The organism is Arthrobacter celericrescens (assembly GCF_003614925.1).
GTDB lineage: Bacteria > Actinomycetota > Actinomycetes > Actinomycetales > Micrococcaceae > Arthrobacter > Arthrobacter celericrescens.
Window position 1 is genome coordinate 56,972 of record NZ_QYLP01000090.1, and the last position, 85,736, is coordinate 142,707.

Below are 85,736 nucleotides of genomic sequence, written 5' to 3' on the forward strand. Positions count from 1 at the left end.
CTACTGGGAGCGCGACGGCCGGATCCCGGCGCTCGACGCCGGCGAGACCACCACCTCCGGCCTGGTCCAGGAGCACTTGGCGCAGTCCAAGGTGGCCAAGGGCTTCAACCACATCCGCGCCAAGGAAATCACCACCGATGGCAGGCCTTCGGGTACTCCCGGCCGGCGCGCCCTGGCCACCGCCAGCGATTTCCCCGAGGCGGCCGAACTGGTCACCAGGCTCTACGACGAATTCGGCTTCGATACCGTGAACGTCGGCCCGCTCTCCGAGAGCTGGCGCGTGGAGCGGGACCGCCCCGCGTACGTCATCCGGCAGGACGCCGCCCAACTGGAAGCGAACCTCGCCAAGGCACCCCGGACGGTCTGAACAGGAATCTAACGGAAAGAGGACGACGGCGGGAGGCTCCCGCCGTCGTCCTCTGCGCTTGTGTGCCGCGCTAGAGCGAATGCCGCGACTGGCGCGCACCGTTCGCGCGGAGCGGCGAGCCCAGCACGGTGAAGCGGTGGCCGCCGTTGTCGCCGGACAGCAGCGGCATCGCCTCACTGATCGCGGCCTGGACGCCCTCCAGCTGCAGGGATGCCTGGTGTGCTTCGGCGGATTCCCAGATTTCGCAGACGAACACGGTGTCCGGGACGTCGTCGTTGATTCCTACCTCGTACAGCAGGCAGCCGGCGTCCCGCAGTGCGGGCTTGGGCCGGAGCAGGATTTCCACGAGCGCATCGCGCTGGCCGGTTTTCGTACCTAGGGTCCCCACGTTCGCAAAGGTCATGCGGCCATCATGGCACGCTGCCGTCAGCCCACCGGCACCCCGTCCAGGAGTGTCGCCACCACCGCGGTGCGGGCGAGTTCCTCCGGGTCCACGGCCAGGGGGTCGCGGGCGAAGACCGTGAAGTCGGCCCGCTTGCCGGCCGTGATGGACCCGGCCACCGCGCTGAGCCCGGCCGCCGCGGCCGCGTGGGTGGTGTAGCCTTCCAGGGCCATGAGCGGGGTGAGCGCCTGTTCGGGCTGCACGGGGGCGGTGCCCGGACGCTCCACGGGGCGGCGCAGGATGGAATCGGCCATCATGGCGCGCGGGTCGTAGGGCGTGATGGGCCAGTCCGAGCCCAGGGCCACGGTCACCCCGGCCTCCCGCAGGTCCCGGCAGCGCCAGCCGCGGGCCGCCCGTTCCTCACCGAGCCGCACCGACCAGTTGTCGCTGCGGTCGGCCCTGGTGTGGTGGGTGCCGTGGATGGGCTGCATGCTGGCCGCCACGCCGAGTTCGGCGAAGCGGGCCACGAGTTCGTCCGGGATGGTCTCGATGTGCTCGATCCGGTGCGCGGCCAGGTTCCGTGCTTCGCCCGCGGACTCGAGCGCCTCCAGCACGTACCGCACACCCTGGTCCCCGATCGCGTGCGTGGCCGTGGGGATGCCGCGCTCCACGAAGAAGCGCAGCGCCTTCTGGAAGTCCGCCGGGTCGGTCCACACGGATTCGGTGTTCTGCCCGTAGACGTCGGGGTGTTCCAGCCAGGCGGAGCCGTTGTCGATGGTGCCGTCAATGAAGAACTTCACGCCCTCCACCACCCAGCGCCGCCCGCCGGTGCCCTGCAACGCCGCGATGTCCTCGAGCTCGGCCAGCGATGCCCCGGCGTTGGCCATCGGCGAGAAGCGCAGCCGCAGCGGCAGCTCGCCGTCGGCCTCCAGCCGGGTGAGCAGCTCCGCGGACCCGTCCACGAAGTCCATCACGTGCGTGGAGGTGATCCCGACGGCGGCCATCGCCTTCAGCAGCTCGCCGAGCCGTCCGGCGCGGCCGGCCAGGTCCTCCTGCGGCATGACCTTCGTGGCGAGGTCCATCGCGCTGAACTCCACGAGGTACCCGGTGGGCCGGCCGTCGCCGTCGACGGCCACCACGGACTCGTCCGGGAAGTCCACCGGCCCCGTGATCCCGGCGGCGGCGAGCGCCGCCGAATTGACCACCGCCGAGTGGCCGTCCCGCATCCGCAGGAACATCGGCACCTGGCCGGTGGCGTCGTCGAACAGGCGGCCGTTGAAGCCGGTCTCCGTGAACAGGTTGGGATCCAGTCCCCAGCCGTTCACCCACTCGCCGGGCTGGGCGTTTCGTGCGGCCTCGCCCACGATCCGCTGCACCTCCGCGAAGCCGCGGTCCGTCAGCTGCACGCCACGGGCCAGTTCGAGCCCGTAGACCACGTGGGTGTGGCTGTCATTAAGGCCGGGCACGATCGTGGCGTCCCCGTAGTCCAGCACCGTGGTGTCCGGGCCGCGGTGCGCTTCCAGGTCCGCGGAGCTCCCGACGGCGGTGATGCGGCCGGCGGTGACGGCGACGGCGGTGGGGGCCGGCTTTTCGGGGTCAGCGCTGTGAGGGTCCAAGGTGTGGATGCGGGCGGCGAGGATCAGGGTGTCCGCGGGTGTCGTCACGAGGGTGCTCCTTGGCTGACGGGCGTCTTGGTCTTGAGGTCATCGAACAGGGCGTCCACGCGGTGCTGCTCTGCCGCCGTCGCCGGCTTCAGGAGGGAGACCGCCAGGTACACGGCGAGGTTCACGATCAAGCCGGCCACCCCGGAGGTGAGCCCGCCCAGCCACGGGATGGACAGCGGGCTGGGGTACATGATTTCCAGCACCGCAGCCACGAGGATGCCGGACACCATGGCCGCGTTGGCCGCGGCGGCCGTGCCCCGGCGCCAGAAGATGCCCAGCAGCAGGGTCGGGGCGAGCTGGCAGATGGCTTGGTAGGACACGAAGGCGATGGCGATCAGGCCGGACACCTGGTGGGCAGTGAACAGGGCCACGGCCGCGGAGACCAGGGTGACGGCGGCGACGGCGATCTTGGCGCCCTTGGCGGACTCCACCCGCTGGTGGCTGCGGGCGCCGACGATGTCGTTGGCGATCTGGGTGCCGAGGGCCTGGAGGTTGGCGCCCACGTTGCCCATGGTCGCGGCCACCACGCACACGCCGGCCACGGCCACCAGGCCCGCGCCGCCGATGCCGGCCATGATGAACCAGACCGTATCCGGTGCCTCGGAGACGCCCGGGACGCTGGAGGCGAGCAGGGACACGGTGGTAAGCGCGGCGGAGAAGATGAACATCAGCGGGGCGGCCTGCACGGCGGACTTCTGCACGGTGCGCGGGGTGCGCACGCTGAACATGCGCACGAACAAGTCAGGCCAGCACCAGGCGCCCATCATGCCGGTGAAGATCAGGGAGAACACGTAGAGCGGTCCGGCAGGGCTGCCCGGGCCGGGCAGTTCGAGCAGGGCAGGGGCCATGGCGCCGAAGCCGTGGCCGTTGTTGATCAGCCACACCAGCATTCCCACGATCACCAGGAAGCCGATGCCGTAGGCGAAGAGGCCCTGCACCATGTCGCTGATGATCAGGCCGCGGGTGCCCAGCTTGACGGTCCAGATCTGCCGCGCCGCGATGAACAGCACGCCGATCACCACGGCCAGGTATGGGGAGACCTGCCCGAAGGAGAGCGTGGAGAACACCAGGCCCAGGGACTGCATGCCGAGCACCACCCACGGAACGGAGGCCAGCACGCCGATGCTTGCGGCGATGACGCGCACGGAGCGGGAGTTGTAGCGCAGGCCGAGCAGGTCGGCCTGGGTGCGGAGATCGTGGGTGCGGCCCCACTTGTTCACCGGGGTGCCGAGGAAGAACATCAGCACCACGCTGAGCAGGGAGTAGGACAGGGAGTACATGCCAATCACGCCGCCGCTGGCGGTCAGCCCGGCGAAGGCCACGAACACGGTGCCGGCCAGCCAGGTGTTGAGGAAGGCCATGGTGCCGAACCAGGAACTGAAGGAGCGCCCGCCGGTGGCGTAGTCGCTCATGGTGGCATCGCCGCGGCGGGCGCGGTTCATGACCACGACAACGAGCACGGTGAAGGCAAGGACGGCTCCGTAGCCGATGGCCATTTTCATGCCGTCACCTCGTCCGTGCCGATGGTCTTCCAGAGGGCGAAGAGGGACAGGGTCACCAGGGCGTTGGACGCCAGGAAGTACCAGAAGGCGGACTGGCCGCCGCTGAAGAACCAGTGCATGGGCGGGGCGAGCAGGATGAGCACGTCAAAGGCGAAGATCGCCCGACGGAGGCGGGCCCGGCGTTCCGGGTTGCTCTTGCGGCCGGACGGGTTCAGGTAGTCCGGGGTGGGGGCGGACAGGGACATGGGGAAAATCCATTCTTCCGGGGCGTCGTTGGCCGGAGGCGGGCGGGTCAGGGTTTTGGAGATTGGGGATGCTTTGCGGGTTTGCGGGAACGTTCCCGCAAACAAAAGTGTGGGACGTCACAGGGGTGTTGTCAAGAGCAGGCGGAATCACCAGGGCGGGCGGCCGCGAGGCCTCGGTCCGGCGCCGGGCGCACTTAGGATGAAGGCATGGCGAGAACCCGGGCAACCATCTTGGACATTGCACGCGAACTCGGGCTCTCGAAGACCACCGTCTCCAGCGCCCTGGGCGGAAGCGGCCGGATCTCCGAGGAAAAGCGCGCCCTGATCCGCGAGACGGCGGACCGCCTGGGCTACGTGGCCAACCGTGCGGCACGCAGCCTGCGGGTCAGCCGGGTGGGGACCATCGGCCTGTACATCCCGCCCATCGCCCGCAGCCTGGCCTTCTACATGGACTTCGCCTTCGGGGTCACCGAGGGCGCGGCCGCCGCCGACTACGACGTCACCCTTTTCGCGCGCGGCCTCACCCCGCAGCGGGCTTTCCACGTGGATGGCGTGATCGCGATCGACCCCTCCCCCGGCGAGCCGCTCGTGGCGGCCCTGCTCGACGACGGGATCCCCACCGTTTCGGTGGGCCGCTACACCGGCCCCGGCGAGGAACGGGTCCTCGGCACCCTCGAGGCCCACCACACCGAGCTGCAGATCCAGGTCCTGGACCACCTGCTCAGCCGCGGCCGCAAGCGCCCGGCACTGCTCGCCGTCGACGACGCGATTTCCTCGTCCTGGGCGGTGGACACCCTCAACACCTACCTGGATTGGTGCCGGCGCCACGGCATCGAGCCGCGGGTCCACGAGGTGGAGGGCAATGCGACGCCGCGCGACCTCGTCTCCGCGGTCGCCTCCGCCGTGGATACCGGACACGCCGACGCGCTGGTCTGCGGCGCGCAGGGGCATGCCGCGCAGAGTCAGCTCGTGCTCGAAAGCCGCGGCCTCACCGTGGGCAAGGACCTGGACATCGCCTCCTTCGCTGGCGCCGCGGCCCTGGAAACCGGCAACCCGCTCATCAGTGCCATCGACCTGGCGCCCCGCGAGTACGGCGCGGCGGCCACGGAACTGCTGGACGCCGTCGTCCGCGATCCCGACGCCGGGCCGGTGCACCGCTGGTTCGACGGCGCGAGCGTGCAGCTGGCCGGCTGAAGCCATCCCATCCATGCGTTGAGTGCTCACTTGTGGCGGGAAATCCGCGGAAATACCCGCCACAACTGAGCACTCAACGGGCTGAAACCTGCAGCGAGCCGCGGGCCGCGCCCACCATGCCTTCGACGGCGCGGGCCAGGTGCGTGCCGCGGTCGCTGACCCCGCCCCAGCGCACCAGGGACTGGGCGGTGAGGCCGTCGATCATGCCCAGGATCTGCCAGGCGAGCGAGGCGGCATCTCCTGCTTCAAGATCGCCGGTGTCAAAGTGGCCGCCGGCCACGCCGTCCTCCACCACGCGCTGCAGCACGGCCTGCCAGGCGTCCATCTGTTCGCGGACGCACCCGGCGAGGGCTTCGTTCCGGCGGCCGAGGGTCCAAGCCTCCACCCACACGGCGGTGACGTCGAGCCGGCTGCCGTCCATGAGGGTGCCGAGCAGGAAAGCCAGGCGCTCCACAGGCCCCGGAAGGGCCGCGAGCATGCCCGCCACCTCCTCGGTTTCGGCCGCCACGATCGCCGTGAACGTCCCGGCCACGAGGGCATCGACGTTCGGCTGGTAGTGCGCAACGAGGCCCGATGCCACCCCCACCCGGGAGGCGACATTGCGCAGCGTGATGGCGGAGAGGCCCTGCTCCAGGGCGATTCCGCGGGCGGCTTCGGTGATTTCGGCGGCGCGCTCGGCCGGAGACTTCCGGGTGGCGCGCTTCTGCGTGGTGCTTGACATCACAGACCAGTCTAAAGTAACTTTTCAGCATTATTGATCGTATGATCAACAAGCTTCGCAATCAACGAGCTTGCAGCAGAGAAGCTTGCAGCACAGAGGAGTCTTCATGGCTTGGAAAATGCCGGCCGAAACCGCACCCCACGAACGCACCTGGATGGCGTTCCCCCGCACCGGCCTGACGCTCGGCGACGATGCCGCGTCGGCCGAGGAGGCGTACGCCGCCTGGACCGCCGTCGCGCACGCGGTCGCCGAATTCGAACCCGTCACCATGGTGGTGGACCCCAGCGAGCGCGAACGCGCCGCCCGCATGCTCGGCAGCGGCATCGAACAGCTCGAGGCACCCCTTGACGAGTTCTGGATGCGCGACGTCGGACCCACCTTCGTGCTCGACGACGAGCGCCCCGGCGTGCTTGGCGCCGTCGACTGGGTCTTCAACGGCTGGGGCGCCCCGCAGTGGGCCGAATGGGAAAAGAGCGCCGGGATGGCCCGCTTCGTGGCGGAGCAGAGCGGGGCCGAACTGGTGAGCTCCCTGCTGGTCAACGAAGGCGGCGCCATCCACGTGGACGGCGAAGGCACCGTGCTCGTCACCGAAACCGTGCAGCTCGACCCGAGCCGGAACCCCTACGCGGACAAGGCCCGGGTGGAGGCCGAACTGGCCCGCACCATCGGCGCAACCAAGGTCATCTGGGGTCCGCGCGGCCTCACCCGGGACTACGAGGACATGGGCACCCGCGGCCACATCGACATGGTGGCCACCCTGCCGGCCCCCGGGCGCATCCTGCTGCACTCCCAGGGCAACCCGGAGCACCCGGACTACGAGGTCAGCCGCAGCCTGCACGCCTTCCTGGAAACCCAGACGGACGCCGCGGGCAAGCCTTTCGAAATCGTCCAGCTGCCCGCCCCGGAGACCCTCCGCGACGAGGACGGTTTCGTGGACTGGAGCTACGTCAACCACCTGGTGGTCAACGGCGGCGTCATCGCCTGCGGCTACGGCGAAGAACGCGCCGACGCCCTCGCCGCCGAGATCCTGGCCGAGGCCTACCCGGGGCGCCGCGTGGTCACCGTGGACGCCCGGCCCATCCTGGCCCGCGGCGGCGGCATCCACTGCATCACCCAGCAGCAGCCTGCCCTGCCCGCCTCGAAGGGAGGTGTGGCGTGATGGCCCGCTTCGACGTCGTCGAGGCGTCCATCGCCCGGCTTCGCGCTGCCCTGGAATCCGGCGAAACCACCTCGCTTGAACTCCTGGACGCGTACCTGGAACGCATCGCGGCCTACGACGGCGAACTCAACGCCATGGTGGTCATGAACCCGGACGCCCGCGCCGATGCCATCGCCTCGGACGAGCGCCGCGCCCGCGGCGAGGGCCGGGGTCACTTGGAGGGCATCCCCTACACCGCCAAGGACTCATACCTGGCCAAGGGCCTCACCGCCGCCGCCGGGTCGCCGGCGTTCAAGGACCTCGTGGCGCAGCGGGACGCCTTCACCATCGAACGCCTGCGCGACGCCGGCGCCGTGCTGATCGGCCTGACCAACATGCCGCCCATGGCCAACGGCGGCATGCAGCGCGGAGTTTACGGCCGGGCCGAGAGCCCGTACAACGCCGACTTCCTGACGGCGGCCTTCGGCTCCGGTTCCTCCAACGGCTCTGGCACCGCGACGGCGGCCAGCTTCGGTGCCTTCGGCCTGGGCGAGGAGACGTGGTCAAGCGGCCGCGCACCGGCGTCGAACAATGCCCTGTGCGCATACACGCCCTCCCGCGGCGTGATCTCGGTGCGCGGCAACTGGCCGCTGGTCCCCACGATGGACGTGGTGGTCCCGCACACCCGCTCCATGGCGGACCTACTGGAACTGCTGGACGTGATCGTGGCGGACGACGCCGAGGCGCGCGGCGATTTCTGGCGGGTGCAGCCGTGGGTGGAGATCCCGAAGTCCTCCGAGGTGCGGCCGGAATCCTACCCGGCGCTCGCTCCGGCAGATCCCGACGGCGGCCGGGCGGCTTTGCGGGGCAAGCGCTTCGGGGTGCCGCGGATATATGTGAACGCCGACGCCGAGGCCGGAACCGAGGGAGCGGCGGGAATCGGCGGACCTACCGGGCAGCGGATCGAGACCCGTGCCTCCGTGATCGATCTCTGGGAAGCCGCGCGGCGTGACCTGGAGGCCGCCGGTGCCGAGGTGGTGTTGGTGGACTTCCCCGTGGTGAGCAACTACGAGGGCGACCGGCCGGGCGCACCCACCATCGCCACCCGCGGACTGGTCAGCCCGGAGTACCTGCACCGCGAAATCGTGGACCTGTCCGCTTGGTCCTGGAATGACTTCCTGGCGGCCAACGGCGACCCGGCCCTGGATTCGCTGGCGCAGGTGGACGGCGCGGCGATCTTCCCGCATCCGGACGGTGCCCTGCCGGACCGTTACGACGGGTTCGACGACAACATTTCCGGCTACCCCGCCCACATCCGCTCCAACCCGGAGCAGCCGATGACGGAGATCCCGGAACTGGCCGCCGGCGTCCGCGGCCTGGAGCTGACCCGCAAACTGGACCTCGAAGAATGGATGGACGGGCTGGGCCTGGACGCCGTGATCTTCCCGGCCGCCGCCGACGTCGGACCGGCGGACATGGACGTGAACCCGGCCTCCGCGGACCTCGGCTGGCGCAACGGCGTCTGGGTGGCCAACGGCAACCTGGTGCCCCGCCACCTGGGGATTCCCACGGTCACCGTCCCGATGGGAACGATGGCCGACATCGGCATGCCGGTGGGCCTGACCTTCGCAGGCCGCGCCTACGACGACACCGCGCTGCTGGCCCTCGCGGCGGCTTTCGAAGCAACCGGCTCCCGCCGTACCGAACCCCCGCGGACACCGCGGCTGGGCTGAGCTGCAAGGGGCCGGGTAGCACCGGGCCCCTTGCAGCTTCCGGCCTTCAGCGGCCGCCGGCGATCTTGCGGCTGCGTTGTTCCTGCGCGTTCGGCCCGTACGGATACACCCCGAGCCTGGGGTTGCTCGCCCCGTTCAGCCGCTCGATGTCCTCGGTTGTCAGCTCAAGATCGGCCGCCGCCAGATTGTCCGCCAGCTGATCGCGTGTCCGTGCGCCCAGGATCACGGATGTCACCGCCGGCCTGCCGGCCAGCCATGCGAGGGCAACTTGTGACTGGCTGACGGAGTGCAACGATGCTGTCGCCTCGACCGCGTCGAGGACCCGCCAGGTGTGTTCGTCCGCGTTCCGGGCTTCCCAGGCTTCCATGCCGCGCTTCGGGTTCTCCCCCAGCCGGGTAGCCCCGGTCGGGTCCACATCGCGCCTGTACTTGCCCGAAAGCCAGCCACCGCCCAGCGGCGACCACGGAAGGAGGCCGATGCCGGCGTCGAGCGCCGCGGGAACAATCTCCAGTTCAATGTCCCGCACCAGCAGGTTGTACTGGGGCTGCAGGGTGACCGGAAGGTTCCAGCCGTGTGCCTTCGCCAGGTGGACGGCCTTCGTCAGCTGCCAGCCGAGGAAATTGGAGAAGCCGTAGTAGGCGATCTTTCCGTTGCAGACGGAGTCGTGCAGGAAGCGCAGGGTCTCTTCCAGCGGGGTGATGGGGTCCCAGGCGTGCATTTGGTACAGGTCGATCTGCTCAACACCCAGGCGGCGCAGGGAGTCGTCCAGTGCCTTGCCCAAATGCCGGCGTGACGTGCCGAGGTCATTGGGGCCTTTTCCCATCGGAAAGCGTCCCTTGGTGGCGAGCACCACCCGATCCCGCGCGCCGCTCCGGCTGCCCAACCAACGGCCGATGATTTCCTCGGACACGCCTTGGCTGTAGACATCGGCGGTGTCCAGGAAGTTGCCGCCGGCATCGAGGTAGTCGTCCAGGATGAGGTGGGACGTCTCTTCGCTCGCCTTGGCCCCGAAGGTCATGGTTCCCAGCGCGTAAGCGGACACGACAGCACCGCTGCTGCCCAGTGTGCGGTATTCCATGCTGCTCCTCAGTTCGTCTCAGTCTTCAGTGGGCGTGGTCCGGTTCGAGTGGTAGTCGCGCCAGCTGTGCTCGGGCTCGTAGCCCAGCAGCCGGCGTGCCTTGTCGATGGACAACAGGGTTTCGTGCCGGTCCAGTTCCTTGACCACCTCGACGCCGGGAAAGACTTCGGCGGCCAGTTCCGCGCTTGATCTCTCCATGACCGTGTCCGAGGCAGCGATGATGAACGCCTCGAATCCCGGCTGCCCGTTCTCGAGGGCGCGGGCCACCGCCTGTGCCCCGTCGCGGGCGTCGATGTAGCCCCACAGGTTCCACTTCCGGAGCCTGGCATCGGCGTCGAAGGACCGGAACGCCTCATAATCCTCGGGGTCCATCACGTTGGAGAAGCGCAGGGCCACGATGCTCAGTTCGGGGTCCCAGCGCGTGAACTGGATGGCCATCTGCTCTTCGAGGTGCTTGACCAGCGAGTACGTGCTCTCGGGCCGGGCCGGGTATTCCTCGTCCACCGGGATATACGGCGGTGCGATGTCAAAGGGCAGGCCAAGGACGGTCTCGCTGGAGGCATAGACGATCTTCTTGATTCCCGCCCGTCGCGCGGCCTGGAAGACGTTGTAGGTGGAGAGCATGTTGTTTTCGAAAGTTGCGGCGTCCGGCGCCAGGCCCGGGGCGGGGATGGCCGCCAAGTGCACCACCGCGTCGAATCCGCTGTGCCGGTCATCCAGGCCAAGGATGGCATCGAGGACCTGACCATAGCTGCGCAGGTCAACGTTCACATACCCGGGCCCCTTCCGGCCTTCCCGGTCCAGGTTCAACACCTCGTGGCCGTCCTTCTTCAGGCCCCGGACCACGTTCCGGCCAAGCTTGCCGCTTCCGCCAGTGACAGCAATTCTCATCGCGCACTCCTCTGAAAGGGATGGTGTCGCTAACACTCTAGGCGCCACCCCCGGCTGCGTCGCGTGTCAGGTGGGGAAATCCATGGCTTCGTGGATCTGCAGGGCAAACCACAGCTGGGCGAGGGTGGACGTTTCGCCCATGTCCAGCCCCGTCAGCTCGCCGATCTTCCGGATCCGGTAGATCACGGTCTGGCGGTGCGTGAAAAGCACGGCCGCCGTCTTCTGCCAGGAGCGCTGGGTGTCCAGGTAGACCTTCAGGGTGTGCATCAGGTCCGGTTCACGGCCGCGCTCGTAGTCAATGACCGGCCCCAGCAGTCGCTGGACGAGCGCGGCGCCCTCCTCATGGCTCGTCAGGCCCAACCAGGACGGCCCTTCGCGATACCGCACCAGTTGCCGGGCGCTGTTCTCCGCGGTGCCGAGCGACCACAGCGATTCCTGCAGTGCTGTCTGGATCCCGGACACCCCGGCCGGCGCGCTCACCCCGATCCGCACGGAGCCGCTGACCACGTGCCGCATCAGTTCCGCCGGGCATTCCTTCGAAACAAGGAGGTGCAGGCGGCCGGCCCGGTTCAGGCAGGCCGAGGCGAATCCATGTCCCCACAGGTCCACGTGGACGTTGGCCAGGTCCCCGTTTTCCCCGGACATGGACACCACCACGAAGTCTTGCGCGGGGATGCCGAACTCGCCCAGCCGGCGTTCAAGTTCGGCCACACCGTAGCGCCCGTCGAAGGCCTGCAGGAGGAACTCGGATCCCAGCCGTCGCTGGCCTTCGAGCGCCAGCACCGTGCGGGACAGTTCGAGGCCCAGGACCGTGGCCGCATGGAGCAGGACCACCGCGTCGGGATGCTGCTCGGTGTCCGGCAGGACCAGCAGCAGGGCGTTCGCATGGGTGGGAATGTCCATCATCAGCACGTGCTGCTCCCCCATCCGCAGCCATTGGAAATTCTTCACCGTGCCTGGCGCCTTCCCCACCTTCCCGGCGAGCCAGCCGGACAGTTCCCCGGGCAGCTTCTCCCAGTCCGGGTGCCAGGGGTCCAGGCACCGCCGGTCGATGACGAAAAGCCTGGAGCCAAGTTCAGCGGCCAGGCCCTGCAGCAGGCGCCGCCCGTGATCGTCCGCCCCCGCCAACCGCAACAGGTCATAGATCCTGGCGGTCTGCCGCAGCCGGCGCGACTCCTCGATCAGGGAGGCCTCCGCCACCGTCCGGGCGATGGCGATGAACGGCAGCGGGTAGGGAATGTTGATGAGCGGAAGGGGCAGGGAATCGCAGGCCTCGATCAGTTCGGGACGGAGCTCCGGGGCGTGCATCTTTTCGCCGACCGCCAGCGCGCTCGCGCCCGCCTTCACCAGCTCCCGTGCGAGCTCGACCTGCCCCTCGGCGTCGGCCGGAATGGACATGCCGTTGGTCATCATGATTTCGCCGCCCGTGGTCCATTCCCAGAGCCGCGGCAGGTCCGAGGTGTGGGCCCAAGTGATGCGGTTTCCCATGCCGCCGGCGCCCGCCAGCAGGCGCAACCCCAGTTGCGGCTCGGCGAGCAGTTCCGCCACCGTCATGGCCATGGTCAGGCTCCGTTCCTTGTCTGCATGCCCTTCACCGGCCCGGAATTCCGGCGCTCTTAGACATATGTATAGGTGCCCCTGTTATTTGTAGTCAATCGCTCGATAGGCCACGTGACGCCGATCACTAATGATGGAAGGACCTGCAGAGGCAGCAGGCCCCCAGCGCAACGTGAAGGATTCTCCCCCATGACTGTCCACCAGCCCGTTGGCCCCGTCGACGCCACCAAGGTTCCACGCTTCGCGGGGCTTGGCACTTTCGCCCGGCTCCCGCAGATCGACCGCGTTCCCGACTACGACATCGCAGTGGTCGGCGTCCCGTTCGACGGCGGCACCTCCTTCCGTCCGGGCGCCCGCTTCGGTCCGGCGGCCGTCCGCGAGGCCTCGCGCCTCCTGCGCCCCGGCTACCACGTTGAACTCGACGTGGAACCCGTGCGGGAGGTCCAGGTGGTGGACGCCGGAGACATCGTCTGCACGCCGTACGACATCACCCGGGCCGTCCGCGAAATCGAGGAGCAGGCCCTGCCGCTCCTCGGCGAAGGCAAGCGGCTGATCTCCATCGGCGGGGACCACACCATCGCCCTGCCCATGCTGCGGGCCTTGAACACCGTCCACGGGCCCGTGGCGCTGCTGCACTTCGACGCGCACCTGGACACCTGGGACACGTACTTCGACCAGCCCGTCACCCACGGCACCATCTTCCGCCGCGCCTTCGAAGAGGGCCTGCTGGTCCAGGACCGCTCCATGCACGTGGGCATCCGCGGCCCGGTCTATGACCGCAACGATTTCCTCCGCGACCATGAGTTCGGTTTCCAGATCATCCGCTGCTCGGACCTGGACACCCTCGGAGTGCCCGCGGCGATCGAACAGGTGAAGGAACGCCTGGGCGACACCCCCGTGTACGTGTCGATCGACATCGACGTCCTCGACCCGTCCTACGCCCCCGGCACCGGCACCCCCGAAATGGGCGGGCTTCACTCCCGCGAACTGCTCGCCCTGCTCCGTGGGCTGGAGGGAATCAACATCGTGGGCGCCGACGTCGTCGAGGTCGCCCCGGCCTACGACCACGCGGACATCACTTCGGTGGCGGCGGCCACCCTCGTCTTCGACCTGCTCGGCCTGATGGTGAAGGGAAGCCGCGAGGACACCAATGAGCTGTCACTGGCCGCCCGGAGCGCATCATGAGCACCGCAATCGGCCCGCAGGCCGTCAAGGAGGTGCCCCGGCTGGAGGACAAGACCATCCAGCCCATCCCGCTGAACGAACGGCACGGCAAGCCCCGCGACCTGTTCACCATCTGGTTCGGCTCCAACATCATGATCATGACGATCGTGACCGGCGGACTCGCCACCACTGTCTTCGGGCTCGACTTCACCACCGCCGTCGTCGGGATCATCCTCGGCAACCTCATCGGCGGCATCTTCATGGCCCTGCATTCCGCCCAGGGGCCGCAGTTGGGCGTCGCCCAGATGATCCAGACGCGGGGGCAGTTCGGCTCCTTCGGCGCCCTGCTGATCGTTTTCATCGTGGTGATCATGTACGCCGGCTTCTTCGCCGCCAACCTCGTCTTCGGCGGCGAAGCGATGGCGGCGGTCTACCCCGGGATCGGTGTGGACTCCGGGATCGTGATCCTCGGCGTGGTGAGCGTCATCGCCACGATCTTCGGCTACCGGATCATCCACGCCTACGCGAAATTCCTCAGCATCGTCGCCGGCATCGCCCTGGTGGTGGCGTTCATCTGGGTCCTCTTCGTCAACGGCCTGCCCGCCGGGCTCCTGGAGCAAGGAAGCTTCAACTGGGCCGGCTTCATGGGCACCGTCTCCGTCTCGGCCCTCTGGCAGCTGGCCTACGCACCCTACGTTTCCGACTACTCCCGCTACCTGCCGCAGGGCACCGGTTCGCGGCCGGCGTTCTGGGCGTCCTACTCCGGCTGCGTGCTGGGCACGCTCTTCCCGATGGTGCTCGGCGCCCTCGTGGGCTCGGTGGCACTCACCCTCTCCGGAGACCCCGCCGGCGCCGATATCGTCGGAGACCTCGGCTCGCAGCTCCAGCCCCTCACGGCGGTGATCATCGGCATCTTCTGCCTCGGGGTGGCCGCCTCGAACGCCATGAACCTCTACTGCGGCGTCCTGTGCAGCCTCACCGTCGGCCAGACCTTCAAACCGGACTGGATGCCCAAGGCCAAGACCCGCAGCGTGGCCGCCATCATCCTCTTCGCCGTGGCGGTGTCCGTGGCCCTGTTCGCCCGGGACAACTTCATCCTCTTCTACACCAACTTCCTGTCCTTCCTGATGTACGTCCTGGTGCCGTGGACGGCCATCAACCTGGTGGACTACTACCTGCTGCGGCACGGCCACTACCGCGTGGACGACTTCTTCAGGCGCGACGGCGGCGTGTACGGGCGGTTCAACTGGGTCGCCATCGGTTCCTACATCGCCGGCGCCCTCATCCAGATTCCGTTCACCGCCACCGCCGTCTACACCGGCCCGGTCGCCGCCGCGATGGGTGGCGTGGACCTCTCCTGGATCGTCGGGCTGATCGTCGTGGCGCCCCTGTACTACGCCGCGGCCCGCGTCGCCCGGACCCTGGGCAAAAGCTCGGAACCCGCAGACTCCCCCACCCCCGCGCTGGTGAGCGACGCAGCCTGAACCGCGACGCCGCCTGAGCCGGCGCCCGCCAGCCCCACGACCACTCCGAAAGATTGGAACCACTGCCATGACCACCACCGAGACCGCCCTGCCGCGCGCTGCCTTCACCGTCCGGCGCCCCGCCGGACAGGCCAGCGCCCCTGAACTGCCGCCGTCGGGACACTTCATCAACGGCGCCTTCGTCCCGGGCACCTCCGCCGAGCTGCTCGACGTCTTCAACTCGTCCACCGGCGCAGTCCTCGCCTCAGTCGCCGCCGGCACCGCCGCCGACGTCGACACCGCCGTTGCTGCCGCCGTCGCCGCCCAGGCATCCTGGGGCAGCACCACCCCGCGGGAACGTTCGGAAGTCCTGCACCGGATCGCGGACATCATCGAGGCCAACCGGGCCGTCTTCGAGCGCCTCGAGGCCGCCAACACCGGCAAGCCCGGCGCGGTCGCGGAGGACGACGTCTCCAGCACCATCGACACCTTCCGCTTCATGGCCGGCGCCTGCCGGACCCTGACCTCCCTGGCAGGCGGCGACTACGCCCCCGGCCACACCTCGGTGATCCTGCGCGAACCCGTGGGCGTGGTGGGAGTCATCACTCCGTGGAACTATCCCCTGCTGATGGCGGCCTGGAAGGTCGCCCCGATCCTGGCCGCGGGCAACAGCGTGGTCCTCAAGCCCTCGGAGCAGACCCCGCTGTCCACCCTGAAGCTCGCCGAACTCGTGGCCGGCCAGATCCCGGACGGCATCCTCAACGTGGTCACCGGGCAGGGCCGCACCGTGGGCCAGCGCCTCTCCGAGCACCCTGACATCGCCCTCGTGGCCCTGACCGGCAGCGTGGCCAGCGGGCAGGCGGTGGCCGGGACCGCCGCCCGCTCCGTCAAGCGCGTCCACCTGGAACTCGGCGGCAAGGCGCCGGTGGTGGTCTTCCCCGACGCCGACCTCGCCGCCGCGGCGGCCGGGGTGCGGAACGCCGGGTACTGGAACGCCGGCCAGGACTGCGGCGCGGCCTGCCGCGTCCTGGTGCACGAATCCGTCGCCGAGGAGTTCACCCGGCTCCTCGCCGCGGAGGTCGGCACCCTGGTGCTCGGCGCGCCGGACGCAGGGGACGACGTCGAAATGGGCCCGATGATCTCCCGCCAACATTTCGAGCGGGTCAAGGAGGCTCTTGCGGAGGCGAAGTCAGCCGGGCTGCGGACCGTCGTCGGAGGATCCGCCCTGGAGGGACCGGGGTACTTCATCGAACCGACGGTGATCGCCGACGTCCCGGCCGGCGCACCGATTGCCAGCCACGAAATCTTCGGCCCCGTGGTCACGGTGGAGTCCTTCGCGTCCACCGAGGAAGCCGTGCGGCGGGCGAACGAAACCCCGTACGGGCTCTCCGCCTCGGTGTGGACCAAGGACTCCGGGCTGTCGCTCAGCGTCCCCAAGCAGCTGGACTTCGGTACCGTGTGGGTGAACGCCCACCTGGTCCTGGCCAACGAGGTTCCGTGGGGCGGGTTCAAGGGATCCGGCTACGGCAGGGACCTGTCCCTGTACGCCCTGGACGACTACTCCCGGACCAAGCACGTCATGGTCAACCACGGCGCATGAGCGCTGCAGCAACTGATCGGAGCCTGACAATGAGCAACGCCTCCAGCCGCGGTCTGGCGGACGCGGCCTTCCCGCCGGTCCCGTTCGGCACGGATGTGCCGTGGAGCAACTGGGGAGGGAACCAGCACGCCACTCCGGCGTTCACCGTGCGGCCCACCACCGAGCAGGAAGCCCTTGACGCGGTGCGGTTCGCCATCAAGGAGGGGCTCCCGGTGCGCGCGGTCGGGTCCGGGCACTCCTCGTCCCCGCTGGTCCAGACCGGCGGGGTACTGATGGACATGTCCGCCCTCACCGGGATCACTGGAACCAACCGCGGACGCCGCCGGGCCCGGGCCAGGGCCGGCACCACCATCAACGCCTTCGGCGACCCGCTCTGGGAGCAGGGCCTGGCCCTGGCCAACCAGGGCGACATCGACAAGCAGCAGATCGCCGGGGCACTGTCCACCAGCACGCACGGTTCGGGGATCGGGCTCGGCAGCTTCTCCTCGGCCCTGCGCTGGGTCCGGCTGATCGACGGCCACGGGGAGATCGTCGAAATCGGCGAGGGCCAGCTGCGGGAGCTCCATGCGGCCCAGGTCGCCCTGGGGACGCTGGGGATCTTCCTGGAGGTGGAACTCGCGGTCGAGGACGCGTACTACCTGCAGGAGGAAATCACGTACCCCGAGTGGGACGAAACCGTGGCCGGCTGGGACGCGGACATCGCGGGCAACCGCCACTACTCCTTCCTCTGGTGCCCCGGGGAGGGATCGGCGGAACTGCTGGACCTGCCCGGTGCACCCGGCGAGCGCATGGCCAATCGGAGCTACACCAAGCGGTACAACGTTGTCGACCTGAAAGACGAAAGCGGGATCTCCGGCGTCGAAGGCAAACGACTGGACCGCTCCTACCGGATCTACCCGGGCGGCTTCACCACCCCGTTCCACGAGCTGGAGTACTTCGTCCCCGTGGAGCACGGGCTGGCCGCCACCGAGGCCATCCAGGACCTCATCCGCACCAGGCACCGGGAGCAGCAGTACCCGGTGGAGGTCCGGTGGGTGAAGGCGGACGAGGGCTACCTGTCCCAGTTCCAAGGCAGGGACACCACGGTCATCACCCTCACCACCGAGCCCGGCACGGACTACTGGCCCTTCTTCCGCGACGCCGACGCCCTCCTGCAGGAATTCGACCCCCGCGCGCACTGGGGGAAGATCCACTTCATGAGCCGGAGCCGGCTGGAACGCCTCTACCCAGAGCTGGATACCTTCCTCGAGGTCCGCAGGGAATTCGACCCCCGCGGTGTGTTCCTCAACGACCACACCCGCGCTTTGCTCGGCTAACCCCGCCGTACACCACCCAACGCGGGGTCACTTAGGGCCCATGTTCCGCACCGGGACGGGCCCTAAGTGACCCCGCGTTGGCGTCCGCCGGGGCTAGACTGGCCGCATGACTCCCCAGGAACTGGCCAACCTGGCCTTCCTGCGCCGGGCGCGGGACCTGATCGACCGCGAATACGCCCGCCCGCTGGACGTGCCCACCATGGCCGCCGGGGCGCTGATGTCGCCGGCGCATTTCTCGCGCCAGTTCAAGGCCGCCTACGGGGAGACGCCCTACAACTACCTCATGACCCGCAGGATCGAGCGGGCCATGGCCCTGCTGCGCGCCGGCAGCACCGTCACCGACGCCTGCATGGAGGTGGGCTGTACCTCCCTGGGTTCCTTCAGTTCCCGCTTCACCGAGGTGGTCGGCATGACCCCCAGCGCCTACCGGGACCGGGAACACGAAGCAGTCAAAGCGATGCCTTCCTGCATCGCCCGGCAGCGCACCAAGCCGGACCGCAAGCCGAGCAGGATTGAAGAAGCGACCGCCTGAACGCCGCCCTACGTTTGAGGCATGAACATTTCACTTCAGTACTCACAGATCACCGTCAACGACCTCGACGAATCGCTCGCCTTCTACCGTGACGCCCTCGGCCTTGAGGTGCGCAACGACGTCGGCTCCGACGGGCAGCGCTGGGTCACCCTCGGCAGCGCCTCCCAGCCGGACCTGGAATTGGTGCTGTCCGAGCCGCACGCCGGCCGTTCCAAGGACGACGGCGACGCCCTCCAGGTGCTCCTGACCAAGGGCGTGCTGCCCGTCATCGTCTTCCGCACCGACAACGTCGACGCCACCTTCGAACACCTCCGCGCCGCCGGCGCCGAGGTGCTCCAGGAACCGATCGACCAGCCGTGGGGCCCGCGCGATTGCGCCTTCCGCGATCCCTCGGGCAACCATGTCCGCTTCAACCAGAAGTCCTAGTTCCCTGCAAGAACGCACGACGCCGGTCCCTCCACGCGTTGGGCCGGTGTCGTGCGTTGGGAACAACAGAACGTCCGCGGCGGCTCCCGGCGCGATGACGCCAATCTCCCCCGTCCGGTTCAGCAGTTCCGCGGCGGTCACCGTCGCGGCGATGGTGGGTGGACCTTGGGAGCGGGTGTTTCCGCTATGTTCGTCGGCCCATGTGCGGGCGTCTTGGCTAGTACCAGTACCGGCGCCCACCGAAGACGGGGCGATTGAGCGCGCCGAGTATAAGCAGGATGATGCCGACGGCCAGCAAAATCCAGCCGATGGTGCTGAGGATGCCGATGTTGAGTAGCCAGCCGGCAATCAGCAGAACAAGTCCGAGGATGATCATTTCTTTCCTTTCGCGTTGTGGCGAAACGGGCCTTCTCCGGCGGCGGAGAAACGAGTTGAACACGCGCCATGGCTCCGAACCGCCGAAGGCTGCAGCTGCCCTAGGTGACGGTGTCTGGACCGTGCTCGACGACCGTGTGCCGGTGCGCCGAGAAGGCCATGATGATCGATACGATCAGGCCCAGCACGCCGACGGCCATGAGGATATAGCCGACTAGCATCTGATCAATGAACGGAATCAGTCCCGGAGCGAGGGCGAATGCGAGGATGGCCCCGAGTGCTATCAGGACAATGGATGCACCGATCCTCATGTTCTCCACTCCTTCCCTGCCGGTCCGCGGTCGAAGCGAAAGCAGACTGGCCATAAACTAAGTACCCTTACTAAATCAAGATTACCTGAACCGGACGGAAAAGGGATGCTGGAGCGGTTTCCGATGTTGTTGGTCATCGTGTTGACCTTGCCTCGGCAGACGAGCAACGCTATGGCGACCTCACTCAGGCATCGGATATTCCAAGTCCCCCTGCGCTTACTCCCCTGAGGGCCTCGGCGGGGCAGGACGCGGATGGCCGTGAAAGCCGTGTCCTCAGAAGGGTCCGGTCCTTCGTGGAATTGAGTTGCAACGCCGGAGATACCCGCGACTTGGCACCACTCCTGCCGGCAGTGCACAGCAAAGGCCACACCTCGGGTGAGGCTTTTAGTGGGACTAGCCCTTCGCCGCCGCGCTCAGCCGCGGGTCGTCGTCGGGCAGGTCTTCCTGGCTCAGCTCCTCATCGGAGAAACTGACGCCGGCACCTTCCGCGGGAGCCGGATCAACCGGTTCCAGCGCCTGGACCATTTCCTCGTACAGGGCCGGGACGACGTCGTCCTCCGCCTGAGCGGGAGCCTGGGCGGGGGCCTGCATCGGAAGTGCGGCGGTCACCGGGCCCGAGGTGGGCGCGGGCGGGGCGTACGGGGGCGCCGGCGGGGCGTGACGTTCGGGCGCACGGTGTTCGGGCGCATGGTGTTCCGGCGCGCGGTATTCCGGGGCACGGTATGCCTCTTCGAGTGCGGCCCGTTCCCGTTCGGCCTCGTAGTATTCGGCTTCCTCCTGGGCTGCCCATTCGCGGTGCAGCTCGGCCGCCTCCGCGCGTTTCTGGTACATGTGCACCGTGAGGTGGGTGATGGCCAGGAGCACCACGGGGGGCATCGCGGCCACCAGCGCGGAGACGATCGGCGGGATGCCCGAACGGATCGCGTCCACGGTCAGGATGGCATGGACGGAGTTGGCCGCCGTCGAAACGATCGCGCCGAAGAAGAGCAGCGTCCACGGGTAGACCATGGCCCGGCGGCTGTGCCCGTTGAGCGCCACGATGGCCACGGTGGAGGCCACGATCATGCCGTCCACGATGATCGGCCAGATCCAGGCAAGATGTGCCTCGATCCCGGAGCGCTGCGCAAGGTCGGTCAGCGCCGCGAAGGACAAAATAAAGGCGCCGATGGCGATCACCACAGTGGTGCCGACCGCGGTGAGGAGTACGGCCTTGTGGGGCTCGTTGGGGATCCTGGTGTTCACCGGATGAGTTTACCGGCAGGGGCCGCCCCGGAACTCCGCCGGCCGCGTCTGGCCCTCCACCTCTCCCCTCCGGGCGGATTCCGGGCGTAGTGTGGGCCTTAAGCCGGTGTTGCGGAATCCGGGACAGGCCAATTAGCTGGGATTGGGTCTGGGGCATGACGATGAGGAATGGTCCAAGGTTCACAGTGGCGACGACCCTCGGCAGGGTCTTCGGATACTTCGTCCTGAGCGTCATCGGCGGCGTCCTGTCTGCCAGCCTCGTGGTGCCGGTGGTCGCGGCCACGGGATTCGCCGTGAAAGGCTCCGTCTCTTACTTCAACGGGCTGCAGGCCGAGCTGACGGTGGGTCCGCCGTCGCAATCGAGCAAGGTGCTGACCGCCGACGGCAAGCTGATCGCCACCTTCTTCGCCGAGAACCGCGTGCCGGTGAAGCTGGAAAACATCTCACCCTTCGTCCGCAACGCGGTGATCGCTGTTGAGGACAGCCGCTTCCATGAGCACCCCGGCGTAGACCCGCAAGGCATCCTCCGTGCGGTCCGGGTGAACCTCAGCGGCGGGGACCGCCAGGGCGCCTCGACCATCACCCAGCAGTACGTGGCCAATGTGCTCAATGAGCAGCGCCTCTCAGCCGGGCGCATGGATGAGATCGTGCTGGGCAACCAGAAGACCATGCTGGACAAACTGCGCGAAATCAAGCTGGCCCTGGAACTCGAGAAGAAGTACAGCAAGGACCAGGTGCTGGAGGGGTACCTGAACATCGTGTTCTTCAACCGCGACGCCTATGGCATCGAGGCGGCGTCGCGGCTGTTCTTCAGCACCTCCGCCAAGAGCCTCACCCTGCCGCAGGCGGCCCTGCTGGCCGGGCTGGTGAACAGTCCCAGCGCCTACAACCCGCTGGTGAATCCGCAAGGCGCCCTGCAACGGCGGAATGTGGTACTGACCAAGATGCTTGCCCAGGGCATGATCGGGCAGACGGCGTACGACGCCGCCGTCGCCACCCCGTTGAAGCTGAAGGTCACGCCGGCACGGCAGGGTTGTGCGGGGGCCGCGATTGCACCGTACTTCTGCGACTATGTGTCCCACCTGATCCTGAACAACAAGGCCTACGGCGCCACGTTCGATGACCGGGAGAAACTACTGTACCGGGGCGGGCTTACGATCACGACTACTTTGGACAGCCGCCTGCAGGCCGCGGCCCAGAAGCAGGTGAACCTGTCCGCCGGCGCCAACCCGGACAAGTGGGGGGCCTCCCTGGTTTCAGTGCAGCCCGGTACCGGAAAGATCCTGGCGATGGCGCAGAACACCGTGTTCCTGCCCGCGCCGGGGAAGTTCGACACCCAGCTGAACTTCAACGTCGATGCCCAGGACGCCAACGGCTATGACCTCAGCGGCGCGGGCGGCTTCCAGCCGGGCTCCACGATGAAGCCGTTCACCTTCGCCGAGTGGCTGAACGAGGGCAAGCCGCTGAACGCGATCGTGGATGCCTCGCGGCGGGTCTACCCGGTGGGGTTCCCGTGGCGTTCCAGCTGCGGCCAGCGGGTGCTGGGCGGGTATAGCTCGGCGCAGAAGGCCGCCAACCTGGGCGCCGACGACGACCTGCAGAACAACGATCCCGGCTACTACCGGCCGATGCCCATCAACTACGGCCTCTTCAACTCGATCAACACGGCCACGTTCGCCACCGCGGCCCAGCTCGATTTCTGCGGCATCCAGAAGATGGTGGATGCCGTGGGCCTGCACAGTGGCCTGGACCGGGCACCGATCGACATGCACCAGATCGGCAACCTGCTCGGGGCCATCGGCGTCTCCCCCCTTGACCTGGCCAACGCGTACGCCACCTTCGCCAACGACGGCCGCTACTGCGAGCCGATCGCCCTGGTCTCCGTGGTGGCCCCGGACGGTCACCGGCTGGCCGCGAACCGCACCAGCTGCAGGGACGCCGTGAAACCGGAAGTGGCGCGCGGCGTCAACGCAGTGCTCCAGGATGTCCTCATCCAGGGCTCCGGCTGGTACATCCACCCGAAGGTCCACGACCTGATGCCCACCGCCGCCAAGACCGGGACGTCCAACACCAACGGCGCCACCTGGGTGGTGGGCTACACGCGCGGGCTCGCCACGGCGTCGTTCTTCGGCGACACGTCCAAGGGCCAGAAGCGCGAGGGCCGGAACGTCACCATCAACGGCAAGTTCTACAAGGTGCTGGACGGCTACATGATCGCCGGTCCGCAATGGGCCAACTACATGGTAAACGTCGTCAAGCTCTACCCCGGCGGAGCGTTCCCGAACCCGCCGGAGTCCATGATGCGCGGCCCGGGACCGCGGCCCAGCAAGGTCGGCCCCCCGCCGGCCCCGCCAACGCCGGAGCCCGTCAAGAACGTGTCCGGCACACCCGCTCCGGAGTTTTCGCCCACGCCCGCCCCGGCCCCCGCGCCGGCACCGAACCCCAAGCCGACCCCGAAACCGCCCAAGCGCTGACGCTGCGGAAAGCACAGGCGGGACGACGACGGCGGACGCTTCCGACGTCGTCCTCCCGCCTTTTCTTGTGTCACTCAGCCGATTCGAGTTCCGCTTCCGGAACGCCGGTGCGCTGCCCCATCCGGCCGGCCCAGTTCATGCCGAAAAACAGGATGCCCGTGCCGAGGAGGATCGCCGCTAGCACCTCCCAGCCGGTGAGGCCGATGACGAAGAGCCCGGCGACGAAGGTGTAGGTGCCGATGTTGTGGATGGCCGACATCCAGACGGCGAAGAAGCTGTAGGTGCTCCACTTCCGTCCGGTGGCCGGGGCAAGGTCCTCGTTGTAAACGCGGCCGGAAGGGTCGAGCGCGGCAAGGGACGTGTGCTCGGAATCAATGGTGGCTCCTGGAGGGTGGCGGGTCCTGGTGACGGGATCCCATTTTGGGATCCCACAGGAAGTGCCATGGGTCACATTCAGGAGGTCAATGGATCCAGGGCAGCACCCTCGGCGTCGTACTCTCCCTCGCACTCTCGGCTGCCGGAACCATGGGTGCCATCCCCGTGTTCTGGAACCTCCCGGCCCGGTTCATGTCCGGTACGGCGCTGGTTGCCGGCCTCGCCGTCATCAACTCGATTGCCAACCTGGCCGGCTACTTCGCACCCCAGCTCCTGGGCAGCCTCAAGCAAAGCAGCGGCACCTACAACAGCGGCCTGTACCTGATTGCCGCGGTTGAGTTCCTCACCGCCGGTTTCATACTTTTCTTCATCAAGAAGCAGAAGACGCAGGAGCAATCCGCGCCCGCCGGTGAGCGGGAGGACTCCGCCGGACCGCGGTAAGTCCCGCGCAGGAACAGCCGACGACGGCGGGAGGGTCCCGCCGTCGTCGGGCTTTCTTCGTGCGGAACCCGCCTGCATTCCGTTCCCGAATAGCAACCAAATTCCCTTGGAGCAATTCCGCCGCGGAAGCGAAGATCAATAAATGAGGCGGCAGACCGGTCGGGCAGTTTCCCTTTTCCTTGCGGCGGTGGTTGTGTGCGGCGCCCTCGCCGCTTGCTTCGGATTTGATCCGCCACCGTGCTTTCCGCCGAAATACTCGGTGGAACCCGGAACCGCCCGGCCCGGCGAACAGGTCACGGTTTCCGCCCCGGACGCCGACTGCAACCCGGCTTACGGGCAGGACGCAAAGATTGAAATTTCCCTCACCGATGCCGCCGGCCGAGAAGTCTTCACGAAGACAGGACCGATGAACAACGACGGCGGATTCACCTTTTCGTTCAAGGTCCCCGCCGGGATGAGGCCCGGCAAGGCTGGCGTCACGGCTTTCCCCCATGCGCTCGACTGGTGCGATGACACCGGCAGGAACACCCGGCTGCGTCGGCAAGGGGCTGGAGATGATGGCATTACCCGGTCATCGTGCGCAACTCCCGTCGTCCCCCTGACGATCAAGCCGTGAGCTGTGTCTCACCTTGGCGCGAATCCGGGACAATGCAGCAGCCCGCCTCGTTGAATAGGGGACGAGGGGAGGCCACATGCTCATTGTCCTGACAGGAATCGACGGCGCGGGAAAATCGACGGCGGCCCGCGCCTTGCGGGAATCGGCCGAGGAAGAAGGCACTGACGTCCTGGTGCTCAGCAACCATGCCGGCAGGCGCAGGATGTCGCTGCTCAGCGCCAAGTTCGGCGTCCGGCTGCCGCCGCGGCTGGCCGACGCCATGGAAACTTCCATCCGGGTCACCAACGTGCTGATCTCCCATGCGCGGGCCCGGCGTTTCCAGGGCCTGGTGGTCATGGACCGCCACCTGCATTGCCAGTTGGCACTGCGCGAGGCCAATGGGCTCCCACGCGGCTGGCTGCTCCCCCGCCTTCTCGAGGCCCTCCCTGCGCCGGACCTGGTTGCCCATTTCGACGTCGATCCCGAGCTGGCCCATCAGCGCATCTTGGCCCGGGGCACCGACGAGGAATCGTTGGAGGATCTGGCGGCCTTCCGTGAGGCGTACCGCTCGCTGCCCGAGTATCCGGGTTTCGCGGAGATCGACGCCGGAGCTCCGCCTACCGAGGTTTTGGCGACGGTGAGGCGGGCCGCCGGGGCGGAAAAGAAACTGGCGGCTTAGGAAGTTCGGTCCAAAAGGTCGGTGCGCCAACAATTGGCCCCGTTGGCATCTCCCGTTTTGTCTGACGCCTCGGCTACTGTGAGTTCGTTCGAGCATCAAACGTAGGGGGGACTAAATGGAATTCTCAGAACGACTCACGTCTTTGGCTGCAAAGGTGCGCCAGCAACGCGGAGCCATCGAGACCGAAGAAGCAACAAAGAACGCTTTCGTCATGCCGTTCATCTCCTCAATTCTGGGGTACGACGTATTCAATCCGCTGGAGGTGGTTCCGGAGTTCACTGCCGACGTTGGAATCAAGAAGGGCGAGAAGATCGACTACGCAATCGTGAAGGATGGCGAAGTCCAGATCCTCATCGAATGCAAGAAATCCGTCGGCCCCGTACGGATCGAGCATGCTTCACAGCTGTTCCGGTACTTCGCCGTTACCAACGCCCGCATCGCCATCTTGACCAACGGCGAAATCTATCAGTTCTTCACTGACCTCGACGCTCCTAACCGGATGGATGCCAAGCCCTTCCTGGTGTTGGACCTGAACGACATCGACGAATCCCTTATCCCGGAGCTTCAGAAGCTCTCCAAGGAAGTTTTCGATCTCGATTCCATCATTAGCGCGGCAGGAGAACTTAAGTTCATCGGGGAACTCAAGCGAACCCTGGCCGCGCAGTTCAAGGACCCCGAAGATGAGTGGGTGAAGTTCCTGACGGCACGGGTCTACACGGGCCCGTATACGCAGAAGGTACGTGAGCAGTTCACGGTCCTTGTAGCCAAAGCCGCGAAACAGTTTCTCAACGATCAAGTGAATGAGCGGCTTAAGAAGGCGCTAGGTGCCCAGTCGTTTGTGGTTTCAGACGAGACTGTGGTGGCCCCTGAGGTCACCAGTGCACCGGCGGTTGAGGCAGATCTCGCGGAAGCGGATGGCATCGAAACGACGCTCGAGGAAATCGAGGGCTACCAAATCGTGCGGGCAATTGTGTGCAGCGAGGTGAAACCGGCGCGGGTTGTCCAGCGTGATGCAAAGTCCTATTTCGCCGTCCTCCTCGACGACAACAACCGCAAGCCGATCGCGCGCCTTCATTTCAACCGTACGCAAAAGTACATCGGCCTCTTCGACGCAAACAAGGAAGAAACCCGGGTGCCCATCAACTCCCTCGAAGAGATCTATGAGCACACCGAAGTTCTCCGTGCGAGCGTAAAGAGCTATCTCTGAGGATGCCACGGGGGCGGCCATGACCGCCCCCGTAGCCTCCGCAACCGGAGTCCAGAATGCCCGACAATTCACAACTGCGTTTCAATATCCCCGGTCAAGCCGTCATCAATCAGGTCATGTCACTCCAAGAGCCGGTTCCGGCCCAAACGGCAATCGGACGGATACTCGGGCGAAGCCCGCTAACGGCCGAGGCCAGATCCTGGTACCAGGGCGCGACCGCCGAAATCGCGGTGGGGAAGATCCTGTCGGGCTTGGGCCCGGAATGGACGGTGCTTCATGCAGTCCCGGTGGGCTCAGGCTCCTCAGACATCGACCACGTAGTTATCGGCCCCGGCGGTATCTTCACTCTCAACACCAAGAACCATTCGGGCCAGTCCGTGTGGGTGGCCGGCCGTACCCTCATGGTTTCCGGTTCGAAGACCCGGCATATTCCGAACTCCGCCTACGAGGCACAACGGGCCTCCAAACTGCTCGGCTCGGCGAACGGCACGCCAGTCTCGGCAACCGGAGTTGTCGTAATCTGCGGCGCGAAGACCCTGACCATCAAGGAGTGGCCCGCCGACGTCGTCGTTCTTTCCTCCCAGCGGCTCGCCAACTGGCTTCGGCGACAGCCACAGCGGCTGACTGTTTCGGAATCCGAACAGATCGCAGCCGTCGCAGCAAATCCTCGGACCTGGCACCGGCATCCTCAAGCAGAGCATGACCCCGGGGCACTCCAGGCCCGGTTCAGCGCCCTCCAGCGGGAGGTGCAGCGGGCGGCACTGATACGTGCGGCCTGGGTTCTGGCAGCCGCGTGCCTCTTCGTCGCCGTGATTCTCAACTTCCGTTTCTAGGAAGTCCGCCGCCCGTCAGGAAGGGCCAGCCCTCAGGAACTCTCGGCGTGCCTCGCCCGGTACTCATCCGCGGCATACACGCCGAGGATCCGGACCTCGGTGGTGAAGAATTCGAGCTCCTCCAGCGCGCGGCGGAGCCGGGGATCTTCAGGATGCCCTTCGACGTCGGTGATGAACATGGTGGCGGCGAACTCATTGCCCACCATGTAGCTTTCCAGCCGGGTCATGTTCACGCCGTTGGTGGCGAACCCGCCGAGGGCCTTGTACAGGGCCGACGGTACGTTGCGGACGCGGAACACGAAACTGGTGATCGCCGGTCCGGGCAGTTCCTGCTTGGTGGGAAGCGGCCGTTCCTGGGTGAGGACCACGAAGCGGGTGGTGTTGCTCGGATCGTCCTCGACGCCGGAGGCCAGGACCTCGAGGCCGTACAGATCCGCGGCGAGTGGCGGAGCCAGGGACAGCTTGCGCGGATCGTTCCATTCGCGCACTTCGCGAGCGGAGCCCGCGGTGTCGCCGGCGATCACCGGCTTCAGCCCCGCCTCGCGGATGATCCGGCGGCATTGCCCCAGGGCGTGGATATGGCTGTGGACCTCGGTGGCTTCCTCGATGCTGCTTCCGGGAACGCCCATCAGGTCAAAACGGATCGGCAGGAAATATTCGCCGACGATCTGCAATTTGGACTGCGGGAGCAAGGCGTGGATGTCCGCCACTCGGCCGGCAATGGAATTCTCGATGGGGATCATCCCCAGTTCCACGGCTCCCGTCGAGAGCAGCTCAAAGGCGTCCTCGAAGCTGGCACATGGAACGCTTTCGGCGTCGGGGAACATTTCCCTGCAGGCGAGGTCCGAGTTCGCGCCCGGCTCTCCCTGGTAGGCAATCTTTTGGACCATGGTGCTCATCGTTTCATTTAGCCCGGCGAAGAACCCAAACGGCGTACGTTCATGAACCCACCGGACCGCGCCACATCAAGCAAAAGGGGTGCCGCCGCGGATCGCGGCGGCACCCCTCCCCCAGACTTTGGGCGCTAGTTCCTGATGCCCGTGTTTGAATAGCCGATCTGGATCGTCGACCCGGTCGGCAGGCCGCCGATCGACTGGTTCAGGACAATTTCGACCATCGTGACGACAATTGCCGCTGAGGTCTTGGTTACCTTGTGCAAAGTGACCTTGCCCAAGCCCGGCACCTGGACCACGGTGTTGGGCGCAACGGAGGCATTGATCGCCGGGAATCCGGTGATCCTCAGGTTGGTGAACGTGGACGTGTCGGTCAAGGTGACCACGCCGCCCGCCGTGGCACGGCTCGCGCTGGTCTCTGCCTTGATGGCGTCAGCCTGGATCACGCCGCTCAGGACATTGAGCCCGGCCAGGGAATTGGTCACGGTGCCCTTGAGGGCAGGGCTGACAACGGTGGTTGTGGTTGTCGTGGAGGCGCCCACCGTTGCAAGACCCGGGAGGGTGGATCCAGCCAGGTTCACCGTCTGGGTCCCGGCGCTGCAGCTCAGGGAGGCGTACGCGGTGGGGCCCGAACCGAGGAGCCCGGTGGCCAGGGTGCTCTTGGTCGTGAACCCTGCACCGGCGGCGTAGCCAACTTGTGCCGGCGTCAGCTTGGCGAGGCTGACACCGAGGCGAATGTCGGTCCCGGCCTTCACCCCGGCAATGCCGGCCTTGAGGACCTCGACGCGCAGAGCCGTCGTCGAAACCTGGTAGGTACCGTTGACCAGCTTCTTTTCCTGGCCATTCAGCGTAATTTTGCCGAGGGAACCCAGAAGCGGCACATTCAGGTCAATCACCGTATTGGGTGCCGGGTTGGCGGCTACGGGAAGACCCAGGACTTTCAAATTGGCAATGTTGGTCAGATTCGTGCCGGAAAATGCACCGGCAGTGTTCTTGTCTGCGATGCTCACCGACGAAATAGTGCCAGCCGTGATCAGTCCGCCCAGCAGGTTGGTGCTGCCAACAACCGAACGTCCTTCGATGCGTTTGCCCGTTGCAGTTTCCAGCGTCCTGACGCTCGTCGATGCAGCGCCCACGGCACCCACCGCAGGCACATTCAAGGCTGCGGCGTTGTTGGTGGAAGTCAATCCGGTAAGACCAGTACAGCCAATCGATGAATTGGCCGTGGGACCAGACGTAAGTGTCTTGTCGGAATTGTAAATGTAGGAACCATACGCGATTCCCGAGAAGCCGGTGGTGACCTGTGCAGGCGTAATACTCGGAGTCGCCGCCGTTGACGGGGCCAGAGGCCCCGCACTCACAAGCGCGAAGGCGCCGACCAGTGCGGCCAGTGTACGTTTCATGAAAATCCCCCAGAGATAGCACGAGTCAATTTTTCGCGGTAATAGCACCGTACGCCCGCAGGTACAGGCGAACAATAGAAAACACGGCGATTTGCATCATAGCTATTATTTGCAGGGTGATTACGTAACTACGTGGAACGTAATGCATTCCGGTGTTTCATCAACCCGCCAGCGCCGGAATTCTGCGAGCTTTCCGGCGGGCGCCGCGCCACAAGCAAGCTACCGGGCGGCACCCGCGCACGGAGCCGTGGATTCGCGCACCACCAGGTGCGTTGCGAGTTCCACGCGGCGCGAATCCAGGGTGTCACCGCGCATCTGGCGCAGCACGAAGCGCAGAGCGGCGCGGCCCATTTCCTGCAGCGGCTGGGACACGGAGGTCAACGGCGGCACGGACTCTTCGGCCTGGTATGTTCCGTCGAATCCCACCACGCTCATGTCCTCGGGGATGCGGACCTGCTGTCGGCGCGCCTCGGCCAGGACGCCCAGCGCGATGCTGTCGCTCGCCGCAAAAATGGCGGTGGGGCGTTTTTCAAGCTGGAGCAGCGCCTTCATGCCCGCCACTCCGTGTTCGGGACGGAAGGCCCCCGAGAGGATGTAGTTGTCCTCAACCTGCACACCCTCGGCCATGAGCGCGGCCATGTAGCCGTGAAGCCTGGCCTGGTTGCATTCCGCGGCCTCCGGACCGCCGAGGAAGGCGATCCGCCGGTGCCCCAGGCCCAGCAGGTGGGTAGTCGCGGCCTTGCCGCCCGCCCAGTTGCTGGCGCCGACGCTGACCACGTCGCCCTGGGGAGGGTTGAGCGGGTCGATGACGACGATCGGAATGTCGCGGCGGAGGAACGGCTCCAGTTGCGCCGAACTGAAGGCCGACGTCACCACGATCATGCCGCTGCGGCCCTCGTCGACAATCCGCTGCGCCCGCTGCTCGGGGCTGAGGGGCGAGGCCCCCTGCACGCCCGTGACGTTAAGGAGGACCTCGACGCCGGACGCGGCCGCGTGCTCCAGCACGCCGTTCAGCACCTCGACGCCGTAGGCGGAGTTCAGGCTGTCGAGGACCATTTCCACCACGGGCCGCCGCCAGGCAATGTTCTTCCGCTGCAGGGGCGACTTGTAGCCGGAGCGCTCCAGGGCCGTAAGAACCTTGGCCCGCGTCTCCGCGGCAACGTCTTCCCGGCCGTTCACCACCTTCGAGACGGTGGGTGCGGAAACGCCCGCTTCACGGGCAATTGCGGCCAACGTCAACTTGGCTGGGCGTTCGCTGCCGGCCATGCACACCTCAACTCTTTCGAAACATTTCGCTGGCACAAGTGTGTGTTCAGCCGCCCGCGAAGTCAACCGGGATTTCGTAAACGTTGTGAACTTTATGGCGCCAGGCCCTTGACCGTGACTCAGGCCACAGTTAGATTTGCTTCACGGACCGAAAATACTATCGAAATATTTCGAACCGAGATGTGTTCCGTGTCAACGGCAGCGTGGCCTCCCCCCGACGGCCGGACTCCCGAAACCAACAGCCGGGCAATCAGCGTCGAGCCCGAAGGACGAATGGAAATGCAAATGGTAAAACTCACGTTGCGTTCAGCAGCGATCGCCGCCACTGCCGCGGCAGTCTCGATCTCCCTGGCGGCCTGCGGATCCAGCGGGCCTGCGGGTTCGGCGGCCAGCGCCGATTCGGCGACGATGTGGGGACTGACGGGCGGCAACCAGCCCGTGCTCCAGAAGTCGGTGGACGCTTGGAACAAGGCCCACCCTGAAGAGTCCATCAAGCTCGACTTCTTCGCGAACGATGCGTACAAGACCAAGGTGCGCACCGCCGTCGGCGCCGGGCAGGGACCCACCTTCATCTACGGTTGGGGCGGCGGCGTCCTGAAGTCGTACGTGGACGCCGGCCAGGTGGCCGACCTGTCCGACTTCGTCAAGGACAACCCCGAGGTCAAGAGCCGCTACCTGCCCTCCGTGCTTAAGAACGGCACGATCGACGGAAAGACCTACGCCCTGCCGAACAACAACGTGCAGCCCGTGGTCCTGTACTACAACAAGGAAGTCTTCGACAAGATCGGCGCCGAGGCCCCCAAGACCTGGGACGAGCTCATGGCGCTGGTGCCGAAGTTCAAGGCCGCCGGAGTGGCCCCGTTCTCGCTGGGTGGCCAGTCCAAGTGGCCGGACCTGATGTGGCTTGAATACCTGGTGGAGCGCATCGGCGGCCCCGAGGTGTTCGCCAACATCGCCGCCAACAAGCCCGGTGCCTGGTCCGACCCCGCCGTCAAGGAAGCCCTCACCAAGATCCAGGAACTGGTGGACGCCGGCGGTTTCATCAACGGATTCTCCTCCATTGCCGCGGACAGCAACGCAGACCAGGCCCTCCTCTACACCGGGAAGGCCGCCATGATCCTGCAGGGCGGCTGGATCTACCAGGGCCTGAAGAAGGATGCCGCGGACTTCGTCTCGAGCGGCAAGCTGGGTTACACCACCTTCCCGACGGTCGAGGGCGGCAAGGGCGATCCCGCCAATGTGGTGGGCAATCCGTCCAATTTCTGGTCGATCTCGTCCAAGGCCACGGACAGCCAGAAGAAGGCCGCCCTCGAATACGTCAAGAGCGGCATGTTCACCGACGCCGACACCCAGGCGCTCATCGATTCCGGAGCCGTCCCGGTTACCACGGGCATCGAAGACAAGCTCGCGGCCTCGCCGGACAAGGACTTCCTGAGCTACGTCTACGGCATGGCCAAGAATGCGCCGAGCTTCACCCTCTCCTGGGACCAGGCCCTCAGCCCCGCACAGGGCGACGCCATGCTGGCGAACCTGGACCAGATCTTCCTCAAGAAGATCACCCCCGAGCAGTTCGTCACCACGATGAACGCGACGATCGGAAAGTAGCAGTGTCTGTCTCAACCGGTTCCCGGCGGGTCCTCGAAAAGGGCCCGTCGGGGTGGCTGGCCGCTCCGGCCCTGTTCTTGTTCCTGCTGTTCGCCATCATCCCGTTGGCCGGCGTCTTCTTCCTCAGCTTCACCGCATGGGACGGGCTGGGCGAGATCAAGCTGGACGGCCTGTCGAGCTGGACCACCGTGCTGACCGACCCGGTCACCGGGAACGCATTGTGGGTCACCGCCAAGATCATGTTCTTCTCGTTCGTGGTCCAGGCGCCCATCAGCCTCCTGCTCGGCGTCTTCACGTCCGCTTCCCAGAAATACCGCGCGGTCCTCGCGGTCCTGTACTTCGTTCCGCTGCTGCTCTCCTCGGCCGCCGTGGCCATCGCGTACAAGGCCCTTCTGGACCCGAACTTCGGCCTCGGCCCGGGGCTGGGCGTTCCGTTCCTGGCGCAGGATTGGCTTGGCAACTCGGACCTGGTGCTGTTCGTGGTGGTCTTCGTGATCGCCTGGCAGTTCGTCCCGTTCCACACACTCATCTACCAAGGCGGCGTGCGGCAGATTCCGGCGTCGCTCTACGAGGCGGCCCAGATCGACGGCGCCGGGCGGGTCCAGCAGTTCTTCGCCATCACCTTGCCGCAGCTGAAGTACACCATCATCACGTCCTCCACCCTCATGGTGGTCGGCTCGCTGGCCTACTTCGACCTCATCTTCGTCCTCACCGGCGGCGGCCCCGGCTACTCCACCCGGCTGCTTCCGCTGCACATGTACCTGACCGGCTTCAAAGCCAACGACATGGGGGCCGCCAGCGCCCTCGGCGTGATCCTCGTGGTGATCGGCCTGGTGCTGGCCCTGGTCCTGCAACGCCTCGGCGGCAAGAACCGCAACGCAAGCCAATTGGAAGGTGCCTGATGGCTTCCACAACCCAGCTCCCCGTTCCCCCGGCAACCCGGGTGGCGCCGAACCGCAAGCCCGTCCAGCGGAGCAAGGGCCCGGGCCGCTCCCGCCCGAACTTCCTCGGCGGGCTGGGCGGCTGGCTGTGGCTGGCCATCATCATCGTCCCCATCTACTACGTGGTGGTCACGAGCCTGAAGAACCAGGCCGGATTCTTCACCTCCAACCCGATGATGCCGCCCACCGAGCCCACCTTGGACAACTACAAACTGGTCCTCGAAAACGACTTCGCGATGTATTTCGCGAACAGCCTGGTGGTCACCGTGGGCAGCGTGGTGCCCGCGCTCCTGGTCTCCTTCATGGCCGCCTACGCGATCGTCCGCGGCAAGTCCCGATTCCTCGGCTGGACGAACCGGCTCTTCCTCCTGGGCCTGGCCATTCCGCTGCACGCCACGATCATTCCGATCTATTGGATGATCACCAAGGCCCACCTCTACGACACCCTGCTGGCGCTGATGCTCCCGTCGATCGCGTTCGCCATTCCCATCTCCGTGCTGATCCTGAGCAACTTCATGCGCGACGTCCCGAACGAACTGTTCGAGTCGATGCGCCTGGACGGTTGCTCGGACTGGGCCATGATGTGGCGCCTTGCGCTGCCCCTGACCAAGCCGGCCGTGATCACCGTGGGCATCTACAACGCACTGCACGTCTGGAACGGCTTCCTCTTCCCGCTCATCCTCACCCAAAGCCCGTCCACCCGCGTCCTGCCGCTGTCCCTGTGGACGTTCCAGGGCGAGTTCAGCGTCAACATTCCGGCGGTGCTGGCCTCGGTGGTGCTCGCCACCCTGCCGTTGCTGGTCATCTACGTGGTGGCCCGCCGCCAGCTCATCAGCGGGCTCACGGCCGGCTTCAGCAAATAGAAAGGTCTCCCTATGACAAGCACGACGCCCCTGCGCGTGGGCATGGTGGGGTACGCGTTCATGGGCGCCGCCCATTCCCATGCCTGGCGCACCGCGCCGAGGTTCTTTGATCTGCCGCTCGCCCCGGAGCTGACCGCCCTGTGCGGAAGGAACGACGACGGCGTCCGGGCCGCCGCTGCCAAGCTCGGCTGGGGATCCGTGGAGACTGACTGGCGGCGCCTGATCGAGCGCGACGACATCGACCTGATTGATATATGCACTCCCGGGAATACCCACGCGGAGATCGCCATCGCGGCCCTTGAAGCCGGGAAGCACGTCCTGTGCGAGAAGCCGCTGGCGAACTCCGTGGCAGAAGCCGAACGCATGACCGCTGCCGCCCGGGCCGCCGCGGAACGCGGCGTGTTTTCGATGTGCGGCTTCTCTTACCGCCGCACCCCTGCGCTGGCCTTGGCCAGGCGGATGGTCGCCGAAGGCAGGCTCGGGCAGATCCGCCACGTGCGGGCCCAGTACCTGCAGGACTGGCTCTCCGACGAGAACGCGCCCATGACCTGGCGCCTGGACAAGGCCAAGTCCGGGTCCGGTTCCCTCGGCGACATCGGAGCCCACAGCATCGACGCCGCGCAGTGGGTCACCGGGCAGAACATCACCGGCGTCTCCGCCCTGCTCGAAACCTTCGTCCACGAGCGTCCCCTCGCCGGTGACCTCGTGGGCCTCGGCGGGCACGGCGACACGGACGCCGATGCGCCGCGCGGGGCCGTCACCGTGGATGACGCGGCTATCTTCAGCGCACGCTTCGACGGCGGAACAGTCGACGGCGGAATGTTCGACGGCGGCGCTGCCGCACCGGGCGCCGTCGGGGTGTTCGAAGCGACCCGCTTCGCGCTGGGACGCAAGAACGCGATGCGCCTGGAGGTCAACGGCACCCTCGGCTCGCTCGCGTTCGACTTCGAGGACATGAACGTGCTGTCCGTCTACGACGCCGCACAGTCCCCCGACGCCGGATTCCGGCGGATCTTCGTCACCGAACCCGAACACCCGTACGTCGGCAACTGGTGGCCCACCGGCCACGGCCTGGGCTACGAGCACGGCTTCACCCACCAGGTGGTGGACCTCGTGGCTGCGATCGGGGCGGGGACCCAGCCAACGCCGTCGTTCGCCGACGCCCTGCAGGTGCAGCGCGTCCTGGAAGCCGTCGAAACCAGCGCCCTCGAAGAGAGCCGCTGGACCAAAGTTGAGGGAGCCTGACATGGCACGAGCGATCACCCTGTTCACCGGCCAGTGGGCCGACCTGCCCTTCGAAGACGTCGCACGGCTCGCCGGGGAGTGGGGCTTCGACGGGCTCGAGATCGCCTGCTGGGGCGACCACCTCGACCCCGTCCGCGCAGCCACCGACGACGCCTACGTCCAGGACCGGCTGGATATCCTCAAACGCAACGGGCTGGAGGTCTTCGCGATCGCCAACCACCTCACGGGCCAGGCAGTGTGCGATGACCCGATCGATGAGCGGCACCGGGACATCCTCCCGGAGCAAGTGTGGGGCGACGGCGACGCCGAAGGCGTGCGGCAGCGCGCGGCGGAGACGATGAAGGCCACCGCGCGGGCCGCCTCACGTCTCGGCGTCCGGACTGTCACCGGGTTCACCGGATCCTCGATCTGGAAGGCCGTGGCCATGTTCCCGCCGGCGTCGACGGGAATGATCGAGCGGGGCTACCAGGATTTCGCGGACCGCTGGAACCCGATCCTGGATGTGTTCGACGAGGAGGGAGTCCGCTTCGCGCTGGAAGTCCATCCGTCCGAGATCGCCTACGACTACTGGACCGCCAAGCGGACCCTGGAAGCGATCGGCCACCGGGAGGCCTTCGGGCTGAACTTCGACCCCTCGCACTTCATCTGGCAGGACCTGGACCCGGTGATGTTCCTCCAGGACTTCGCGGACAAGATCTTCCACGTGCACGTCAAGGAATCCGTGCGGCAGCTCAACGGCCGCAACGGCCGGCTCGGCTCGCACCTGCCGTGGGCGGATCCCCGCCGCGGCTGGGACTTCGTCACCGCCGGGCACGGCGACGTGAACTGGGAACCGATCTTCCGCACCCTGAATGCGATCGGCTATGAGGGACCCGCCAGCGTCGAATGGGAGGACGCCGGCATGGACCGCCTCATCGGCGCCCCGCAGTCCCTCGCCATGGTGAAGGAACTCGCCCGCATCGCACCGCCCGCCGCGGCGTTCGACGCCGCCTTCAGCAGCAGCCGGTGACGGCCGCACCGCAGCCGCGGGGCCGCCGTCGTACCTCACTTTCAAAAGCAAAGGAAACCATGACTGACACAAAGACCGCCCTGGTGGTGCGCGGCGGCTGGGACGGCCACCAGCCCACCGAGGCCACCGAACTGTTCATTCCATTCCTGAAAGAGAATGGCTACGAAGTGCGGGTGGAGGAATCCCCCAAGGTATATGCCGATACGGAATACATGGCCGGGGTGGACCTGATCGTGCAGTGCGTGACGATGTCCACCATCGAGAAGGACGAGTTCGAAGGCCTGCGCACCGCCGTCGAGAACGGCACCGGCCTGGCCGGCTGGCACGGCGGGATCGCCGATTCCTACCGGAACACCTCGGACTACTTGCACATGATCGGCGGCCAGTTCGCCTGCCACCCCGGCAAGCACCCGGACGAACGCACCGGCGGGATGTCGGACAACTACGTGCCGCACACGGTGAACATGCTCCCGGCAGCGGCGAACCACCCCATCACCGAAGGCATCGGCGACTTCGAACTGGTCACCGAACAGTACTGGGTCCTCGCCGACGACTACATCGACGTCCTCGCCACCACCACCCAGAAAGTCCGGGACTGGGACCAGTGGAACCGCGAAGTCACCTCCCCCGCGATCTGGACCCGGCAATGGGCCAAGGGCCGGATCTTTGTCGCCACCCCCGGACACCGCGTGGAAATCCTCCAGGACGCCAACGTCCGCACGATCATCGAAAGGGGCATGCTATGGGCAAGCCGCTGAACACAGGCAAGCCGCTAAAGGTCGGAATCATCGGCTGCGGCGCCATCATCGCCCAGTACCTCACGAACTTCCGCCGGCTCGACGCCATCGAACTGGTCGCCGTCGCCGACCTGGACTTTGCCCGGGCGCAGGCGGTGGCCGATTCGTACGAAGGCGTCCGCGCCCTGTCCGTGGACGAGCTCCTGGCGGCGGACGACGTCGAACTCGTCCTGAACCTGACCATCCCGGCGGCGCACGGGCCGATCGCGCTGCAGGCGATCGCCGCTGGAAAGAGCGTGTACGGGGAGAAGCCGCTTGCGGCGACCACCGCGGAGGCCCGGCGGGTCCTCGACGCCGCGCGGGAGGCCGGCGTCGTGGTCGGCTGCGCGCCCGACACCGTGCTCGGCACCGGGATCCAGACTGCCCGGAAGGCGATCGACGACGGACTGATCGGTTCCCCGATCTCGGCCACCGCCACCATGGTCACCCCGGGGCACGAGCGCTGGCACCCGAACCCGGACTTCTATTACCAGCCCGGCGGCGGGCCCCTGCTGGACATGGGCCCGTATTACGTCAGCGCCCTGGTCACGCTGCTCGGCCCGGTGGTTTCGGTGGTCGGCGCGGCAAGCCACACCCGCCCGGAACGCGTGATCGGCTCGGGCCCGCGGGAGGGCGAGGTGATCCCGGTGGGCATCGATTCGCACGTCACCGGCGTCCTGGTCCACGCCTCCGGAGCCCTGTCCACGCTGTTCATGAGCTTCGACGCGGTCAAGTCGAAGTCGGCCAACATCGAGGTCCACGGCTCGCTCGGCACCCTCGCTGTGCCGGATCCGAACCATTTCGACGGCGACGTGGAGCTTTTCGCACTCGGCGCCGACACCTGGCAGACCCTTCCCGTCTCGGCGGGCTACCTCGACTCGGGCCGCGGCTTCGGCATCGCCGACCTCGCCGCGACGCCCGCCGGATCGGAGCCGCGCGCGGGCGGCCAACTGGCCTTCCACGCGCTCGAGGTCATGGAATCGGTGCTCGCCTCCGCACACAGCGGAGCGGCGGTGGCCATCACGAGCACGGTGGCGCGGCCGGAGCCGGTGGAGTTGGCAGCGCTCGCGGCCGGGGTTCCCGTTGGCGGCGGTCAGGAAATCAGCTCGTAGGGACGCCCGAGGATTCTCCGCACTGTGGTGGCGGCGGCGCCGACAAGCGCCGCCGTCTGCCCCAGTCCGGAGAACGCCACATTCCCGGCCGGGATGAGTCCGGGCGCATAGCGTTCCAGGCTCCGGCACAGAGCCGGAGCGATCCAGTCCTCGAGCGCGGCGAAGTGCCCGCCGAGGACCACGGCGGAAATGTTCGCCACCCGAGCCGTCGAAGCCACCGCGATTCCGAGATATTGCCCGGCCCGCTCCACGGCTGATACGGCGCCCTCGTCGCCGTCGGCCAGCCGCTCCAGGAGCCGCTCCATCCGGCGGCCCTCCTGCTCTATGCCGGCCGCGGAATATATGGCGTCCTGGCCGGCGAAGGCCTCAAGGCAGCCGCGCCCTCCGCACGCGCACCGCGGTCCGTCGGGATGCACCACCATGTGCCCGATCTCGCCGGCATGTCCCTGCGGGCCGGCGTAAAGCCGGGAATCGATGACCAGGCCGCCGCCTACCCCGACCTCTCCCGAAACGTAGAGGAAGTCGCTGAAAGTGGCGCCATGGCCGTGCCAGAGTTCGGCGAGCGCTGCGCTGTTCGCCTCGTTCGAGAGCGATACTCCGAACGGCGCGCCCGGCAGGAGCCCGGGAAGTTCCGTTGAGAGGTCGACGCCGGTCCAGCCCAGGTTGGGGGCGGCGAGCACCATGTTCCGCTCGGCGTCCACGAGTCCCGGAACCGTCAGTTCCCCGCCAAGAAGTTCGACGCCGGAGGCCGCTGCCGCGATTGCCGCCCGTCCGGTCATCTCCACGAGGAGCGGCAGGAGGTCCGCGGGCGCGCTTCCGCGGTTGCGGCGTTCGACGCTTTCCTGGAACAACAGGTCCCCGGCGAGGTCCAGCACCCCGACGGCCAGGTGGTCCACGCTGATTTCGGCGGCGAGCGCACCACGGGCCGGGTTGAGCACCAGCCCCGTCCCCGGCCGCCCGCGTTCACCGTCCCGGGCAATGCTGTCTTCCCGCACCAGGCCCGCCCCAAGCAGGTCCGCCACGAGGCTGGAGACCGAGGCCTTGGTCAGTCCGATGTCGGCGGCAAGCCGGGCGCGCGTCACCCCGCCGTTCCTGTGGATTCCGCCAAGGACGAGCGCCAGGTTCTGCCGGCGGACGTCGCCCACCCGTCCGGCAGCGTGCTTTCCGACTGTTGCGTGCGTCGGTGGATGAGGCATGGGCCCTCCGGGAGCGGATTGGGGACGTGGTGGCCTCCATCATCCTTCAGGGAGGGCCCATGGGCGGGCAATTCCGCAACGGGCCAGAGGGCTTACTAGGCCGCGCGGCTACTCGCCACCAGTACCAAGGGCAACAAGCGCCGCCGCTTTCGCGTAGTTCGCCAGGATCCCTGGCCGGAAATCCGGCGCCGGCGCGACCTCGAGGGCCACGGGCCAGTCCGGCCGTTCCCCTGCGAGCGCCCACGCCGCCTGCACCGCGGCGCCCCGGGCAACGTACTCGCCCGGGCTCGGCACCACGACGGGAAGCTCGAACACCTGGGCCGCGATCCGCTGCACGGCGGGATTCTGCACGGCCCCGCCGATCAGCAGCAGCCGTTCGGCACTGAGGCCCTGCCCACGCAGCGCCTCGAGCCCGCTGGCGAGTCCGCACAGCATGCCTTCGATGGCTGCCCGGGCGATGTTCGGCCGGGTGGTGGAGGCGATGCTGAGCCCGTGGAAGCTCGCATTCGCGTGGGGCAGGTTGGGGGTCCGCTCCCCCTCGAAGTACGGCACGAGCACCACGCCGCCGGCGCCCGGTTCCGCCTCCAGGGCGAGCCGGGAGAGTTCGTCGAAGTCGACGTCGAGCATTCCGGCAACGGAGCTGAGCACGCGGGCGGCGTTCAGGGTCACGGTGATCGGCAGGTACTCGCCGCCGGCGTCCGCGAAGCCGGCCACGGTACCGCTGGCGTCCTGTCCGGGCGAAGTGTCGACGGCGAACACGGTGCCGCTGGTACCGACGGACACAACGACGTCGCCGGCCCTCGCCCCCAGGCCGAGCGCCGCGGCGGCATTGTCACCTGCCCCCGCGCCCAGCAGAATTCCGTCGGCCGGGATTCCTGCGGTGCCGCCCAGCGGGGCACCGCCGAAACAATCGGGATGGACCCGGCCGGCGCGGTCACCGGGACCCAGCACCCGGGGCAGGATTACGACGCCGGCCGCGTCGCCGCCGTCGGGAACGGCTTCCCGGGCGTCCTGGCCGAAGGCGAGCTTGAACAGCTCCAGGTCGTAGCGACCGGTCAGCGGGCTCCAGTACCCGGTGCCGCTGGCGTCCGAGCGGTCCGTGGTGAGGGCGTCCAGATCCGGCCCCAGCGGGCTGGAGCCCGCCGGACCGTAACCGCGCAGCCGCCAGCTGAGCCAGTCATGGGGCAGCGCGACGGCGGCCACCCTGGCCAGGCTTTCCGGCTCGTTGTCCCGGATCCAGCGGACCTTGGTGATGGTGAAGGAGGCCACGGGCACCAGGCCGGTGCGCCGGGCGAAGTCCTCCGCCCCCACTTCGGCGGTGAGGTCCGCCGCGGCGCCCGCCGAACGGGTATCGTTCCACAGCAGGGCCGGGCGGATCACCCTGCCGTCGCGGTCCAGCAGCACCATGCCGTGCTGCTGGCCCCCGACAGACAGGGCGCTGACATCCGGCAGGCCACCGGCGTCGTCGAACGCTTCGGAAAGCGCCCGCCACCACTCCTCCGGATGGATTTCCGTGCCCTCCGGATGGCTCGCACGTCCCTCGCGGACCAACGCGCCGCTGTCCGCGTCCAGGACCACCACTTTGCAGCTCTGGGTAGAGGAATCGACGCCGGCAACCAGGTTCATCGGATCTGCCGCCACGGGATCAGCGGGCTCCGAGGAGGTGCTCGATGAAGAGCTGCTGGAGCTTCACGAAGCCGAAGCCCTTGCCGCCGAAGTAGGCGTCGGCGTCGAAGTCCTCGTAGGAGGACCTGTCCGCGCGGAGCTGCTCGTAGCCTTCGCCCGGGTTCAGGGTGGGCTCGTTGATTTCGGAGACGCGGGACGCCTCGAGGGCGGCCTGGACCTCGGGGTCGGCGCGGAAGGCCTTGGCGCGTTCCTTCAGGAGCAGGTAGGTCTGCATGTTCGCAGCCGCGGAGTCCCACACGCCATCGATGTCCTCGGTGCGGCTCGGCTTGTAGTCAAAGTGGCGCGGACCGTCGTAGGCCGGGCCGCCGTCGGGGCCGCCGTTTTCGAGCAGGTCCACCAGGGAGAAGGCGTTCTGCAGGTCGCCGTGGCCGAACACCAGGTCCTGGTCGAACTTGATGCTGCGCTGGCCGTTGAGGTCGATGTGGAAAAGCTTGCCCTGGTACAGGGCCTGGGCGATGCCGTGGGTGAAGTTCAGGCCCGCCATCTGCTCGTGGCCGGTCTCCGGGTTGATGCCCACCAGTTCGGGGCGTTCCAGTGTCTCGATGAACGCCAGGGCGTGGCCGAGGGTAGGCAGGAGGATGTCGCCACGGGGTTCGTTCGGCTTCGGTTCGATGGCGAAGCGGATGTTGTAGCCCTTGTCCGTGACGTAGTCGCCAAGGAGGTTCACGGCCTCGCGGTAGCGTTCCAAGGCACCGCGGATGTCCTTGGCTGCGTCGTACTCGCTGCCTTCGCGACCGCCCCACATCACGAAGGTCTCGGCGCCGAGCTCTGCGGCGAGGTCAATGTTGTCCAACACCTTGCGCAGGGCAAAGCGGCGGACGCCGCGGTCGTTGCTGGTGAAACCGCCGTCCTTGAAGACCGGGTGGCTGAACAGGTTGGTGGTGACCATCGGGACGACCATCCCGGTGGATTTCAGGGCACCCTGCAGGCGGTCGATCTCGCGCTGGCGGTCGGCCGCCGAGCAGCCGAAGGGGAAGAGGTCGTTGTCATGGAAGGTGATGCCGTACGCGCCAAGGTCGCTGAGCCGGTTGACGGCTTCCACGGTGTCCAGCGGCGGACGGGTGGCGGAACCGAACTGGTCCTGGGCCTCCCATCCCACGGTCCACAGACCGAAGGAGAACTTGTCTTCACGGGTGGGCTGAATCGTCATTGAGTGCTCCGGGTTGCTTGAGGCGGGCTTGGTGAACTGAATTGTTCTGCTAACCAACATATTATGGATTTCCATGATGTCAACCACTTTTGTCCGGGAATCCCGCGCGGAAGGTGAGCGGGCGGCGGCGAGGAAACCTCTAGCCTGAAGCCGCCGACGCTGTTATGTTGTTGATGACATCAAATACATGCCCCAAGCCCCGGACGAAGGATTCCACCGTGACTGATCAACTGGTAGCCGAACGCAACTGGGCCCGGAACTACGGCTACCAAGCACCGCGGATCGCCCACCCGGAGAACGTTGCCGAACTCCAGGACCTCGTAGCCGGCGCGCAGCACATCCGGGCGCTCGGCTCCCGGCATTCCTTCAACGCCATCGCGGACACCGTGGGAACCCTCGCGGTGCTGGACCGCTTCGAGCCCGGCATCAGCATCGACGCGGACGCCATGACGGTCACGGTCAGCGGCGGCACCCGCTACGGAACCCTCGCCACGGAACTGCAGCGCCAGGGCTTCGCCCTCCACAACCTGGCCTCGCTCCCCCACATTTCCGTCGCGGGAGCGGTGGCGACGGCGACCCACGGCTCCGGTGACACGAACGGCAACCTCGCCACCGCCGTCGCCGGCCTCCGGATGGTCACCGCGGACGGCGGCCTCCTCACCGCCCGCCGCGGCGATCCGGACTTCGACGGCATGGTGGTTGGACTGGGCGCGCTGGGCATCGTCACCGGGCTGACCCTGGACATCGAGCCCGGCTTCGAGGTCTCCCAGAACGTCTTCGAGAACCTCAGCTGGGAGCAGGTCCTGGAAGACTTTGACGCCGTGACGGCCTCGGCCTACAGCGTCAGCCTGTTCACCGACTGGAGCGGCACCACCATCGGCCAGGCGTGGCTCAAGCGGCGCAGCGCGGAACCGGCCCCGACGGCATTCTTCGGCGGCGCCCCGGCCACGGAAGCACGGCACCCCCTCCCCGGAGTCTCGGGCAGCAACTGCACGCAGCAGCTCGGCGTTCCCGGTCCGTGGTCCGAGCGGCTGGCGCATTTCAGGATGGAGTTCACCCCGAGCCAGGGCGACGAACTCCAGAGCGAATACTTCATCCCCCGCGAACATGCCGTGGACGCCCTGCGCACCATGCGCGGGCTCTCCGACATTGTGACCCGGCTGCTGCTGGTCGGCGAGATCCGCACCATGGCGGCGGACAATCTCTGGCTGAGCCCCAACTACGGCCGCGACGGCATCGGCCTGCATTTCACCTGGCGCCAGGACCAGCCGGCGGTGGAGGCCGTCCTTCCGCTGATCGAAGCGGAACTGGCCCCGTTCGCGGCGAGGCCGCACTGGGGCAAGCTGTTCGACGCCGGTGCTGCCGCCGTCGCGCCTTTGTACCCGCGCTTCGGCGACTTCATCGCCCTGGCCGGGCGCCTGGATCCGGAGGGGAAGTTCCGCAACGGATTCCTTGACCGCGCCGTGTTTGGCAGCTGATATTCTCGCGATGATGTCCGCAACAGCCCGTCCCGCCGCGCCCGCCGGCGACCTTGATCCGTCGCGCCGGAACAACCTGGCCCTGATTTCGTCCCTGGTCCACCACCACGGTGTCCTCAGCCGGGCGGAGCTGACCAAGAGGACGGGCCTGAACAGGTCCACCGTGGGGACGCTGGTGGGCCAGCTCGTGGCCCTCGGACTGGTCTACGAAAGCGCACCGTCCGGCGAAGGGCAGGTGGGCCGCCCCAGCCCGGACGTCCGGCCCGATCCGTCAACCGCCGCGCTTGCCGTGAATCCCGAGGTGGACGCCGTCACCATTGGGCTGGTGAGCCTGGGCGGGCAGGTGCAGAAGAAGATCCGCTTCGCCACGGAGCGGATTCCCACGGCCAGGGAGGCCGTGAACATCGCCGCCGCCGTCATCGCCGGGATGCGCTCGGAGCTTGATGCCTCCTACCGGATCACCGGCATCGGGATGGCCGTTCCGGGCCTGGTCAACCGGGCGGACGGCGTGGTCCGCCATGCCCCGCACCTGGCCTGGCGGGACGAACCCGTGGCCCGGATGATGAGCGAAGCCACCGGCTACCCCTGCCTCGCGGACAACGACGCCTCGCTGGGCGCCGAGGCCGAGCTGATCTTCGGCGCCGGCGCCGGCCGCGGCAACCTGGTCTACCTCAACGGCGGCGCCAGCGGCATCGGCGGCGGCGTCATCGCGGACGGCGCGCTGCTGCGCGGCTCCACCGGATATGCGGGGGAACTCGGGCACACCTTCGTGCGCACCGACGGCAAGGCCTGCCACTGCGGTGCCACCGGATGCCTCGAAACCGAAGTCTCGCAGGCCCCCCTCTTTGAGCTGGCCGGGCTGGAAGGCGGGGACGCCGCCCAGCTCGAGGAGGCGCTCCGCGCGAAGGACAGCCCTGAACTCGCCGCGGAAGCCGCCCGGCAACTGGGTTTCCTGGGTATCACCCTGCGCAACGCGGTCAACACCTTCGACCCGGACACGATCGTGCTGGACGGCTTCCTCGGCGTCCTCCACTCGCTCTCGCCCGGCACATTGGAGGGATTGCTCCGCACCCAGGCGCTCGACGGCGCCGCGGACAAGACCAGGATCCACCGCGCCGCCCTCGGCTCGGACCTCATGATGATCGGCGCCGCGGAGCTCGTGTTCACCGGGGTCCTGGCCGACCCCGCCGGGATCAGGGAGCTTCCGGTGCCTGCGGGGAAGGCGCGTTAGGGCGCTGGTAATCGATCGCCCATTCGATCAAGCCGCGCAACTGTCCGGCTAGCTGGTCGTGGTCAGGCGGCACGGCAAGAGTGGCGTGGTACATCAGCAACCCGTCCAGTGGTGCAGTGAGTTGACGCACCACGTCTTCTGCGGCCGGACCTATGACTCCGCGAAGACGAGCGGCGAGCATCAGCTGCACCTGCTTGCGCGCACGGTCCAGTGGTGGCCGGAGTTCGGGCCGCCGCGTCGACTCCAGGAGCAACTCGTAGCGGGCGATCTGGCGATCCCGGTTGTCGGTCGCCCAACTGATCAGCAGCCCGGCCATGTGACCGACCGCATCCTCGACGTCCTTCAGCTGTTCCGGCAGCTCCAGCTCGTCCAGTTCAACGAGACGCTGCACCAGTGCGTCCAGCAGGGCGGCCCGGGTCCGGTAGTAGTACGACGTCGACCCCTGGGGCAGCCCGGCGGTGCGGTCAACCGCGCGGTGGGTGAACCCCCGCATGCCCTCCTTTGCGAGCGTTTTGATCGCGGCATCGGCAATCTCGGTGCGGCGTGACAGGGCGGATGTCTCCATTGCCAAGAGTATAGAGGTCCTCTACGCCGGTAGAGACCTGCGTACAAAATGGGTTGCCAAGCATCCTCTACAGGCGTAGAGTCCGGGCCATGAACAACAACGGAAATGACTACAAGCCGGACGTGCTGTCCGCCGTCGAGTATTTCTACCGTGCCCTCACGGCCAGGCAGCCCGCGGAAATCCTGAATGCTGTGCAGGACGACTTCGTCCTCAAGCTGAGCCCTGGCCTCCCGCTTCCCGGCCCCAGGGAATACCACGGCGGGGAGGCTGCGGTAGCCAACGTCTGGGGACGCATCCCCGCTTACGACTTCGCGCTGCGATGCGAGCCGGACCGGAAGTTCGTCGTTGCCGACAACGAGGTCCTCGTACTCGGGCACTACCGCGGCGCCGGCTGGGAATCCCCTTTTGCCCACGTTCTGACAGTGCGGGACGGCAAATTGGCCACCCTACGTCAGATCACCGACACCCGCTGCTGGCCCGAACCGCCGGCAGCCAACAGCCGGGAGTCCTGATGCAGCTGACAGCATTCCGAGTCGGTGCCGGCGCCTGGATGTTCACCGGCGTCGTGCACGACATCCTCGACCTTGCGCTGCCGGGCGATCCCGAACTGGGTGCAGCGATGCGCGCCTCCCACGTTCAACTCGGCCCGATCTCGCTCCAAGCCGAATCGTTGACCCAGGGCATCAGTCTCGCCATGGGCCTTGCGATGTTCGTCGTCGGGCTGCTGCTGTGGATGCTGGCCAGGCTGCTCAAGGCGACGCCGGACCGGATGCTGCCCTTCGGGATCGTTGCACTGGCCGCAAGCATCGCCGCGCTCGGCCTGGCCGCACTATTCATCCCCGGACCACCGCTTGTGACCTTCGCGATCGCCACTGCTGCCTTCACCATTGCCCTCATCAGGAAGCCAAGCGCACGGCCCACCGCCGCCTCACGCCGCCAGCTGGTTTCCCGCGGCGCCTGAAGAAAAATCCGATCAGGCTTACTGGGTAGCCCCGGCCTGCCCCTTGTGCCGCGCGGGGAGCAGGCCCTCCAAGGCATCCACCCCCGCCATGGCTCCCCCGGCGGCGAGGTAGCCGGCCGCGACCCGGCGGGCGCCGTCGGCCTTGCCGATGGCCTGGCGGACCGCGGCGCGGAGCGATTCCGGGGTGAGCTTTGCGGGACGGAGCCGGACACCGGCGTCGGCGGCCACCACCCGCGCCGCCACCTCGTTTTGGTCACGGCCGAACGGGACCACCACCACCGGCACGCCCTTGGCGAGCGCCTTCTGGGTGGCTCCCATGCCTCCGTGCGTGACGGCCACCGCGGCCCGTTCCAGGACGGGCCCGTGCGGTACGAAGCGCTCCACCCGCGCATTCGCAGGGACGGTACCGATGCCCTCCGACCCGGAGGCGGGAAGCGTGGCAACCACGGTGAACGGCTCATCCGCGAGGCCCTGCAAGGCCATGCGCACGAGTTTCTCGTCCGCCTGATACTCGGACGACGTGGTCACCAGGACGGCCGGCTTGTCGATCGCGTCGAGCCATTCCGGCAACTCCGCAGAGGGCTCCCACGAAAGGGCGCCGATCATCCGGACTTCCGGCCCCCAGTCCGGATGGGCGTACTCGAACGGTTCCGCGGTGGTCAGGAGCATGAGCGGGGCCCGGCGGAAGAAAGCGTCCGCGGTGCGCAGGGGCGGGAGCCGGCCGCCGCTGGCCTCGGCGCGCGTCCGGTTGATTCCGGGCATCATCACCTTCTCGACGGCGGCAATCACCACGCGGCGGACGACGGCGTCGCGCGCCCTCCCCAGCGGTCCGGACATCGGGGCAAGCCCCGGCCCGAACGGCGGGGTTCCCTTGGATTCGAGCGGCGGGATGTAGGGGCTCACCGTGGCCCACGGAAGGCCGGAGTTCTCCGCGACAGTGCCGGCACCCCACGCATTGATGTCCAGCAGCAGCAGGTCCGGGCCGACGTCGTCCATGGCCGCTTTGAAGTCCGGGGCGTCGAGGCGGGCTCGCGAGGTGAAGGTGTCCACGCTGGACGCCAGCGCCGTCCTGACTGACTTGGCGAGGTAGTCCCGGTGTTCCAGGTCCAGCAGCCGTTGGTCAACGGGCGCGGCGTGGAAGCCGAGCGCGCGCATCGCGGCGACCTGGCTGGGCAGCGTGCGCAGATGGACGTCGTGGCCCCTCGCCTTCAGCTCCAGCAGCAGCGGAACCATGGGGAAAAGGTGGCCAATGGCGGGCGAGGTGTAGGCGAGGACGGTGGACATCAGGGGCTCCGGGTGAACGGCTCGAGCATCTCGAGCAGGGAAATGCAGACCTGGTCGCGGCTCAGCCCCGCATCGAGGCGGAGGAGCTTCCAGGTGTAGACGTCGCACAGGGCGACGAACTGGGCGAGCCGGCGGTCACGGTCCGCCCCGTGCAGCTCCTCCAGGAACGGGGCAAAGACCCGTGCGCACCATTGCCGGTGGTACTGCCGCCCGCCCTCGGTGATCCGGGCCAGGACCGGGGACGCGTCTTCCTCGGAAAGCAGCTTCAGGGCGAGGGTCGCCGTCGTCTCGTAGTGTTCCAGCAAGTTCCCGACGGCGGCGGGCACGTCCCCGGCAGGTGCGGCATCGCGCTGGCTGGCCACGTTCGCCGCGGAGTATTCGGCGGTGGCGTTGATCAGGGCGGTGCGGTCGCCGAAGCGCCGGATGACGGTCTGGACCGTGACGCCCGCGCGCTCGGCGACGGCAGCCAGCGTGACGTTTGCGAGCGGTCCTTCCATGAACAGGTCCAGGGTCGCCTGGAGGATGCGGCGCCCGGTTTCGGCCGCAGAGGAAGCCCGCTTGCTCATGTCGTACGAGCGGCTCTGCGTCCCGCCTGGTTTCATGTTAATTAAACTAACTTTAATTCTGGAGGGCGTCCAGGGTCTTGCCCCGCTGGCGAAGCCGCTCACTGCCCGGATATGCAGGCGGGACGTCGGGCCGACCGCTATATTTGATCCGTGGTGCTCTCCAAGCGAATCGAAACGACTCCGATGACCGACCAGGTCTATGCGATGCTTCACGAAGCGATCCTGAACGGCGACCTGGCGGCAGGCACTCCCCTGCGTTTCAAGGAACTCGCCGAACAGGTAGGAACGAGCACCATGCCCGTTCGTGAGGCGCTCCGCCGCTTGGAGGCGGCCGGCCTGGCCGAGCGTGCACCCCACAGGGGCGTCATCGTGAAGGAGATTTCCCTCAAGGAACTCGTCCCCGTGTACGAGGTGCGGCATATGCTCGAGCCGCAAGCCGCACGGCTGGGCAGCCTGAACATCTCGGCAGAAGACTGCGACCGGATGGAAGCCGAATACGTTCTGCTGCGTGAGGCCTTCAATGAAGGCCGCGTGGTCGCCCTCCTTGACCACGACGAAGCCATACTCTCGATCCTTTATGGCGCATCGGGGAACCCCGTGCTTCTGCAGATGATCCAAACCCTGTGGCAGCAGTGCCGGGCGTACAAGATCGTCGGCGCCCAGGGACGACTGGCCGACGGCGACGATTCCCTCTGGCACTACCAGGAAGAGCTGATCGCCGCAGCACGCAAGAACGACGCCGATGCTGCCGCCTCAATCAGCGACACCTCCCTTACGGACGCGAGCAACCGCATCAAGGAAGCCTTGGCGGGCCAGCGCGAAGGGTAGGGGTTCCGGGGCTTAGTCCCCGGACCTGCAGTGAAGATGTCGGGAAGCAGCCCGGTTTCTTGCTACGGCCGATTCCAGCGACGGCCTCTCGTTCTTGTCTTGCCCAACCCACCTCTGCTGTTGGCTCCACGCTGCGCTTGGGGTGCCCAGCCAGGTCGGGACTTCGCGGCGCACACCCTCGCCATTGAACTTTCAGGACCTTTGGCACCCCCGCGACCAAGAAGCTCGCGCCAGTGCTGCGTGACTTCACAAGTACCCCCGGGCGGCCGGTCGAGTCTTCGGCCCATACCAACCTGCCTGGCTCCGCACCGGCCACCTGTTCGGCCGTAGCATTCGAACGTTTGGTATCCCAACCCGCCCCTCCCCTTGACTCCCCCGCCCCACCTTCCCTACACTTTTCATAAAGCAGAATCTAAATTCCACAAAGCGGAAACTGTAGACTGAAGCCCAGCGGAACCACGATCCAAAGCCCCTCCTCGGAAGGACACCTACGATGACGTACACAGTGAACTGCTCCATCCTGCTGACGGAGCTGCCCCTGCTCGAGCGCCCGGCCGCCGCCAAGGCCGCCGGTTTTGACGCCGTCGAGTTCTGGTGGCCGTTCGACACCTCCGTCCCCACCGACGCCCAGGTCACCGAATTCGAGAACGCCATCAAGGACGCCGGCGTGCAGCTCACCGGCCTGAACTTCAACGCCGGCAACATGCCCGGCGGCGACCGCGGCCTGGTCTCCTGGCCCGCCCGCTCCTCCGAATTCCAGGACAACATCGACGTCGTCGCCGGCATCGGCGAGCGCCTTGGCTGCAAGGCATTCAACGCCCTCTACGGCAACCGCGTTGACGGCGTCTCCGCCGAAGAGCAGGACGCCATCGGGGCCGAGAACCTCGCCAAGGCCGCCCAGGGCGTGGCCCGCATCGGCGGCACCGTCCTCCTCGAACCGGTCAGCGGCGCACCCAAGTACCCGCTCCTCAAGGCAGCCGACGCCCTGGCCGTCATCGCCCGCGTCAAGGAAGAATCCGGCGTCGGGAACGTCAAGCTGCTCGCTGACTTCTACCACCTGGCCGTCAACGGCGACGACGTCGCTGCGGTCATCGAGAACCACGCCAAGGACTTCGGCCACATCCAGATCGCCGACAACCCCGGCCGCGGCGCCCCCGGCACCGGCGAACTCCCGCTCGGGGAATGGATCGCCCGCAGCCGCGAACTCGGTTACGAAGGCTACATCGGCCTCGAGTACAAGGAACCGCAGGAAACCGCCTTCGCCTGGGCCATCCGCGAACGCGCCACGCGCTAAAACGTCCCCTCCGCCCAACTGACTAGCAGTTGTTGTCGTTATGGAGCCTCAAAACGACAACTAATGCGAGCTAGTTGGGCAAGCCAGAAAAAGCAAAGACTTCCAGAAAGAGAACCACAATGAGCAACGTTGCAGTCATCGGCCTCGGAATCATGGGCCTGCCCATGGCCATCAACCTCGTCAAGGCCGGCCACACCGTCACCGGTTTCAACCGCAGCCAGGACAAGATCGAGAAGCTCGTCTCCGAAGGCGGCAAGGGTGCCAGCAGCATCGCCGACGCCGTGAAGGACGCCGACGTCGTCATCACCATGGTGCCGGACTCCCCCGATGTTGAGGGCGTGGTCAGCGGTGAAGAGGGCGTTTTCGCCAACGCCAAGCAGGGCACCTTGTGGATCGACGCTTCCTCCATCCGCCCCGACGTCGCTGTCCGCCTCGCCGAGGCTGCCAAGGCTGCCGGCATCCGCCCGCTGGACGCCCCGGTTTCCGGCGGCGAGCAGGGCGCCATCGACGCCGTCCTCTCCATCATGGTGGGCGGTTCCGCTGAAGACTTCGCTGCAGCCCAGGACGTCCTCAACGCAGTCGGCAAGACCATCGTCCACGTGGGCCCCTCCGGCTCCGGCCAGACCGTCAAGGCTGCAAACCAGCTGATCGTGGCCGTCAACATCGAGGTCCTCGGCGAAGCCATCGCCTTCCTCGAGGCCTACGGCGTGGACACCGACGCCGCCCTCAAGGTCCTCGGCGGCGGCCTGGCCGGCTCCAAGGTCCTGGACCAGAAGGGCCAGAAGATGCTCGACCGCAACTTCGACCCCGGCTTCCGCCTCGCCCTGCACCACAAGGACATGGGCATCGTCACCTCCGCAGCCCGCGAGGCCAACGTCGCCATCCCGCTCGGCGCAGCTGTCGCCCAGCTGGTCGCCGCCACCGTCAACCAGGGCGACGGCGGCCTGGACCACTCGGGACTCTTCAAGCAGGTCCTGCAGCTCAGCGGCCGAAAGTAGGCACACAACCCCCGGTTGAGTGCTCAGTAGTGGCGGGAATTCCGCGGGAAAACCCACCACAAGTGAGCACTCAACGGGGGAGCCAGCCGCCCACTTAGGCGACACAACAAAGCAAAACAGGCAAGCCGCCGTCGTACGTAAGCCGACGGCGGCTCAGCCCGACACACCCAAAACCGCCCCGAACACGGCGGAAACCCAAAGACTTTAGGAGCACAAAATGGCAAAGATGCGCACCGTTGACGCTGCCGTGGCCATCCTGGTTAAGGAAGGCGCCATCGAGGCGTTCGGCCTGCCGGGCGCGGCAATCAACCCCTTCTACTCCGCAATGCGCGCCAACGGCGGAATCCGCCACACCCTGGCCCGCCACGTTGAAGGCGCCAGCCACATGGCCGACGGCTTCTCCCGCGCCAAGGACGGCAACATCGGCGTCTGCATCGGCACCTCCGGCCCCGCCGGAACCGACATGGTCACCGGCCTGTACGCCTCCTGGGCCGATTCCATCCCGATGCTCTGCATCACCGGCCAGGCCCCCGTTGCCAAGCTGCACAAGGAAGACTTCCAGGCCGTGGACATCGAGTCCATCGCCAAGCCGGTCACCAAGATGGCCATGACCATCCTGGAACCGGGCCAGGTTCCCGGCGCCTTCCAGAAGGCCTTCCAGCTGATGCGCTCCGGCCGCCCGGGCCCCGTGCTGCTGGACCTGCCCTTCGACGTGCAGATGGCCGAGATCGAATTCGACATCGACGCCTACGAGCCACTCCCCGTGGAGAAGCCCAAGGCCAGCCGCAAGCAGCTGGAAAAGGCCCTGGACATGCTCACCGCCGCAGAGCGCCCGCTCATCGTGGCAGGCGGCGGCATCATCAACGCCGGCGCCTCCGCGCAGCTGGTTGAGCTGGCCGAGATCCTGAACGTTCCGGTCATCCCCACCCTGATGGGCTGGGGCGCCATCCCGGACGACCACCAGCTGATGGCTGGCATGGTGGGCCTGCAGACCTCGCACCGCTACGGCAACGAAACCCTGCTGGCCTCCGACTTCGTGATCGGCATCGGCAACCGCTGGGCCAACCGCCACACGGGCGGCCTGGACACCTACACCGCGGGCCGCAAGTTCGTGCACATCGACATCGAGCCCACCCAGATCGGCCGCGTGTTCTCCCCGGACTTCGGCATCGCGTCCGACGCCGGTGCCGCCCTGGACGGCCTGCTGGAGATCGCCCGTGAGCGTAAGGCCGCAGCAAGCCTGCCGGACTACTCCAGCTGGGTTGCCGATTGCACCAAGCGCAAGGGTTCCCTGCAGCGCAAGACCCATTTCGAGAACGTGCCGATCAAGCCGCAGCGCGTCTACGAAGAGATGAACAAGTCCTTCGGCAAGGACACCACCTACGTGACCACCATCGGCCTGTCGCAGATCGCCGGCGCGCAGCTGCTGCACGTCTTCGGCCCGCGCAAGTGGATCAACGCCGGCCAGGCAGGCCCCCTGGGCTGGACCGCTCCGGCCGCCCTCGGCGTCGTGCGCGGCAAGCCGGGCGAGACCGTTGTTGCCCTCTCCGGTGACTACGACTTCCAGTTCATGATCGAAGAGCTGGCCGTGGGCGCGCAGTTCAACCTGCCGTACATCCACGTGGTGGTGAACAACTCCTACCTGGGCCTGATCCGCCAGTCGCAGCGCGGCTTCCAGATGGAACAGAACGTCTCCCTGGCGTTCGAGAACATCAACTCCCCGGAGACCAACGGCTACGGCGTGGACCACGTCAAGGTCACCGAAGGCCTGGGCTGCAAGGCCCTGCGCGTCGAGAACCCCTCCGACCTGCCCGCCGCCTTCGACAAGGCCAAGGCGCTCATGGAGGAATTCAAGGTTCCCGTGGTGGTCGAAGTGATCCTGGAGAAGGTCACCAACATCTCCATGGGTGTCGAGATCGATGGCGTGAACGAGTTCGAAGAGCTGGCCGAGCGCGGCGAGGACGCCCCCACCGCGATCATCGCCCTGCTGGACTAGTCACAACAAGCAAGTACAAGGAGGTACGGAATGCGTGTGGTCATCGCCCCGGACAAGTTCAAGGGCTCGCTGTCCGCGCCCGAGGTCGCCCGGCACGTGGCGGACGGCTTGGCGGCCGGTTTCGCCGCGGCGGGTGCCGCGGACACGTTGGAGACCACGCTCATTCCAGTGGCCGACGGCGGCGAGGGAACCCTTGACGCCGCCGTCGGCTCCGGCTTCACCCGCCGCAGCGCCACCGTCACCGGACCGCTCGGCGAACCGGTGACGGCGGACTTCGCGGTCCGCGGCAACCAGGCCGTCATCGAAATGGCGGCCGCCTCCGGACTGGCCCTCCTGCCGGAGGGCTCGCTCCTTCCGGAAAACCGCAGCAAAACCGCCAAGGAAGCCAACAGCATCGGCACCGGCGAACTCATCCGCGCCGCCCTGGACCTGGGCTGCCGGAAGATCATCCTCGGCGTCGGCGGCAGCGCCAACACCGACGGCGGCGCCGGCGTGCTGCAGGGCCTCGGCGCCCGGCTGCTCGACGCCGACGGCAACGAACTGCCGCCTGGCGGCGGTGCGCTGGCCCGCCTCGCCAGCATCGACTTCTCCGGCCTGGACGTCCGGCTGGAGGCCAGCCGCTTCGTGCTGGCGTCCGACGTCGACAATCCCCTCCTCGGGACGCTCGGCGCCCCGGCGGTGTTCGGTCCGCAGAAGGGCGCGACGCCGGAGGACGTCACCGCGCTGGACGCCGCACTGGCGCGCTTCGTCGAGGTCCTCGGCGAAGAAATCGGCGACCGCGCCGCGCGTGCCGCCGAGGCACCTGGCGCGGGCGCGGCCGGCGGCGTGGGCTACGCCGCCATCGCGGTCCTGGGCGCGGCACGCCGGCCGGGGATCGACGTCGTCCTCGAATTCACCGGGCTCGCCGGACAACTGGCCGGCGCCGCCCTGGTGGTCACCGGCGAAGGCAGCCTGGACGAACAAAGCCTGCTCGGCAAAACCCCCATGGGCGTGGCCCGTGCAGCGGAAACCGCGGGCGTTCCCGTGGTGGCCGTCTGCGGCCGGACCACCCTGAGCCAGGAGCAGCAAAACGACTCCGGATTCCGGCAGGTCCTCCCCCTGACCAGTCTTGAATCCGACGTCGAAGTATGTATAAGGGAAGCAGGAACCTTGCTCGAGAAGCTGGGACGGACCATCGGCGAACAGCTGGCGGCCGAGTCCCGCACGAAGGAGTCTCTCAATGTCTGAAAGCTTTGACCTGGTCATTCGCGGCAAGCGGATCCTCACCACTGCGGGCATCGCCGCCCGCGAGGTCGGCGTCCGCAACGGCGTGATCGCCGCCATCGAACCGCTCGGCAACGGCCTTGCCGGTGCCGAAGTCATCGACCTGGCCGACGACGAAACCCTCATCCCGGGCCTCGTGGACACCCACGTCCACGTCAACGAGCCCGGCCGCACCGAGTGGGAAGGCTTCGCCTCCGCCACCCGTGCCGCGGCAGCCGGCGGTGTCACCACCATCATCGACATGCCGCTGAACTCCATCCCGCCCACCACCACCGTCGAGGGCCTCAAGCTCAAGCGCGAGGTGGCCGAGGACCAGGCGTTCGTGGACGTCGGATTCTGGGGCGGCGCGATCCCCGGCAACAAGGCGGACCTCCGCCCGCTGCACGACGAGGGCGTGTTCGGCTTCAAGTGCTTCCTGCTGCACTCGGGCGTGGACGAGTTCCCGCATCTGGACGCGGACGAGATGGAAGAGGACATGCGCGAGCTGAAGTCCTTCGACTCGCTCATGATCGTCCACGCCGAGGACTCCCACGCGATCGACCGCGCCCCGCACCCGGGCGGCGACCATTACGCCACCTTCCTGGCCTCCCGCCCGCGCGGCGCCGAGAACAAGGCGATCGCCGAGGTCATCGAACGTGCCCGCTGGACCGGCGCCCGCGCCCACATCCTGCACCTGTCCTCCTCGGACGCGCTGCCCATGATCGCCTCGGCCAAGCGCGATGGCGTCAACCTCACCGTGGAGACCTGCCCCCACTACCTCACCCTGATGGCCGAGGAAATCCCGGACGGCGCCACCGCCTACAAGTGCTGCCCGCCCATCCGCGAAGCCTCCAACCGCGAGCTGCTGTGGAAGGGCCTCGAAGACGGCACCATCGACTGCATCGTCTCGGACCACTCCCCCTCCACCCTTGACCTCAAGGACCTGGAGAACGGCGACTTCGCCGTGGCGTGGGGCGGCGTTTCCTCCCTGCAGCTGGGCCTGTCCCTGATCTGGAGCGAGGCCCGCCACCGCGGCATCTCCTTGGAGCAGGTCGTCTCCTGGATGTCGGCCAAGCCCGCCGCCCTGGCCCGCCTGTCCAACAAGGGCCAGCTGGCGCTCGGCTACGACGCCGACTTCTCGGTATTCGCCGCGGACGAAGCGTTCGTGGTGGACGTCACCAAGCTCAAGCACAAGAACCCCATCACGCCGTACGACGGCAAGGCGCTGTCCGGCGTCGTCCGCAAGACCTACCTGCGGGGCTCGGTGGTGGACGGCCAGACCCCCGGCGGCAAGCTGATCCGCCGCGGCGGCGTGTAAGGCGGACGCGATGGCCGTCAACGCCCATTCGCTCCCGCCCGCCGGCGCGCTCCAAGCCCTGCGCGCCGGCCACCGGCCCGGCCTCACCGCCGGGTCCCACCCGGGCCACCGTCCCGGCTTGGCTCCCAGTCGTCCCGGCTTGGCTCCCGGAGTCCAGGCCCGCGGCCTGGCCGTCTGGGTGGAGCCCCTCGAAGGCCAGGAGATCGACCCCGAGATCTGGGCCAAGGCCGCCGAAGCGGTGCTGGCCCGGGCCCGCCGCCTGGCTCCCCAGGCCGAGCTGCACCTGCGGCACGGCGCCGCTTCCGGCGTCGTCGCCCAGCCCATCGCCCTGTCCGGCCGGCGCGCAAGCCTGGCCGTGGATTTGGCGGCGGACACCGTGCTGCTCGACGGCGTCCCGGTCACCTTCACGTTCATGGAGCACAAGCTCCTGCGCTACCTCGTGGAGAACCTTTCCCGTCCCATTCCGCGTGAAGAATTGCAACGCTTCCTGGAGTCACTTGACTGCCCCGGCGCGGCGTTCCGTTCGATCGACGTGTATGTTGGACGCGTCCGGCGCAAGCTGGGCTCAGCCCGCAACGCCATCGCCACAGTACGCGGTGGCGGTTACCAATTCGTGCCCGGACCCGGGTCCACGGTGCGCGGGCCGGCGGAATACTGCATCTAGGCAGACCGTTATTTGTATGAGAGATCGCCGGCCACGGCGGTTACCCGACCAGTCAAGGATCACAACATGACCCAGAAACTCCTCGCCGGAACCCAGGCCCCCGATTTCGCCCTGCTCGACTCCACCGGCCAGAAGGTTTCGCTCTCCGATTTCCGCGGCCGCAACGTGATCGTGTACTTCTACCCGGAGGCCTCCACCCCCGGCTGCACCACGGAAGCCTGCGACTTCCGCGACAGCCTGGCCAGCCTCCAGGGCTCCGGCTACGAAGTCCTCGGCATCTCCCCGGACGCTCCGGAGAAGATCGCCCGCTTCGTCGACGAATTCGCCCTCACCTTCCCGCTGCTCTCCGACGAGAACCACGCCGTGGCACTGGCCTACGGCGCCTGGGGCGAGAAGCTGGTGGACGGCGAAGTGGTCGACGGCCTGGTCCGCTCCACCGTGGTAGTCAACGGCGAGGGCAACGTGGTCCTCACCCAGTACCAGGTGAAGGCCCAGGGCCACGTCGCCGCCCTGAAGGAAGAACTGGGCGTCTAGTCCTTCCCGGTTTCTGTGCATCGAGGAGTCCCTCCCATCCCGGGAGGGACTCCTTCTTGTTTGCCTGGATTGTTCTGCCCATCGCAGCTGCCCGCGGAACCGTGGAAGGATGGCGCGTAGGACTGTTCGGGCGGGAACCGGGGGAAGACATGGACACCACACAAGCGAAACGCGTACGACGCCGGAGCCGCCTTGAGCTCGCAGTAGCCCTTTCGCTGGCGGGAACCGCCGGGGTGGCCGGCTGCAGCACGGCCACCCCGCAGCCGTCCCCCAGCAGCGCCGCATCCTCTTCCGCAGGCGCGGGGCCCGTGGCCGAAAGCTTCGCAAAGTATGACGCCGTGCGGACCGACGTCGTAGCCGCGCTGGAGAAGAAGCTGCCCGGCATCAGCTGGACAGTCAGCGATCCGGCCACCATGCAGCGCAAGAAGGACGGCAGCTGCTTTCTGTACCTCGCCGATATGAAGAGCCCCGAGGACATCGTGGAGCCTTCGAAGAAATTCCAGGCGGTCTTCGACGCCGTGGATCCGGTCCTGAAAGAGCACGGCTTCGAAGCGTTCGGCGGAACCGACAAGGTTCCTGGCGGCTGGATGGTTGCCAGCAGCACAGACGGCGCCGGCGCCTCCCTCAGCATCGAGTCGAAGGGGATGGCGTATGTGCGCCTGCAGGTCCCCGTGACCTCGGCGGACTGCAACCCCAAGGAGATCCCCGCGGGCTGAGCACCTGTTGGATACGCCCGGGCGGGAAGTTCTGCCCATGGCGGGACCTCCCGGGCCCGGCCTATCGTGGCAAGGACCAACGCTTCAAAATTTCAGGGGGATCACCATGCCGGGATTCTACGGCGCGGACATTGAGCAACTGCGGACACTCGCAACGACCATGTCCAGGCACGCCGACAAGATGACCCTGTTGTCCATGAACCTCGGCAAGCTGATCGCGTCGGCGCCCTGGGACGGCCGGGATGCCGAAACGTTCCGCAAGGCCTGGGATTCCGAACACCGTCCGCTGCTCAAGCGCGTGGCAGCCGAGCTGCAAAGCCAGTCCCGGGAGCTGAAGCGCAACGCGGACGAACAGGACAAAGCCAGTACGGGCGGCGACTCGCGCTCCTCCGGTTCTTCCGGCGTCGGCGATTCCGGAACACCCGACGGAAACCCGCCCGGAGACCCGGAGCCCCTCAACGACGGCGAGGATGAGGACGTCCCGGGCGACGTGCGCAACGATCCCAACGCCGGCGATCCCAGCGACATCCAGCAGGGCAGCATCGGCGACTGCTGGCTCCTGGCCGGCATCGGATCCGTGGCCCAGACCCTGGAAAGCCAGGGCAGGCTGGACGAATTCCTGCAGGAACACATGCAGCCGGTGGGCGACCCGCCGACGCACTGGAAGGTCACCCTGTACGAGGACGGGAAGCCCGTGGAGGTCACTGTCGAGGCCAAGTCCACGGAAAACGGTGTCCGCGGCGGCGACGGCCAGCCCAACTGGATGTCGATCTACGAACGCGCCGCGGCCGAACACCTCGGCGGCTCCTACGAGGACATCGACGGCGGCTTCAGCAACGACGCCATGGAACTGATGACCGGCGAGTCGGCCGACAAGGACGGCGAGCTGGATTTGGGTGAGATTGAAGAGAAGCTCGGCAACGGCGAAGCCGTCTCAGTGGGCACCCAGGACGTCAAGGACGACGACTTCGACTGGTTCTGGGAGTCGGATGAGGTCCAGCGCGACGACGTCGTTCCCAACCACGCGTACATCGTGACGGACGTCAAGACCAACGACGACGGCGAAAAGGTGATCGTCCTTGCCAACCCGTGGGGTCCCTCGGGCGGCACGCTGGACGGTGAGCAGAAATCCGGCACCCTGGAATTGACCGAAGACGAGTACAAGGAGAACTTTGATTCCGTGTACTCCGTGGGCCTGAAGTGAGGACACCCGTGGAACAGCTTGTAACCGTCAAACAGGGCATGCAGCCGCGCTTCGGCAACGTCCTGGTGGGAATCGTGAAGATCGGCGTGGCCGAGGGTGCTCCCGCCATCCAGCTCTGGATCCGAACCGCAGGGCATGAACGCAAACAAGCCTTCCGTGAAGGGCAGTCCGCGTCCCTGCCCGGAGCCGGCACCCTGCGCATCGACTCCATCATCCCGGCCCGCGGTGACACTGCGGCCACGGCTACCTTGGCGTACGCGGAGAGCGAGTAGTTGGGTGGGGCGCACATGACGCGCCGAAATCGCCGGAAAGCTGCGGGATCGCCGGACCGAAATCCACCAGACCAACCGCCACCCCGTTCTGCACCATGATGTTCTGCGGCGTGACATCCAGGTGACACACGAGTTCCGCCGGATCCTGCCTCACCGGGCGAGTCGGGAAGGGACGCTCGTCCGGAACCCTGCCGCACTTTGACCGGAAGTGACAAAGCTCCTGTGACGGGAGTTAATGGTGTTATGTCATCCGCTACGGTCCAACGCCGCGCAGTCGTGATTGAGGACGACGACGATATCCGCGGCCTGCTCGCGGTGGTGCTCAGGCAGCTCGACTTCGATGTGGTCGAGGCCGCCGACGGCCTGTCCGGCGTCGAATCCGTCCGCGAAACGCAGCCCGAACTGGTCACGCTGGACGTCAACATGCCCGGCATCGACGGGATCGAAGCGTGCCGGAGACTGCGCGAGTTCTCCGATGCCTACATCGTTATGCTCTCGGCCCGCACCGCCGAACTGGACCGGCTGGCCGGCCTGGACACCGGCGCCGACGACTACCTCACCAAGCCCTTCAGCCCCAAGGAACTCCAGGCCCGGGTGCGGGCCCTGTTCCGCCGCTCCCGCCCCGCCCCCGCTCCCGCCGAAGACCAGCGCGTGTCCGACGAAAACACCCGAGCCGCGGCGGTGCAGCAAAGCCTCCTCCCGGGGGAGAAACTGCGCCTGCAGGAGTTCGACGTCGCCGGGGCCTTCCGCCCAACACGCAGCGTGGGCGGTGACTTCTACGACTGGTACCAGACCCCCGACGGCATGCACCTGACCTTCGCCGATGCAATGGGCAAGGGTATGGGCGCCGCCCTGATTGCGGCCACCGTCCGCGCCGTGATGCGCTCCGTCGCGGACAGCCCGGACATCGCCGACGCCTTCGCTTCGGCCAGCACCACCATCACCTCGGACTTGGACCAGTCGGGTTCCTTCGTGACGATGTTCCACGCGCGCCTGGACAGCGCCTCAGGCAGGCTCAGCTACATCGACGCCGGCCACGGGCTCGCGCTGCACGTCCCGGCTGCAGGGCCCGCGCGGCGGCTGGTCTCGGCCGGGCCGCCGGTGGGCATCCTGGAGGATCAGCAATGGGCCGCCGCGGACCTCCAGCTGGAACCCGGCGATTCGCTCGTCATCGTCAGCGACGGCGTGCTCGATGCCCATGACTCCCTGGAAGCCTTCATGCACAACGTGGAAAAGGCAGCGCGAGGCGGGGGCACCTCGGAAGACGTGTGCGCCGCACTGCTTGAGCTGGCACCCGCGGCGACAGCGGAGGACGACGTGACCGCCGTCGTCGTCCGCCGCACGGCAAGCACCACAACGGACGGCGCACTTCTGCACTAAGCCACAAAAGGGGGGATTGTGACACGCTTCTGGACCCGTTTGATCGTTGTCCTCACGGTCATTCTCGGCGTCAACTATGTCGCATGGCGCTGGCTCGCATCACTCAACTGGGAGGCTTGGTGGATCGCGGTTCCGCTGGTGATCGCCGAGACGTACAGCCTCATCGACGTCATGCTCTTCGGCCTGACCGTGTGGAACCTCAAGATCCGCAAGCCGCCGCCCGCCGCCCCGGCGGACGCCACGGTGGACGTCTTCATCACCACCTACAACGAACCGCTTGACCTGGTGCTGACCACGGCGCTGGCGGCCAAGGACATCCGCTGGCCGCACAGCACCTGGATCCTCGACGACGGCAACCGGCCGGAGCTGCGCGAGCTCGCCGAAGCGCACGGCATCGGCTACGTGACGCGCAGTTCGGACTGGACACCGGACATGCCGCGCCACGCGAAAGCCGGCAACCTGAACAACGCCCTGATGCTCACCTTCGGTGAGTACCTGCTGATCCTCGACGCCGACCAGATCCCCGAGCCGGACATCCTGGACAAGACGCTGGGCTACTTCAATGACGACAAAGTGGCGCTGGTCCAGACCCCGCAGTACTTCATCAACGTCCCCGCGGACGATCCCCTGGGCAGCCAGGCTCCCCTGTTCTACGGGCCCATCCAGCAGGGCAAGGACGGCTGGAACGCGGCGTTCTTCTGCGGATCGAACGCCATCCTGCGCCGGGAAGCCCTGATGCAGCTCGGCCTGGTGGGCTACGTCAAGGCCACCGAGCAGAGCGTGCGGCGTGCCCTCGCGGCGTCCAGGTCCGCGATCAAGAAGGCGCGCCACTCCGCCGAGGCCGAAAACCCCCTGGTGGGGCAGATGCTCGACGAGGTGGAGGCCGCCACCAATACCGCCCAGCAGGAACTCGATTCCGGCGCTTCCCTCAGCGAGATCACCTACCGCGTCCGCCGGAAAGTCGATGACGCGGTCCGCACGCTCGTGGCCGCCGACTTCTCCGCCCTGCAGGCAGACCTCGAAGAGATCGCGGCCATGGAGCTGGCCCACGTGGGCGAGTCCGGCATCACCACCGTGGCGGGGGACGCCGTGGACCGGATGTCCGGCCGCGAATGGTCCCCGCTCGGGGCGCTCGAATCCGTGCACGCCGTGCTGGAGGCCATCTCGGTCGAACGCACCGGAGAAGCCCAGCCCATCATGCCCCTGGCCACCATTTCAGTCACTGAGGATATGGCCACGGCAATGCGCCTGCACGCCCTCGGGTGGAAGAGCGTGTACCACCACGAGATCCTGGCCAACGGCCTGGCGCCCGAGGACCTCAAGACGATGCTCACCCAGCGCCTCCGCTGGGCCCAGGGCACCATGCAGGTCCTGCTCCGCGAAAACCCCCTGGTCCAGCGCGGCCTCTCCTGGGGCCAGCGGCTCATGTACTTCTCCACGATGTGGAGCTACCTGGGCGGCTTCGCGGCCGTGGTGTACTTCGCGGCGCCCATCATCTACCTGACGCTCGGCATCCTCCCCGTGAGCAGCCTGAGCTTCGAGTTCTTCGTCCGCTTCATTCCGTTCATGGTGGTGAACCAGGCCCTGTTCCTGGTGGCCGGGCACGGCATCCCCACCTGGCGCGGTCAGCAGTACAGCCTGGCGCTGTTCCCCACCTGGATCAAGTCCTGCACGACGGCGGCCCGCAACGTGTGGTTCGGCCGTCCCCTTGGCTTTGCGGTCACCCCGAAGGCCCGCCAGAGCGGCGGACCCAGCTGGAGCCTGATCCGCCCGCAGATCATCGTGGCCGTGCTGTTGGCGGTGGCGCTGGTGGCCGGAATCACCCGGCTCCTCGTCGGATTGTCCGAGCCCCTCGGCACACTGGTGAACGTGGCGTGGGTGGCCTTCGACCTGGTGGTCCTGAGCGTGCTGGTCAAGGCGGTTTTGTACAAGGGATTCGTCCCCGAAGGTTCCGGAGCCCCGGAGAATCCGGAAAGCCCGGAAGGTCCCCAAGAGAGGAACGCTGATGCAGTTTAGCTACGAGGTCAAAGACAGCTACGCGGAGGTGAAGGGCGTGGGCCGGTTGAACATGGTGGCTGCTCCCAAGCTCCGCGAAGTGGTGGCCGAGGTGGTGGCCGGCGGCTCCAGCCGCGTAGTGGTCAACCTCGCCGAAACCGACTTCATGGATTCCTCCGGCCTCGGCGCCCTCATCGGCTGCCTCAAGGCCGCGCGCCAGGCGGGCGGGGACCTGCGGATCGCCGGCGTGCAGCCGCAGGTCAAGATGGTCCTCGAACTGACCAACATGGACCGGGTCCTCACCGCGTACCCATCGGCCGAGGAGGCGTTCGGCAATGACTGAGGTGCTCGCACGCAGGGGCTACCACGGGCCCGCCGCCGAGGAAGCGATCGAGGCCCTCCATGAGGAAATGGAGGCCTTGTGGGGGGACGCCTCGTTCGTCCCCGATGTGGACCGGATGACGTTCGCGACGGCCGTGATCGAGGCCGCCGGGAACATCGTCCAGCACGCACAGCCGGCAGCGGACAAGCCGGTGGAAATCGACGTCGACATCAGCGTCCGCCCATCGCGGCTCGTGGCACGGGTCAGCGCGCAGAACGCCCGCGAACCGTTCGCCAACGACATGCGCGCCGAGCTGCCGGACGAAGACGCCGAGTCCGGACGCGGCCTCGCCCTCATCGAGGCCCTGGTGACGACGGTGACCTTTGAACGGCAGGACGGAACGAACACGTGGATCCTTACCCGGGAGTCCACGCCTGCCCCGACGGATTGAGGACTATGGAGAGCGTTCGAGCGAACCGTACAGGACCCCGTAACCGCACACGGCGGGATTCCGGACAACAGCTCCGCGTACGACGCCGGAACCGCCTGCTGCTGTCGGCGGCCCTACCGCTGCTGGGAGCCCAGGCGCTGGCCGCGTGCAGCGCGCCACCGGCCCCGGAGCCGCCAGGCACCGGGCCGTCCGGCACCCCGGAGGCCGGGACCCACGCGCCGGTCGCCGAAAGTTTCGCCAAGTACGACGCGGTGCGGAACGACGTCGTCGCCGCGCTCGAGAAGAAGCTGCCGGGCGTCACCTGGAGCGTCCACTCCCCCGCCACGATGCAGCGCCTGAGCGATGGCACGTGCATGTTGTTCCTGGAGGAAATGGAAAGCACCAAGGACATCGTGGAACCGTCGAAGCATTTCCAGGAAGTCTTCTCCGCCGCGGATCCGGTCCTCGAAAAGCATGGCTTCGAAGCATTCGGCGGCACGGACCCCGTCCCCGGTGGCTGGGTGGTCGCCAAGAGCACGGACCCTGCCGGCGCCACCCTGCGGGTGGAGTCGAAGGGCACGGCCTACGTCCGGCTGGGCGTCCCCGTGGACTCCACGGGCTGCGACCCCACGGAGATTCCACGCTGAGTGGCGTTCACCTGTTTCGGCAGGGCTTGCTCAGACAGCCTGCTCAGTACGGGGCGAGTTGGCAGCCGAAGGAGAAGGCGGCGTTTCCGCCCACGTGGATGCCCACCACCTTGCCGTCCGAGAGCGCAACGTAGGCAGATCCCGAGTCGCCGGGCTGGGTCACGTTGGCATCCAGGCGGATCAACGTATCGAACCACGCGTAGCTGCCCGGGCCCGGCCACTCCGTGGTGGTCGCGTAGGCCAGGCTCGCGATCTTCGCTTTCCGGACCGTGCCCGTCTGCTTGCCGACCAGCACCACCGATTCCCCTGCGACGGGGGCGCGGACGCCACTGGGGACACCGATCTGCGTGATCTCCGGGGAGCCGACCGCGGGCGTGAGGTAGGTCCAGGCCAGGTCCTGGGTGTTGTAGTGCGGGTGTGGTTCCGTGGAATTGGGGTAGGTCACCACGGGGATGAAGCCGTTGACCACGCCGATCTTGTTGTTCGCCCCGTTGACCGGCTGATACACGTCGGCCCCGGCATTGCCGTTGCAGGCAATCACATGGTTGTTGGTCATCAGCCGGTACTTGGACGCCCACACGATGTTGACGCCGAGGGTCCCGGATCCGTTCATGTTTTCTGCCCGGATCTGGTACCCGCCCTCGGCAGGCCTGATGCGCTCGTTGTTGATGTCGAGCCGCGGCTGGCCGACCTCGACGACATCCGTGGGTACGGTGACCTCCAGGACGACGCCGTCCGGGCCCAGCACGTGGGCGGCGTACGCTTCCGGAATCGGGAAGTCCTCCGCCCCGAGTTGCGCCAACGGCAGTTTCTTCACCACATGCACCACGATGGCGCGTTGGTCTGTCGGCTGGCCGTTGACGGTCTTTTCCCCGACGTCCAGGCCGACGATGTTGGGCCGCGACAGCCAGGGTTTGACGGCCTCGATCAGCGCGGCTTCGCTCGGAGTGTTTTCAACAGAGTTCATGGCAGTTACGCCCTCCCAAGGAGCGCGGCTACCCCCATGCCTTCCGGCGGTGCCGCGACCCGGCCAGGAAGAACCGATGACAGGCCAAATGACCAGGCCCGTTTAATTACGTTACAAGGCGTAACAGGATGGTAGGCGCGCGCCGCGGGAAAGGCAACAGAGCGGTTGGCGGTTGGTGGGCCCCCGTGGACTCCGCTGCGAAACCTGCCCCTTGCCCGCCGAATTCGCGGGAGGGCTGCCGACTCGCCGGAACGTTCCAGCGACCCCGCAGCCCTCCCGCGACCCCGGCAAAGAAGACGCCTGCTGGACCCCTCGTACCCGCAGACCCGAAGTGGGACACTGTGCCCATGAACTTCGAGGAGCCCTTGGAGATGGCGCAGTGGTGGCGGAGGCTGACGCCGGCCACGCAACAGTGGCTGATCGACAACAACGGCGACGCCGTTCCCGCCCACATCGTGAGGGAAATCGTGGACGTCGGCGGCTCCATCGCATCCGAGGCCTGGTGGTCCGGCGAGACGGATTCCAGCGGCTACCACTTCTCCGACGATGCCATCGACTGGATCGAGGCCGTGGGAAACGGCGAGTCGCCCGACCGCTGACCCGAGCCGCTCAACCAACAAGCCTCACGCCTTAGCCAGCGCCTCCTCCAGCGCGCCCAGCACCAGTGTGACCGCGGCCGGGGACGCGTTCGGCCCCATGGTGCCGATCCGCCAGACGGTGTCCTTGAACGCCCCGACCCCGGCGCCGATCTCCATGCTGAAGTTGCGCAAGAGGTACCCGCGCACGGCAGCCGAGTCTACGGCGTCGGGCACTTTCACGGTGGTGAGGCTGTCCAGCCGGCTGCCTTCGGCGGCGAACAGATCCAGGCCGAGCTCCTGCAGCCCGGCGCGCAGCGCGGCGCCGGCCGCGTGGTGGCGGGCCTGCACCGCCTCGAGCCCTTCGGCGAGGATGCGGTCGAGGGCGGCTTCGAGCCCGGCGATCATGGTGACCGGCGCGGTGTGGTGATAGGTGCGGCTGCCGGTCGCGGCGCCGGCGTAGCCGCCGAGCAGGCCGATGTCCAGGTACCAGGAGCGCGGATCGCGGATGCGCCGTTCGAAGGCGCGCTCCGAGACCGTGAACGGGGACAGGCCGGGCGGCACGCCCAGGCACTTCTGGGTGCCGGCGTAGCCAACGTCGATCCCCCACTGGTCGGCCAGCAGTTCGAGGCCGCCGATCGAGGTCACGGCGTCGGCGATGAGCAGGGCGTCGCCCTTGTTCGCGCCGAGGGCGGCGATGTCCGAGAGCACGCCGGTGGAGGTTTCCGCGTGGACGGCGGCAATCACCTTGGGTGCCGGATGGGCGGCGAGGACACGTTCGGCGTCGACCGGCTGCCCCCACTCATGGTCCACCCGGACCACGGTGGCCCCGCAGCGGCGGGCCACCGCGCACATGCGCTCCCCGAACAGTCCGTTGACGGCGACGACGGCCACGTCGCCGTCGGACACGGTGTTGACGAAGGCGGCCTCCATGCCGCCGGAGCCGGTGGCGCTCAGCGGCAGGGTGCGGGTGTTCGCTGTCCCCCAAACCGTCCGCAGGCCGGCGCAGGTGCGGTCCAGCCGTTCGATGAACACGGGATCGAGGTGCCCGATCACCGGATGGGACAGAGCTGCCATGGCTTCCGGATAGGCGTTGCCCGGGCCGGGGCCGAACAGGAACCTCGACGTCAAAATGGCTGGCATGTGCAGACTCCTTCACGCGTCGGGGAAGCCGTTGGGGCAATTCTGCCGCAGGGCCGTCGCGGGCGGTACGCTCTTGCCATCAGTCTTGCTTTGCCCCGTGGGGAGAACCCTTGACAGCGGCGCCGAAACTCCGCTTGACTATTACGCATGCTGAAATAACAGTTCCATGATGCGGAAGGCAAAGCGTGCTGCAACGACAGCCGGCCTATCCGGCACCACCGCCGGAGTTCCGCATAGCCGTCACCATGGATGCCAGCATTTGCACGAGGGATGACCAAGCATGCAGCTTGCAGTATTCAACAGCGCAGACCGGACGGACGCCGTTGGAGTCCTGCGCCCCTGCCTCGACGTCGAGCGCTGGGTAGGGGAAATCGCCGACGCCCGGCCGTTCAACGCCAAGGATGACCTCCTCAACTTCGCGAAGGACGCGGCCGCTCCGTTCACGGCGGAGGAACTCGAGTCCGCCCTCGCCCACCACCCGCGCATCGGCGAACGCCCGCAGGCCAAGACCACCGAGGCGGCCATGTCCCGCTCGGAACAGTCCGGCGTGGACCCCAGCGACGACGCCACCGCCCTCGCCCTGGCCGAAGGCAACCGCGCCTACGAGGAGAAGTTCAACCGGGTCTTCCTGATCCGCGCCGCCGGCCGCAGCGCCGCGGACATCCTGGCGTCCCTCAACGAACGCCTGGAAAACACCCCCGAAGAAGAAGACCGCATCGTGGCCCAGCAGCTCCGCGAAATCGCGCTGCTCCGCCTTGAAGGAGTAATCGGCGCATGAGCGTTTCCCAGATCACCACCCATATCCTCGACACCGGTTCCGGCCGCCCGGCGGCGGATGTCGCCGTCGTGCTGTCAGTGCTCGACGGCGGCAACTGGACGTCCGTCGCGGAAGGCACCACGGACGCGGACGGCCGGATCAAGAACCTCGGCCCCGAGCGCGTACCGGGCGGCACGTACAAGCTCAACTTCGCCACGGGCGCGTACTACGCGGGCCTCGGCACGGAGACCTTCTTCCCGGTGGTCGACCTGAGCTTCACTGTGTCCGACGCCGGCGAGCACTACCACGTGCCGCTGCTGCTGAGCCCCTTCGCATTCTCCACCTACCGCGGCAACTGACACTTCCCCTCCCCCAACTGACTCGCAATAGGTGTCGTTTTGAGCGCTCATAACGACAACAACTGCGAGTCAGTTGGGTTAAGGCGGAACGGGTAGGCTGGAAGGCATGGTTTCTGAGGACTCGAACATCACCGGCAACTCCGCGGACAGCGCTCCCGAGCGGCGCATCACGGTACGCCGCGCGCCCCGCTTCGTGCCGTTCATGGTGCTCGGCGGGATCCTCGGGATCGTGGTTGCGGCCTTCGTGGCGTTCGGCCTGCCGGCCGATCCGCAGTTCGACGCCGGCGCCGTGTTCGGCTTCTTCACCGTCGCCTTCGCCGCCGCCGGCGTGATCCTCGGCTGCATCGTGGCCCTCATCCTGGACCGCCTGAGCATCCGCCGCAGCGAGCACGCCATCGTGGAAGCCGTGCCCGAAGAAGAACCCGGCGACTGATTTCACACCGCCGGACCGGTCATATTCGACTGAGGCGGAAAATACCACGCCCGGGACGTGAGACAATCGACCAGTGGCACGTGGCGACGGAAAACTTTCACATGATCTTCTCCCCGGCGAAAAAGGACCCCAGGACGCTTGTGGCGTCTTCGGAGTCTGGGCCCCTGGCGAAGAGGTAGCAAAACTCACCTATTACGGGCTGTATGCGCTGCAGCACCGCGGACAAGAGTCGGCTGGCATTGCGACCAGTGACGGCAAGCGCATCAACGTCTACAAGGACATGGGCCTCGTGTCCCAGGTCTTCGACGAAACCACCCTGAACACCCTCACCGGGCACCTTGCCGTCGGCCACTGCCGCTACTCCACCACCGGAGCCAGCCACTGGGCCAACGCACAGCCCACCCTGGGCGCAACCGCCACCGGCACGGTGGCCCTGGCCCACAACGGCAACCTGACCAACACGGCCGAACTGCGCGAGATGATCCTCGAGCGCAACGACGGCCAGCTCACCGGCGAAATGAAGCAGGGCAACACCTCGGACACCGCCTTGGTCACCGCCCTGCTTGAGGGCGAGCCCGGCAAGACCCTCGAAGAGACCGCCATGGAGCTGCTGCCCAAGATCAAGGGCGGCTTCTGCTTTGTGTTCATGGACGAAGGCACCCTCTACGCTGCCCGCGACACCTACGGCATCCGCCCGCTGTGCCTCGGCCGCCTGGACCGCGGCTGGGTGGTGGCGTCCGAGCAGGCCGGCCTGGCCACCGTGGGCGCCAGCTTCATCCGCGAAATCGAACCCGGCGAGTTCATTGCCATCGACGAGAACGGTGTCCGTTCCCAGCGTTTCGCGGACGCGACGCCGGCCGGTTGCGTTTTCGAGTACGTGTACCTGGCCCGCCCGGACGCCGCCATCAACGGCCGCTCCGTGTACGAGTCCCGTGTGGAGATGGGCCGCCAGCTGGCCCGCGAAAACACCCACGAGGCCGACATCGTCATCCCGGTCCCGGAATCCGGCACCCCTGCCGCCGTGGGCTACGCCGAGGAATCCGGCATCCCGTTCGCGCACGGCTTCGTGAAGAACGCCTACGTGGGCCGCACCTTCATCCAGCCCTCGCAGACGCTGCGCCAGCTCGGCATCCGGCTCAAGCTCAACGCCCTCGAGTCCGTGATCCGCGGCAAGCGCGTGGTGGTGGTGGATGACTCGATCGTCCGCGGCAACACCCAGCGCGCCATCGTGCGAATGCTGCGTGAAGCTGGCGCCGCCGAGGTCCACATCAAGATCTCCTCCCCGCCGGTGCAGTGGCCGTGCTTCTACGGCATCGACTTCGCCTCCCGCGCGGAACTGATCGCCAACGGCGCCACGATCGACGAGATCTCCCAGGCCATCGGCGCGGACTCCCTCGCCTACATCTCCGAAGACGGCATGATCGGCGCCACCCAGCAGCCTCGCGAGCGCCTCTGCACCGCGTGCTTCACGGGCACGTACCCCATCGAGCTCCCGGGCTCGGACAAACTGGGCAAGAACCTGCTGGAGCGCACCGACCTCGGCGGCCTGCCGTCGTCGGGCACCTCCGCCGAAGTTGACGACTCAGAGGACCCGGCAGAGAAGCCGGGCGCAACGGGCTGCGATCCAGGACCCGACGCCGAGTTTGAGAATCTGCTGACCGACGCCGACAAGAAAGAGTCTGTATGACCTCCGCCTCCCCCGCCGCTGAGAACAACGCCGGCATCACCTACGCCTCCGCCGGCGTCGACGTCGAAGCGGGCGACCGCGCCGTCGAGCTCATGAAGGACGCCGTCAAGGCGACGCACAACAGCTCGGTGCTGGGCGGCGTTGGCGGTTTCGCCGGCCTGTACGACGTCTCCAAGCTGCTCACCTACAAGAAGCCGCTGCTGGCCACCTCCACCGACGGCGTGGGCACCAAGGTCGCCATCGCCCAGGCCATGGACATCCACGACACCATCGGGTTCGACCTGGTGGGCATGGTTGTCGATGACATCGTGGTGGTCGGCGCCGAGCCGCTCTACATGACCGACTACATCGCCTGCGGCAAGGTGGTCCCCGAGCGCATCGCCGGCATTGTGCGCGGCATCGCCTCGGCCTGCTCCGTGGCCGGTACCGCCCTGGTGGGCGGCGAAACCGCCGAGCACCCGGGCCTGCTGGGCGAGCACGAGTACGACGTCGCCGGTGCCGCCACCGGTGTTGTCGAAGCCGACGCCCTGCTGGGCCCGGAGCGGGTGAAGGCCGGCGACGTCGTCATCGGCATGGCCTCCTCCGGCCTGCACTCCAACGGCTACTCCCTGGTCCGCCGCGTCATCAACCACGCCGGCTGGGCCCTGGACCGCCAGGTCTCCGAACTCGGCCGCACCCTGGGCGAGGAACTGCTGGAGCCCACCCGCGTGTACGCCGCCGACTGCCTGGACCTGGCCCGCACCTTCCCGGTGAACTCCGGCAAGGGCGTCAACGGCTTCAGCCACGTCACCGGCGGCGGCCTGGCCGCGAACCTGGCCCGTGTGCTGCCGCAGGGCCTCGTGGCCACGGTGGACCGTGCCACCTGGGAACTGCCGGCCATCTTCAAGCTGGTCTCCGAACTCGGCAACGTGCCGCTGGCCGACCTGGAGCGCACCCTGAACCTGGGTGTCGGCATGGTGGCCATCGTGTCGCCGGAGATTGCCGACGCCGCCGTGGCCCGCCTCAACGAGCGCGGCCTGCCGTCCTGGATCATGGGCACCGTTTCGGCGGACTCCGATTCGATCGACAAGACCGGTCCGGACTACGTCCAGGGAGCCAAGGGCGTCGACGGCGGGGCCGTCCGTTTGGTGAACGCCTACGCCTAAGCGAAAACGCATGAAGCGGGCCGGCAGTGTGAAACTGCCGGCCCGCTTTTTTTGCAACGCGGGGTCAGGTACGGCCCATGTTTGGCACCGGGATGGGCCGCAACTGACCCCGCGTTGGGGTTCCTAGGCGTGGACCGTGCGGCCCGTGAACGCGACCAGGCGATCCAGGCTGGACGCCGTCTCGGCGACTTCCTGGGCCGGGGCAAAGCTGCCGCCGGCACGGACCTGCTCGCTGATGGTGTTCTGGGCGAGCACCTCCACGTAGTCGGTCACTTCGTCCGCGACCAAAAGCTCCAAGCCAAGGGCTTTCGCAAAATCCCAGGCGTGGACCAGGAACTCGAGGTTGAGGATCGAGGCCACCATCGTGGCCGGCAGTTCCGCGAAACCCATGTCAACGGCGCCTTCGAGGCCGCGGCGGTAGAAGGCCTCCAGGGTGGGCTGGGCAAGGTCCGCGATGCGCACCTCAGGCGACTTCCCGGCGTCGTCGGCAACATCGGCGCCCAGGGCCTTCGCGATGCTGGAAACGGAACCGGCCAGGTGGTCGAGGAGCTGGGCCACGTTGAAATCGGAGCAGGGCGTCTGGGCCTGGCTGTCCGCCGTTGTGACCTGGGTGAGGACACGCTGCAGGATGGCGAGCGTGGCATCGGCCGAGGTGAGTTCGTTCAGTTCGGCAGGTGCGGCGGCCCATTCGTCGGCACCGGCGTCGCCCGCGGAGGCCTGGGCGAGCAGGCGGTCGAGGTAGTGGTTCCATCCCTCGGAGTGCGCGGCGACGGCTTCCGGGCTCGGAAGGCCCTCGTGCACGAGCCGGACCGCAGTGCCGCCGTCGACCGGTTCCAGGGTGATGGCCACGGTGGAGACGTTGTCCGCCGGGGCGCCGGGCTGCTCCCAGCCCCAGGTGAACACGACACGCTTGCCGGGCTCGATTTCGGTGAATGTTCCGGCCGCATGGTTGCCGGGGGTGATGGTCCAGCGGTACTCGCCGCCCACCCGCAGATCCACGCGGGCGGCGACGGCCTGCCAGCGGCGGAGCCGTTCGGGCTGGGTGATGAGTTCGAACGTTTGGTCGACGTCGAGGGGCAGGACAACGGTCTTGTCGTAGGTCATGATGATTCCTCGCTTGTGGGAAGGCGGTCGGTGGTGAAGTTGCGGGCGTCGTCAACGAGCATGTCCAGCTCGGTGGTCCAGAACTGCTCGAACAGGAGCCGGAGATTCCTCATGCCGGCGGCGTCCAAGCAGTAGTAGCGGTTCCGCCCCTCCTTGCGGGCGGAAACGAGTCCTACCTGCTCCAACAGCAGCAAGTGCTGCGAGACTGCGGATCTGCTCACCGTGAATCCGGCGGCCAGCTCCGTGACAGTGCGCTCCCCCGCCGCAAGCAGGTGCAGCAGGCGCCGCCTGTTCGGCTCCGCGGCAACTTCCAGTGGGTCGAGCATGCTTAATACGTTAGCCATTGCTAACGCATTAAGTCAACGCTGTCCGACGACGCCCAAACCTCAACGATGAAAGCGGGCCAGCAGTCATCCTCGACTGCCGGCCCGCTTTCTTTTTGCAACGCGGGGTCAGGTACGGCCCATCCGCCCGCCCCGCATGGGCCGTAAGTGACCCCGCGTTGGGGTTGTGTTCAGGCGGCCCCGGCCTCGGCAGCCTGGAAGGCCTGCACGATCGACTTGGGGATCTGGCCGCGGCTGCTCAACTCATAGCCCTGCTCCGCCGCCCACCGGCGGATCCTGGCCGTCACGGAAAGCGGTGCTACCTTCCTGCCTTGGACGGCTGGAGCCGAGGCTTTCCGCCTGCCCGCGTTCATGAACACCCCGAGGTAGGAGCGGAAAGCCGCTGCGTTGGCTGAGGACAGGTCCACTTCGTAGTCGACCCCGTCCACGGCGAACCTCACGCGCTCGTCCGCACTACTGCCGTCCAGGTCGTCCAGCAACAGGAAATCATTCTGCTTGTTCATGGCCAACGGTCCTTTCCCGGGGCGTGTAATCCGTTTGATTCCCGGAGGTCGGCTCCGGAAGGGAATGAATGTCAGTGGGCATGGCGCGGATCCGATCGCTTACGGGGCCGCGGCCTGGAAGTGCGCCAGCACCTGCGCCGGCGTAAGGGCGGTTGTGTCGTAGACGGCGATGTTGTCCACCTGGCCGTCGAAAGCCGTGAGGCCGGCTCCCGGCCAGCCGGTGAGGTCGCCGTTGCCGAAGCGCCAGTACCCGGTGTAGCCGCTCCGCGCCGTGGTGACGGCTGCCGAGGCGGCCACCGAAGCGCCGTCGACGTAGAGGTTCATCCCCGCGGAGGACAGGCTGACGGCGGCGTGGTGCCAGGCGCCGTCGTTGTAGGCCGCGGGCGAAACGATGGTGTGCATGGTGCCGCCGGGGGCGACGCCGAACACGAGCTTCCCGTCGACGCGCATGTAGAGGTTGCGGTCGTTGACGCCGGTGACGTTGTTCTTCGAGTCCTGGAAGCCGGCGAGCTTCCCGCCGAGGATGGAGGTGGTCTTGAACCACATTTCGTAGCTGAAGGCCGTGGGTCCGGTGCTGCCGGTGGTGGTGGCGATGTAGCGGAGGCCGGCAAGGTCTGCGCTGCTGCCGCCGTCGCCGGCGCAGGGGACCGCGGTGCCCAGGGACGCCGTCATGCGGAACGTGCCGTCGTTGCCGGTGCCCGAGCTGTCCGTGACGGCAGTGGCGGGCTTCGGGGAATCGTTGAAGCCGTAGAACAGGGACGGCGAATCGGCGAGGGCCGCGGCCGTGCAGCTGAAGAAGGTCCGGGAAGACAGGGTGCTGGCCTGGGTGGAACTCGTGCTGGCGAAAGCCGCGTGCGCCATGGGGGCGGTCATGACAGCCGCGCCCGCGAGGCCGGCCGCGGCAGCCAGGAACAACACCAGGCTGCTTGCCCGCCGTGCCTGTCCGAGCCAGGCTTTCCAGTCTGCCCGACGGCGGCTCCCGGACTTTGGGCCCCCGGACCTTGCGACCTTGCGGCCCGGCCGGGCGAAGTGCCTGTCCAGCCTCGTCATGGCCAGCGCCGCGGCCAGCACCGCGACGCCGATGATTACCAGGACCCACTGGCCCCTGCCGATCCAGACGATCGGGAGGCCTACCGCCGGGATCCTCAGGTAGCCCACGCCGTGTACGGCCGAAGGCCACACGCTCGAGGAGTCATTGGCCGCGTTGGCGTCTCCGCGCAGGACGAGGGAGCCGTCCGGGTTCACCGCGGCGATGCGGTGGAGGCGGAGCCGGTCGGCGTGGTCAGGATCGTCCACCAGGACAACCCGGCCGGGAGTGAGGTTCTCTGCTCCCATGGGCCGGGAAACCACGACGTCGCCCACCGAGATGGTCGGTTCCATGGAGCCGCTCACCACGGTGGTGGGCTGCCAGCCAAGGAGGGCCGGCGCGGAGGCCCAGCCCATCATGGTGACTGCCAGGATCACCACCACCCGCCCCAGCGCGGCGCCCAGAACGCGCAGCCACTGCTGGGAAATGGAGTGCCCTTTCAGCTCCTCCGGGCTGCCGGCAGTCGCGGCAGCGTCCGCTGCGGCTGCTTGTTCTGTCGGCAACATCCGGGGGCTCCTACAGGGTGGGACGGGTGGTGGCAAGCACGGCGGGTTTAGCTCTGGGACTCCCAGGTGAACCCGATGGAGGCGGTGTCGCCCTGGTACGCGTTGTCCGCAGAGGTGGAGCCCGCGGTGGCAAAAGTCCAGTCGATCTTGTAGGTGCGGGATCCGCCGGCGGGCAGCGCGTAGGAATCCGCACCGGTGGCGTAGCTGCTCGAGGCGGCGGCGAAGGACGTCAGCGAGGTGGTTGCGACGGCGACGGAGCCGGCGGTGAATCCCGTGCAGGCGCCGTTGGCCGGGGCCGCGCCCGGGAAGCTGCCGCTGGTGACGGTGACGTTGATACGGTCACCGAGGCTCTTGGTGCCCTTGCTGTAGCTGGAGGCGTACACCTTGAGCGTGCTGGCGATGTTTGCCGTAGTGGAAACGGTGATGCACTTGCTTCCCGCGTCGCCCGGCTTGATGTTGGAGGCCGAGAACAGCGCCGTCCCGGAAGCATCGTTGGTCAGGGCCAGGGAGCCGGAAGCCCAGTTGTTGCCGGCGTTGTTGGTGGTGGCGCTGAAGGCCGAGTACGACGCCTGGGACACGAGCAGGCCGCTGACGACCAGTGCCGCGGGAACGGCTGCCCATTTGGCGATGACTGCTGCGTGAACTGAGTGACGCATGGTGACTCCTGAAAACTGAGGGCCGATTGAGACCTAATCGGATGAGCCGCCGCTGCGGGCTCGAAACCAGATTAGCAAAATTCACTTGATCGTCAAGCAGTTTTTTCATCAAGCTATATTTCAATCAAGGAAAAACGGGTCATCCGGCTTGGAATCGGCAGAAATCCGGGACAGTTCCGGGACTTACCCGTATACTGAAGTAACTTTCTCGTCAAGACATTTAGGGGACCGGCCATGGCTAGCTCAGCCGAGTACGTGCCGTTCGTTCTGTTGCTCCGTCAGCTCCAGCTCACCAGCGGCAACTTGAGGGCAGGCATCGCCAAGGAGCTCGGCATCAGCATGGCGGAACTGAACGCGCTCTCCCACGCCGCGGACCAGGAGGGCCTCACGCCCAAGAAGCTCTCCGAACTGATGGACCTCACCACCGGATCGATGACCACCATGATCGACCGGCTGGAGCGCGCGGGGTTGATGGTGCGGCAGCCGCACCCGACCGACCGCCGGAGCATCCGGCTGGCACTGACGCCAGGCGGCCGGCAGGCCATGCGGTGGGTCAACAGGCTGTACCTGGACGCCGTCATGGCTGCCTTCAATGCGAGCCCGCACAGCGACCTTGGTGACCAGACGGAGTTCATCGAAGCCCTGTCCGCGTCCCTCGACGCCTCCACCCCGCGCGGCTCCGGCGAGTCTGCACGTTAAGCACGCGCGGCGCTAGGCACGCGCGGCGGCCAAACTGCCCGGCGGGCCAACAGGGCACGCAAAATACCCGCAGGGGGCGCCTGGGGCGCACCCTGCGGGTGAAGAACTGTGCTTCCCGGCGGTCGCTGCCGGGTAGGCGGAAGTCCGGGAGATGCAAGTACGACGGCGGCGGCGTCACCGGTGCCTGGCGGCACCGCATGTGCCAGCTAGCCGATGCGGCGCGAGTCTACCTCGTCGTCTTCGTCATCCTGTGCGTACTTGTCCGCATAGGCCGAGTAATCCGGCTCCGTGGGATCGTCATCGAAGTGGCTCACCGCACGACTTGATGGCCCCGTCAGCTCACGCTGAAGGGCCGAATAGTCAGTGTTCGGGGAGTAGTACTTGATGTCCCGAGCCTGCTTGGTAGCTTTTGCCTTTTGACGGCCGCGCCCCATGGCGTGACCCCCTTTTGTACTTGGACCGGAGGTGGTCACCTTGGCGATCGGTGAGGCCCCGGAATGTTTGGTCAATTTGTCGTATGTCTAGATTACATGCTTTCGGCAGCGACTGCGTGCCACCGGGCCCGCCCTTGGCACCCCCGAGGCCCCGCACGGAGCACGGCAGGCGGGCACAGGCAAAACTTGGGTAAAGTCTCCCAAAGGTGAGCTTCGCAAAAGCAGGAAAGGCACGGATTCGGACATGGGCCAGGAAAACCCCTTCCCGGACAACTCGGAGGACGGATACGGCGACGCCGTGCCCGCCCGGCCCGCACGGCCCCGCACGCCGATGGACCTCCTGACCAGGCAGCGGCTGATCATCGGCGGCATCGTCCTTTTCGTGCTGTTGCTGATCATCGCGGTGATCTGGACCCTGGTTTCCCTGTTCGGCAACCGCCCCGAGCCCGACGGCGGCCCGGGCGTCGCAGCCTCCGCCAGCCGCCCCCCGCTGCCCGCTGACCTCGAGTCCAAGGACTACCGCGTCGGCGACTGCTTTGCGGACTTCGATTCCAATGCCAACAAGGCCCGCGCCGTGGAATGCACCACACCGCACTCCGCCCAGCTTGGCGCCGTATTCAGCTACAAGGAGAGCGACAGCTTCCCCGGCACCAACGCCCTGCGGGACAAGGGCCGCGCCGTCTGCCTCACGGTGATGCTGAACGAGGCCTCCCGCAACTACAAGCTGCTCCAGCAGAATGTCTACCCGAGTTCCACCAGCTGGGACAGCGGCGACCGCCGCGTGGACTGCTTCATCGTGGTGGACTCGGGCAACACCCTGAAGGAAAGCGTCCTCCAGAAGTAGGAACCGGCCGGGTTCCCCGCCCGGAAGCAGGGAACCCGGGCAGGGCCTCAGTCTTTCCGGCGCACCACCAGGCCGGTGCCGGCGGGAGCACCGCCGTCGGGCCCGGCAAGGGCCTCAAGTCCCTCGATGGTGAGTTCGTCGACGTCGGCCGCGGTATCCACCAGCACGGTGTCGCCGTCGGCGATCTCCCCGGCCAGAATCTCCTTGGCCAGCCGGTCGCCGATCTCGCGCTGCACGAGGCGGCGCAGCGGCCGGGCACCGTAGGCCGGGTCGAAGCCGGTCATCGCCAGCCAGGCCCTGGCGCCGTCGCTGACCTCGAGGCTAAGACGGCGGCCGTGCAGGCGCTTGGCGAGCTCGGCCACGTGCAGTTCCACGATGTCGGCCAGTTCGTCCACGCTCAGCGGATCGAACAGCACGATCTCGTCCAGGCGGTTCAGGAATTCCGGCTTGAAGGAGGCCCGCACCACGGTCATCACGGCTTCCTGCTTGGCACGGGCATCCAGCGACTGGTCCACCAGGAACTGGCTGCCAGAGTTGGAAGTCAGCACCAGGATGGTGTTCCGGAAGTCGACGGTGCGGCCCTGTCCGTCGGTGAGGCGGCCGTCGTCGAGCACCTGCAGGAGGATGTCGAAGACCTCGGGGTGGGCTTTCTCCACCTCGTCCAGCAGCACCACGGAGTACGGCCGGCGCCGCACGGCTTCGGTGAGCTGGCCGCCCTCCTCGTAGCCGACATAGCCGGGAGGGGCACCGACCAGGCGGGCCACCGAATGCTTCTCGCCGTATTCGGACATGTCGATCCGGATCATGGCGCGTTCGTCATCGAAGAGGAAGTCCGCCAGCGCCTTGGCCAGCTCGGTCTTGCCGACGCCGGTGGGCCCCAGGAACAGGAACGAACCAGTGGGCCGGTTGGGATCGGAGATCCCGGCGCGGGCACGGCGGACGGCGTCGGAGACGGCGGTGACGGCCTTGTGCTGGCCGATCAGCCGCCGGCCCAGCTCTTCCTCCATGTGCAGGAGTTTCTGGGATTCGCCCTGGAGCATGCGCCCGGCGGGAATGCCGGTCCAGGCGGAAATGACCTCCGCGATGTCGTCCGCGGTGACTTCCTCCGCGACCATCAGGTCCGGTTTGTCCTGGGCTGCTTCCTCTGCGGCGGCCGCATTGAGTTCGCGCTCGAGCGCCGGCAGCTCGCCGTAGAGGATGCGCGACGCCGATTCGAGGTCGCCTTCGCGCTGGTACTTTTCCGCGGCGGAACGCAGTTCGTCGATCTTCGCCTTGAGGTCTCCGACCCTGTTGAGGCCCGCCTTCTCGGCTTCCCACCGGGCGTTGAGCGCGGCCAGGGTTTCTTTCTTGTCCGCCATGTCCGCACGGAGCGCAGCGAGGCGTTCCACGGAGGCGGCGTCGGTCTCGCCCTGGAGCGCGAGCTCTTCCATGGTCAGCCGGTCCACGGCGCGGCGCAGCTGGTCGATTTCCTCCGGGGCGGAGTCGATCTCCATGCGCAGCCGCGAGGCTGCCTCGTCCACGAGGTCGATGGCCTTGTCCGGGAGCTGCCGGCCCGAGATGTAGCGGTTGGACAGGGTCGCGGCGGCCACCAGGGCGGAGTCGGCGATGGCCACCTTGTGGTGGGCTTCGTAGCGTTCCTTGAGCCCGCGCAGGATGCCGATGGTGTCGTCCACGCTGGGCTCACCCACGTAGACCTGCTGGAAGCGGCGTTCCAGGGCGGGGTCCTTCTCGATGTTCTCGCGGTATTCGTCCAGGGTGGTGGCGCCGATCAGCCGCAGCTCGCCGCGGGCCAGCATGGGCTTGAGCATGTTGCCGGCATCCATGGCGCTCTCGCCGGTGGCGCCGGCGCCCACCACGGTGTGGATCTCGTCGATGAACGTGACGATCCGGCCTTCGGAGTTCTTGATTTCCTCCAGCACGGCCTTGAGGCGCTCCTCGAATTCGCCGCGGTACTTGGCCCCGGCCACCATCGAAGCCAGGTCCAGGGCGATAAGGGTCTTGCCGCGCAGGCTCTCCGGGACGTCGCCGGCCACCATGCGCTGGGCCAGGCCCTCCACCACGGCGGTCTTGCCCACGCCGGGCTCACCGATCAGCACCGGGTTGTTCTTGGTGCGCCGGGAGAGGACTTGGATGACGCGGCGGATCTCGGAATCGCGGCCGATAACGGGGTCCAGCTTGCCCGAACGCGCCACGGCAGTCAGGTCGGTGCCGAATTTCTCGAGCGCCTGGAAGGTGTTCTCGGGGTCCGGCGAGTTCACCTTGCGGTCGCCCCGGACACCCGGCAGGGCGGCGAGGAGCGCCTCGTGGGAGGCTCCGGCGTCGCGCAGCAGTTTCCCGACGGCGTCACTTCCGGCGGAGAGGCCCAGCAGCAGGTGTTCGGTGGAGACGAAGGAATCGCCGAGTTTTTCTGCCTCGCTTTCGGCGGCCTTGATGGCCTGCAGTGCCGGCCGGGACAGCTGTGCCTGCTGCACCGAGCTGCCCGACGACGACGGCAGCGCCTTGATCGCGGAACTCGCCTGGACGCTCACCGCGTCCGGGTCCGCGCCCGTGGCGCGCAACAGCGCAACAGCGACGCCCTCGCGCTGGTCCATGAGCGCCTTGAGGAGGTGGGCCGGTTCGACTTGCGGATTCCCGGCAGTCGAGGCGTTCATGGCTGCCGCGGAAAGAGCCTCCTGGCTCTTGGTGGTGAATTTGACGTCCAAAAAAGAGCTCCTTTCGGGAAGCTGAAGATCAAAAGTTGAGTCGCGTGACCTTTATAAACTTGAGTCTATCACGCTCAACTTTGAATTTCGCCTTCTGTGGTCCATGCTTGTCCACCGCGGAACGGCTGTCCAGCGGGCCCAACAAACGAGTACCGGGCATCCCTCCCCGGCGGCGTGACCGCGTCCTAGGATCAAGCTGTGACCGGAGGGATGACCCCCGATGGCACACGGAGAAAAGGACCTGTCATGGCGAAGTTCGTAGTTCTCTACATCGGCTCGATGTCGGCCGAAACCCAGATCGCGGAGAGCACACCGGAACAGGCCGAAGCCGGCATGAAGGCCTGGACCGACTGGGCCGCCAAGACCGGGGACGCCCTGGTTGACTTCGGCACCCCGCTCGGCACCGGAAGGGAAGTGTCCGTCTCCGGTGTTTCGGACACCGCCACGGGAGTCGGCGGCTACAGCATCCTCGAGGCCGACGACCTCCAGGCTGCGGTCGATCTAGTGAAGGACCACCCGCATTTCATGAGCGGAGGCGGATCCAGCATCCAGATCTACCCGGCACTCGAGATTCCCGGAATGTAGCCGGACGGCCAACGCGGTACAGCCGGGTACCGGCCGTACCGCCTGTTTCGTCCGTCACAGTCGTACGATGTGGCCATGGCAACCTTTACTGTTTCCCGAAGCGCGCTCATCCCCGTACCCGCGTCAGCGATCTTCCCCTTGGTCAATGACTTCCACGAATGGACCCACTGGTCTCCGTGGGAGGCGATGGACCCGAACCTCAGCCGCAGCTACTCCGGCCCCGAGTCCGGCGTGGGCGCCAAATACGCGTGGACCGGAAACGGCAAAGTGGGCTCCGGCAACATGGAGATCGTCGGTTCGGATGAGCCCTCCCGCGTCCAGATCAGGCTCGAATTCGTCAAGCCCTTCAAGAGCGTGAACCCCACCCTTTTCACCTTCGTCCCGGAAGGCGGCGCCACCCGGGTCACCTGGGCCATGACCGGCGAGAACAAGACCCTCATGTCCAAACTGTTCGCCCTGTTCATGAACATGGACAAAATGGTGGGCAAGGACTTCGAAAAGGGCCTGGCATCGCTCGGCGCGGAGGCCGCCAAGCGGCAAGGCTGAAAGAATTTCCTAAGGATTTCCCCATGGCCGCGGCGGCACCCCAGTCGTACTCTTTAGCCTGAGGGGTAGGGCGGCGGAAGCAGAGGTGCGCCATGGAATGGACCCGGCCGGACAGCCCGGACTACGACGAAAAACGGAAGCTCTTCAACGCAATGATCGATCGCCGCCCGGCGGTCATCGCGCAATGCGCGTCCCCCGCCGATGTGGCAGAGGCGCTGGCCTACGCGCGGAACCACCGGCTGGATGTCGCAGTGCGCGCCGGCGGCCACTCGGTGGCGGGGATGTCCACCAACGAAGGCGGCCTGGTGGTGGACGTGCGGCCCATGAAATCGATCAGGGTGGACCGGGAAAGGCGCTCGGTCACGGTCGGCTCGGGCGTGACGTGGGGCGAGTTTGACCGCGCCACCCAGGAGCACGGCCTCGCGACCACGGGCGGCCGGGCGTCCACCACGGGCGTCGCGGGCTTCACCCTGGGCGGCGGGTCCGGCTGGCTGGAACGCTCCTACGGCTTTGCCTGCGACAACCTGCTTTCCGTGGACCTCGTGACCGCGGCCGGGGAACAGGTCACCGCGAGCGCACAGGAGAACCCGGAGCTGTTCTGGGCACTGCACGGCGGCGGCGGGAACTTCGGGGTGGCCACGTCCTTCACGTTCCAACTGCGGGACCTCGGCCCCACCGTGCAGGCTGGAATCATGCTCTTCCCGGGGGCCGCCGCAACGGAGGTGAGCCGCGGCTTCCGCGACGCTGCACTTGCAGCCCCCGACGCCGTCGGGACCGCCCTGATCTACCTCACCGCTCCGCCGGAACCGTTCGTCCCGGAGCACATGGTGGGCAAGATGGCGGTTGGCGTGGCGTACGTCTATGCCGGGGACGCCGAGGAGGGTGCCGCCCACGTCCAGCCGTTCCGCGACATGGGCCCGGTGGTGGACCTCGTGGAACCCATGGGATATGCGGACTTCCAGTGCATGCTGGACGATCCACCCGGCAAGTACAACTACTGGAGCGCCGACTACCACGACGAGCTTCCGGACGATGCCCTGGACCTGTTCGTGGACTCCGCTCAGCGGCTGCCTGGGGAACATTCACAGCAGCTCATCGCCCGCTGGGGCGGGGCCGTGGGCGGGCCGGGCGCGGCGTCCACTCCCCTGCAGAACCGCAGCGCCGCCTGGGTGAGCCACCCGTTCGGCCTGGCGGACACGCCCGAGGGCGGGCAGGACGCGAAGGCCTGGGTCAAGCGTTTCCGCGCCGACATCGCCCCGCACACCACGGGCGGCGTGTGGCTGAACTTCATCGGCCACGAAGGGCAGGAACGCATTGTGGCCGCGTACGGCGAGGAGAACTACCGGCGGCTGTCCCGGGTCAAGCGCGAATTCGATCCGGAGAACATCTTCAGGGGAAACCAGAACATCCTCCCGGCGGAGCGCTGAGGCGTCCCTCGCGGGGCCCTTGCCCGGCTCACCGCCGGGACTACACTTTGGCCATGGCCGTCTACGTCGACCCGCCCCTGTGGCCCGCGCACGGGACCGTGTTCTCCCATCTGGTGTCGGACACGTCCCTTGAGGAACTGCACGCCTTCGCCGCGGCGGCCGGCGTGCCCGAGCGGGCCTTCGACGGCGACCACTACGACGTCCCGGAGCGCCGCTACGCGGATCTCGTGGCGGCCGGGGCGATCCCCGTCGAAGCCCGGGTGCTGGTGCGCAAACTGATCGCCAGCGGCCTGCGGATTCCTGCGCGGCAGCGCAGCAAGGCCCTGACCGTGCCGCTCCTGGAGCGCTGGAACTCGGTCCTACCCGGGCACGAGGAACTCGGCTTCGAACTGCTGGAACGCTGGGGCGAGGACCACCGCAAGTACCACAGCCGCACCCACCTGCTGGCGGTCCTGGAGGCGCTGGACACCCTCACCGACCCCGCGCTGCCGGCCCGGACCGTGTCCTTGGCGGCGTGGTTCCACGACGCCGTCTACGAAGGCATCGCCGGCCAGGACGAGGAAGAATCCGCCGTGCTGGCCGAGAAGCGGCTCACCGCGGCGGGCCTGCCCGCGCGGGACATCGGCGAGGTGGCCCGCCTGGTCCGGCTCACCGCCACGCACGACCCCGAACCCGGGGATTACGCCGGCGCCCTGCTCTGCGACGCGGACCTCTCCGTCCTCGGCGCCGAACCGTCCGCCTATGCGATCTACCTGGCCGCCGTCCGCGAAGACTACGCGCACGTCAGCGACGCCGATTTCGCCGCCGGCCGGGCCGCCGTCGTCCGCCGCCTGCTGGCGCTCGACCCGCTCTTCCACAGCTCCCGCGCCAAAACGCTCTGGCTGGACGCCGCGCGCCGGAACCTGCAGGCGGAACTGCAGTGACGGCCGGGGCCGTGCACCGGCAGCAGCCGTACCGGATCCGGTTCGAATGGGGGCTCGACGGCGCCAGGACCGTCACGTCCGGGGCGGACCTTGCGGTGGTGGTGGACGTCCTCTCGTTCAGCACCTGCGTGAGCGTCGCCGTCGAACGCGGCGTGCAGGTCTATCCGTATGGCTGGAAGGACACCGGCGCCGAGGACTTCGCCGTGCACCACCACGCCACGCTCGCGGGGCCGCGGAACGGTGGGGGGCTGAGCCTGTCACCGTCCAGCCTGCGCGACACTCCGGGACTGGAGCGGGTGGTGCTGCCCTCCCCCAACGGCTCGGCCATCTGCCACGAACTGGCCCGGGAGGTGCCGCTGCTGGCGGCCGTGTGCCTGCGCAACGCCGCGGCCACCGCCGACTGGGTGCTGGCCACCCTCCCGGAGGATGCGGTGATCGCCGTGGTGGCGGCCGGCGAGAAGTGGCCCGACGGCGGACTCCGGCCCGCCGTCGAGGACCTGTGGGGTGCGGGCGCGTTCCTTGCCGGGCTCGTGGCGGCAGGGCGCGAAGTCTTCACCCCGGAGGCTTTGTCCCCCGAAGCCCTGGCGGCGGCCGCCGCTTTTGACGCCGCCGAGCCCGCGCTTCCGGAACTGCTGCGGGGCTGCTCCAGCGGGCGGGAACTGATCGGGATGGGGTACCCCGACGACGTCGAGATCGCCGCCGGGCTGGACGCCGCCTCCGCGGTGGCCGTGCTGCGGGACGGGGCGTTCGGCCGGGCCTAGCTCTTGCTGGCGGGCCTAGCCTTTGCTGGCGATCCAGTTCCGGATCACGTCTGCGAGGGCGGCCTTCTTGGCCTCGAAGTCCGCGGAGTCGAGGAACCGCGCAACCCGGGACACCTCGCCGTCGCCCTCAAGCAGGCCGGAGCTGTCCTCGATGGACGCGCCCTGGTGGAACATCAGCGTGACGTTTTTCTTCGCCTTGGGGAAGAAGGAAGCAATGTTCCCCTTGTACATGAAGGTGGGAGCCTGCCATTTGATGGCCTCGCTGATGCCCGGATCCACGGACAGGATGAAGGCGCGGACGTCCGAGACGAGTTGCCGCTGCGGGTTGTCGTACTTGTCCAGCCAGGCGTCGACGTCCGGGTTCCGGTTGTCCATTCGCCCGCCTAGCGGTAGTTGCTCGCGAAGGGCCGGTTGCTCGGCACGATCTGCTTCCCGAGCGGCATGAGGGACACCGGGATCAGCTTCAGGTTGGCGATGGCCAGCGGGATCCCGATGATCGTGATGGCCATGGCGAAGGCTGTGACCACGTGTCCGATGGCGATCCAGATGCCCGCGACGAGCAGCCAGATCACGTTGCCCAGGAGCGTGAACACGTTGCCCGACCCGGGTTTGTCCACCACGGTCCGGCCGAAGGGCCACAGGGTGTAGGCGGCGATCCGGAAGGACGCGATCCCCCAAGGGATGGTGACGATCAGGACGCAGCACACGATGCCGGCGGCGAAATATCCCAAGGCCAGCCAGAACCCGCCGAAAACCAACCAGATGATGTTCAGGAGCGTCTTCATGCCTACCATTCTCCCGCTTCCTCCCGGCGCAGGGGGTAGGGGTTTGCCCTGATCGTCCCCTGAGATCGCGCCCGCCCAACTAGCTCGCAATAGTTGTCGTTTTGACGCCTCAATTACCCAGGGGCTTCGCCCCGCCGTGGGCATGGAAAATGTGTGCAGGGGCGGGGTCTCTGGCGTGGTGCCGGTTGC

Annotated in this window: 88 protein-coding genes (1 of these 88 cut by a window edge); 56 read left to right on the top strand and 32 right to left on the bottom strand. The window is 67.3% G+C overall.

Annotated features, from left to right (window positions below):
• Positions 1-367, top strand: the 3' portion of a protein-coding gene (locus D3654_RS15655; protein ID WP_280960125.1) for an NADPH-dependent F420 reductase. Its footprint begins 317 nt before the window's first position; the window shows 367 of its 684 coding nt (coding positions 318-684); the start codon falls outside the window, past its left edge; its stop codon occupies positions 365-367.
• Between the two features lie 70 nt (positions 368-437).
• Here the strand turns inward: D3654_RS15655 and D3654_RS15660 are convergent, their stop codons facing one another.
• From D3654_RS15660 to D3654_RS15675, 4 genes are read right to left on the bottom strand one after another with little or no spacing between them, the layout of a single operon-like run.
• Complete coding sequence (locus tag D3654_RS15660) at positions 438-770, bottom strand: putative quinol monooxygenase (RefSeq protein ID WP_120522393.1); 333 nt, start codon at positions 768-770, stop codon at positions 438-440.
• 23 nt (positions 771-793) lie between these two features.
• Positions 794-2,413 (bottom strand): amidohydrolase, encoded by a 1,620-nt coding sequence (locus D3654_RS15665; RefSeq protein WP_120522394.1) that lies wholly within the window; start codon positions 2,411-2,413, stop codon positions 794-796.
• Positions 2,410-3,915: a sodium:solute symporter family protein gene (locus tag D3654_RS15670; protein ID WP_120522395.1), complete on the bottom strand. Its 1,506-nt coding sequence runs from the start codon at positions 3,913-3,915 to the stop codon at positions 2,410-2,412. The genes D3654_RS15665 and D3654_RS15670 overlap by 4 nt, the downstream gene beginning before the upstream one ends.
• Entirely contained in the window at positions 3,912-4,160 is a 249-nt protein-coding gene (locus D3654_RS15675) for a hypothetical protein (protein ID WP_120522396.1), read from the bottom strand. The genes D3654_RS15670 and D3654_RS15675 overlap by 4 nt, the downstream gene beginning before the upstream one ends.
• A gap of 207 nt (positions 4,161-4,367) precedes the next feature.
• On the opposite strand from D3654_RS15675, the gene D3654_RS15680 reads away from it, so the two are divergent.
• On the top strand, positions 4,368-5,354 hold the full coding sequence (locus D3654_RS15680; protein ID WP_120522397.1) for a LacI family DNA-binding transcriptional regulator: 987 nt from the start codon (positions 4,368-4,370) through the stop codon (positions 5,352-5,354).
• Positions 5,355-5,427: 73 nt separating this feature from the next.
• Here the strand turns inward: D3654_RS15680 and D3654_RS15685 are convergent, their stop codons facing one another.
• The gene (locus D3654_RS15685) at positions 5,428-6,075 is read right to left on the bottom strand and encodes a TetR/AcrR family transcriptional regulator (protein WP_120522398.1); all 648 of its coding nucleotides are present in this window, start codon (positions 6,073-6,075) and stop codon (positions 5,428-5,430) included.
• Positions 6,076-6,181: 106 nt separating this feature from the next.
• On the opposite strand from D3654_RS15685, the gene D3654_RS15690 reads away from it, so the two are divergent.
• Together D3654_RS15690 and D3654_RS15695 are read left to right on the top strand one after the other, a co-directional pair.
• Entirely contained in the window at positions 6,182-7,234 is a 1,053-nt protein-coding gene (locus D3654_RS15690) for an agmatine deiminase family protein (protein WP_120522399.1), read from the top strand.
• Positions 7,234-8,946: an amidase gene (locus D3654_RS15695; protein ID WP_120522400.1), complete on the top strand. Its 1,713-nt coding sequence runs from the start codon at positions 7,234-7,236 to the stop codon at positions 8,944-8,946. Before D3654_RS15690 ends, D3654_RS15695 begins: the two co-directional genes overlap by 1 nt.
• Before the next feature lie 46 nt (positions 8,947-8,992).
• Here D3654_RS15695 and D3654_RS15700 read toward each other — a convergent pair whose 3' ends face one another.
• The 3 genes from D3654_RS15700 to D3654_RS15710 all read right to left on the bottom strand — a co-directional run bounded on the left by D3654_RS15700 (position 8,993) and on the right by D3654_RS15710 (position 12,475).
• Positions 8,993-10,024: an aldo/keto reductase gene (locus tag D3654_RS15700; RefSeq protein ID WP_120522401.1), complete on the bottom strand. Its 1,032-nt coding sequence runs from the start codon at positions 10,022-10,024 to the stop codon at positions 8,993-8,995.
• An 18-nt stretch (positions 10,025-10,042) separates the two neighbouring features.
• The gene (locus D3654_RS15705) at positions 10,043-10,915 is read right to left on the bottom strand and encodes an NAD-dependent epimerase/dehydratase family protein (protein ID WP_120522402.1); all 873 of its coding nucleotides are present in this window, start codon (positions 10,913-10,915) and stop codon (positions 10,043-10,045) included.
• A gap of 66 nt (positions 10,916-10,981) precedes the next feature.
• On the bottom strand, positions 10,982-12,475 hold the full coding sequence (locus tag D3654_RS15710; protein WP_120522403.1) for a PucR family transcriptional regulator: 1,494 nt from the start codon (positions 12,473-12,475) through the stop codon (positions 10,982-10,984).
• Between the two features lie 186 nt (positions 12,476-12,661).
• On the opposite strand from D3654_RS15710, the gene speB reads away from it, so the two are divergent.
• From speB to D3654_RS15740, 6 genes are all read left to right on the top strand, one after another.
• The gene (gene speB / locus D3654_RS15715; RefSeq protein ID WP_074586781.1) at positions 12,662-13,657 is read left to right on the top strand and encodes an agmatinase; all 996 of its coding nucleotides are present in this window, start codon (positions 12,662-12,664) and stop codon (positions 13,655-13,657) included.
• Entirely contained in the window at positions 13,654-15,120 is a 1,467-nt protein-coding gene (locus tag D3654_RS15720) for a purine-cytosine permease family protein (RefSeq protein WP_120522404.1), read from the top strand. The genes speB and D3654_RS15720 overlap by 4 nt, the downstream gene beginning before the upstream one ends.
• 67 nt (positions 15,121-15,187) lie before the next feature.
• Positions 15,188-16,699, top strand: coding sequence for an aminobutyraldehyde dehydrogenase (locus tag D3654_RS15725; RefSeq protein WP_205571829.1), 1,512 nt, complete (start codon positions 15,188-15,190; stop codon positions 16,697-16,699).
• Complete coding sequence (locus D3654_RS15730) at positions 16,696-18,015, top strand: D-arabinono-1,4-lactone oxidase (RefSeq protein ID WP_120522405.1); 1,320 nt, start codon at positions 16,696-16,698, stop codon at positions 18,013-18,015. Before D3654_RS15725 ends, D3654_RS15730 begins: the two co-directional genes overlap by 4 nt.
• A 106-nt stretch (positions 18,016-18,121) precedes the next feature.
• Positions 18,122-18,547: a helix-turn-helix transcriptional regulator gene (locus D3654_RS15735; protein ID WP_074586778.1), complete on the top strand. Its 426-nt coding sequence runs from the start codon at positions 18,122-18,124 to the stop codon at positions 18,545-18,547.
• A gap of 21 nt (positions 18,548-18,568) precedes the next feature.
• Positions 18,569-18,973 (top strand): VOC family protein, encoded by a 405-nt coding sequence (locus D3654_RS15740; RefSeq protein WP_074586776.1) that lies wholly within the window; start codon positions 18,569-18,571, stop codon positions 18,971-18,973.
• 217 nt (positions 18,974-19,190) lie between these two features.
• Here the strand turns inward: D3654_RS15740 and D3654_RS20545 are convergent, their stop codons facing one another.
• From D3654_RS20545 to D3654_RS15750, 3 genes are all read right to left on the bottom strand, one after another.
• Positions 19,191-19,349 carry a hypothetical protein gene (locus D3654_RS20545; protein ID WP_162943759.1) on the bottom strand — a complete coding sequence of 53 codons (159 nt, stop codon included), beginning with the start codon at positions 19,347-19,349 and terminating at the stop codon, positions 19,191-19,193.
• A 100-nt stretch (positions 19,350-19,449) separates the two neighbouring features.
• The gene (locus tag D3654_RS15745) at positions 19,450-19,659 is read right to left on the bottom strand and encodes a DUF6458 family protein (protein WP_074586775.1); all 210 of its coding nucleotides are present in this window, start codon (positions 19,657-19,659) and stop codon (positions 19,450-19,452) included.
• Between the two features lie 393 nt (positions 19,660-20,052).
• Positions 20,053-20,901, bottom strand: a complete 849-nt coding sequence (locus tag D3654_RS15750; RefSeq protein ID WP_120522406.1) for a DUF2637 domain-containing protein — start codon at positions 20,899-20,901, stop codon at positions 20,053-20,055.
• A gap of 155 nt (positions 20,902-21,056) precedes the next feature.
• Here D3654_RS15750 and D3654_RS15755 point away from each other — a divergent pair, with 155 nt between their 5' ends.
• Complete coding sequence (locus D3654_RS15755; RefSeq protein WP_120522407.1) at positions 21,057-23,375, top strand: transglycosylase domain-containing protein; 2,319 nt, start codon at positions 21,057-21,059, stop codon at positions 23,373-23,375.
• A gap of 70 nt (positions 23,376-23,445) precedes the next feature.
• Here D3654_RS15755 and D3654_RS15760 read toward each other — a convergent pair whose 3' ends face one another.
• A complete protein-coding gene (locus D3654_RS15760; RefSeq protein WP_205571830.1) occupies positions 23,446-23,826 on the bottom strand; it encodes a cytosine permease in 381 nt (126 codons plus the stop codon).
• A gap of 74 nt (positions 23,827-23,900) precedes the next feature.
• Here D3654_RS15760 and D3654_RS15765 point away from each other — a divergent pair, with 74 nt between their 5' ends.
• The 5 genes from D3654_RS15765 (at position 23,901) to D3654_RS15785 (ending at position 27,505) form a co-directional block, all read left to right on the top strand.
• Positions 23,901-24,191, top strand: a complete 291-nt coding sequence (locus D3654_RS15765) for an MFS transporter (RefSeq protein WP_205571831.1) — start codon at positions 23,901-23,903, stop codon at positions 24,189-24,191.
• A gap of 142 nt (positions 24,192-24,333) precedes the next feature.
• A complete protein-coding gene (locus tag D3654_RS15770) occupies positions 24,334-24,807 on the top strand; it encodes a hypothetical protein (protein WP_245413275.1) in 474 nt (157 codons plus the stop codon).
• A 76-nt stretch (positions 24,808-24,883) separates the two neighbouring features.
• Entirely contained in the window at positions 24,884-25,465 is a 582-nt protein-coding gene (locus D3654_RS15775; RefSeq protein WP_120522409.1) for an AAA family ATPase, read from the top strand.
• A gap of 115 nt (positions 25,466-25,580) precedes the next feature.
• Positions 25,581-26,672, top strand: coding sequence for a type I restriction endonuclease (locus D3654_RS15780; RefSeq protein WP_120522410.1), 1,092 nt, complete (start codon positions 25,581-25,583; stop codon positions 26,670-26,672).
• Positions 26,673-26,788: 116 nt separating this feature from the next.
• Positions 26,789-27,505 (top strand): nuclease-related domain-containing protein, encoded by a 717-nt coding sequence (locus tag D3654_RS15785; protein ID WP_245413276.1) that lies wholly within the window; start codon positions 26,789-26,791, stop codon positions 27,503-27,505.
• A 32-nt stretch (positions 27,506-27,537) separates the two neighbouring features.
• On the opposite strand, the gene D3654_RS15790 is transcribed toward D3654_RS15785, so the two are convergent.
• The 3 genes from D3654_RS15790 to D3654_RS15800 form a co-directional block, all read right to left on the bottom strand.
• A complete protein-coding gene (locus D3654_RS15790; RefSeq protein ID WP_120522472.1) occupies positions 27,538-28,395 on the bottom strand; it encodes a prephenate dehydratase in 858 nt (285 codons plus the stop codon).
• A 134-nt stretch (positions 28,396-28,529) separates the two neighbouring features.
• Positions 28,530-29,801 carry a choice-of-anchor P family protein gene (locus tag D3654_RS15795; protein WP_162943760.1) on the bottom strand — a complete coding sequence of 424 codons (1,272 nt, stop codon included), beginning with the start codon at positions 29,799-29,801 and terminating at the stop codon, positions 28,530-28,532.
• A gap of 219 nt (positions 29,802-30,020) precedes the next feature.
• Positions 30,021-31,067 (bottom strand): LacI family DNA-binding transcriptional regulator, encoded by a 1,047-nt coding sequence (locus D3654_RS15800; RefSeq protein ID WP_120522413.1) that lies wholly within the window; start codon positions 31,065-31,067, stop codon positions 30,021-30,023.
• A gap of 285 nt (positions 31,068-31,352) precedes the next feature.
• Here D3654_RS15800 and D3654_RS15805 point away from each other — a divergent pair, with 285 nt between their 5' ends.
• The 7 genes from D3654_RS15805 to D3654_RS15835 are packed head-to-tail and all read left to right on the top strand — an operon-like array spanning position 31,353 to position 38,618.
• A complete protein-coding gene (locus tag D3654_RS15805) occupies positions 31,353-32,672 on the top strand; it encodes an extracellular solute-binding protein (RefSeq protein ID WP_120522414.1) in 1,320 nt (439 codons plus the stop codon).
• 2 nt (positions 32,673-32,674) lie between these two features.
• Complete coding sequence (locus D3654_RS15810) at positions 32,675-33,574, top strand: carbohydrate ABC transporter permease (protein ID WP_120522415.1); 900 nt, start codon at positions 32,675-32,677, stop codon at positions 33,572-33,574.
• A complete protein-coding gene (locus tag D3654_RS15815; RefSeq protein ID WP_120522416.1) occupies positions 33,574-34,476 on the top strand; it encodes a carbohydrate ABC transporter permease in 903 nt (300 codons plus the stop codon). The genes D3654_RS15810 and D3654_RS15815 overlap by 1 nt, the downstream gene beginning before the upstream one ends.
• Positions 34,477-34,488: 12 nt before the next feature.
• Positions 34,489-35,721 carry a Gfo/Idh/MocA family protein gene (locus D3654_RS15820; protein ID WP_120522417.1) on the top strand — a complete coding sequence of 411 codons (1,233 nt, stop codon included), beginning with the start codon at positions 34,489-34,491 and terminating at the stop codon, positions 35,719-35,721.
• Between the two features lies 1 nt (position 35,722).
• Positions 35,723-36,730 (top strand): sugar phosphate isomerase/epimerase family protein, encoded by a 1,008-nt coding sequence (locus D3654_RS15825; RefSeq protein ID WP_120522418.1) that lies wholly within the window; start codon positions 35,723-35,725, stop codon positions 36,728-36,730.
• 59 nt (positions 36,731-36,789) lie between these two features.
• On the top strand, positions 36,790-37,488 hold the full coding sequence (locus D3654_RS15830) for a ThuA domain-containing protein (RefSeq protein WP_120522419.1): 699 nt from the start codon (positions 36,790-36,792) through the stop codon (positions 37,486-37,488).
• On the top strand, positions 37,473-38,618 hold the full coding sequence (locus D3654_RS15835; RefSeq protein WP_120522420.1) for a Gfo/Idh/MocA family protein: 1,146 nt from the start codon (positions 37,473-37,475) through the stop codon (positions 38,616-38,618). Before D3654_RS15830 ends, D3654_RS15835 begins: the two co-directional genes overlap by 16 nt.
• Here the strand turns inward: D3654_RS15835 and D3654_RS15840 are convergent.
• The 3 genes from D3654_RS15840 to xylA form a co-directional block, all read right to left on the bottom strand.
• On the bottom strand, positions 38,600-39,814 hold the full coding sequence (locus D3654_RS15840; protein WP_120522421.1) for an ROK family transcriptional regulator: 1,215 nt from the start codon (positions 39,812-39,814) through the stop codon (positions 38,600-38,602). The two genes, D3654_RS15835 and D3654_RS15840, sit on opposite strands and share 19 nt — an antisense overlap.
• Positions 39,815-39,922: 108 nt before the next feature.
• Positions 39,923-41,440, bottom strand: a complete 1,518-nt coding sequence (gene xylB, locus D3654_RS15845; RefSeq protein ID WP_120522422.1) for a xylulokinase — start codon at positions 41,438-41,440, stop codon at positions 39,923-39,925.
• Between the two features lie 19 nt (positions 41,441-41,459).
• Positions 41,460-42,650 (bottom strand): xylose isomerase, encoded by a 1,191-nt coding sequence (gene xylA, locus D3654_RS15850; protein WP_120522423.1) that lies wholly within the window; start codon positions 42,648-42,650, stop codon positions 41,460-41,462.
• Between the two features lie 173 nt (positions 42,651-42,823).
• Between xylA and D3654_RS15855 the strand changes: the two genes are divergently transcribed.
• Both D3654_RS15855 and D3654_RS15860 read left to right on the top strand, forming a co-directional pair.
• Positions 42,824-44,128 (top strand): FAD-binding protein, encoded by a 1,305-nt coding sequence (locus D3654_RS15855; protein ID WP_120522473.1) that lies wholly within the window; start codon positions 42,824-42,826, stop codon positions 44,126-44,128.
• Positions 44,129-44,138: 10 nt separating this feature from the next.
• On the top strand, positions 44,139-45,359 hold the full coding sequence (locus D3654_RS15860; protein ID WP_120522424.1) for an ROK family transcriptional regulator: 1,221 nt from the start codon (positions 44,139-44,141) through the stop codon (positions 45,357-45,359).
• Here D3654_RS15860 and D3654_RS15865 read toward each other — a convergent pair.
• A complete protein-coding gene (locus tag D3654_RS15865) occupies positions 45,322-45,924 on the bottom strand; it encodes a TetR/AcrR family transcriptional regulator (protein ID WP_120522425.1) in 603 nt (200 codons plus the stop codon). The two genes, D3654_RS15860 and D3654_RS15865, sit on opposite strands and share 38 nt — an antisense overlap.
• A gap of 89 nt (positions 45,925-46,013) precedes the next feature.
• On the opposite strand from D3654_RS15865, the gene D3654_RS15870 reads away from it, so the two are divergent.
• Both D3654_RS15870 and D3654_RS15875 read left to right on the top strand, forming a co-directional pair.
• Entirely contained in the window at positions 46,014-46,436 is a 423-nt protein-coding gene (locus D3654_RS15870) for a nuclear transport factor 2 family protein (protein ID WP_120522426.1), read from the top strand.
• Positions 46,436-46,885, top strand: coding sequence for an LIC_13387 family protein (locus tag D3654_RS15875; RefSeq protein WP_120522427.1), 450 nt, complete (start codon positions 46,436-46,438; stop codon positions 46,883-46,885). Before D3654_RS15870 ends, D3654_RS15875 begins: the two co-directional genes overlap by 1 nt.
• 18 nt (positions 46,886-46,903) lie before the next feature.
• Here the strand turns inward: D3654_RS15875 and D3654_RS15880 are convergent, their stop codons facing one another.
• Complete coding sequence (locus D3654_RS15880) at positions 46,904-48,169, bottom strand: glycosyltransferase (protein WP_120522428.1); 1,266 nt, start codon at positions 48,167-48,169, stop codon at positions 46,904-46,906.
• On the bottom strand, positions 48,169-48,771 hold the full coding sequence (locus tag D3654_RS15885; protein ID WP_120522429.1) for a TetR/AcrR family transcriptional regulator: 603 nt from the start codon (positions 48,769-48,771) through the stop codon (positions 48,169-48,171). The genes D3654_RS15880 and D3654_RS15885 overlap by 1 nt, the downstream gene beginning before the upstream one ends.
• Positions 48,772-48,885: 114 nt before the next feature.
• Here D3654_RS15885 and D3654_RS15890 point away from each other — a divergent pair, with 114 nt between their 5' ends.
• From D3654_RS15890 to D3654_RS15970, 16 genes are all read left to right on the top strand, one after another.
• Entirely contained in the window at positions 48,886-49,563 is a 678-nt protein-coding gene (locus tag D3654_RS15890; protein WP_205571832.1) for a GntR family transcriptional regulator, read from the top strand.
• Positions 49,564-50,056: 493 nt separating this feature from the next.
• Positions 50,057-50,857, top strand: coding sequence for a hydroxypyruvate isomerase family protein (locus tag D3654_RS15895; protein WP_120522431.1), 801 nt, complete (start codon positions 50,057-50,059; stop codon positions 50,855-50,857).
• Between the two features lie 74 nt (positions 50,858-50,931).
• Positions 50,932-51,855 carry a 2-hydroxy-3-oxopropionate reductase gene (locus D3654_RS15900; RefSeq protein ID WP_280960124.1) on the top strand — a complete coding sequence of 308 codons (924 nt, stop codon included), beginning with the start codon at positions 50,932-50,934 and terminating at the stop codon, positions 51,853-51,855.
• Between the two features lie 217 nt (positions 51,856-52,072).
• On the top strand, positions 52,073-53,851 hold the full coding sequence (gcl, locus tag D3654_RS15905) for a glyoxylate carboligase (RefSeq protein ID WP_120522433.1): 1,779 nt from the start codon (positions 52,073-52,075) through the stop codon (positions 53,849-53,851).
• Positions 53,852-53,881: 30 nt separating this feature from the next.
• Entirely contained in the window at positions 53,882-55,078 is a 1,197-nt protein-coding gene (locus D3654_RS15910; protein WP_120522434.1) for a glycerate kinase, read from the top strand.
• Positions 55,071-56,411, top strand: a complete 1,341-nt coding sequence (gene allB / locus D3654_RS15915; RefSeq protein ID WP_120522435.1) for an allantoinase AllB — start codon at positions 55,071-55,073, stop codon at positions 56,409-56,411. Before D3654_RS15910 ends, allB begins: the two co-directional genes overlap by 8 nt.
• 10 nt (positions 56,412-56,421) lie before the next feature.
• A complete protein-coding gene (locus D3654_RS15920) occupies positions 56,422-57,075 on the top strand; it encodes a winged helix-turn-helix domain-containing protein (RefSeq protein ID WP_120522436.1) in 654 nt (217 codons plus the stop codon).
• A 66-nt stretch (positions 57,076-57,141) separates the two neighbouring features.
• Positions 57,142-57,609: a thioredoxin-dependent thiol peroxidase gene (gene bcp / locus D3654_RS15925; RefSeq protein ID WP_120522437.1), complete on the top strand. Its 468-nt coding sequence runs from the start codon at positions 57,142-57,144 to the stop codon at positions 57,607-57,609.
• 149 nt (positions 57,610-57,758) lie between these two features.
• Positions 57,759-58,325 (top strand): hypothetical protein, encoded by a 567-nt coding sequence (locus D3654_RS15930; RefSeq protein WP_120522474.1) that lies wholly within the window; start codon positions 57,759-57,761, stop codon positions 58,323-58,325.
• Positions 58,326-58,431: 106 nt separating this feature from the next.
• The gene (locus tag D3654_RS15935) at positions 58,432-59,529 is read left to right on the top strand and encodes a C2 family cysteine protease (protein ID WP_162943761.1); all 1,098 of its coding nucleotides are present in this window, start codon (positions 58,432-58,434) and stop codon (positions 59,527-59,529) included.
• Between the two features lie 8 nt (positions 59,530-59,537).
• A complete protein-coding gene (locus tag D3654_RS15940) occupies positions 59,538-59,801 on the top strand; it encodes a hypothetical protein (RefSeq protein WP_162943762.1) in 264 nt (87 codons plus the stop codon).
• 243 nt (positions 59,802-60,044) lie between these two features.
• Positions 60,045-61,181 carry a PP2C family protein-serine/threonine phosphatase gene (locus D3654_RS15950; RefSeq protein ID WP_120522441.1) on the top strand — a complete coding sequence of 379 codons (1,137 nt, stop codon included), beginning with the start codon at positions 60,045-60,047 and terminating at the stop codon, positions 61,179-61,181.
• 18 nt (positions 61,182-61,199) lie between these two features.
• The gene (locus tag D3654_RS15955; protein ID WP_120522442.1) at positions 61,200-63,197 is read left to right on the top strand and encodes a glycosyltransferase family 2 protein; all 1,998 of its coding nucleotides are present in this window, start codon (positions 61,200-61,202) and stop codon (positions 63,195-63,197) included.
• Positions 63,187-63,519, top strand: a complete 333-nt coding sequence (locus D3654_RS15960; protein WP_120522443.1) for an STAS domain-containing protein — start codon at positions 63,187-63,189, stop codon at positions 63,517-63,519. The genes D3654_RS15955 and D3654_RS15960 overlap by 11 nt, the downstream gene beginning before the upstream one ends.
• On the top strand, positions 63,512-63,949 hold the full coding sequence (locus tag D3654_RS15965; protein ID WP_120522444.1) for an ATP-binding protein: 438 nt from the start codon (positions 63,512-63,514) through the stop codon (positions 63,947-63,949). The genes D3654_RS15960 and D3654_RS15965 overlap by 8 nt, the downstream gene beginning before the upstream one ends.
• A gap of 5 nt (positions 63,950-63,954) precedes the next feature.
• Positions 63,955-64,575 carry a hypothetical protein gene (locus tag D3654_RS15970; protein WP_120522445.1) on the top strand — a complete coding sequence of 207 codons (621 nt, stop codon included), beginning with the start codon at positions 63,955-63,957 and terminating at the stop codon, positions 64,573-64,575.
• Positions 64,576-64,618: 43 nt separating this feature from the next.
• Here D3654_RS15970 and D3654_RS15975 read toward each other — a convergent pair whose 3' ends face one another.
• Positions 64,619-65,542 (bottom strand): trypsin-like peptidase domain-containing protein, encoded by a 924-nt coding sequence (locus D3654_RS15975; RefSeq protein ID WP_120522446.1) that lies wholly within the window; start codon positions 65,540-65,542, stop codon positions 64,619-64,621.
• A 347-nt stretch (positions 65,543-65,889) separates the two neighbouring features.
• Here D3654_RS15975 and D3654_RS15980 point away from each other — a divergent pair, with 347 nt between their 5' ends.
• Positions 65,890-66,141 (top strand): hypothetical protein, encoded by a 252-nt coding sequence (locus D3654_RS15980; RefSeq protein ID WP_245413278.1) that lies wholly within the window; start codon positions 65,890-65,892, stop codon positions 66,139-66,141.
• A gap of 24 nt (positions 66,142-66,165) precedes the next feature.
• On the opposite strand, the gene D3654_RS15985 is transcribed toward D3654_RS15980, so the two are convergent.
• Entirely contained in the window at positions 66,166-67,260 is a 1,095-nt protein-coding gene (locus D3654_RS15985; protein ID WP_120522447.1) for a pyridoxal-phosphate-dependent aminotransferase family protein, read from the bottom strand.
• Between the two features lie 280 nt (positions 67,261-67,540).
• Between D3654_RS15985 and uraD the strand changes: the two genes are divergently transcribed.
• The 5 genes from uraD to purM all read left to right on the top strand — a co-directional run bounded on the left by uraD (position 67,541) and on the right by purM (position 71,641).
• Positions 67,541-68,038, top strand: coding sequence for a 2-oxo-4-hydroxy-4-carboxy-5-ureidoimidazoline decarboxylase (uraD, locus tag D3654_RS15990; RefSeq protein WP_120522448.1), 498 nt, complete (start codon positions 67,541-67,543; stop codon positions 68,036-68,038).
• Positions 68,035-68,376 (top strand): hydroxyisourate hydrolase, encoded by a 342-nt coding sequence (gene uraH / locus D3654_RS15995; protein ID WP_120522449.1) that lies wholly within the window; start codon positions 68,035-68,037, stop codon positions 68,374-68,376. The genes uraD and uraH overlap by 4 nt, the downstream gene beginning before the upstream one ends.
• Positions 68,377-68,482: 106 nt before the next feature.
• Positions 68,483-68,809: a hypothetical protein gene (locus tag D3654_RS16000; protein WP_120522450.1), complete on the top strand. Its 327-nt coding sequence runs from the start codon at positions 68,483-68,485 to the stop codon at positions 68,807-68,809.
• 73 nt (positions 68,810-68,882) lie between these two features.
• The gene (gene purF / locus D3654_RS16005; RefSeq protein WP_120522451.1) at positions 68,883-70,496 is read left to right on the top strand and encodes an amidophosphoribosyltransferase; all 1,614 of its coding nucleotides are present in this window, start codon (positions 68,883-68,885) and stop codon (positions 70,494-70,496) included.
• Entirely contained in the window at positions 70,493-71,641 is a 1,149-nt protein-coding gene (gene purM, locus D3654_RS16010) for a phosphoribosylformylglycinamidine cyclo-ligase (RefSeq protein ID WP_120522452.1), read from the top strand. Before purF ends, purM begins: the two co-directional genes overlap by 4 nt.
• Before the next feature lie 123 nt (positions 71,642-71,764).
• Here the strand turns inward: purM and D3654_RS16015 are convergent, their stop codons facing one another.
• The 5 genes from D3654_RS16015 to D3654_RS16035 form a co-directional block, all read right to left on the bottom strand.
• Complete coding sequence (locus tag D3654_RS16015; RefSeq protein WP_120522453.1) at positions 71,765-72,745, bottom strand: TIGR03086 family metal-binding protein; 981 nt, start codon at positions 72,743-72,745, stop codon at positions 71,765-71,767.
• On the bottom strand, positions 72,742-73,071 hold the full coding sequence (locus D3654_RS16020; protein WP_120522454.1) for an ArsR/SmtB family transcription factor: 330 nt from the start codon (positions 73,069-73,071) through the stop codon (positions 72,742-72,744). The genes D3654_RS16015 and D3654_RS16020 overlap by 4 nt, the downstream gene beginning before the upstream one ends.
• Before the next feature lie 188 nt (positions 73,072-73,259).
• Positions 73,260-73,592, bottom strand: coding sequence for a histone-like nucleoid-structuring protein Lsr2 (locus D3654_RS16025; protein ID WP_120522455.1), 333 nt, complete (start codon positions 73,590-73,592; stop codon positions 73,260-73,262).
• A 99-nt stretch (positions 73,593-73,691) separates the two neighbouring features.
• Entirely contained in the window at positions 73,692-75,185 is a 1,494-nt protein-coding gene (locus tag D3654_RS16030; protein ID WP_120522456.1) for a LamG-like jellyroll fold domain-containing protein, read from the bottom strand.
• Between the two features lie 47 nt (positions 75,186-75,232).
• Positions 75,233-75,841, bottom strand: a complete 609-nt coding sequence (locus tag D3654_RS16035) for a hypothetical protein (protein WP_120522457.1) — start codon at positions 75,839-75,841, stop codon at positions 75,233-75,235.
• Between the two features lie 234 nt (positions 75,842-76,075).
• Here D3654_RS16035 and D3654_RS16040 point away from each other — a divergent pair, with 234 nt between their 5' ends.
• Entirely contained in the window at positions 76,076-76,540 is a 465-nt protein-coding gene (locus D3654_RS16040) for a MarR family winged helix-turn-helix transcriptional regulator (protein ID WP_120522458.1), read from the top strand.
• A 206-nt stretch (positions 76,541-76,746) separates the two neighbouring features.
• On the opposite strand, the gene D3654_RS16045 is transcribed toward D3654_RS16040, so the two are convergent.
• Positions 76,747-76,974, bottom strand: coding sequence for a DUF3073 domain-containing protein (locus D3654_RS16045; RefSeq protein WP_115789654.1), 228 nt, complete (start codon positions 76,972-76,974; stop codon positions 76,747-76,749).
• Between the two features lie 244 nt (positions 76,975-77,218).
• On the opposite strand from D3654_RS16045, the gene D3654_RS16050 reads away from it, so the two are divergent.
• A complete protein-coding gene (locus D3654_RS16050; protein WP_245413279.1) occupies positions 77,219-77,818 on the top strand; it encodes a septum formation family protein in 600 nt (199 codons plus the stop codon).
• A 47-nt stretch (positions 77,819-77,865) separates the two neighbouring features.
• On the opposite strand, the gene clpB is transcribed toward D3654_RS16050, so the two are convergent.
• Positions 77,866-80,520 (bottom strand): ATP-dependent chaperone ClpB, encoded by a 2,655-nt coding sequence (gene clpB / locus D3654_RS16055; RefSeq protein ID WP_120522460.1) that lies wholly within the window; start codon positions 80,518-80,520, stop codon positions 77,866-77,868.
• Positions 80,521-80,766: 246 nt separating this feature from the next.
• Here clpB and D3654_RS16060 point away from each other — a divergent pair, with 246 nt between their 5' ends.
• From D3654_RS16060 to D3654_RS16080, 5 genes are all read left to right on the top strand, one after another.
• Entirely contained in the window at positions 80,767-81,105 is a 339-nt protein-coding gene (locus D3654_RS16060; RefSeq protein ID WP_162943763.1) for a YciI family protein, read from the top strand.
• Positions 81,106-81,180: 75 nt separating this feature from the next.
• Positions 81,181-81,651, top strand: coding sequence for an SRPBCC family protein (locus D3654_RS16065; protein ID WP_120522462.1), 471 nt, complete (start codon positions 81,181-81,183; stop codon positions 81,649-81,651).
• A 92-nt stretch (positions 81,652-81,743) separates the two neighbouring features.
• A complete protein-coding gene (locus tag D3654_RS16070; protein ID WP_120522463.1) occupies positions 81,744-83,078 on the top strand; it encodes an FAD-binding oxidoreductase in 1,335 nt (444 codons plus the stop codon).
• Positions 83,079-83,131: 53 nt separating this feature from the next.
• A complete protein-coding gene (locus D3654_RS16075) occupies positions 83,132-84,001 on the top strand; it encodes a DUF4031 domain-containing protein (RefSeq protein ID WP_120522464.1) in 870 nt (289 codons plus the stop codon).
• Entirely contained in the window at positions 83,998-84,762 is a 765-nt protein-coding gene (locus D3654_RS16080) for a 2-phosphosulfolactate phosphatase (RefSeq protein WP_120522465.1), read from the top strand. Before D3654_RS16075 ends, D3654_RS16080 begins: the two co-directional genes overlap by 4 nt.
• A 15-nt stretch (positions 84,763-84,777) precedes the next feature.
• On the opposite strand, the gene D3654_RS16085 is transcribed toward D3654_RS16080, so the two are convergent.
• Together D3654_RS16085 and D3654_RS16090 are read right to left on the bottom strand one after the other, a co-directional pair.
• Positions 84,778-85,137 carry a DUF1801 domain-containing protein gene (locus tag D3654_RS16085; protein WP_120522466.1) on the bottom strand — a complete coding sequence of 120 codons (360 nt, stop codon included), beginning with the start codon at positions 85,135-85,137 and terminating at the stop codon, positions 84,778-84,780.
• An 8-nt stretch (positions 85,138-85,145) separates the two neighbouring features.
• The gene (locus tag D3654_RS16090; protein WP_120522476.1) at positions 85,146-85,547 is read right to left on the bottom strand and encodes a YccF domain-containing protein; all 402 of its coding nucleotides are present in this window, start codon (positions 85,545-85,547) and stop codon (positions 85,146-85,148) included.
• Positions 85,548-85,736 lie beyond the last annotated feature (189 nt).

What these genes read in the sequence shown, in the direction of transcription:
- D3654_RS15985 (WP_120522447.1), bottom strand. Translation starts at nt 67,260, where the DNA reads ATGCCAGCCATTTTGACGTCGAGGTTCCTGTTCGGCCCCGGCCCGGGC.
- D3654_RS16035 (WP_120522457.1), bottom strand. Translation starts at nt 75,841, where the DNA reads ATGCGTCACTCAGTTCACGCAGCAGTCATCGCCAAATGGGCAGCCGTT.
- D3654_RS15770 (WP_245413275.1), top strand. Translation starts at nt 24,334, where the DNA reads ATGAGGCGGCAGACCGGTCGGGCAGTTTCCCTTTTCCTTGCGGCGGTG.
- D3654_RS15695 (WP_120522400.1), top strand. Translation starts at nt 7,234, where the DNA reads ATGGCCCGCTTCGACGTCGTCGAGGCGTCCATCGCCCGGCTTCGCGCT.
- D3654_RS16040 (WP_120522458.1), top strand. Translation starts at nt 76,076, where the DNA reads ATGGCTAGCTCAGCCGAGTACGTGCCGTTCGTTCTGTTGCTCCGTCAG.
- D3654_RS15920 (WP_120522436.1), top strand. Translation starts at nt 56,422, where the DNA reads ATGGCCGTCAACGCCCATTCGCTCCCGCCCGCCGGCGCGCTCCAAGCC.
- D3654_RS15800 (WP_120522413.1), bottom strand. Translation starts at nt 31,067, where the DNA reads ATGGCCGGCAGCGAACGCCCAGCCAAGTTGACGTTGGCCGCAATTGCC.
- D3654_RS15980 (WP_245413278.1), top strand. Translation starts at nt 65,890, where the DNA reads ATGAACTTCGAGGAGCCCTTGGAGATGGCGCAGTGGTGGCGGAGGCTG.
- D3654_RS15875 (WP_120522427.1), top strand. Translation starts at nt 46,436, where the DNA reads ATGCAGCTGACAGCATTCCGAGTCGGTGCCGGCGCCTGGATGTTCACC.
- D3654_RS15910 (WP_120522434.1), top strand. Translation starts at nt 53,882, where the DNA reads ATGCGTGTGGTCATCGCCCCGGACAAGTTCAAGGGCTCGCTGTCCGCG.
- D3654_RS15930 (WP_120522474.1), top strand. Translation starts at nt 57,759, where the DNA reads ATGGACACCACACAAGCGAAACGCGTACGACGCCGGAGCCGCCTTGAG.
- D3654_RS15960 (WP_120522443.1), top strand. Translation starts at nt 63,187, where the DNA reads ATGCAGTTTAGCTACGAGGTCAAAGACAGCTACGCGGAGGTGAAGGGC.
- D3654_RS15785 (WP_245413276.1), top strand. Translation starts at nt 26,789, where the DNA reads ATGTCACTCCAAGAGCCGGTTCCGGCCCAAACGGCAATCGGACGGATA.
- xylB (WP_120522422.1), bottom strand. Translation starts at nt 41,440, where the DNA reads ATGAACCTGGTTGCCGGCGTCGATTCCTCTACCCAGAGCTGCAAAGTG.
- uraH (WP_120522449.1), top strand. Translation starts at nt 68,035, where the DNA reads ATGAGCGTTTCCCAGATCACCACCCATATCCTCGACACCGGTTCCGGC.
- speB (WP_074586781.1), top strand. Translation starts at nt 12,662, where the DNA reads ATGACTGTCCACCAGCCCGTTGGCCCCGTCGACGCCACCAAGGTTCCA.
- D3654_RS15895 (WP_120522431.1), top strand. Translation starts at nt 50,057, where the DNA reads ATGACGTACACAGTGAACTGCTCCATCCTGCTGACGGAGCTGCCCCTG.
- D3654_RS16015 (WP_120522453.1), bottom strand. Translation starts at nt 72,745, where the DNA reads ATGACCTACGACAAGACCGTTGTCCTGCCCCTCGACGTCGACCAAACG.
- D3654_RS15745 (WP_074586775.1), bottom strand. Translation starts at nt 19,659, where the DNA reads ATGAGGATCGGTGCATCCATTGTCCTGATAGCACTCGGGGCCATCCTC.
- D3654_RS15700 (WP_120522401.1), bottom strand. Translation starts at nt 10,024, where the DNA reads ATGGAATACCGCACACTGGGCAGCAGCGGTGCTGTCGTGTCCGCTTAC.
- D3654_RS15775 (WP_120522409.1), top strand. Translation starts at nt 24,884, where the DNA reads ATGCTCATTGTCCTGACAGGAATCGACGGCGCGGGAAAATCGACGGCG.
- D3654_RS15720 (WP_120522404.1), top strand. Translation starts at nt 13,654, where the DNA reads ATGAGCACCGCAATCGGCCCGCAGGCCGTCAAGGAGGTGCCCCGGCTG.
- xylA (WP_120522423.1), bottom strand. Translation starts at nt 42,650, where the DNA reads ATGACGATTCAGCCCACCCGTGAAGACAAGTTCTCCTTCGGTCTGTGG.
- D3654_RS16030 (WP_120522456.1), bottom strand. Translation starts at nt 75,185, where the DNA reads ATGTTGCCGACAGAACAAGCAGCCGCAGCGGACGCTGCCGCGACTGCC.
- D3654_RS15790 (WP_120522472.1), bottom strand. Translation starts at nt 28,395, where the DNA reads ATGGTCCAAAAGATTGCCTACCAGGGAGAGCCGGGCGCGAACTCGGAC.
- allB (WP_120522435.1), top strand. Translation starts at nt 55,071, where the DNA reads ATGTCTGAAAGCTTTGACCTGGTCATTCGCGGCAAGCGGATCCTCACC.
- D3654_RS20545 (WP_162943759.1), bottom strand. Translation starts at nt 19,349, where the DNA reads ATGATCATCCTCGGACTTGTTCTGCTGATTGCCGGCTGGCTACTCAAC.
- D3654_RS15885 (WP_120522429.1), bottom strand. Translation starts at nt 48,771, where the DNA reads ATGAAACCAGGCGGGACGCAGAGCCGCTCGTACGACATGAGCAAGCGG.
- D3654_RS15765 (WP_205571831.1), top strand. Translation starts at nt 23,901, where the DNA reads ATGGGTGCCATCCCCGTGTTCTGGAACCTCCCGGCCCGGTTCATGTCC.
- D3654_RS15820 (WP_120522417.1), top strand. Translation starts at nt 34,489, where the DNA reads ATGACAAGCACGACGCCCCTGCGCGTGGGCATGGTGGGGTACGCGTTC.
- D3654_RS15705 (WP_120522402.1), bottom strand. Translation starts at nt 10,915, where the DNA reads ATGAGAATTGCTGTCACTGGCGGAAGCGGCAAGCTTGGCCGGAACGTG.
- D3654_RS15675 (WP_120522396.1), bottom strand. Translation starts at nt 4,160, where the DNA reads ATGTCCCTGTCCGCCCCCACCCCGGACTACCTGAACCCGTCCGGCCGC.
- D3654_RS15840 (WP_120522421.1), bottom strand. Translation starts at nt 39,814, where the DNA reads ATGCCTCATCCACCGACGCACGCAACAGTCGGAAAGCACGCTGCCGGA.
- D3654_RS15830 (WP_120522419.1), top strand. Translation starts at nt 36,790, where the DNA reads ATGACTGACACAAAGACCGCCCTGGTGGTGCGCGGCGGCTGGGACGGC.
- D3654_RS15865 (WP_120522425.1), bottom strand. Translation starts at nt 45,924, where the DNA reads ATGGAGACATCCGCCCTGTCACGCCGCACCGAGATTGCCGATGCCGCG.
- D3654_RS15870 (WP_120522426.1), top strand. Translation starts at nt 46,014, where the DNA reads ATGAACAACAACGGAAATGACTACAAGCCGGACGTGCTGTCCGCCGTC.
- D3654_RS16000 (WP_120522450.1), top strand. Translation starts at nt 68,483, where the DNA reads ATGGTTTCTGAGGACTCGAACATCACCGGCAACTCCGCGGACAGCGCT.
- D3654_RS15950 (WP_120522441.1), top strand. Translation starts at nt 60,045, where the DNA reads ATGTCATCCGCTACGGTCCAACGCCGCGCAGTCGTGATTGAGGACGAC.
- D3654_RS15710 (WP_120522403.1), bottom strand. Translation starts at nt 12,475, where the DNA reads ATGGCCATGACGGTGGCGGAACTGCTCGCCGAGCCGCAACTGGGGTTG.
- D3654_RS15780 (WP_120522410.1), top strand. Translation starts at nt 25,581, where the DNA reads ATGGAATTCTCAGAACGACTCACGTCTTTGGCTGCAAAGGTGCGCCAG.
- D3654_RS16065 (WP_120522462.1), top strand. Translation starts at nt 81,181, where the DNA reads ATGGCAACCTTTACTGTTTCCCGAAGCGCGCTCATCCCCGTACCCGCG.
- D3654_RS15935 (WP_162943761.1), top strand. Translation starts at nt 58,432, where the DNA reads ATGCCGGGATTCTACGGCGCGGACATTGAGCAACTGCGGACACTCGCA.
- D3654_RS15975 (WP_120522446.1), bottom strand. Translation starts at nt 65,542, where the DNA reads ATGAACTCTGTTGAAAACACTCCGAGCGAAGCCGCGCTGATCGAGGCC.
- D3654_RS15730 (WP_120522405.1), top strand. Translation starts at nt 16,696, where the DNA reads ATGAGCGCTGCAGCAACTGATCGGAGCCTGACAATGAGCAACGCCTCC.
- D3654_RS15755 (WP_120522407.1), top strand. Translation starts at nt 21,057, where the DNA reads ATGACGATGAGGAATGGTCCAAGGTTCACAGTGGCGACGACCCTCGGC.
- D3654_RS15880 (WP_120522428.1), bottom strand. Translation starts at nt 48,169, where the DNA reads ATGTCCACCGTCCTCGCCTACACCTCGCCCGCCATTGGCCACCTTTTC.
- D3654_RS16020 (WP_120522454.1), bottom strand. Translation starts at nt 73,071, where the DNA reads ATGCTCGACCCACTGGAAGTTGCCGCGGAGCCGAACAGGCGGCGCCTG.
- bcp (WP_120522437.1), top strand. Translation starts at nt 57,142, where the DNA reads ATGACCCAGAAACTCCTCGCCGGAACCCAGGCCCCCGATTTCGCCCTG.
- D3654_RS16025 (WP_120522455.1), bottom strand. Translation starts at nt 73,592, where the DNA reads ATGAACAAGCAGAATGATTTCCTGTTGCTGGACGACCTGGACGGCAGT.
- D3654_RS15835 (WP_120522420.1), top strand. Translation starts at nt 37,473, where the DNA reads ATGGGCAAGCCGCTGAACACAGGCAAGCCGCTAAAGGTCGGAATCATC.
- D3654_RS16085 (WP_120522466.1), bottom strand. Translation starts at nt 85,137, where the DNA reads ATGGACAACCGGAACCCGGACGTCGACGCCTGGCTGGACAAGTACGAC.
- D3654_RS15670 (WP_120522395.1), bottom strand. Translation starts at nt 3,915, where the DNA reads ATGAAAATGGCCATCGGCTACGGAGCCGTCCTTGCCTTCACCGTGCTC.
- D3654_RS16050 (WP_245413279.1), top strand. Translation starts at nt 77,219, where the DNA reads ATGGGCCAGGAAAACCCCTTCCCGGACAACTCGGAGGACGGATACGGC.
- D3654_RS15860 (WP_120522424.1), top strand. Translation starts at nt 44,139, where the DNA reads ATGATGTCCGCAACAGCCCGTCCCGCCGCGCCCGCCGGCGACCTTGAT.
- D3654_RS15855 (WP_120522473.1), top strand. Translation starts at nt 42,824, where the DNA reads ATGACATCAAATACATGCCCCAAGCCCCGGACGAAGGATTCCACCGTG.
- D3654_RS15680 (WP_120522397.1), top strand. Translation starts at nt 4,368, where the DNA reads ATGGCGAGAACCCGGGCAACCATCTTGGACATTGCACGCGAACTCGGG.
- D3654_RS15795 (WP_162943760.1), bottom strand. Translation starts at nt 29,801, where the DNA reads ATGAAACGTACACTGGCCGCACTGGTCGGCGCCTTCGCGCTTGTGAGT.
- D3654_RS16060 (WP_162943763.1), top strand. Translation starts at nt 80,767, where the DNA reads ATGGCGAAGTTCGTAGTTCTCTACATCGGCTCGATGTCGGCCGAAACC.
- D3654_RS15690 (WP_120522399.1), top strand. Translation starts at nt 6,182, where the DNA reads ATGGCTTGGAAAATGCCGGCCGAAACCGCACCCCACGAACGCACCTGG.
- D3654_RS15825 (WP_120522418.1), top strand. Translation starts at nt 35,723, where the DNA reads ATGGCACGAGCGATCACCCTGTTCACCGGCCAGTGGGCCGACCTGCCC.
- uraD (WP_120522448.1), top strand. Translation starts at nt 67,541, where the DNA reads ATGCAGCTTGCAGTATTCAACAGCGCAGACCGGACGGACGCCGTTGGA.
- D3654_RS15660 (WP_120522393.1), bottom strand. Translation starts at nt 770, where the DNA reads ATGACCTTTGCGAACGTGGGGACCCTAGGTACGAAAACCGGCCAGCGC.
- D3654_RS15685 (WP_120522398.1), bottom strand. Translation starts at nt 6,075, where the DNA reads ATGTCAAGCACCACGCAGAAGCGCGCCACCCGGAAGTCTCCGGCCGAG.
- D3654_RS15815 (WP_120522416.1), top strand. Translation starts at nt 33,574, where the DNA reads ATGGCTTCCACAACCCAGCTCCCCGTTCCCCCGGCAACCCGGGTGGCG.
- D3654_RS16070 (WP_120522463.1), top strand. Translation starts at nt 81,744, where the DNA reads ATGGAATGGACCCGGCCGGACAGCCCGGACTACGACGAAAAACGGAAG.
- D3654_RS15965 (WP_120522444.1), top strand. Translation starts at nt 63,512, where the DNA reads ATGACTGAGGTGCTCGCACGCAGGGGCTACCACGGGCCCGCCGCCGAG.
- purM (WP_120522452.1), top strand. Translation starts at nt 70,493, where the DNA reads ATGACCTCCGCCTCCCCCGCCGCTGAGAACAACGCCGGCATCACCTAC.
- D3654_RS15970 (WP_120522445.1), top strand. Translation starts at nt 63,955, where the DNA reads ATGGAGAGCGTTCGAGCGAACCGTACAGGACCCCGTAACCGCACACGG.
- D3654_RS15735 (WP_074586778.1), top strand. Translation starts at nt 18,122, where the DNA reads ATGACTCCCCAGGAACTGGCCAACCTGGCCTTCCTGCGCCGGGCGCGG.
- D3654_RS16090 (WP_120522476.1), bottom strand. Translation starts at nt 85,547, where the DNA reads ATGAAGACGCTCCTGAACATCATCTGGTTGGTTTTCGGCGGGTTCTGG.
- gcl (WP_120522433.1), top strand. Translation starts at nt 52,073, where the DNA reads ATGGCAAAGATGCGCACCGTTGACGCTGCCGTGGCCATCCTGGTTAAG.
- D3654_RS16045 (WP_115789654.1), bottom strand. Translation starts at nt 76,974, where the DNA reads ATGGGGCGCGGCCGTCAAAAGGCAAAAGCTACCAAGCAGGCTCGGGAC.
- D3654_RS15805 (WP_120522414.1), top strand. Translation starts at nt 31,353, where the DNA reads ATGGTAAAACTCACGTTGCGTTCAGCAGCGATCGCCGCCACTGCCGCG.
- D3654_RS15740 (WP_074586776.1), top strand. Translation starts at nt 18,569, where the DNA reads ATGAACATTTCACTTCAGTACTCACAGATCACCGTCAACGACCTCGAC.
- D3654_RS15725 (WP_205571829.1), top strand. Translation starts at nt 15,188, where the DNA reads ATGACCACCACCGAGACCGCCCTGCCGCGCGCTGCCTTCACCGTCCGG.
- D3654_RS16075 (WP_120522464.1), top strand. Translation starts at nt 83,132, where the DNA reads ATGGCCGTCTACGTCGACCCGCCCCTGTGGCCCGCGCACGGGACCGTG.